Origin of the sequence: Oceanobacillus sp. CFH 90083 (assembly GCF_009389585.1) — a bacterium.
Lineage (GTDB): Bacteria > Bacillota > Bacilli > Bacillales > Amphibacillaceae > Oceanobacillus.
On the sequence record NZ_VIYG01000014.1, the window covers coordinates 1 to 97022 of the forward strand.

Genomic DNA, 97022 nt, shown 5'->3' on the forward strand with positions numbered 1-97022 from the left:
TGCCAGGCACATTAAAAAAGAGTTAAGCAGATTCTGCTTAGCTCTTTTTTCTTGAATTAAGAAAGGAAAAGTATTGCCCCATCGAAACCTGTCAAAGTTATACACGCGCAATCTATGTTCAAAATTTGTTAGGTTGAAACACTTCTTATCTCAGCCTCATCATTTCATTGTTTTGACCATTGCCGCCAATTTATTGACTGTTTTCCAATTACGAATTGTAAATGGCACATTTAATTTCTGTAGTTGAATTGCTAGTTTAGCATTGCGGATACTAGCATGAAAAAGAAGATAGATTTCTTTGTTTTGAATATGATACTTTTCCTTTTCATTTTGAAATCCCTGTAAGTTTTCTAAATCTTTCTTGGAAGGAGAAGTAAGAAAACAAGCCACATAAAGGCTCTCTCCGATAGATGCTGCTTCCGCTTCCATGATCTCATTAGCAGAAAATGGACAATCTGTCGTTAACTGCTCCCATTCTTCTGCTGTTCTTAAAATCACAGGAATAGAAAGTCCATAATCTTGCATAATTTTATTCTGTATTTCCTCTTTTAATATCATTTCCTGCTTATCCGATTGGAATATGATATTTCCACTTTGAATATATGTTCGGACGTTTTCTAAACCGATTGATGCAAGTGACTCTCGTAATGCCGCCATTTTCATTTTGTTTTTGCCGCCTACATTAATACCTCGCAGCAGTGCAATATATGCGTGCATATGTCAACAACTCCTTGAATGTATTTAAAGAGATATTCTTTGTCCTATTGTACGTTTTCTGTTAAGGATCAATCATAGTAATCTAATTTCTCCTCTAAGCAGCTGGAGATAGGAAACACCCCATTTTTTTGATATAATTATAATAAGTTTACATTTTCGTTTCTACATATGCAAAGGAGGTGAGTAAGTGTGTTTCTGGAACTGTTTCATAATGCTTTTATAGACTCTTCCATCTTTTATATGTATTTTGGTGTTATCTTGATGACGATGGGTATTATGTACTTTGTTAAACTCCATCATAATCATCCGGTTGTATATAATTATGTTTTTGATGATAACCGTCAAGATATTAAAATCAATATCAGCCATCTGGAAAAGACGTTAATTATTAATGAACCTTTTATCATTTGGTTTATCATAACATGTAAGAGAATAGATGAAAAAGATGATAAAAATGACAATGTTTTCTCTTATTTTAACAAAGAGTTTAAAATAAGAGGAGGACAATTATGGAAAGAAATGGCTTACTCACAGCCTTTAAAAAATATCGACTTATCATTTTAGCGCTATTGCTTATCTTTGTACTTGCAGGATGTGGAGGTAATACCACACCTATTGACAGCTCATCTGCAGGGGTCTTTGACCATTATTTTGTATACCCTTTTTCTCTCTTGATAAAAAAGATAGCCTTTGTGTTTCAAGGCAACTACGGGATTGCTATTGTATTAATTACAATCATTATTCGATTTGTGTTAATGCCGTTCTTTATCAGGCAGGCAAAGAATAGTAAAGACTCGCAAAAGAAAATGGCAGTCATGAAGCCGGAGATGGATCAGATTCAAAAGAATTATAAAGGAAAGAGCAGTACAGAAGATCAGTTAAATATGCAGAGAGAGTTAAGTGAGCTTTATAAAAAGCATGATTTTAATCCTGTAAAAATGGCTGCAGGGTGTTTGCCGCTGCTTCTTCAAATGCCTATTCTCATCGGGTTTTATTATGCGATTATGCGAACTCCGGAAATAGCTGAACATTCTTTTCTATGGTTTAGTTTAGGTGAAACAGATATTTTATTCGTTGTTTTTGCTGCGCTTATTTACTATATCCAGGCAAGAGTAAGTCTTATCGGGCTGGAAGAAGCTCAGCGAAAGCAAATGGCAATAATGAGTTTCATATCTCCAGTTATGATTGCAGTTGTTTCCTTTAATGTTCCTGCAGCACTGCCTTTGTATTGGGCAGTTAGCGGACTGTTTATGATTGTACAGACACTTGTTATAAAGAAATATGTCCATTAATTGAAAAGCTTGCTAAATTAATAAATGATATAAACAGGGGACAGGGAGAGCCTGGTCTTGCATGAAAAATAGTGGTTTTCCATTTCATCAGTGGAAGACCATTATTTTATTTATGTTTAAAAAGTACAAAAAGGATAACTAATGATCTTAGGAGCAGATTGACTAATATATCTCCAATAAAATACTTATAAATAATACTCATTTGGGTTAACCTGACAGATAGACAAATAAAAATAAAAAAGTTTTAAAAAGGTATTGCATTATTCCTGAAAAGGAGATATAATAAACCTTGTCCTTAATTAATGGATAGAAAAAAATACTAATTATTCATATCGCGGGGTGGAGCAGTCTGGTAGCTCGTTGGGCTCATAACCCAAAGGTCGTAGGTTCAAATCCTGCCCCCGCAACCAAATAAGATCCAGATTCACCATTAAAGTACTGGATAGAGAGAATACATAATTTAGGTCCGGTAGTTCAGTTGGTTAGAATGCCTGCCTGTCACGCAGGAGGTCGCGGGTTCGAGTCCCGTCCGGACCGCCATGATTTTAAAAATAATAGTAGTCACCAGCACATGGTTTCCGATAAGAAACATGTGTTTTTTTAATGCCGTAAATGAGCACAGCTGCTTATGACTTTGAAAATAAATTAAACATATACCAATTATTTATATTAAATTTGATGACATAAATTTTTATTTTTTTCTTCGATTTGCTATGATAAGTAGTAGATTACAACAGGTCGTATTCATTTGCTCTAAAGCGACTGGAGCTTTAGAGCATGAAGATATTATTTCGTTGAAGATATTGCTTTTGATGAGATTGCGATTACTCGACTCACCAAAAGCATATATACAAGTTTTTAGATTTTCTCAATGTGAAATAAAGGAATCGGTGATAGCATGGATGAATTTTCATTTATTGACGCCATTAAACCAACAGCCTATAAACAGTCTGCATTAATTAAAGGAATTGGAGATGATGCAGCTGTTTTTCGCAGTACATCAGACATTGTGACAACAGTAGATACATTTGTTGAAAATATTCATTTTTCCTTAGAAACAATGGATCCTTTTCATATCGGATATCGTGTGCTGGCTGCAAATATTAGTGATTTAGCGGCCATGGGGGCAGAGCCTGCCTTTTATTTGGTTTCAATGTGTATTCCAAAAAAGTGGAAGCAGCATGCGTTAGAAGAAATTTACCGAGGGATGGATGAGCTTGCCTCGAAGTATCGAATGGATCTGATTGGCGGCGATACAGTGTCCAGTGATTGTCTCATGATTTCCATTACAGCTATTGGGTATGTACCAAAAGAGAGAGCAAGATATAGAAGTGATGCAAAGCCTGACGACATTGTCTTTACGACAGGGACTTTAGGAGATTCCCGGGCAGGGTTAGAGATACTGCTGCAGGGGAAGGAATATAAAGATAAGGATTATTTTATAAAACGCCACCGATTGCCGGAACCAAGAGTCGGATTCGTACTGGACTTAAGGGAAATAGACCGTATGGCGTTAAATGATATTAGTGATGGAATTTCAAATGAAGCGAATGAAATAGCAGAAGCTTCCGGCGTGGAGCTTACCATTATAGAAGAAAAAATTCCTGTTTCTGACAGCTTCCATCAGTTTTCTGAAGCGCAGCAGCACGAGTGGAAGCTGTCTGGCGGAGAAGACTTTGAGCTGTTAGGGACAGTGTCAGAGGTACATTGGCCAAGGATGCAGGAAGTGGCTTCTCTAGCGGGTACGTCAGTTCATCAGATTGGCTATGTCCGTAAGGCTGAAAAGCCCTGTGTTCTTATTCAATCAGATGGAGAGACGAAGCAGTTAACGAAAAGTGGATACACACATTTAAAGTAGGTGAATGCGTTGCAGAAGGTGTTAAAAACAGAAAAGGATACACAGGATTTTGCGGGCCGGCTGGCGCAAAAATTACAGCCGAATGATGTTTTGACCCTGGAAGGTCAATTAGGTGTCGGCAAGACGACATTTACAAAAGGTCTGGCAAAGGGGCTGGATATTAAAAGGAATATCAGCAGTCCGACTTTTACGATTGTAAAGGAATATCGCGGGCGTTTACCGCTATATCATATGGATGTGTATCGCTTGGAAAATGCAATGGAGGATATCGGCTTTGATGACTATTTCTTTGGTGGTGGCATCACCGTGATTGAATGGGCAAGTTTTATTGAAGATTTTCTCCCAAAGGAGCGGCTGGATATTACACTTCAGTATACTGGTAATGAAAATCAACGTGAAATAACACTTACTCCTTTCGGGGAGCATTTTAAACAGGTTGTCAAAGCATTGAGTTAGGAGTTTTTTTATGAAAATACTTGCGATGGATACTTCCAATCAAGTTTTAAGTGTGGCATTATTAGAGGATAAACAAATCATTGGTGAAATAACGACAAATATTACAAAAAACCATTCTGTACGTTTAATGCCGGCAGTAGAAAAGCTGATGAAGGATGTCAATGTTACACCTTCTGAATTAGATCGAATTGTCGTTGCAAAAGGACCCGGCTCTTATACTGGAGTGCGAATTGGTTTGGCTACAGCGAAAACAATGGCCTGGGCATTAAATATACCAGTTGTTGGTGTATCGAGCTTGGAGGCATTGGCTTATCAGGGAATGTTATTTGATGGAATCATCTGTCCATTTTTTGATGCCAGACGCGGTTTAGTTTATACAGGTGCCTATCAATGGAAAAATGAAAAGCTTGAAGCGGTGATGGAAGAAGAAAATATTTTAATGACAGAATGGCTGGCAAAGCTGAAGACATCAGGAGAAAAAGTGCTTTTCCTGAGCCAGGATATCGAGCTGTTTAAAGCATTGATTAAAGAACATTTACAGGATCAGGCTGTGATTGCTGATACATCATTCCAGCTGCCACGAGCGGTACATTTGGCTCTCTTAGGCAGAGAAAAAGAAGCCGGCTCTGTGCATGGACTTGTTCCGAATTATCTTCGCTTAGCAGAAGCAGAAGCAAATTGGCAAAAGCAGCAGAAGGAAAAAACAGACTCATGAGCGAGGTTATTATTCGTCCAATGAATCTGGAGGATATTTCAGGAGTATTAGAGGTAGAAGAGGCGTCTTTTGCAGGACCATGGGATGCGGAGATTTTTCATAAAGAGCTGTGTGAAAATAAACATGCTTATTATTTTGTGGCCTGCATAGAGGATAGGGTTATTGGCTATATTGGTTCGTGGATTGTCTTTGAAGATGGACAAATTACAAACTTTGCTGTTCATCCTGATTTGCGTGGACGCAAAATCGGCGAAATGCTATTTGGATATGCTGTAACATTTATGGCTGACAAAGGTGTAGAGCGGCTCTCTTTAGAGGTGCGTGTTTCCAACATCGTTGCGCAATCCTTATATAGGAAGTTTGGACTTGTCTCTGGCGGGATCCGAAAGCATTATTACACGGATAATTTTGAAGATGCTATTGTAATGTGGGTGAATTTAAAATGAAAAAAGATACAATGATATTAGGCATAGAAACAAGCTGTGATGAAACAGCTGCATCGATTGTCAAGAATGGACGCGAAATTCTTTCTAATGTGGTCGCTTCACAAATTGAAAGCCATAAACGCTTTGGCGGTGTGGTCCCTGAAATAGCTTCCAGACATCATGTGGAGCAAATGACAATGGTCTTGGAAGAAGCAGTCCATAAAGCAGAAGTAACCTGGGATGATATTGATGGGATTGCTGTCACAGAAGGACCGGGATTAGTAGGAGCACTTCTCGTTGGCGTCAATGCAGCGAAAGCTCTCGCCTTTGCCAAAAATAAGCCGCTTATTGGTGTACATCATATTGCCGGACATATCTATGCAAATCGCCTGGAAAATGAATTCGAATTTCCGCTATTAGCATTGATTGTTTCTGGAGGGCATACGGAGCTTGTGATGATGAAAGATCACTATGACTATGAGGTAATTGGTGAAACAAGGGATGACGCTGCTGGGGAAGCATATGATAAAGTAGCAAGAATGCTGAAGCTTCCTTATCCAGGAGGACCGGAAATTGACCGTTTAAGCGCAGAAGGAGAGGCAACAATTGACTTTCCACGTGCATGGCTGGAGGAAGGAAGCTATGATTTTAGCTTTAGCGGATTAAAATCAGCTGTTATCAATACACTTCATAACGCAGAACAGCGTGGGGAAGCACTGGCTCCTGCAGAGGTTGCAGCGAGCTTCCAGCAAAGTGTTATTGACGTATTGACGGAGAAAACATATCGGGCAGCACAAGCATATCAGGTGAAGCAGGTGATTGTGGCTGGCGGCGTTGCGGCCAATAAAGGCTTACGGACGAGCTTGAAAAATCGTTTTAGTAATGAAGATGTTGATTTGTATTTTCCCCCGATGCATTTATGCACAGATAATGCAGCGATGATTGCAGCGGCTGGAACAATTTTATATGAAAAAGAAAAATTTGCTGCACTTGATTTAAACGCAAATCCTTCTTTAATGTTAGAATAGGGGTAGTAACTGATAAAAGTTTGTAATTTGTTAGTAAGTTTTAGAGAAAATCAGTTATGTCGAAATTATCGTTTATGATTTGATGATGTGTGATTATTTCATGAAATTCAGGGGAACGACAGGAGAAATTTGGTGAGAATCCGATGAATAAAAAACAAAATTATTATTTTCAAACTGATTTAATCTTATTATTGCTTGCTTTTGCAATAATAAGTTTTTTGGCGGTATATAATGCGCAGCAGCTGGAGCAGTATAGCACAAACTTTCTGATACGGCAGATGTTCTTTTATGCCATTGGAGTCGGTATGATTGCAGCTGTTCAATTTCTGGATTTAGAGCAGTTGTATAAAACAAGTCTTTATATTTATATAGGTGGAATTGTACTGCTGGGAATTCTCCCTATCAGTCCAGATTTTATTGCAGCCCCTAGAAACGGTGCAAAAAGCTGGTATACCTTTATACCGGGATTGACACTGCAGCCTGCCGAGTTTGTCAAAATATCCACGATTCTTTTTTTGTCGGCAGTAATCAGCAGGCATAAGGAAAAATTTGAAGTAAGCACCTTAAAGACAGATATTCAGCTGCTCGGGAAACTGCTATTGTATACAGCAATCCCTGTATTTTTGATTATGCTGCAGCCGGACTTTGGAACAGCGATGGTGTATCTGTTTATTGCAGGAATGCTGATTATTTTATCCGGGATTAATTGGAAAATCATCTTTTCCTTGATTATTACCGGAGTTGCTGTTATAGCCAGTGCTTTATTTATTGTGATTGAGTTTCCGGGTTTTGCGGAAGAAACACTGGGGGTACAGGCTTATCAAATTGACCGTGTGATGACCTGGTTCGATCCATCGCAGCAATCGCCAGATGCCAATTTTCACTTTGAGCGCTCGCATATGGCACTTGGATCAGGACAGCTGTTTGGAAAAGGAATGGGAAGCATCGAGGTAAATTATCCAGAAGCGCATACCGATTTTATCTTTTCCGTCATAGGAGAAAGCTTCGGTTTTGTCGGCACTGCTTTTGTTGTTCTGCTCTATTTTATGCTTTTATATAAACTCGTAACGCTTGGATTAAATATTTATAAGCATTCGCCGTTTGGGGCTTACTTCTGTTTTGGATTTTTAAGCTTAATGCTTGTCCATATTTTTCAAAACATTGGTATGACAGTTGGAATTATGCCGGTTACCGGAATTCCTTTACTTTTAATTAGTTATGGAGGAAGCTCCATTATGTCAACGATGCTGGGCATGGCAGTGGTTTATAGAGTAGCGGTGGAAGAGACCATCCAGAATGACTATTTATTTAAATAAGATAGTATAAAAAAAGTGCGTGAGAAAAATATCTCCACGCACTTTTTTTAGCGATTATCCTGAAACTAGCCGATAAATTGATGCTCAACCACTTCTTCATCATGCACTGCAACAATCACCGATTCAATCTGATTGTCTTTTACAGACTGTATCGTAAATAACAGATGCTTATAGTGTACTGTATTTTTGTTACGATCAGACTGCTGTCCGATTAATTCGGATAAAAATCCGTCCAATGTCTGATGCGGTGTATTAATTGGAAAAGCAACTCCAAGTGTCCCTTCTAACATAAACAGACTTGCTGATCCACTGATCAGATAGCGATTACCCGAAAGCGGCAGAATGTCCTTTGACTCGGCTGTTATTGGTCTTTGTTCTTCTAACAAGTCCTTCGTTATGTCTCTAATAATATCTTCTAAGGTAATTAATCCATATGTTCCTCCAAATTCATCGAGAACAATGGCAATACTGTAATCTCTTTCTCTCATATCTTTAAAAACTGCATCAATTTCCTGGTTCATTCTGACGTAAGAAGCAGGACGAAGCAGGTTTTTTAAAGAAAAGAAAGCGGAAGATCCACCTGATTTTAAGCTGTGAAAGAAATCCTTCACATGTAATATTCCTGCAATTTGGTCAATATCTTCATCATAAACCGGAATTCTGGTGAATTCTGTCTCCTGAATGATAGAAAATACTTCATCAAGCGTTGCATCTATTTGCAGCACGGTTAAGTCTGTGCGGTGTGTTGCGATTTCGCCTACATCCTTGCCGCTGAATTCGATAATATTTTGAGTCTGATATGAATGTTCTTCTGCACTTATTAGTGTGTCTGTGAACAGATTAGGAAATAATCGGGATAATCCTTTTACAGTGAACCGTTGACGATGCTTTGCCAGCCATTTTGGCAAAAGGTACCCAAAACTAGTCCAAACACCAAATAATAGAAGACTGGACGCCAATATCATAATAAATTCATTTATTGTTTGTGAAAAAGGTAAAACAGCATCTGAGAAAATCTGACCGAGCTGGAGGGTAGCAGCCACAGTAAGCCATGTACTGCTGAAAAGACCGATAAATACGAGTGCAAAGGGAAGGAAATGAAGAAAGGAATTTGAACGTACTTCTACCCTGGGTGAACGGGATAAAATAGTTTCTTTGAGAGCAAAGTACACCATACTGGCAAGTAGGAAAAATAAAAAAGTAACGATGGGTATCGCCACGGGATAACAACCTCCATTTATCACATTAAATTATTATTTATGATTGTCCTGAGAAGAAATATAAGATATAAAAAGCAGGCAGAATGATTGCCTGCTTTCATTATACAACAATCTGAAAATTATATCAATTGCTCAGCTCTCTTCTAAAACAGCCCACTCATCCATAAGATGATCTAATTCCTCTTTTAAAACGGATAATGTATCGGTTAGTTCCATTGTTTTTTTATGGTCATCAAATACATCAGGCTTCGTCATGTCCAGTTCAATGGCTGCTATTTCTTCTTCTTTCTGTTCAATTAATGCTTCCAGCTCCTCAATCCGGCGCTTGCGTTTGCGCTCTTCCCGCTGGCGCTGTTTTTCTTCCTGAAAGCTGAGCTTTTTAGAGGAGACGGCAGGCTTTTCTGTTTGTTGCTGCTGTTTTTGCAGTTCTAACAGACGTCTCTCTTCTTCCTCTGCTTTTTTCTCTAAATAATAATCATAGTCACCAAGATACATGTTCACACCATCGGCTTGCATTTCGGCAACCTGGTCAGCAATTCGGTTAATAAAGTAGCGGTCATGCGAAACAAAAACAATTGTTCCTGGAAAATCAATTAATGCACTTTCTAATACTTCTTTGCTGTCAATATCCAAATGATTCGTCGGTTCATCGAGGATAAGCAAATTTGCCTTTTGCATTTTTAATTTTGCCAGAGCCAGTCTTGATTTTTCACCGCCGCTTAAGGCGGATACAGGTTTTAAAACATCTTCACCAGAAAATAGAAAATTTCCTAAAATAGTGCGAATATCCTTCTCATTAATCAGTGGATAATCATCCCAAAGCTCCTGAAGTACGGTTTTATTCGAATTTAGATTGGCCTGCTCCTGATCGTAGTAGCCGATCTGAACATTTGTCCCGAGTTGAATTTCGCCTTGATTCGGCTGATTCCTGCCAATAATATTTTTTAATAAGGTTGTTTTGCCGACACCATTGGGACCGACTAATGCGATGCGGTCACCGCGATTGGCATGCAGGGTAATATTTTTAAAAATCGGCTGATTCGTATCCGGATATTGATAGGATAAATCTTTTATTTTCAGTACATCATTTCCGCTCTGGCGGTTAACCTGGAAGGAAATAGATGCAGAAGATTCATCACCTGCAGGACGGTCGAGACGCTCGATTTTCTCCAGTTTTTTTCGTCTGCTCTGTGCCCGTTTGGTTGTAGAAGCACGCGCTAAATTGCGCTGAATAAAATCTTCCATTCGTTTGATTTCTGTCTGCTGTTTTTCAAATTCTTTTTTCTCCTGCTCATAGTCCAGTGCTTTTTGGGTTAAATAGTTACTATAAGTCCCATGGAACTTTTTTGAATGATGTCTGGAAATTTCATACACAATCGACACCGTTTTGTCTAAAAAGTAGCGGTCATGGGAAACGATAATGATAGCGCCCGGGTAGTTTACTAAATACCCTTCCAGCCATGTGAGTGTATCAATATCCAAGTGGTTTGTCGGCTCATCCAAAATAAGCAGCTGCGGTTTCTGCAGAAGAAGCTTTCCAAGAGCAAGTCTTGTTTTCTGTCCACCGCTCAGGTCTGTAATCAATGTATCGTAATCATAATCACCGAAGGATAACCCATGCAATACAGCCTTTATTTCGGCCTGATAGGTGTAACCGCCGCTTGATTGATAGTCATGTTGAAGCTTGTCATATTTCGTGAGCAGCTGCTGATAAGCTGATTCATCCATGCTGGAGGAATCGGTCATCTGTGCTTCAAGCTCACGTAACTTTGTCTCCATAGCGAGAAGCGGGGAAAAGACATCCAGCATCTCTTTCCAAATGGTTTTTCCGGATTCTAACGTCATATGCTGCGAGAGATAACCGAATGTTAAATCCTTTGGTTTAAAGATTTCTCCATCATCAAAGGGCATGTCACCTGCCATGATTTTTAAAAGAGTGGATTTTCCGGCTCCATTCCGGCCGACTATTGCAATACGTTCATTGTCTTTTACTTCTATTTTTATATTGGAAAGAATCTCTTCTGCTCCAAAGGATTTTGAGATTCCATTTAATTGCATTAAAATCATTATTGCCATCCTTTCTGGTCATTATAAAACGTGGCTGTCACCAGGCTTTTAGGTAACAGCCTTGCCAGCACTTATACCTGGTACCTAAAAATTTTTACTAGGTCGAAATCCTTCTGGTTTAAACGTTTATACTTTCCTAACATGTAAAAATCTGTTCAAAAAGTAAGTGAAAATAATTAATAGATAAATGTAGTTACTATCCTTTCTTTTTAAAGAATCCTGTAAAAGGAAAGAAGGATACCTTCTATAAGTGTAACGTATCGAAATAGAAGCTACAATAAAATTATGATAAAGTTCGCCATCTTGGCTATTTTTCTGTTAAAATTAATAAAGCAGAATGCGTTAGTACATATTTTATACTGGGAAAACTTACATATCTTATCCTGATTCACCGTCTTCATTTATGGAAAATGTGACATTCTAATGTGAGGATGCAGATTTAATAAAATGTGAGTGACTCTATATTTTATTAATTGAAGAGAGGCTTTTTCTATGGAACAAAATAAAATTCCACAGGCAACAGCAAAGCGTTTGCCTTTATACTATCGATTTCTCAATAATTTATATCAACAAGGGAAGCTGCGTGTATCATCGAAAGAGTTGAGCGAGGCTGTTAAAGTTGATTCAGCAACCATCCGCAGAGACTTTTCCTATTTTGGTGCTCTTGGAAAAAAGGGTTACGGATATAATGTTGAATATTTATTAGGCTTTTTTAAAAGTACCCTGGATCAGCATGAAATTACAGAAGTTGCTTTAATTGGTGTTGGAAATCTGGGAACGGCATTTTTACATTATAATTTTTTGAAGAACAATAATATCCGTATTACGATGGCGTTTGATGCAGATGAAGCAAAAATTGGTACCGAGGTTGGCGGCATTCCCATCTATCCAATCAGTGAATTAGAAGAACGGCTGGATAAAATAGAAGTAGCTATTCTGACCATACCGGCAGAAGAAGCGGATGTCATGACGAATCGGCTTATAGATCTCGGGATCAAAGGAATTTTAAATTTCACCCCCGCCCGAATTACTGTTCCAAGTAATATTCGTGTCCATCATATTGATTTAGCAGTAGAGCTTCAGTCACTTGTCTATTTTTTAAAGCATTATCCCTTGGAAGAGGAGTAACCCTGATTAATTACAGCTATAAAAAGTAGTTTGTGAAATATATCTTCAACGAGATAGGGCCAGGTACATTTTATTAATGTCCCAGCCCTATTTTACTTTTTCTTTTTAATTTTAAAATAGAATCCGAGCATCCGGAACCCAGCATAAAAATTTAATGCTCCAAATCCGGCAAATAAGAGTGTTACGATGTCCCATACGGTGTCTTTTTTACTGAGAACGCCGAAATAAACAAATAAAACACCGAATAGGACATAAACAATTGCTTTTATTAAATAAGGACGATGCATGTTAACCTCCAAAGAAGATAAATTGTAGTTGGTCAAGCTGTCTTTGAATTTCTTCGGGGTCCAACGAATATTGAACCAGCACGACAAGGGTGTTCATTCCGGCATGTACGATGATTGGCACAAGAATACGTTTTGTCTGTACGTATAGAAAAGCGAAAACAAATCCCATGGACGCATACACCAGTATATGCAAGAAATCCCAATGAATCACGGCAAAGACAAGGGATGAAATAAGTGCGGCAAAGAAAAAGTTCATTTTTTTATAAAGTGATCCAAAAATGATTTTCCGGAAAATTATCTCCTCTAATATAGGTGCAAGAATTGCCGGTAGAACAACAAAGAGTGGCACCGCACGGGCCATATTCATAATCCCCTGCGTATTTTCCGAGCCGGGATCTATTCCGAATACCTCCATTTCAATCGTTGCAGCGAGTCCTTGAGCAAGGAGAGCCATAATAATACCTAAAACAGACCAGATAATAATACCGCCAACTCCGGCAGCATCAGGGTGGGCACGGACCTGCATATCTGGTTTTATAATCCAGAGGATAATAATCAGACCGGCAGCGAAGCTAAAGACAGACCAATAAATGCTGGCAAGCACAATATCTATACCAAAAATTAATTCAATCAGCGGTGCCGCAAGTAAAACTGAAAATAGAATAATGATATATGTAAGTATGACATATATATATCTTCGAGTCATAAAAACGCTCCTTAAAGTATAATTATCATAAGGTATATTCTAACATAACTGTCACTGAAAATTATAATCAGAAGTACGTGAAAACATGCAAGAAAGTATAAAAAAGCTAATTTAAAAATTCTTTATCATCCTACTTGCATTTTTCCCAAGAATTAATTATTATATTAATTGGAGTTAGCACTCAAGGAACAAGAGTGCTAATAAAAATAAAATGATTTGGAATTAAGGAGGCAATTCTACATGATTAAACCATTAGGAGATCGTGTTGTTATCAAACTTGTTGAACAAGAAGAAACAACTGCAAGCGGAATCGTACTTCCAGACTCTGCAAAGGAAAAACCGCAAGAAGGTGAAGTTGTTGCAGTGGGATCTGGACGTGTGGAAAATGGAGAAAAGGTTGCATTGGAAGTTTCTGAAGGAGACCGCATTATTTTCTCTAAATTTGCTGGTACTGAAGTTAAATATGAAGGTACTGAATACTTAATTCTTCGTGAAAATGATATTTTAGCTGTTGTAGGCTAAACCAAAATATACGATGAATCTTTAAGAAGAAGTTTACACATTAAATGAAACCTTGAATGAATTTGAAGGAGGAATTTTTAAATGGCTAAAGATATTAAATTTGGTGAAGATGCACGCCGTGCAATGCTGCGTGGTGTAGATACATTGGCAGATGCAGTGAAAGTAACATTGGGACCAAAGGGCCGTAATGTCGTTTTAGATAAAAAGTTCGGTTCACCGCTAATTACAAATGACGGTGTAACGATCGCAAAAGAAATTGAATTAGAAGATGCATTTGAAAACATGGGTGCACAGCTTGTATCCGAAGTAGCTTCTAAAACAAACGATGTTGCCGGTGATGGTACAACAACTGCAACTGTACTTGCTCAGGCAATGATCCGTGAAGGACTTAAAAACGTAACTTCTGGTGCGAATCCAGTTGGAATCCGCCGTGGTATTGAAAAAGCAGTAGCACTGGCTGTAGATGAGTTAAAAGGTATTTCTCAGCCAATTGAAAGCAAAGAAGCGATTTCTCAAATTGCAGCTGTATCTTCAGGGGATAATGAAGTAGGTCAATTAATTGCGGAAGCGATGGAACGTGTAGGTAATGACGGTGTTATTACTATTGAAGAATCCAAAGGCTTCAACACGGAGCTTGAAGTAGTCGAAGGTATGCAATTCGATCGTGGATACGCTTCTCCTTACATGGTTACTGACCAGGATAAAATGGAAGCAGTCTTAGAAGATCCGTATATCTTAATTACAGATAAGAAAATTGGAAATATCCAGGAAGTATTACCGGTATTGGAGCAGGTTGTTCAGCAAGGTAAACCGCTTCTTATGATCGCTGAAGATGTAGAAGGTGAAGCACTTGCTACATTAGTAGTAAACAAACTGCGCGGTACATTCAACGCTGTAGCTGTTAAAGCGCCAGGCTTCGGTGACCGCCGTAAAGCAATGCTGGAAGATATCGCTGTTCTGACTGGTGCAGAGGTAATTACAGAAGATCTTGGTCTGGATCTTAAATCAGCAACAATTGATCAATTAGGCCGTGCTACCAAAGTTGTTGTAACAAAAGAAGATACAACAATTGTTGAAGGTTCTGGAAATCCGGAAACGATCTCCAGCCGTGTTGCACAAATCCGTGCACAAGCAGAAGAAACAACTTCTGATTTCGATAAAGAAAAATTACAAGAGCGCTTAGCTAAATTATCTGGCGGTGTAGCAGTAATCAAAGTTGGTGCAGCTACAGAAACAGAATTAAAAGAACGTAAACTTCGTATTGAAGATGCACTTAACTCTACCCGTGCAGGTGTAGAAGAAGGAATGGTACCTGGAGGCGGTACTGCACTTGTAAATATTCATGGTAAAGTTAGCGAGCTTAACCTTGAGGGCGATGAAGCAACTGGTGCAAGCATCGTATTACGTGCATTAGAAGAGCCGGTTCGTCAAATTGTTCACAATGCCGGATTAGAAGGTTCTATTATTGTAGAGCGTCTAAAAGGCGAAAAAGTCGGTATTGGCTACAATGCAGCTACTGATGAGTGGGTAAATATGGTTGAAGCTGGTATTGTTGACCCAACAAAAGTAACTCGTTCTGCACTTCAAAATGCAGCATCTGTTGCAGCGATGTTCTTAACTACAGAAGCTGTTGTAGCAGATAAGCCGGAAGAAGGCGGAGCACCTGCAATGCCTGATATGGGCGGCATGGGTGGCATGGGCGGAATGATGTAAGTCATTCGCTCGAACCTTTGATATATAAGGGTTCCGAAGCTGTATAATGTTTCTGAAACCCTAAAATATCACAGAAATATCACATTTTATTTCAAAACAATATCTTGAAGGGCGTTTTCGTATAAAGTTTTGACTTTTTCGGAAGCGTCTTTTTTCATTTTCTTTGCCACGTGGGTATAAATTTTTATAGTAGTTTGCATGGCCAGTTGGTTTAGTGATGCCGATTTTTAAATATAATTCATAAATGTAATCCTCTTGGCGTGAGTAAAAATTAAAACCCCTAATTCCAAGAATGTACGTTCGATTTGAAGTTATAATAGAGGGCATGCTTATGCACACCCTCAGTTGATGATTGATTTTATAGTTTGTTGCTTAAATGATAATTACTTAAACACTGAAAAAAGCCCTTTTTTTCTTAACGTATTTCTTTGGATTGCTTGCAGCAGCCGCTCCACCTTTGCCATAACCAGATGTAACTGATTTTTTAACTTTCCTTTTTACACTGGATTTCGCTTTAGAAACAGGGGATCTTGGTTTTTTAACTTCACTATTACCATCTGCTTTCTCTTTTTAGCTTATTTAAAAAAGATAATAAATTGAACTCAAAATGATTCCAGGTACAGAAATTAATAGCAATGCCGTCGAAGCACATCCTGTTTTCTTCTTGTTTTCTCTTCTGATAGTTTCTATCGACGGTTTTTGTTCAGTTTCAATGTTTATAGTAATATTTTGGACATGATTTCTCTTCTTTTTTGAAAGTGGTTGTCCCGGCGTTTTTTTCTTAACGTATTTCTTTGGATTGCTTGCAGCAGCCGCTCCACCTTTGCCATAACCAGGTGTAACTGATTTTTTAACTTTCCTTTTTGCACTAGATTTCACTTTAGAAACAGGGGACCTTGTTTTTTTTTCCTTCACTATTAGCACCTACTTTTCTCTTTTAGCTTATTTTAACATAGGTATAGTCAATCGTCTGAAAATAAGATAAGGTAAACTATTTCATATTGTTTCTACCTATTCTAAAGAAGACGGGAAATGTTTTGGCCAAATCCCTCTCGAAGAAAAAGTAATGAAATAACTGCAATGGTTCACTTTATCCCTTTTTAAAAAATCTTGAATATCCTGTTCGAAAATCCGGTTTACGCAGGTTATTTTGTAAATTTTCAATCATGTCATATAGGCCATAAATTCTATCATACATTTGGCTTCTCTCATACAAACTGCTATCTTTTGAATCGTATTCTTCAAATACTGCATTCCGAAATGCTTCAGGGTAATAACACATATACATAAAATCTAAAGCAGGGTCTTCCAATCCTGCCTCGCTGAAATCTATCGCTCCAAAGTGTCCAGTGCTTTCATCCCAAAAGATGTTATCGTAATGAAAATCTCCATGAACAACACATTGCTGAATGGATGCTGAAATGCTATAATACTCATCCAGGAAATCGTTCACTTGATTCATTTCAGCATCAGAAAGTTTAGTCCTTAGAAGATTAAGATTTTCTTTCATGTCCTTCCAAACATCCTGCGCAAAAATTCCTTGTGGTAAGTCTAATCCTTGTTTTGCTGTCGTGTGAAGCTGTCTCAAAAACCTTCCTACTGCTGTTCCGAGGCATTGTGTTTTTTCCATATGCGTCTTTATATAATGAGGTGTAATATGATACCCAGGTACATATTTTTCCACAACGAAATCCTGAGTTGGAGAAATATATAAACATTCTGGCAAAAAAAACTCTGTCTGTTTTCTTAATATATGAATTAGATCTTGTCTTAGTCTATAGTTATCTATCTGGAGTCCATCACGAAAGAAGGAAATAACTGTTTTTTTATCAAAAATAATAACGTCTTTTTCACAGCCTGTGGTTATGAATTCAAGATTTTGATAAGATAGTTGACCCAGCTCAGCTTTCACAATATCCAACTTTTGTTGAAGTAATTGTTGTTTCATTGTATCGTACCCCATCTCATCTTATAGACGTAATTTTATCAAACTTTATTTTAAAGTCCAAATGATTATCCATTTCTTTCATGTTTACAGTTTATTATTATTTGTCCTAATAAGCATGATTGGATTGCTTGGAAAATTCTTGGATAAAAAGGAAAAGGCTATGATTTATTAAATCGGCAAAAAGGATTATGTCTCTCACACTTGAATAAAAGGAATAAGAGCTTGCTTGCGGGCAGGCTCTTTACTTTGTAGGTTTATTTAGCACTAATATAGCACAAGCTTGGACAATTTTTATTTATATCAAGCTTTTTTAATATACTGCTTTTAGAATAATTATATAGTTTCAAGCTACCGAATATCCATATTTCATGGGAGCTTCTATACCAACCAAAAAGCATTTTAACAAGAAAAGGAAAGCACAATCTATGTAATTTATCCCGTCATAAGTTGTGCCTAAACGTTGTTGTGAGAGCATTGTAAGCGTTTTATAATAATGATGAGAGGTGAAAGTAACATGTTAGATCAGCGCTCAATTCGACTAGTTGAAGAAATAATGAATCATGAACAGATTACAAAGCCGGAGTTGATGCAGCAATTAAAATTATCTGATCGACAGCTGATGTATGACTTTGAGAAGGTAAATGGAATTTTGGAGGATTTCAATATTCCGAAGTTAGAAATCAGTCAGCAGCGCTTTCAGATTTCGGCAGAAGCCAAAGAGGTTTTAAGAGAAAAATTACATTCTGACAGAAGCATAGGCCAATATAACTTTTCTGAGGATAATCGATTTTATATGATGTATCTCTATGTTTATATCCGAAAAGAGCCTGTATCTAATTTTCACTTGCAATCTCTGTTTAAAGTAAGTAAAAACACTGCATTAAGTGATGTACGCAGATTAAAAAAGTATTGTCAGACGAAGGGGCTGATCTTCAGGTACAGCCGAAATGAAGGATATTGTATGGAAGGAAATGAGATAGAGAAACGGAGAAGTGTTATTTCATGTATCCATCAATTATTAAGCCAATCCATGGGAGAAGAATTTATCATTTATATTCTAAGGGCGTGGAATCAGGAGAATTTTTTTAACCGGACCAAGGATGTCATGCAAAAATGGCTTGCAGAGCATGGGGTGCAATTCGTTAAAACAAGAAAAATTGAATTAATTTATTATTTTACATTCTTTCAAGCAGGTGAAAAAGGTGAGCTTTTCTTTTCAGAGCAAGAGAAGGGGCTGTTAGAAAAGCAATCGTTATTCAATCCTGCAAACGCTCTTACCGAACAGCTGCATGGGGAAGATAGATCAGATAACGAAATATATCTGGTAACGGTTTTATTATTAACAGCAATTGAACATCTGCAACGGGTTGACAACCCTGAACTATTAACATTATCCGAGCAGATTATTGAGGAATTTGAAAAAAATACGCTCCTTCCTGTGAAAAATAAGCAGCTCTTGAAAGAGAGTTTGTTTAATCACTTAGTTCCTGCCTACTTTCGAATCTTATTTGAAATTCCTTTTCATAGTCCTTTATCAACGACTATCCAATCGGAGTATGCGGAGCTGTTCCAATTTGTGAAACACTCCCTGTCTCCATTAGCAAGCTGGACAAAAAAAGAAATTAGTGATGATGAAATTGGATTCTTCACCATGCATTTTGGCAGTATTATTGATCGCCAAAATACAATGGAGATTAGGCGGATTACCGGATTAATTGTCTGTGCAAATGGAATCAGTTCGTCTATGATGCTTGCTTCTCAATTGAAAGAATTGTTTCCGGAAATTTATTTCTCTGAGGTGTTTAATGGAGATCAATTTGCAGATATATCTGTACAAAACTATGATTTAGTATTTTCAACCATACCGGTAGAATCTCCTAAGCCGACATTTGTAGTCAAGCCATTGATGACCCTGGTGGAAAAAAAGCATTTACTGCAGTCAGTTTATCGACATTTTCCTGATTTGTCGAGCCATTCAAAGCATTTGATGATTGATGAAATTATGCGTGTCATCAAAAAAAATGCAACAGTCACCAATGAAGAAAAACTGTATGGAAATCTCGTTCAATTATTTTATGCAACAAGTAATCAAAAAGAGGTGTATAAACCGATGTTATCCGAATTACTAACTGAAGATATGATTCAATTTACAGAAGAGGAACTTGACTGGGAAGAGGCCATTCGCAAAGCTTCTATTCCATTACTCGACCAGCATATTATTCAAGAATCATATATAGAGGCGATGATTAAAAATGTGAGAGAATTAGGAACTTACATCCATGTTGGCAAGGGTGTCGGTATCCCGCATGCAAGACCTGAAAATGGTGTGAATAAGTTAGGGATGTCATTGCTTAAGTTAAAACAGCCCATTGCATTGTTAGGCAAAGAGGACCATCAAATTGATGTATTTATTTGCTTGGCCGCGGTGGACAATGAAGCCCATTTAAAAGCTTTGGCCCAATTAACTAGAATATTAGGAAATACAGCTTTAATGAAGCGTTTGAAAGAGGCAGAATCTATCGATGAAATTCAATCTATTATCCAAGAAGGGGAGAAGGTATGATGAAATTTTTAACAGTGTGTGGATCAGGGTTAGGTACGAGCTTTATGGTAGAAATGAATATTAATCAGATTTTACAAGAATTGGGTGTAGACGGTATAGAGGTTGCTCATTCCGATTTGAGCTCTGCAACGCCGGGGGATGCGGATGTCTTTTTCCTTGCTAAGGATATTGCTGATGGCGGCAGTCATTTAGGGGAGGTTGTGGTTTTGGAAAGTATTATTGATATGGATGAGCTGCGTGAAAAGGTGGAGAAAGTGGTGCGTGAAAAAGGGTATCTATAAAACTGCTTAACTGAAAAGGAGGAGATTTCCGTATGGGTACAATGATTGATATTTTAAGTGAACCGGCGATACTCGTAGCTTTAATTGCTTTAATTGGATTAATTGCTCAGAAGAAGGGTATTGCAGATACTGTCAAAGGTACGACCAAAACCTTTGTTGGTTTTCTCGTTATTGCAGCCGGTGCTGGTATTCTTTCCGGTTCCTTAACGCCATTTGGAGCGATGTTTGAAGAGGCTTTTAATGTGTCTGGAGTAGTACCGAATAATGAAGCTGTTGTAGCTTTGGCGCTAACCGAGTATGGAACGACAACAGCCCTGATTATGTTTTTTGGGATGATTGTCAATATATTAATTGCCCGTTTCACCAGGTATAAATATATCTTCTTAACCGGGCATCACACACTTTATTTAGCCTGTATGCTGGCTGTTATTATGGCAGTTGCCGGTTTTAATACAGTCGGATTAATTGCAGCAGGATCAGTTGCTTTAGGTATTGTGATGACATTATCTCCAGCAATCTTGCAGCCTTTTATGCGCCAATTAACTGGAAACGATAATGTAGCGCTGGGTCATTTCAGTGCTGTTGGATATGCAGCAAGCGGGTTGGTTGGAAAATTATTTAAAGGGAGTAAAGAAACATCTACAGAGAATATCAAATTCCCAAATGGTCTAGGTTTTTTGCGGGACAGTACAGTAAGTATTGCTTTAACGATGATTGTCATGTATTTAATTGTTGCTTTCTTTGCCGGTCCGGCATTTATTGAAGCGGAATTAAGCGGAGGAACGAACTTCCTTGTATTTTCATTCATTCAGGCAGGCACATTTGCTGCGGGAGTATTCGTCATTCTTTCCGGAGTGCGCCTTGTTCTGGCTGAAATTGTACCAGCATTTAAAGGTATCTCTACAAAGCTTGTGCCAAATGCGAAACCGGCATTGGATGTACCGATTATTTTCACTTATGCTCCAAACGCTGTATTAATTGGCTTTTTTGCCAGTTTCTTAGGTGGAATTGCAAGTATGGTCATCATGATTTTCCTGGGAGGTGTTATTATTCTTCCGGGTGTCGTTCCTCATTTCTTTACTGGAGCGGCAGCAGGGGTATTTGGTAATGCTACCGGTGGATTTAAAGGGTCCGTTGCCGGTGCATTTGTCAACGGGATTATCATTTCGTTCTTACCAGTATTTTTAATGCCGGTGCTCGGAGATTTAGGCTTTGCTAATACAACCTTCTCTGATGCAGATTTCGGTGTATCTGGCATCTTTTTTGGAAGTCTGGCAAACTATGCAGGACCAATTGCTATTACGATCAGCTTAGTGGTGATTATTCTTCTCATGATAATCCCGGGGAAAAAGAAAAATAATAATCAACCAGAAGAGTCGAAAGCAGGTTAAGCAGCATGCAAATATAAGAGAGCAGTAATTATATGCACTTGTTCTGCTATATTATCAAACGAATTTTACCCTATATTGGAGGCAGATTTTTATGACTACGAAGGATTACACTATTTCTGAATTATCCATTAACACGATTCGAACATTAACCATTGACAGTGTGGAGAAAGCGCAGCATGGACATGCAGGAATGCCAATGGGAGCAGCAGCAATGGCTTATGCTTTATGGAAGAAGCATTTAACGATTAATCCGGAAAATCCAAGCTGGTTTAATCGGGATCGCTTTGTACTTTCAGCAGGGCACGGCTCCAATCTTCTTTATAATTTATTACATCTGTCCGGTTATCCTGTTACGATGGAAGATTTAAAGGAGACCAGGCAATGGGGAAGTAAAACCCCTGGCCATCCGGAATATGGCATCACTCCCGGAGTAGAGGCAACTACAGGTCCATTAGGCCAGGGCATTCCGGTAAGTGTGGGCATGGCAATTGCGGAAAAGCATTTAGCGGAAGTCTATAACAAGCCAAATTATAAACTGGTAGATCATTATACGTATACGATTTGTGGCGACGGTGATTTAATGGAAGGGGTTTCCTATGAAGCTATTTCATTAGCAGGACACCTTCAGCTGGATAAGCTTGTTGTTCTCTATGATTCTAATGATATCAGCTTGGATGGTGATTTAGGTATTTCATTTAGCGACCATATTCAAAAACGTTTTGAAGCAGCTCGCTGGCAATATCTGAAAGTGGAGGATGGAAATGATGTAGAGACGATTTCGAAAGCAATAGAAGAGGCAAAGCAAGATAAAGAGCGCCCAACCGTTATTGAAATAAAAACAACCATTGGCTATGGCTCTCCAAGCTTACAAGGAACGCATCATGCACATAGCGATCCATTAGGAAAAGAGGAAATAGAGCGTACGAAAGAAGTATATGGATGGGAGTATGAGCCTTTTCATGTACCAGAAGAAGTGTATGCGGATTTTGCTTCCATTAAAGAAAAAGGGGAGGCTGCCGAGCAGAACTGGCATAAATTGTTTGAAATGTATAAAGCAGATTATCCGGAGCTTGCTGAACAGTTAAATCGTATTATAGCAGGAGAGCTGGCTGAGGACTGGGATACAGATCTTCCAACGTATTCTTCAGAAGATACACTGGCGACACGGGTAGCATCAGGGGATACATTGAATAAACTGGCACAAAAACTCCCTGAGCTGATAGGCGGGTCTGCGGACTTAGATTCCTCTACGAAAACACGATTAACAAATGAGGAGGATTTTAAAAGAGGGCAGTATCAAGGAAGAAACCTGCGTTTTGGTGTCCGGGAGTTTGCAATGGGAGCGATTGCCAATGGCTTGGCACTTCATCATTTGCGTCCATTTGTCAGTACATTCTTTGTATTTTCCGATTACTTGCGCCCGGCAATCCGGTTAGCTTCTTTAATGGAGCTGCCAGTTACGTATGTATTCACCCATGATACTGTTGCAGTAGGACAGGATGGCCCGACGCACCAGCCAATCGAGCATTTGGCATCCTTCCGGGCAATGCCGGGGTTGTCTGTTATCCGTCCGGCAGATGCAAATGAAACGAAGGAAGCGTGGAAGCTGGCTGTTCAAAATACTTCTCAGCCGACAATGCTTGTGCTTGGAAGACAAGGATTGCCTACGCTAGAGAATTCGGCGGAGCTTGCCAAAGCTGGTGTGGAAAAGGGGGCTTATGTGATTTCTAAAGCAGCTCAAGAACCAGAAGGAATTCTAATTGCTGCCGGCTCAGAAGTCAGCTTAGCCATGGAAGCCCAAAAGGAATTAGAAAAGCAAGGGATATTTGTGAATGTGGTAAGTATGCCAAGCTGGGACCGTTTTGAAAAACAATCAGAAGCTTATAAAGACAGTGTTCTTCCCAAAAGTATTAAAAAACGTGTTTCTGTTGAAATGGGATCCAAGCTTGGCTGGAGAGAATATGTCGGCGATAGCGGAATTGTCATGAGTATTGATTCTTTTGGCGCATCTGCTCCCGGGAATGAAGTGATTGCAAGGTACGGTTACACCGTTGAAAATGTAGTTCATACGTATAAGAAATTATAAGGGAAAGGGGTTGTCGCAAAATGCATATCATAACATTTTGTGACAGCACCCATTTTTTCTCAAGACTCCACCAGCATCCGGTAATGATACCCGGAAATCATATGTAATCCAAGCTTATCGTATAGCTTCCGGGCAGGATTATTTTCTCCTATAACCTGTAAATAAACATGAGAAGCATCATGCATAACAGCCCATTCTGTAAGCTGCTTAATCAGCTGTACGGCAATTCCTCTTCGGCGATAATTTTTATCGACAACAATATTACTGATACATCCCCATCCATTTTCAACTACATTGGAACCAACACCAACAACTTTACCTTCTGTATAAATAGATATAAAATTTTTAACAGGTTTAATAGCAGAGAGTATTTGGGAATAAGCTTCGTAGTTATCCGGCGAAGATTCACTTAAACGGATAAAGTGATGAATCCAATCTGCATCTATTTCAGAAGATGACTGTATGGTGAATGCTTCATTTGGAAATGTATTCTGTAATACCTTCATGCATGATGCTCCCATAATAAAAGACGGATCTAATTTTTGATATCCTTTTGTTTCGAGCAGAGAATCCAGTTCTGGTGGAGATACGTCACTTATATAGAAGCAGGGACTGATGGATTTTTCTTGATAAAACTGTTCAACAGATGCCAGCCAACCTTCCTTTTCCGGCATGGGACCTATCGTATGTACGCTGTTAGCTCGTTTGGTTACTCCAAAGGCTGCTCGCAAACGCCAATTCTCCAAATCCATTTGAATCAGTGATGGCCAGGCGTTTACAGCTAATTTTTCAATTTGATAAATCAAATCAGTATCATTCTCATTCTCCATATAATCTCTCCCTTTATTTTTGTATATTTATACATAATAAAGAATTTATATTCATTTGTAAATATGAGATTTCATGGAGATAGCTGGGGTTATTATTTTGTTAGAAGAAATAATGTTTGTTTAAGAGAACCGAAATAGCGAGTTACATATTTGGAGATTAGATATTTAATATGGTAGTTTAATATAAGAGAAAGTAGTAATACATATGAATTTTCTCAGAATTTTAATTAGAAATCAGGTGTTTCATTGAAAAATATATACATTCTTTTATTTGTTGTAATGCTACTTTGGGGATTTAATCTTTCTGCTATTAAAGTTTTAGTGACAGACATTGATCCGATTTTAGTAACCTCGGTCCGAATTTTTACTGCAGGAGCTGCCGTGCTTCTGATTTGTTTGTTTATGGGCATGTTCCGGTGGCCGAATAAAAAAGAATGGAAGGTTATCCTCTATGTCGGCTTATTTAACGTTGTGCTCCATCATACATTGTTAAGTATAGGGTTAAAGTATACTTCAGGAGTAAACAGCAGCTTGATTTTAGGGACAGGTCCATTATTAGCTGTTTTATTAGCTATTTTGTTCCTGAAGCAGCGTGTTCCCAAATTGCGCTTGTTCGGATTTTTGTTAGGTTTTATTGGCATTTTTCTTACGACCAGCTCAGGAGGAGGTTTTCAAAGTATTACGATCGGTGATTTGATGATCTTTCTTGCTGTTTTGGTGCAGGCATTTAGCTTTATTTTAATCGGCAAGTATCATGACGATTTTGATTCGATATTAAGTACAGGCTTTATGCTTCTAATTGGTTCCGGTTTTATCTTCCTGACAAGTCAGTTTTTTGATAATCCTGTTTCTGATTTGACACAGCTGTTTTCCTGGAAGCTGGGACTGGTTTTTCTGTTTAGTGCATTGTTATGTACAGCCTTTGGACATATCGTTTATAATTTTGCGATTAAACAAGTCGGACCTGCGGAAACAACATTATTTATGAATCTAAATACGCTTTTTGCGATAGTAGGTTCCGTACTTTTCTTGAATGAATCGATTACTTTATATCATTTAATTGGATTTGTATTCATTCTGTGCGGGATATTTATCGGGACGGGGACGTTGGAATATGTGCTATGGAAGCGGAGAGGGAAGATTATTGATGAGTAGGTCTGGTTATCATCTTTAAATAAAAATTTTAAGGCCAGTGAATAATGAAGTTCAAACAAGCTTAGAATAAGGGATGCATGCATTATTTAAAAAAATATGAACAGGAAAAATAGATATGATAATAAAAAAAACAACAACAGATATGCATCATATTTCCCCCTGGATTCTGCTGCAAAAATGGGAGCATTTATTATTTATTCATCTGCCAGTATCGCCTGATGCTTTAAGAGGACAGCTGCCAAAGGGATTGGAATTGGATATATATGATGGACAGGCATGGATCAGTATAGTTGCCTTTAAAGTGAGCAGGAATCGTTTTCGTTATTTACCAGTCATTCCTTATATACGTCCAATGCTGCAACTAAATATCAGAACATATGTGAAGAGAAAAGGAGAAGGAGGCGTCTATTTCTTTACGATGGATACCAACAAATTATCTGTCGTTTTGGGAGGTAAAATAGTAAAGGCTCCTTTTCTTCATGCAGATATGAAGATGAGCCGATCAGGAAATACATATCACATAGATAGCTCACGCAAAGGCAAGATAGCAGCAAAATTTCAAGCAAGCTATACGCCGGCAGGAGAAGCTTTTTATCCGGAAAAACAGAGTCTTGATTATTGGCTGCTGGAGCGATATGTTTTCTGGTCTGATCAAAAAGGTCAACTATACCGTGGAGATATTCAGCATGAACCGTGGAAAGTCAAGGATGTAAAAGTAAAAACAGAAAGCAGTTCGCTTAGCTTCTTTCTGTCAAAAGAAGCGATAGAACAGAGCCCAGTTGTACATTATGCTCATTGCAAACTGGCATTAAATGGAATGATAAAAAAAGAAGGATGCGTTCCGAATCAGCTGGAAATTTAAACTGGCTTTTTCCTTTTCTGTGCATGCTCATACTGCGTAGCCATGCCATAATAAAACACAACACCGGGATGATTATTACACAGAATATGAAGAGATGACGGGAGAACAGCTCCTGCCATCTCTTTTATTTTCTGGAAAACCATAAAACAGAATAACAATTTTTCCGATGATAATCTGATATTCTATTTCAATATTAACAAGCATATCCTAATACAAATAAAAGAGAAGTCCTTCCATTTTCTGATAAGTATTTTCAAGCTCCAAACAGAAACACCAAATGATAGAAAAGCGGGGTCAGATAGTAAATGAAACTTCATTTCACTGGGGATTTGGCACATGTGAAAACTGGACTGAATCATCTTCTGGACGATTTCGGTATTGAAATGGCCAAGGAAGGACATCGAATCCATGTGACGCAAAGAGAAGGTCCTCTTTTTGTGAAAAATAATAACGGAACAGGTGAAATTGTATTTCAGGAAAAGATTCATTTTTTCAGAGGGCTTGGATTATGGCTGGAGCATTTTTATTCGGAAAAAATTTTTAATCTTGTTGAGAGTCCAAGGTTTACAATGAATGGTGCCATGCTGGATGCTTCCCGTAATGCAGTAATCAAGGTAGACGGGATAAAGGATTTATTGCGAAAAATAGCAGTAATGGGATTAAACACACTGATGGTATATACAGAAGATACATATGAAGTAGAAGAATACCCTTATTTTGGCTACATGCGTGGAAGATATACAGCGGAGGAACTGAAGGAATGTGATCAATATGCCGCAGAGTTAGGAATTGAAATGATTCCATGTATTCAGACACTGGCTCATTTAACAGAAGCATTGAAATGGAATTATGCAATCGATATACGGGATACTGCGGACATTTTATTGGCGGGATCAAAAGAAACGTACATTTTTTTAGAGCATCTCATTGAAGCTGCAAGCCGTCCATTTCAATCGAAACGGATTCATATCGGGATGGATGAAGCACATCAGCTTGGGTTAGGAAAATATCTCGATAAATATGGTTATAAAAAAAGATTTGACATCATGAATCAACATCTTCAAGAAGTTGTTACCATTACGGACAAGAAAAAATTAAAGCCGATGATTTGGAGCGATATGTATTTCCGTCTCGGCTCCAAGTATGGAGGCTATTATGATTTAGAAGCTGATATTCCGCAGTCCGTTATATCATCTATTCCGGAAACACAGCTTGTTTATTGGGATTATTACCATGATGATGAAAAATTTTACCGTGCTTTTATTCAAAAGCATAAAGCATTAAAATCCGATCCTGTATTTGCCGGGGGTGTGTGGACGTGGAATGGAATCGCTCCTAATTATGGAAAAGCCTTTGCCACAACTGAAGCAGCATTACGTGCCTGTAAGAAAGAGAAGATCAATGAGGTCTTTGTCACCATGTGGGGAGATAATGGGGCTGAAACGCCAATGATGACAGCTTTGCCAGTCTTACAGCTATTTGCTGAACATACTTACCATGAATCATTTTCAGAAGCACATTTACAGAAACGTTTCCGCTTTTGTACAGGAGCTCATTTTGATGATTTTATGCTCTTCAGCCAATTGGATGAAACACCTGGGGTAAGTAAGGACAATTTACAGACATCCAATCCTTCCAAGCTGTTATTATGGCAAGATATTTTGATTGGTTTATACGATGCGAATATCAAAAATTTGTCGCTGAACAAACATTATACAGAGCTGACAGCCAAGCTTGAAAAAGCAGCTGAAAGAAATACGGATTGGGATTTATTATTTGATTTCTATAAGCAATTATCGCATGTTTTGAGTGTGAAAGCGGAATTAGGAAGACGTTTGAAAGAAATGTATGATAAGCAGGATCGAAGTAAGCTTCAGAATACGATGCCGGCTTTAGAGGATGTAAAAGATCGTGTCGATACATTGAGAAAAGCTCATCGCACCCTATGGTTTGCACTCAATAAGCCCTTTGGCTGGGAAATTATTGAGATTCGCTATGGCGGCGTGCTGGTACGCATAGATACTGTAATTTACCGCCTGCATCAATATATCAAAGGAGAAATCAGCAAAATCGATGAGCTGGAAGAAGAACGGCTGCATTTTGAAGGTCCGTATCCGATGTCGGAAGGTTCATTAGGCAGAAATTTATATCATCGCATTGTAACAGCGGGTAATTTATCTTAAAGCGAAATAGATTGAAGGAGGATGCTCCGTGAGCAATAAAAAATTAGAAAGAAAAATTGGGCAGCTGCTTGTTGTCGGATTTAATGGAAAATCAGTGACGCCGGAAATAAGGAAATTAATTCATGATTATCACGTTGGTTCCATTATTTTGTTTAGCAGAAATATCGGGGAGCCGGAAGAGGTTCTGCAATTAACTTCCGGTTTACAGAAAGAAGCAAAAGCTGCCGGATATGAAAAGCCATTGCTTATTTGTCTGGATCAGGAGAATGGTGTTGTCAGCAGAATTCATCAAGGGATGAGTCCATTTCCCGGTTCGATGGCATTAGGGGCAACAGATAATCCGCACTATGCTTATAAAATAGGCCTGGCAACGGGGAAAGAACTAAAAGCGCTGGGGATTAACTGGAATTTGGCACCTGTATTAGATGTGAACAATAATCCGGGTAATCCTGTCATTGGTGTTCGTTCCTTTGGCGAAAATCCTGAAAAAGTAGCGCAATTTGGTGAAGCCATGATGAAAGGGCTGCAAGACGCCGGTGTTATGACAACCTTAAAACATTTCCCCGGGCATGGGGATACCAATGTAGATTCGCATTTGGAGCTGCCGGTGATTTCACATGAGATGGAGCGGCTGGAAAAAATAGAATTGGTACCGTTTAAAGCATGTATTCAGGCAGGTGCAGATTCTGTGATGACGGCTCATGTTTATTTTCCGGCGATTGCACCGGGGGAAAATACACCGGCAACCTTATCGAAGCAGGTCTATGTTGATCTTTTACGTAAAAAGCTTGGATTTACCAGAGTCATTACAACAGATTGTATGGAGATGAAAGCGATATCAAAAACAATTGGAACCGAAAAAGGAGCTGTAAAGGCTCTGCAGGCAGGTACGGATTTTGTCATGATTTCTCATACGTATGCTGTTCAGGAAGGTGCTATTCAAGCAATCGCCAGTGCTGTTGAAAGCGGAAAATTACCTCTTTCCCGTATCGAAAAATCGATTCAGCGCATCCAGCTGTTGAAAGAAAAATATACAAGCTGGGAGGGTTTGCATTTTCCTGAAGCCAAAGCTGCATTGCAAATTGTTGGATCAAAAAAACATCGACAGCTGGCACAAACAGTTTATCGGGAAAGTGTAACGATGGTTCATAATCATCAGCTGCTGCCATTAAATACAGGGGAGCAGCCGGAAATACTTGTGCTGGAACCGGCTCATGGAGCTGTGATGCAGGTAGAAGATAATAAAAGAAATCAAAAATCACTCGGCTCTGCGGTAAGAGAGTATGTTCCGGATGCAGCTGTAGAGATATATGACGTGAATGAAATCGAGGAGGCTATGAACGGAATTATTGCCCGTGCAAGGAACTATGATTATATCATTTTAGGGACAATCACCGTGACGGAACATAGTCCGGTGATTACGCTCGTAAATCAATTACTGAAAAGAAATAAGAAGATTATTGGAGTCGGCATGCGGAATCCATATGATTTTCATTTTCTGCAAAATGTGCAAGCATTTATCAACACATACGAATTCAGCTACCCTGCATTGCAAATTGCTGCAGGAGCCATTTTTGGTGTAGAAGAAGCAAAAGGAACATTGCCAGTTAACATTTGATTTGCTTTGATTTGTTAAGGAAAGGGGGATAAAAAATGTGCTACAAATGCTAATGAATCAATAAAGGAAATCAGAGGGGGGATTTTAGGATGAAATACCAGAGAAAAGTCCTGTTTCTATTATGCGCTTCCTTTTTATTCGTGCTGGCTGCCTGCAGTAACGATGAAAAAGATAATGTGGGCGGAAGTGAAGAAGCACTCGAGAATGTGAATCAAGAAGGAATGCCAATTGTGGAGAATGAGATTACATTGGATGTATTTGCAGGTCATGCGGCTTCAACAGCGGATGATTGGAATGATGTTCCTGTTTTAAATGAATATGAAAAAATGACGAATATGAACATGAATTGGAATCAAGTTCCTATTGACGGATTACAGGAAAAAAGAAATTTAGCGCTTGCAAGTGGTGATTTGCCAGATCTTTTCTACGGTTCTTATATGCCAAATTCAGATCTATATAAATATGGGGAGCAGGGTATCTTTATTCCACTGAACGATTTAATTGATGAATATGCTCCAAATATTAAGGCATACCTGGATGAATATCCGGAGATAAAAAAAGGAATCACCTTCCCGGACGGAAACATCTACGCCATTCCCAGATTAAGAGATCCGGACTCACCGACATCACTGATGGATGATAAACCCTGGATTAACAAAGAAATTCTGGATGAAGTTGGGATGGATAACCCGGAAACCACGGATGAGTTTTATGAATATTTAAAAGCGGCAAAAGAACTATCCGTTGATGGCAATGATGTGATTCCATTCAGCAGTGTGTCTATGGACCGCTTATTCCATTGGCTGACTGGTTCATTTGGTGTATCAAATAAAGGGATATTGCATCCATCCATTGATGAAGATCCGGAAACGGGAGAATTGCGTTTTTACCGGGCAGCAGATGAGTACAAACAATTGCTTGAATATATGAACAAACTGTACACAGAAGGTCTGATTGAACAAAATATTTACTCGATTGAAGTGGACCATTTTCTGGCAAACGGTGCAGAAGGAAAATATGCAGCAATGAACTTCTTCAATCCTAAAGATTATTTTGGAGAAGAAGTCGGCGGACGCTACATTCCTGGTAACGCACTGGAAGGTCCGAATGGAGATAAGCTGTTTACCTCCGTTATTTCACCTGTAAACAGTCTCGGGCATTTTTCTATAACTAATGTCAATGAAAACCCGGAAGCAACGATTCGCTGGATTGATTATTTCTGGAGTGATGAAGGCGCGAAGATGTTCTTTATGGGACTGGAAGGAGAAACGTATGAAGAAACTCCCGATGGGCCGGAATTAACAGAAGAAATTACGAATAACCCCAATGGTTTAACGGTACAGGAAGCACTGGCTACGTATATTATTAATCCTGGCGGAGGACATCCGGTTATTGAAAATCCGAAATATTCGACAGCACCTGAGTTTCAGCCGGAAGATCTTGAAAACGCGGAGAATATGGCTCCTTACCTGATTGAAGAGCCCTGGCCGTTTTTCTTTTATGAGGAAGAGGAGCAGGCAATTTTGGATTCCTTAGGAGCAGATATTCAGAAGTACGTGGCGGAGATGGAAGCGCAATTCGTTACAGGAGAAGCGTCATTTGACGAGTGGGACAATTATGTGAAAACACTGGAAGAGATGGGTCTCGATGAATATATGGAAATCCAAAAGGAAGCACTGAAACGTTATAAAGAAGGACAGTAAAGTGTTCTATGATGAATCGCCTCATAAAAGAATAAAAAGCTTGGAGGTATTTCCTGTGAAAATCAAAAAGAAAATTATTATCTTTGCAGCAGTGCCGTTCATTGCATTAGCTGCATGCAATAACGATAACAATGATGAGATCGGTGGCAGTGAAGAGGCTTTAAATAACTTAAATACAGAAGGCATGCCAATTGTGGAAGAGAAGATTGAATTAGAAATATTTGCCGGCAAGGCAGCAACAACAGCGGATGATTGGAATGATGTTCTACTTTTAAATGAATATGAAGAAATGACAAATATGGACATTACCTGGAATATGGTGCCGGCAGATGGATTGGAAGAAAGAAGAAACCTGGCGCTTGCAAGCGGGGATTTGCCGGATGTTTTCTATGCTGCGAATCTGCCTGTTTCCGATGTTCAAAGGTACGGAAGTCAAGGAACATTTATCCCTTTAAATGATTTGATTGAAGAATATGCGCCGAATGTCAAAAAAGTTCTGGATGAAAACCCCGATATCCGTAAAGGAATTACGTTTCCTGATGGTAATATCTATTCGATTCCGACTGTATATTCACCAGACTTTTCTTCCTTATTAATTGGTGCAAAAGGATGGATTAATGGAGATTGGCTAGAACAATTAGAGATGGATAACCCAGAGACAACGGAAGAATTCTATGAATATTTAAAAGCGGTGAAAGAAACAGATTTAAATGGGAATGGAGAAAATGATGAAATTCCTTTAAGCAGTGTTGCTGAAATGTCCCGTATCATCCATTGGATTTCCGGAGCATTCGGCGTTCAAAATCGTGGTCAGCTTCATACACTTATTGACAGTGACCCAGATTCAGGGGGTATACGTTTTTACCCTATCGACGATCAATATAAAGAAATGTTGATGTATCTGAATAAGCTTTATGAAGAGGAATTGATTGAGCAAAATATTTATTCCTTAGAGGTCGACCAGCATTTAGCAAGTGCAGCAGATAACCTCTATGGGGCTGTACAATTCTATAATCCGGTGGAGTTATATGGAAAAGAAGTAGGGGAGCAGTTTATCCCGGGCAATGCCTTAGAAGGTCCGGATGGTACGAAAATGTACACAGGAATTACTTCTCCTGTCCTTTCACTGGGGAATTTCCTGATTACCAGTGAAAATGAAAATCCGGAAGCTACATTAAGATGGATCGATTATTTCTGGAGTGAGGAAGGGCAAAAGATGTTTTTTATGGGCATTGAAGGTGTGACCTATGAGGAAACAGAGGAAGGTCCGAAACTGACAGAAGAAATGACGAATAATCCGGATGGTTTAACACTGACGCAGGCACTGGCAGAATATATTATTAACCCTGGCGGCAATCATCCCGTGATTATCACGGATGAGTTCTTTACCGGCTCGGAGAATGCACCAACCGATGTAGAAGCTGCCGAGCAATTAGAGCCGTATTTAATTGACGAAATTTGGCCGGCATTTACGTATACAGCAGAAGAAAATGACCGTATTACTGTATTAGAAACAGATCTGCAAAAATATGTAGAAGAAATGCAGGCCGGTTTTATTACAGGGGAAATTGATTTCTCTGACTGGGATACGTATGTGGATACCATTAAAGAGATGGGCTATGACGAATATATGGAAATTCAACAAGCTGCTTATGAACGCTATAAAGAAAATTAAATGCCTGTCATCCTGAACAGAAGTTGAATTTATCACCGGCTGGATTTATGTCCAGCTGGTGGTAAATAGGAGGTTGAAGAATGAAGGGAGTAAAAAATGAAGTTTCTGTATCAGCTCAAAGTAAATTTTATCAAGTGAAAAAGAACTTCGCTCGAAATTGGCAAATATATGTCTTCTTACTTCCGGCGATTACCTATTTCATTTTATTGCATTATATACCGATGTACGGTGTCCAGATCGCTTTCAAAAACTTTTTTGCCAACCTAGGAATCTGGGGGAGCCCATGGGTAGGATTTGATCACTTCGAGCGTTTTTTTAATTCGTACTATTTTTGGAGACTGCTTAAAAACACACTGATATTAAGTGCGTATCAATTAATCTTATTTCCGTTGCCTATTATTCTCGCACTCTCCCTGCATGAAGTTAGAAATAGAGTATTTAAAAGATGGGCTCAAACATTAACCTATGCTCCACATTTTATTTCTGTTGTCGTTGTCGTCGGAATGATTGTTATTTTTTTAGACCCTACAACAGGATTAGTAAATCGTCTTATTGTTGCTTTTGGTGGAAGTCCGATTGATTTTCTGACGAGTCCAAGCTGGTTCAGACACATTTTTACCTGGTCCGGTGTCTGGCAGACGCTCGGGTGGGGCTCCATTATTTATCTGGCAGCGTTATCCGGTGTTAATCCGGAATTACATGAGGCGGCAAAAGTGGATGGTGCCTCGCGTCTGCAGCGTATTTTTCATATTAATATCCCAAGCATTCTGCCAACGATTGTTGTGTTATTTATTCTAAACATTGGCAGCTTTATGACAGTTGGTTTTGAAAAAGTGCTGCTTATGCAAAATAATTTAAATGCAAAAACATCTGATGTGATTCAGACATTTGTGTATCAAACGGGTCTCTTGGAAGGACAATACAGTTTTGCTGCGGCTATCGGACTGTTTGACTCGGCAATCAACATTGCGCTGCTCATCTTATTTAACTATGTAGCCAGAAAAGTAAGCGACAACAGTCTCTGGTAAGGAGGTTTGAAGGATGAAAAGATTCACGCTGTCAGACCGAGGGTTTGATGTAGTTAATACAATATTTCTTTTTATTATTTTAATATTAATTGTCTATCCTCTGGTCTTTGTTTTAAGTGCCTCTATCAGTGATCCGCAGGCAGTCAGCTCGGGTAAAATGTGGCTCTGGCCGGTCGATATTACGTTTAAAGGATATGAGCGTGTATTTGCCAATGATGCCATCTGGCTCGGATACAAAAATACCATTATATACACCGTCGTTGGAACGGCCATTCATTTATTTGTTTTATTGCCTTGCGCATATGCTTTATCACGTAAAGAATTAATGGCAAAGAAGCTTATCCTCTGGTTTATTTTATTTACCATGCTGTTTAACGGAGGGTTAATTCCTACTTACCTTGTTGTGAAATCAATGGGGATGCTTGATACGATGTGGGCAATTATTATCCCGAACGTTGTCGGAGCCTGGTCTATTCTGGTTGCGAGAGCTTTTTTTCAGCAAAGTATCCCGGACCAATTAGTAGAAGCATCCAAAATTGATGGTGCCTCTGATTTCTATATTTTTATCCGGGTGGTATTACCGTTGTCTCTGCCAATTATTGCAGTCATGGCACTGTTCCATGCAGTTAATTTATGGAATCAGTATTTTAACGCATTAATTTATTTATCAGACCGCGATAAGTACCCGCTGCAATTAATTTTAAGAGAGATTCTCGTTGTAAACCAGATGCAGCTGAATGACCCGGGCGGATCAGCGGAATCCCTGGTCGACCAGGTGAAAACAGCCGGTCTGATTAAATATGCAGTGATTATTGTATCATCGCTGCCATTATTATTAATTTATCCATTTGTCCAACGTTTTTTTGTACAGGGAGTTTTGATAGGCTCGATTAAAGAATAGGGAGAATCAGGCTGATGTGAAAGGAGTTTTTAGAGGACGGGAGAGAATGGTGATGAGTGGATTTATTGATGGATATTATCGATTCGCTGTATGGGTGACAAGATTTGCTTACCTAAACTTACTCTGGATTGCTTTCTCACTGCTTGGACTTGGTTTATTTGGACTATTTCCGGCTACAGCATCGATGTTTGCTGTTGTACGAAAATGGGTTCAGGGAGAGAAAGATATTCCGATCCTGGCTGTTTTTTGGAAGTCCTATAAAAGAGAGTTTTTGAAAATTAATGTGTTAGGATATATTCTTGCAGCAGCAGGCTATGTGATGACAATGGAATTTCAAATTTTACGGACGCAGGAGCATATCGCATACACGATAGCCAGCTTTGCAATCATCGGGTTATTTCTGCTGTTAGCTGTTATTATGCTTTATATTTTTCCGGTTTTTGCACATTTTCAATTACGGTCATTGGATTATATTAAATGGGCACTGCTGATTGGCATCGGGCATCCTTTATTAACGGTGTTTCTTTTTGGAATCGTTATTGCAATCAGCTATCTTTCGTTTATGACGATCCCTGCTTTATTCTTTTTCTTTGGGGGGAGTGTGATTGCATATATCATCATGTGGGGCGTTCAGTTAACCTTTTCAAAAATGGAAAAAAGCCTTGTATAAAATAGATGTGGAGGTGTGCAGGATTGGTACGATTAGGTCTGGATATATTTTTAGAAAAAGGATATAAGCGGGTGGAAGGCCTGCGGATTGGTCTGGTTACTAATATGACAGGCGTAAACGGAAAGCTTCAGCCCGCCATTGATTTGTTCGCTGAGCATCCGGCAATAAATCTTGTTGCCTTATACGCTCCAGAGCATGGGATCCGCGGAGATGCGAAGGAAGGGCAGAAGGTAACCTCTGCAATGGATGATGCTACAGGACTGCCTGTGTACAGCTTGTATGGGCAGACGAGAAAACCAAGTAAAGAAATGCTGGCAAATGTGGATGTGCTTGTATTTGATTTACAGGATATCGGCTCCAGATACTACACATATATTTATACGATGGCCTATGTGATGGAAGCATGTATGGAATACGGAAAAAAGCTGATAGTCCTTGATCGGCCCAATCCTGTTTCCGGGCTGAATACAGAAGGAAATCTGGTTGAAGCCGACCTGCGTTCCTTTGTCGGGCTGCTCCCCATCCCAAACCGGCATAGCATGACAGTAGGAGAGCTGGCACGATTATTTAAAAATGAATTCGGTTATCGATGTGACCTCACTGTTATACCGATGGAAGGCTGGAGGCGCAGCATGTATTTTGACGATACGAATTTATTTTGGGTTCCTCCGTCTCCGAACACACCTACGATAGACATGGCTATTTTATATCCGGGCACTTGTCTTATCGAAGGGACGAACGTATCCGAGGGAAGAGGGACCGCAAAACCATTTGAATGGATTGGAGCTCCATTTATTGAGGGACAGAAGCTTGCGAAAGTATATAACGATAAAAAAATACCTGGAGTGCTTGCCCGCCCGGTATCCTTTGTGCCTGCCTATCAAAAACATGAAGGTGCAATCTGCGGCGGCATCCAGCTTCATATTGAGAATCGTCATACACTTCATTCCTTGCGGGCAGGGATAGCCTTAGTGGAAGCAATCGCCAATGTCTATCCGGATCAATTTCAATTTACCCAAAATGAAAACGGGAAGTATTTCTTTGATTTACTGGCAGGAACAAAACGATTAAGGAAATATATTTTAGATGGGGAAGCAGAAGGTTATTTGGACGAAAGCCAGCAAGAGCTGGAAAATTTTAAGAATAAGCGGAAAAAATATCTTTTATATCGTTGAGGGCAGATATACGTACTGATTTGATGGTAACAAGCCAGCTTTTTCTAAGCAGAGAGACTAAGAAATGAGTTGATCATAGTGCCTTTTATAAACGGTGGAATAACAAGAATGAATGAGATGCTTTCCAGCCTCCCGCCATCTGAAAAAAAGATTGCTGCTTATATTTTAAAGCATCCGGAAGAAGCGATTTCATTGACTGCAAAGGAGCTTGGGAAACGCAGTGAAACAAGCGGGGCAGCAGTGATTCGATTATGTAAGTCCCTGAACCTGAAAGGCTTCCATGATCTGAAAATCCGTATCGCAGGCGATTTGCAAAGAAAAGACGAATATGAATTTCGTGATATTGATCCCAATGAAACATCTGTATCCATTATTGATAAAATGACGAATAACAGTATTCAAACCATACGGGAAACCGCACAATTAATCGATATGGATCAGCTGCAAGCGGGAGTGGAATTTCTGAATGATGCAGCTAAAATCCTGTTTATCGGCGTTGGTGCATCAGGAATGATTGCCCGGGATGCAGTACAAAAGTTTATCCGGATTAATAAAAATGCTTATGCATTTGAGGATATGCATATGACCGCGACAGTGATTGCCAATATGAGCAAAAATGATGTCGTTGTTGGTATTTCTTTTTCCGGAGAAACCATTGAAATTGCCAATATGCTTCACCTTGCCAAAAAACGAGGTATCAAAACAATCAGCCTGACCAAATACGGAAAATGGCCTGTTACGGAGCATGCAGATATAAAATTGTATACATCTACGACAAGGGAACCGATTTTCCGAAGCGGAGCAACATCCTCCCGGATCGCACAGCTGCAGGTCATGGATATCTTGTTTATGAATGTCGCTGCATTACAATATCATGTTACAGTGAAGCATCTCGACGAAACAAGAGCTGCCGTTGATTTCTTTAAAAAAGGAAATGAAAAGATAAAAAAATAAGGCAAGCTGCTCCAGGAGAATATCATAGCGATACTATAAGAATTTTTAGGATCAATGTCATCAAAAGGAAGGGATATATCAATGATAAGGTTAGAACCATGGAGTGCCAGACGAATAGAAGCAGTTGTTCAATTATGGAACGGGGAAATTGGAACGGACTTTCCAATGCGAAAGGAGTTGTTTAAACAAAATAGCTTCGAGGATGAAAATATATGTAAACAAGCCTCGGCTATTGCCGTGGATGATGAAGGTAACGTTGCCGGGTTTGTTGTCGCTAAAATATATCAGGAAAAACACAAGGTCGACATCAGCAGGACAACAGGCTGGATTCAAGTACTTCTTGTTGGAGAGTCGCAGAGAAATCAAGGAATTGGCTCAACATTATTAGCAAACGCTGAAAAATACTTAAAGAAAGCTGGTGCAAAACTAATTCTGCTCGGACGCGACCCGTGGCATTATTTTCCCGGCATTCCGGTGGAACTAAAAGAAACAAAAGCCTGGTTTGAACGTAAAGGATATGAAAACACCGGTACAGAGCATGACATGATTAGAAAATACAGTGTTCATGATGAAATAAAAATCCCAAATATGAACGGTGTAGAATGCTGCGTATTAGATCTCGCAGATAAGGAGTTATTTCTTGATTTCCTGCATCGCTGTTTCCCAGGAAGGTGGGAATATGAAGCGATTCATTATTTTCGAAAAGGTGGAACAGGAAGAGAATTTGCCATTATGAAAAAAGAGAAAAAAATTATCGGGTTCTGTCGAATGAATGATGAACAATCAGTGTTAATTGCTCAAAATGTATACTGGGCGCCTTTGTTTAAGGAGAAGTTAGGAGGGATTGGACCTTTAGGGGTGGATAAGAGGGAGCGTGGACAAGGATATGGCTTGGCAATTGTTGAAGCTGGAATAAATTTTTTAAGAGAACGGGGCCATTCACGTATTGTGATTGATTGGACTGGATTGATTTCCTTCTATAATAAATTAGGATACACTGTTTGGAAATCCTATTCTGCATATAAAAAGGATGTCTAAATCCTTATTCATCCGTTATTCATATCGATTACTGAATGAAGTTTTCCGGCTCAGGGTCAGTCAACAGGTATAGCAGCTCAAAAGTGCTCTTCTGAAGTAAACAGGAAGAGCGTTTTTTATTTTAGTGGATTTATTTCAATTTTTAGGAATTTTAAGTTATAATCATTATGTTAAACAAAATTGTCAGTTGAATAGTAGAGCAAATATTTTCTAAATCAGGAGGTGAGGAAGGATGAACAGCATAGCTATTTTAAAAGAATTTGGATTTTACGTAGCAGAAGAGCAGGAAAGCATTTATCCATTTTCTCCAGTCTATAAGCTTCAGGATTATATTATCAAAAAAACACAGTACCCTTTGGAGAAAGCCCGGAAGCTTGTCAGGTATACGAAGTATTTACAAGAAAAAGGTATCCCTGTTGTAACTCCGGTAAGCTTAACCACCAGCAATCCCAAACAAATAGAGGACGCATGCTATATTTGTTACCCGTTTATAAATGGGAGCCATTATCAAGGAACAGAAAAAGAAATTATCGGGGCGGGAGAGCTTCTTGGCCGTATCCATGCACTTTCCTCTTCTCAAAATACATTTGATTTAAGCGATTATAATGTTTTTGATTTTTACCATCATGAAGTAGATGATCATATGAAAAAGATTAGTGATTTCGTCAGTATCTATCAAGTCAATATCCCTATTCAGAAGCTGAAAGATTTATTACATACAGCAGTGAAGAATCAGGAAAAATTAAAAAAGACTTCATTAAAATGGGTAGAGACCCCGCACGATTATAAAGCGAATAATCTTGTGTTTCAAAGCAAGCCTGTTCTTATAGATCCCGATAATGCTGTATGGATTCCACGTACATTTGATCTGGCATTGGCGTTATTATTATTTCATAATGAATTTCCTTCAGCTCCTGACCGTACGTTTACACCAAAGGAATGGAAGTTATTCTTAGCAGGTTATTTGAAGCATCAGATTTTAACAAATACAGAAATAAAAGCTTGGGAAGAAACGGTCCTGCATGTGTTTTTGGACGAAGTCATGTGGCTGATGGCTGAGGTAGAAGAGGATTGGGAGCGGAAGGAACAAAGAGATCTATTTGTCAGTGTGACAGAAACACTGTTTCATATAAAAGATTATCCTGTTTATTAGATAAGAGCAGGATCACAATGTTATATAAATAAAAGTTGGAGCGAATGCTATGGATATAGAACAAAAGCTGTATAAAGCGGCTGTGGATTTAATCAAAAAAAGATACCCGGCAGGCTGGGGCGGTGCAGCAGCCATGTACACAGAATCCGGTCAAATATTAACAAGTGTAGCTCCTGAAGTCATAAATGCTTCTACGGAATTATGTATGGAAACAGGAGCGATTTTAGAAGCGCATAAGCTGGATACTAAAGTAACCCATTCCATTTGTGTCGCCAGAGAGGATGAAAACGCCCCATTTCTCATTTTAACGCCATGCGGTGTTTGTCAGGAGCGGCTTTTTTATTGGGGAGAAGAGGTCCAAGCTGCTGTAACCAATCCGGGTAATGAGCTTATATTTAAAACATTGAAAGAGCTTCAGCCGTATCATTGGTTTAAAGCATATGATGATTGAAACATCATTTAACAAAATGAAAACGAACGGTCAGTTAGTGCAATCGACCGTTCGTTTTCTCTATAACTATATTTCATTCATAAGCTCTTTCAGCTGATCTGAATAAAGACTTATCCTCAATCTTATGCGTAACAAACATCAACACCACTCCAAAGAAAATCATACCCCCGGCAACAAAGGTGATTTCCCTGAATGAAAATTGATTGGTTAATAAGAGACTTCCCAAAGTAGCTCCAATCGAGTTTGCTAAATTAAACACAGATGCCGCAATAGTTCCTGATAAAGCCGGAGCTTCTTTTGCTGCTAAGATAATCTTTGCGTTTAATATTGGTGTTGTTCCAAATGTTCCGGCGCCAAATAAGAAGCAGGCAGCATAGGTAAAGAATGGGTTCGCTAATAAGAATGTAAAAGCAATCAGCACCGATCCTAAAATAGTCATTGCCACAATTAAACGCTCTGTTAATACTTCAGGCTGAATACGCCCGGAAACGAAATTCCCGATCACAGCGCCGAGTCCGAACAGGAATAAACCAATCGTTATACCTGTTACATCGAAGCCTGCGATTTCCCGAAGCATCGGTTCCTTGAAGGTATAAGCTGTAAATACACCGGAAAAGCCAAAGACAATAACGGCAATCAGCATCCAGACATTTTTATTCTTTAATATAGCCATCTCATTCTTCAGTTTAGGAACTTCTTTTTGTTTGATATTTGGTGTAACGATGATAAGCCCGATTAAATTGATTATTCCCATTGCTGTAATAAACCAGAATACCAATCTCCAGTCAAGCATGCCGCCGATATAGGAACCAAAAGGAACCCCGAGCATAATTGCAATCGTGAGTCCGCCCTGTACCGCAGCAATCGCGCTTGTGCGTTTATGAGGCGGCGAAATGTCAACAGCCATACTCATGCATAATCCAAAGAATGGGGCATGCATAGTTGCAGAGAAAAGTCTGGAGAGAAGCAGGATCTCAAAAGTTGGTGCTGTGGCAGCAATGATATTACTTATTATAAAGATGGACATAAGTGCGATTAACAGGGGCTTTGGTGAATATTTAACCGTTAATATCCGAAGCAGCGGACCACAGACAGCAACACTGATCGCGTAAACGCTGAGCAATAATCCAGTTGTAGAAACGGCTACATCTAAATCAGCAGCAAACTGCGTTAATAAACCGGTAACTGCATACTCTGTCATGCCAATCGCAAATGTACCAATCATAAATACAGATAGAATCATATTACGGGAGAATTTTAAAGCCATTTTAACACTTCCTTTCTATCTCATGAAAAAACAATAGCACTATCATAGTGGAACAGAAGTCTGTTGTCTAGGCATCTGTTTGAAAAAAATAAAGAAATAATTTTCAGATTAATGGAAGCGTCATGCACAGGAAGAATGCTGGAAATGACGTGTTAAAAAAGTGCAATGGAGCAAATGAGGAGAAGTGGAATGGGGATAATAATGGTATAATAAAAGCATCATGATATTGACAAGGAGGAAAAATAATGACAGCAGGCTCGAAAAATATCGTACCACATCTTTGGTTTGACAAGGAAGCAAAAGAGGCAGCCGCCTTTTACACGTCTGTTTTTCCAGATTCACAGGTAGTCAGTGAAGTGGTTATCAAGGATACACCGTCAGGAGATTGTGATCTGGTTTCCTTTGATTTATGGGGACAACGATTTATGGCGATTAGTGCTGGACCATATTTTTCATTTAATCCATCGATTTCCTTTATGGTAAACTTTGATCCGTCAAGGGATAAGGATGCTGCTGAACAGCTTGAAGCAGTTTGGGAGAAGCTGTCTGATGGCGGGATTCCGCTGATGCCGCTTGATTCGTATCCCTTCAGTAAAAAATACGGATGGATTCAGGATAAATACGGCCTTTCCTGGCAGCTTATCTTAACAAATCCAGAGGGAGAAGAAAGACCGCCAATATTGCCATCCATGATGTTTATAGGTGAAAATGTCGGTAAAGCGGAAGAAGCGGTACAATTTTATTTGTCTATTTTTAAAAATAGTAAAGAGGGGATATCAGCTAAGTACGCTGCCGGAATGGAGCCTAATCAGGAAGGTACAGTCATGTTTTCTGATTTTATGCTTGAAAATGTCTGGTTGACAGCAATGGATAGCGGCTTAGAGCATGGCTTTCAATTTAACGAAGCAGTCTCTCTGTTAGTGAATTGCGATACACAGGAAGAAATCGATCATTATTTTGAAAAACTGTCAGCAGTACCTGAGGCAGAACAGTGTGGCTGGCTAAAGGACAAGTATGGTGTATCCTGGCAAATTGCGCCAAGAGAAATGGACGAAATGATGAGCAATAAGTCAACACAGGAACAAATTGACAGAGTGAACAAGGCCATGATGCCGATGAAAAAATTGGATATCGAAACATTACGAAAGGCATATGAGGGCAGATAAATGTATGAATTAAAAACAAAAGAAACAGATAATAGTGTGATGGAATTTATTGAGCAGGTTGAGCAGCCGAAGAAGCGGGAGGATGCCTATCGTCTGCTGGATATATTTACGGAAACAACGGGTTTTGAGGCAGCCATGTGGGGACCGAGTATTATCGGCTTCGGGAAGTACCATTATAAATATGATTCGGGGCATGAGGGAGATGCACCATTAGTTGGCTTCTCCCCGCGTAAAGCAAAAATAAGCCTTTACTTTGCGACAGGAGATACAGAGCGTGAACACTTACTCCCGAAATTTGGCAAACATACAGCAGGTAAGGCCTGTGTATATATTAATAAAGTAGCAGATATTGATGAAGAAGTATTAAAAGAATTAATTAAGCAGTCTGTACGGTTTTTGCAGGAGAAATACCCGGAAAAGTAGGAGAATCATGATGTTTACAATCAGAAAGATAGTGGACGACCAGAAAGATTTAGATTTCTTAACGGATATGTTATACGAATCCATATATATTCCATCGGATAAGCCGCCCAAAGAAAAACTGCTTCATGCAGCGCATTTGCGCAAATATCATCAGCATTGGGGGAGAACGGGAGATACAGCACTTATTGCGGTAAATCCACAGAATCAAGCTGTTGGAGCGGTGTGGTATCGCTTGTTTAGTGAAAGGGAAAAAGGATATGGCTTTGTCAGTCCTGATATTCCTGAGCTTGGTATAGCAATTGTGGAAAGTGAAAGAGGCAAAGGATTGGGGAAACAGTTGCTGATAGAGATCATAAAAGAAGCAAACAAGGCAGGATACATTGGGCTGTCTCTCAGTGTAGATTTAAAAAATATTGGTGCAATCAGCCTGTATCATCAGTTAGGATTTGAAGATGTGGAAACAGCAGGAACGTCGAAAACGATGCTATATTCATTTTAGTTATAATAAATAGCCGTGTGAGAATTCATAATCATTTTTCACGCGGCTTTTTTTATTTTGATTCTTGGATAATAAAACATACATAATCAATAGTAATATAGTAATATTTCATCTTATTGTGTCTAAATGCATCAGGATTATACGATGAGCTTTGAAGATTTCCAAGTAACTTTCCTTGATAGACTCACTATTATTAACAGGGAACATTATTTTAATAATTCCATAAATACTTATAAAGAAGGCTTAACAAGTTTAAGTAAACAGACGATAAATAAAGTATCAATAACATAATTCTGAAAGGGAGGAGGATACAAATGAATTTTTCATCAATTGGTAATCTGCATCAATCAGTAAAAATAGCACAGATGAAAGAGCTTGTTGATTCACAAAGCTCACCTCGTTATCCTGGAACGTATGATAATGATCCAATGAATATTACGAATCGAACAGATTGGAAAAAGATTGTACCTGTTCCGGATAAAGTAAAGCAAGATTTGATTAATGCCGTAAAAGAAACAATGGAGCAGAACGGGGGGATGAGACATGCAAATGAGGAAAAGGATCCGATCCATAGAATCAAACAAACGTATTTGAATTCATTACCAAAATCGGAACGCCTTTCAGCTAGTTGGACACTCACTGAAATTTATAGAAACGAGGCACAGCGTCTTGTAGATTTCGTTAGAGTAAAAGACCCCTCATGGGATTGGGGAAAGCCCGTCAAAACTGAAATTTTAGAAGAAGTTTATAAAAGTCCAAATGTAGATATCAAAGTGTGAATTTAGGAGGGGAGTATATGTATAAACGAATTTATTCTTTTATTGTAGCAATTGTCATGATGTTTACTTTATCTGTCTCTGTCTCTGTTTCTGCTGAGGATACAACGTTTATGTCTGATGATACAATCAGTATATTCGCTACGAATTATTTTTCAGGTAGTACAGGTACGATGAATTCCCTCTATGGAAATGAATCTACCCTTTTTAATATTTCTTCAGGGACAACACCTTCTTTGGCAAAGGTAAGCGGCGTGACATTAAATGTCAATGTAAGTAGCGGTAGTGCACCATTTTATTTGAATGTAAAACATCCTGATGGCAGTGTAGTGCAGCACTATATTACGGGTACTGGTAATAAGTCAGTAACATTTGACCAATTCAACCATACTGATCCATATGGTACTTGGAAAGTGTCAATTACTACAACTGGAATAGTATCAACTGCAACAGCTCGTATGACTGTTAATTACACATACTGAGTGATTTATCGTAGTAGTATAACAGGCTGTAAGGCTCCACTTCAAGAATGGAGGGAACTCGAAAATTCTAAAGGGTAGCCAGTAACAACCCGATTCGTTTGAATCTATAGAATGTAGGACACAAAGGCGGTGCGACAACTCTTTTCGATGGGGGGAGTAGTCGTAAACCTAGGACGTTGCGAACTTTAACGGCTCTGTTCAAAGATAAGAAGAGCTATAGCTATAGTTATGGAATTCAGTGCATAAAATAACATGACGGTTACTTCAGTGTATAGAGTAACCGTCATGTTATTTTGCTAAATAAGAAAATTGAAAACTTTCAAAATTGCATAAGTGCAACCACTTTTTACCAGGCTGAGCAATCGCAGACTGACGAGGGATCTGTTAAGTCACTTTGTGTTTTTCCGTTCAATTTGTGCGGCATGGCATAGAGACAAACACCATATGTTACAGTGATAGCAAACATAATTCTTTACTTTTTAAAATATGAAATCCAATCATTATACATACTGCCGGGTTTTGCTATAAAATAGATAATAAAGCTATCATAGAAAGGAATGTATGGTAACGATGAGTGAAAATGTTGTTAAAGAAATAGAGAAAATTATCGAACAGAAGCGGGAAGCTTTCTTTAAAATTAGTGACCAAATTTGGGAAATGCCTGAAATCCGTTATGAAGAAGAAGAATCTTTCCAATGCTCTGCTGATTTTATGGAGGAGCAGGGCTTCCAGGTAGAACGCGGAGTAGCAAATATTCCTACAGCATTCACGGCAAGCTTTGGAAGCAGTGGTCCTGTCATTGCAATTTTAGGAGAATATGATGCTTTACCGGATTTAAGCCAAAAAGCCGGAGTGACGGAATACGATCCGGTGGAAGCCTACGGTCCCGGGCATGGCTGCGGTCATAATCTGCTGGGAGTAGGCTCGATGTCTGCAGCTGTTGCTGTAAAAGAATACTTAGAGAAAAATCATTTGGAAGGAACGATCCGTTATTATGGCTGCCCGGCAGAGGAAAGCGGCTATGCGAAGACATATATGGTGAAAGCAGGATTGTTTGACGATGTGGCTGCATCCTTTTCGTGGCATCCGCATTACACGAACAGCCTGTTTCACGGACCAGCCTTGGCGGTGATTCATTCTACTTTTACCTTTAAAGGGATAAGCTCGCATGCAGCAGCCTCGCCGGAATTGGGACGAAGTGCATTAGATGCTGTGGAATTAATGAATATCGGTGCCAACTATATGCGGGAGCACATGATTGACGAAGCACGTGTTCATTATGCCATCACAAACTCTGGAGGAATGTCTCCAAACGTTGTCCAAAAAGAAGCAGAGGTCTCTTATTTTGTTCGTGCTCCCCATGCAGATCAGGCTCGTGCTTTGTTTAAACGACTGACAAAAATTGCGGAAGGTGCTGCCTTAATGACGGAAACTCAGGTGGAGTATCGGATTGAAGGCGTGTGCTCTAACCTGGTTCAAAATGCTACATTAGATAAATTGCTTCATAAAAATATGAAAGCTTTGGAACGTCCGCATTTCACAGAAGAAGAGCTGGAATTAAGCAGGAAATACTTTAACACCCTTAATGAAGATGATAAAGCTTTTGCTGCATCGCTGGTCGGTAAGGAAAAGGCGAAGGAGCTTGCCGATCGTCCTCTGGTTTATGAAGTGGATGACTATCGCGAGGCACCGGAATATGTCAAGGGCTCAGGCTCTACTGATGTAGGGGCTGTCAGCTGGGTAACACCTACTGCACAGCTGATGGCAGCAACCTGGACTTTCGGTACCCCATTCCATACGTGGCAGGTGGTATCTCAAGGGAAAACGTCCTATGCCAAAAAAGGCATGCTGTATGCAGGAAAAGCGATTGCCTCAACGATTATTGATGTTTTACAAAATCCAGAGGTGCTGGCGGATGCTGCCAAAGAACTTCGTGATCGTGAAGCAGGACCGGACAACTATGATTCGCTACTTCCTGAGGATCAAGATATACCCTATTTGTTGAAAAAATAAAGCTGCTGTGAAAATGTTCGCAGATGACTGATAAAAACGCAAAAACACTCTTTATGTCGATCAATAAACGACGCAAAGAGTGTTTTTGCGTTGTATCCGGCAAGTATAAATATTTTATTTTGAGGAAACGTAAATAAGGACTTTACAGGCTTGTTTATGATTAGAGTATCACAGAAATACAAGCAGGGCTGGGGAGGAGGTAAATCTTATGCGTCAATCCATATTTACAAAATTAAAGCAGCAGGAGGGAAAGGAAACAGAGAAACAATTAGGTACGAATTCAGTCGAAGCAAAAGTGAAATCGGCACTTTCAGATAAAGTCAGTGACAATTTAAATACGTTGAAAAAAGCGATTGGTGATCCAGAGGATTTAAATCTCCGCTATATCACCATTGGAAAATTTCAAAAAAAATGCGGGATTGCTTATTTATCCGGAATAACGGACACAAATATGATTAACCAGGAAATTATCCAGACATTGCAGCAAAACCTGCAAGAGGTAGATGGAAGTCCTTTAGAAAATATAAAGCTGGAAATGATTGCTGTCTCCTCAGTGACAGAGTTGGATGATATGAAAAAAATCATTGATTTTGTATTGGATGGGCAGACCGTTTTCTTTTTGGAAGAAGAAGAGCAGGCATTAATCATTGGTACAGCTGGCGGAGATAAGCGTGCTATTGAGAACCCGCAGTCAGAAAATCTGATACAAGGTCCCCGGGAAGGATTTGTGGAAAGTTTAGAAGTAAATTTAGCCCTGGTCCGCCGTAATATCCGTGATCCCAGCCTGCGCTTTAAAACATATGAGGTTGGAACAAGGTCGAAGCAAAAGCTTGTCCTTTGCTATGTTGAAGATGTTATTAATCCCAAAATTCTGGAGGAAGTCATCTATCGTCTCGAATCGATTGAACTGGAATATATTACAGATGTTTCTCAAATTGAACAATGGATTGAGGATAGTTCTCTTTCTCCGTTCCCGCAGATGCTGAGTACGGAAAGACCTGATAAGGTGGCATTTGAAGTTTTACACGGCCGTTTTGCTATTTTTGTGGACGGAACACCGTTTACAGCATTAGGGCCGGTGGTTCTCAGTGATATTAACAAATCAATGGAAGACTATAATCAGAGGTGGATTACCGCTTCTTTATTACGGATTCTTAGAGTTATAGCAAGCTTGATTGCATTATTCCTGCCGGGAATCTATATTGCCATGGTTTTATTTCATCCGGGTATGCTGCCGACCACACTGGTATTTTCCATTGCAGCAAGCCGTGAAGGGATGCCTTTTTCAGCCATAGCAGAGATCTTGTTAATGGCGGCGACCTTTGAAATGCTGCAGGAGGCTGCTATCCGGCTGCCGCGGATTATCGGACAAACCATTGGTATTGTTGGCGGTATTGTTATTGGAGAAGCTGCGGTAAGTGCCGGCATAGCAAGTCCAATTATTGTCATTATTACAGCATTAACTGCCATTGCCAGCTTTTGCTCACCTTATTATAGTGTGGCTATCAGCTTTCGTGCTGTCCGTTTTGGAATCATGCTTGTCTCTGCGTTTTTGGGGTTATTTGGGCTAATCCTTGCTTTTCTTGTTCTGGTTATCCATGTAACGAATTTAAAAAGCTTTGGCGTTCCATACAGTTTTACTGTTTTACCAACTGTCAAGCACGAGCTTATGGATAACATTATCAGGGGGCCAATAACGAAAGTAGAGGAACAGTATATCTTTTTGCAGAATCAGTTAAAGAAATCCAAATGAAAAAGGACTGAAAGATAGATGCGAACAGTAAGGTATGCAGATGATAAAATATCGAACTTTACCATATTAGTAATTGTTCCCAGCATCGTCATTGCTGTGGGGATATTGACTTATCCGCGTACACTAGCTGAACAGACCGAGGGAGCTGATGGCTGGGTTACCTTATTAATCGGAGGGGCAGTTTGTGCATTAACTGCATTTCTTATTACTAAAATTGCCTCTTTGTTTCCTGGACAGTCTTTTTATACGTATACATCTGCCATGCTGACAAAGCCGGTTGCTTTCCTTTCAAGTATCTTATTTTTCTTATTGGCAGTTACCATTGTCAGTTATGAAACTGCATTTATTGCAAATATATCGCATCACTATTTATTTGAAAAAACCCCGACAGAAGCAATTAACCTGGCCTTTCTGCTGGTGGTTCTATATGCTGTCGTCGGGGAACGTGTAGCCATTTTCCGGATGGGATTTGGAATTATGATCTTAACAGCTGTTGCGACAGTTATCCTGGTTGTTACTGCACTTCCAGCAGCTGACTGGAATCGGATGCTTCCTGTATTGACCACCGATGTTAAATCTTATTTAGGTGAATTACCAGATAGTATTCTGTCTTATTCTGGTGTTTTTATCTTATTTTTTTATATGAAATTGACACGGACTCCGGAAAAAAGCGTCAAGTCTGCAGTGATTGGGGCGGCAGGTGTCACCGTATTTTATATAACCGTTTATCTGATGTGTATTGCGGTGCTTGGAAATGTATCCACTGCTAATACGGTTTATCCATTAGTTGAGTTGGCAAACACCGTACGGACAGTAGGCTTTTTAGACAGAATTGAATCTTTATATTTTATTATTTGGATAACCACTGTATTTATGACAACAGCTCTGGCTTTTGATATCAGTGTACTAATCATTACAGATATTTTTCCAAAAGCAAATAAAACCTTTGTCGCTTTTAGTCTATTGCCGGTTATGTATTTGATTTCCCTTCTCCCGACAGATCATTTTCAAATAGCCAAATTAGGTACAATCATCGGTTATACAGCAAAGGGCTTAACCATAGCAGTTTTGGCCGGCTTATGGCTGATGTATGGAATAAAGGGCAGAAAAAGAAAGGGAGAGAGGTCATGAGATATCTTTTTTTCTTATTTTACTTACCAATCCTGCTTTTACTGGCAGGCTGCTGGGACAGTTTAGAAATAGAAAATCGGGCTTTTGTTTCTGGGGTTGCCATTGACCCGGGGGAGAATAATGAAGATAAGAACCTGAAAATGATGACACAAATTGTTATTCCTAATGGACTCGTTTCTCTTCCTAATAATGGTAACGGGGGAGGTAAAAGCTACCGGAATCTTTCAGATACAGGAAAAACCATATTTGAAGTAAAGTCAGCAATTGAAGAAAAAGAAGATGGGAATTTGGATAACAGCCATATTGAATTGGTCATTATCTCGGATGAGCTTGTAAAAAGTGAATATAAATTATCAGATATTCTGGACGTCTTTATGCGGGAAAGCAGAATGAACAGAGACATTATTTTAGCAATAGCAGATGGAAGTGCAGAGGATTTGTTGAATATCGACCCGGAAAATGTAAAGCTTCCTTCTCAATATATGACAGAATTAATTATTTCGAATTACAATCTGGCAAATAGAGATCCAAGACGGGCAGGAGATATGCAGTATTACTTTATAGAGAATAGAAGCTTTTATCTGCCGTATTTGGTCAGCATAGACGCATCAAACGGAGTTGAATTAGAAGGTGCAGCTGTGTTTAAAGGAGAGAATGGAAAAATGGTCGGCACATTGACAGAAGAGGAAGTATCAGGTCTGCTATTAACACACCGCGATTATACAGAGACCTTGATTGTGGATCATAACGGACAAAAGGCATCATTTACAGTACCTGATGGACGAACTGAAATAAAATTAATTAACCGTGACCCGGAAAATCTTCATTTTCAATTTGATGTCTTTTTAACTGGAGAGCTTGTGGAAGCTTTTCAAGGAATGGATTTTATTAAGGAAGAGAATATGGAGGAATTGAAGAAAAAATTAAGGCTGGAAGCAGAAAAAGTCATGATGAAAACAATCCGGAAGCTGCGGGATGAATATCGTGTAGATATCTTAGAATTGCATGAGTTTTTATTTAGAAAGCATCCGGAAATTTGGAAGCAGGTAGAAAACGACTGGGACAGCGGAAAAAATTATTTTTCCAATGTGGATATTACGTTAAATGTTGATGTAACAATTCGCGAACCTGGCAATACGAATTGATATAGAGCGGGTGAAGAACATGATATGGATGAATTTTATAGAAAACAGAATCTCTACGCTGGCGATTATTTGTTTGATTTTGTGCATTGTTATTCCAACTGCAATATATTGGATGAACAAGAAGTATCATGAATCCGCTGACCCTGGCTGGAAAAAAAAGAGAAAAGAACAGGAAAAACAAAAAGACAAGGTATAAAGGAGTGTGAAGATAATGCTCGATATAATTATTCTTATTCTGCTGGTCTTGTTGTTAGTAAGCGGTCTTTTGATTTTGTTCATGTGGCGGCGTTTGGCAAAGCGAATGGTTTATAAGTATGGAAAAATCCTGATGGAAGATCGTTATCAGGAAAATTTGTTTGAAATGGTAGCGGGCTTTAAGCATATGGGAGTCCAGCAAACCTTTGAGAATAATTTACGGGCAGAATCCGGAGATGTCCTGCATCGTCCACTGGGCTCTTCGAAAACATGGCCGAATTTTGATAAGCTGACCTTTATACCAGCTCAAGTGGCAACATTTCCAACAGAATACACCGAGAAAGTAGATATGAAAGTAACTATCGGTCCAAAGGCGAAACAACCAATGCGTTTAGATATTCCTTTAATGGTTAGCGGAATGGCTTATGGGATTGCTTTAAGCAAAGAGGTACGGCTGGCGCTGGTTGATGCAGTCAATGAGCTTGGCACGGCATTGAATTCTGGCGAGGGCGGCGTGATGGATGAAGAAATTGATGGGACAGATAAATATATATTACAATTTTCCAAAACCAGCTGGTCGAAGGAAAAAGAGCTGATGAAGAAAGCATCCATGATTGAAATTAAATTCGGACAAGGCGCATTAATGAGTTCAGGTGTCGTCATTCCCGCAGGTGATCTGCAGGGAGACATTCGAAAGGTATTAAACTTAGATGATGGAGAGGAAGCAATTATTCACAATCATTTCTTCGAGAATCAGACATTAGCGGATTTCAGGAATCTTGTTCAGGAATTAAAGGATATTACCAGCGGTGTACCGATTGGGGCGAAGATTGGTGCAGGAGGGAAAATTGAAGAGGACATTGATGCACTGTTAGAAATTGGAGTAGACTATATTGCGATCGATGGTGCACAGGCCGCAACACACGGTGCACCGCCAATCTTATCGGAGGATTTTGGCATCCCGACGATACATGGTTTACATCGTGCGCATCAGCATCTGCAAAAACGGAAGGCGAGGGAGGATGTCAGCCTGATTATTTCAGGCGGTATGTTTACGCCCGGACAATTTTTAAAAGCAATCGCATTAGGAGCGGATGCGGTGTATTTAGGATCGGCTGTTCTATTTACGATCTCCCATAAGCAGGTACTTAAGGCTGTTCCCTTTGAGCCGCCTACACAGGTTGTCTGGTACGATGGCAAATACAAGGATGATTTTAACAGAGAGGAAGGAACAAAAGCATTAGTCAATTTTATGAATGCTTCTGTAAAAGAGATGGAAGAAGGTATTCGGATGATGGGGAAAACAGCATTAACGGAAGTGAACAAGGATGATCTTGTTGCTTATGATGAATCTGTTGCCCGTGATATAGGTGTTCCTTATAGTGTTCATTCTTATGAAGAGGAAGCTGCTAAAAGGAATAAGCAGGATCCGATGATTGAGCTGTGAAAAGAAAAATATTTGACGCAAACGGGTAAACGTCTTATAATGGAGTCAAATTTAGAACGGAAGGGAAAATGTGCTAAGATGAGATTTCGATTCCTTAACTTGAACATTTATTTGATAACATGTTCAAGCTCTGCCTGTGCTTTTACACCTGCAGAGAAATAGGAGTCGTTTGTCTTTTTTCAGCTACTATAATGATATACATAAGGTATACCCTTTTTCCTGAATGAGGTATGTAAAAAGGACAGCAGACTATTTGCTGTTCTTTTTTAATCCAAATATTATAGAACTTCTATTTTTTGTGTAAGAAAGCAGGCATTCGTTCTGATCAAAACAAAAGGGGAGATACCTATGCAGATGCTATTATTCTTTTAATGGATACGGGCTTGTCATAAGAAAGATACAAGCTCGTATCGATACAGCTACAGCTATCGGTACGGGAAAACAAAAATCTCGGAGGTAGCAAAAATGCAAAACATTCAATTTGAGATAAAAGATGTGGAATTAACGTATTTAGATAAGGATATTTTTTCAATTAGTAGATTAGCGATTCATTTTATGGATCGAATTGGTATTGTTGGTCCAAATGGTTCAGGAAAAACCAGCTTGCTTCGCCTGTTGGCAGGAGAATTAGAACCGGCAAAGGGAAAAATTCACAGACATGCGAGCTTTGCTTATTTCAAGCAAATGGAAACACCTGATGAAGAAGCGGTAGACCCAAAGGTTCTCGGTAAACTCCATGTGCCAGATTTAGAAAAAGGCATCAGCGGAGGCGAGCAGACAAAAATAAAAATAGCACAGCTTTTGGCGGATTATAATGAAGCATTGCTGATTGACGAACCAACAACACATCTTGATCAGCAGGGAATCCGGTATTTACGGAGAGAACTGGAAAATTATTATGGAACACTTATTTTAATCAGTCATGACAGGAAGCTTTTGGACCAGCTTGTCACAACAATTTGGGAAATACGAGATGGGCAAATTCATGTTTATTCAGGTAACTATACCGATTATGAAGAACAGAAAGCATTGGAAGAACATCAGCAGCAGGAGGCACATGAACAATATCTGAAGGAAAAAGCTCGTTTAGAGGCAGCGGCGCAGGATAAAAAGCAAAAAGCTGCAAAGATGATGAAGGGCGCTAAAGCAAGTGCCCGAAAAAAAGAAGGTGCAGATCGGCGTCTGGCGACAAAGCCTAAGGATGTTTCGCAAAAGGCAATGCAAAAAAGTGCCAAAGCGATGGAAAAACGGATAGAACAATTGGAAAAAGTCGATGCTGTCCAGCATGAACGGGCCATTCAGTTTAACCGCTCTAAAGCGCTGGAACTTCACCATTCCTTTCCGGTAATGGGAAATCAGCTGACGTTAAAGGCTGGGGATAAAATTCTTTTAGAGGAAGTCCGCTTTCAATTTCCTTTAGGTAAGAAAATTGCGATTACTGGAGCGAATGGTTCAGGAAAAAGTACATTGCTTCAAGCGATTTATCAACGCCAGGAAGGACTGGAGATTTCATCTAAAGTGGAATTCGGCTTCTTTGACCAGCTTGCTTATCAGAAAAAGTCAGATGAAACAGTCTTAAGCAGCTTAAAGGAAACAACAGATTATGAAGAAGGTTTTTTACGCAGTATTCTTCACACGATGTATTTTAAAGGAAATGACATTCATAAAAAACTTTGTCATTTAAGCGGCGGGGAAGCAATCCGATTGCAGCTGTGCAGATTATTTCTGGGCTCCTATCATATTTTGCTGTTAGATGAGCCGACGAACTTTTTAGATATTCCAACAACGAAGGCATTAGAAGCATTTTTTGAAGGCTATCCGGGTACAATTATTTTTGTTTCCCACGATGCGGCCTTTATTGAAAATGTAGCGGATCACATTTATGATATCAGGGATAAAAATATAATGGAACGGTAGAGAGGAACAGGAGCAGCTGGTTGCTCCTGTTCTTTTACCTTGAATAAATTCAACAGCCTTTCTGATGGACAAAATCGTTTATAATATCAATAATAAAAACAGACTATGAAATTACAGTAAAAGGTGGAAGTCAGTATGAAAAAGCTACTTATTATTTCATTTATCGTTGCAGTCGGTGTGTTTTTCCTCGTTGGAAAGCTGGAAGGAGATAGTAAATTATTTGCAAATGCATTACCTTCTAATATGAATGAAACAAATGAGATTAAAGAGATTACCATATATGAAGTGAAGCCGACCGGAAAGCCAAGATCGATTTCACTAACGGAGAAAGAGGACATTACGAAGATTTTAAAGGCTGGTGAAGCGATGGAGCTCAAAGAAGCCAATGAATTTGTAAACTCCGGCTACCTGCTCCTGCTTCAAGGCTCTAAAGAATATTATACGATGACAGTTGATAAAGATGGGTATATTGATATGGACGGGCATGAAGAGCACTATGAAATTAAAGGCGATAATGAATTGTTTCACGTCATTCAAGGGCTTCAGGATAATTGGGAGCTGTTAGATGATGAAGATGTGTAAGCATTAACTAAATTTAGTAAGACAGAGGTGGAGAAATGTTATTGATGATTGATAACTATGATTCGTTTACCTACAATATCGTTCATTATTTGGAGAAACTGGGAGAGAAAGTGGTTGTAAAATATAATGACCAGCTAACCATCGAAGAGATAGAACAATGGAAGCCGGATTACATAGTCTTATCACCAGGACCACATACACCGGAAGAGGCAGGAATCACTTTAAAAGTTATCGAACATTTTAAAGGAAGCACTCCGATTCTGGGTATCTGTCTCGGGCATCAGGCTATTGGGCAAGTCTTTGGAGCAGCAGTAATAAAAAATGCTCCTGTTCATGGAAAGCAATCACTTATTCTAAACGATCAGCAGGGGGTTTTTTCACAGCTCCCGAAAAGCTTTGCAGTAACAAGATACCACTCTTTAAGTATTGATCCGGAAGCTGTACCGGATAGTCTTACTGTAAGTGCAACAGCAGAGGATGGAACGATAATGGGAATCCGCCATAACACGTATCCTGTGGAAGGCGTGCAGTTTCATCCGGAATCTATTTGCACAGAACATGGCTATGCGGTATTAAATAACTTTTTGAAGCAATATAAAGAGGCAGGTGCACTGCAAAGATGATAGAGAATACAAAAATGATCTTTGATTTTTCCTTTGAAGAAGAAGAGGGTGTCCGTCGTATTTTTGAAAATCCGGAAGAAATTCTAATTGCACAATCCCATGCCGAGATTGCCGGTATATTTACGAAAATGGAAGCATACCAGCAGAAGGGCTTCTATCTGGCCGGCTATATTTCTTATGAAGCTGCGGCTGCATTTGATAAACATCTGGTTATACATCGAAAAGGCAGCCTGCCACTTATGGTGATGGGCGTTTTTAAAAATGTTCAACTAGAAAACCCGATGCCAGCTGCCAATCGCACCTATCCGCCGGTAAATTGGGAGATGACAACAACCAGACAGCAGTATCAGCAAAATATCGAATCAATAAAAGCTGCTATTGCTGAAGGAGATACATACCAGGTGAATTATACTGTTCGTATGGAAGCGGATCGGGCAGTCGCTGCAGATTTACTATATGAACAATTATCCGGCGCACAGCAGGCAAAGTATGGAGCACACCTGCAAATAGGTGATTATCATATTGTATCTGCTTCTCCAGAGCTGTTTTTTGAACGGAGACAGCAAACCATCCGTACCAAGCCTATGAAAGGAACAATTAAACGAGGGCAGACACCGGAAGAGGATGCGCAGAATCAAAGACTGTTATCTCAATCAGAAAAGGATCGGGCAGAAAATTTAATGATTGTTGATCTGCTGCGAAATGATTTATCTAAAATTGCTGCAACCGGTTCTGTTCAGGTCCCCAAGCTGTTTGAAATAGAGAAATATCCCACTGTGTACCAAATGACGTCAACAGTTACAGCAAAATTAAAGGAGAACTGCAGCAGCTTCAATCTTTTTAAAGCTTTATTTCCCTGTGGTTCTATCACCGGTGCTCCCAAGCAGAGTACCATGGAGATCATTAAGGAGCTGGAGGATTCGCCAAGGGATATTTATTGCGGGAGCATCGGATTTATCACACCAAATCAGGAAGCATTATTTAATGTGGCAATCCGGACTGCATGGATGGAAAAGGAGAAACCAGCTGTCTATGGAATAGGCGGGGGCATTACCTGGGATTCTGATGCAGAAAGTGAATATGAGGAAGCTTTAGCTAAAGCAGCTATTTTAAAAGGAGCCTCTTCTGCCTTTCAGCTTTTAGAAACAATGAAATATGATGGCATAGAGCTTCTTCGTCTGGACAGGCATTTGGCCAGGTTGAAACGGGCAGCACATCAGTTCGGGTATCCGTACGCTATGGAAGAAATCAAACAGCAATTAATGGAGCATACAAAAAAATGTTCTGGAGCACATCGGATACGGCTTTTGCTGGATCAGGACGGCGGGCTGGATATAACGTGTACGCCACTTAGAGAAGAACCGGCAGTTGTACGGAAAGTCAGTTTAGCTTTGTCTCCTATAGATCGGGAAAACATTTTTTACTATTACAAAACGACGAACCGGCAAATGTATGCTGTTTTCCGGGAGCAAGACAGTACGTCATTTGATGTGCTTTTATGGAATGAAGAGGGCCAGCTGACTGAGTTTACGATTGGCAATTTAGTCGTGAAACAGCATGGACATTACTATACACCGCCACTTGCTTCGGGATTGCTCGCCGGAACCTATCGGGAAGAGCTGCTGGAGCAAGGAGAAATAAAAGAAAAAGTCCTGCGGAAGAAAGATATTCCTTCCTTTGAAGAGGTATGGCTGGTTAATAGTGTCCGTGGCTGGGTGAAAGTAACTTTTTAAGAGACTGTTCAAGAAGTCGCCAGCTTTCTTGCGTGGAAGCCGTAATCACAATGCTTTTCAGCGGGAAGGGTAACCGCAAAAGCACTTCGGTGGGGTGAGTCCCAGTTCCAATCCCAAATGATCGGCGGCTAATTTCTACGTCGTCTTGATCTTCCTGCTTCTCATTTGCTAACTTTTTGAACACGCATTTTAAAGAAATATTTTCTGGAGAAAGATTGCATGATTACCCGATGCAATCTTTTTTTATGCACTTTGAAATGATAGGAACATTGCTGCAGCAAAAGGTATTGGAGCAATATTTTTATAAACATGCATTTAGCAAAAATCAATGAATGAAAGCCGGAAAAAAGGCAAAAAAATTTTGAGCAAAAGTATATCTGAAATAAAAAAGTTGTGATATGATGTATCAGATTCCTAAGGGAGGTTTTACATGAAATTTTAGTTAAGGAGAAATGAAGAAATGAAAAAACAAAATATGACATTGTCTATCTTGCTGATGAATTTGTTTATTGCATTTTTAGGTATTGGTTTGGTTATTCCGGTTTTACCTACGATTATGAATGAGATGAATTTGTCTGGATCTGTTGTAGGTTATCTGGTAGCCGCTTTTGCTGTTGCGCAGCTTATTGTTTCACCGCTTTCTGGAAGATGGGTTGATGCGTTTGGACGTAAACGCATGATCGTTATCGGCCTCTTGATTTTTAGTTTTAGTGAGTTTTTATTCGCTATTGGGAGGACCGTCGAAATTTTATTTGTTTCCAGAATCTTAGGTGGAGTGAGTGCTGCTTTTATAATGCCTGCAGTTACTGCATTTATTGCCGATATTACAACACTTGCGTCCAGACCAAAAGCGCTGGGCTATATGTCTGCAGCGATTAACACCGGGTTTATTATCGGTCCTGGTGTTGGCGGATTGCTGGCCGAAGTAGGACCAAGAGTGCCATTTTTCGCAGCAGCAGGCCTAGCACTGTTTACTGCGATTCTATCAACAATTACACTGCGTGAGCCAGAAAGAAGTCATGAGGGACAGGGAGAAAAAGCAGCAGCTCCAAAACCTGGCTTAGGAAGAATCTTTGTTCCAATGTACTTTATCGCGTTTATTATTATTTTTATTACGGCATTCGGTTTATCTTCCTTTGAATCGTTATTTTCTTTATTTGTGGATCATAAATTTGCATTCACACCAAAGGATATTGCGATTATTATTACCGGGGGAGCGATTGTTGGTACGATTGCACAGGTTATCTTATTTGGAAGACTGGCAAATAAATGGGGGGAAATCCGGTTAATTCGCTATTGTCTGATTTTCTCAGCCATTCTGGTGATGGCGATGACGGTTGTGGAAAGCTATGCGATGATTTTATTCGTAACCATTGTTGTCTTTATCGGTTTTGATTTATTAAGACCGGCTGTTACTTCTTATTTATCCAAAGTGGCTGGAAACGAACAAGGCTTTGTCGGTGGAATGAACTCCATGTTTACAAGTATCGGAAATGTATTTGGACCAATTATTGGCGGGATTTTATTTGATATAAATTTAAATTATCCATATTATTTTGCAGCGATGGTATTGCTTGCCGGAATTGCTGTTGCGATGGTTTGGAAAAACCCTAAAGCCCAGGCAGAGCATGCTTTGGAAGAAATGAAATAATTGTAAATAAAAAGGATAGCAGAAATGCACTTGTGAGGGCAATAAGCTCTAATTCACAAGTGTGTTTTTGTTTTTTTTACGCGAATCATTAGTGCCTAGCGTTTAATAGCAGGATTGATAGAAATAAGTTTCTCTGTTTTTTCCCAGAAGTAAGGAAGATTCGACTTCGTTATCTTTGCTTTTTCAAACAAATCCTCACTAGTATACATGTCAATCATGCTTAAAGTTTTCATAAAATAAGGAAGTCTCTCTGCATGGATCTCAGGAGCGTCTGTTGCCAAGATAATGTGGCAACGGCAAAAAGTAGCAATAATCCAAAAAAAGCTCTCTCTATGCTTGTTTTTATCAATTAATGCTTGGCATCCATCAATAGATAGGGGCTTTGCTGATAATGATATATCAGATAAAAAGAAAATAGGTGTCTGTGCATAAGTCACAGCCAGGTCAAAGGTGTCATTCAAGACATCTAAGCTTATTTGCACATCGTTTTTCTTCAGGGAAATGATATTGATTTCTTTTAACAGCGCCTGGTAAACATCATTCATGTGATAGCTTTTGAGAATTTGCTCTGCTGCTTCATAACGTCGGCGCACAGTGGGATTTTCCAATCCAGCAGTTAAAAATAAATGGGTAAGCACACTGGTCGGAAATAACCAGCTCATTACTTGTTCATAAAAAGGCTTCTCTTTAGGAATGGAGCTAAGACCTGAATCTATTTTATCTTTAATATGATGACAACGCTTATGCACCCAATATATCTTATCATAATCCTCTGCTGCATTTCTCTGTAATGGGGTAAGTATTCCTTCTGGATCAGCTAAGATAAAAGTATGAGCAAAGCTGAAACTAAGATGATAGTCACTTAATATTACCTCTTTACTATGAAATAGTGCACTATCCAAGTGTGTTGCTTCTAACAGTACACCGTCATAAATAAACTTTCCGATTTTTAGTTCAGGTACATTGGAGGTAACAATCATAATATCTACATCAGAATGAATTGGCCAAGCTTCATCCATATGCTTTTGAATAATCGATCCTGCCAGATAGGCCCCGATAAATCCAGCTTCCTTTTGTGCTATTGCCTGCACCCATTCCCCTGCCTTTTGGATAGCATCTTTGACTTGCATCAGACCAGCTCCTTTTCATGATATTCGTGTATAACACCGAGCATGAAATGCAGTAGCTGCAGCGTGTACATAATCTGGTTGACAAAAAGCACGTCCGGAGATATTTTACCCAGTTCATCATACTGGAAATCATTGTTCTATCCCTGCAGTTACGAGCATGATTGTATAAATTAAAATAGTGTTAAATCAGCATTTAAAATTATTTTTTGAAAAAACTCAACGGTGTTTATATATCTATTAATCTTCGCTAAGTATATCACATATTAGGATGGGAAATAAACGGCAGTATGGCAGAAGCGCCTTAGAACAATTTTACTCGTTTCAAGGCGCTTTTAGAAGATGTTCTAAAAGCCCTTAAATGTTAAGCGATGAGGTGATGATCTTCTACTAAGAACGCCCATGTCGTGTGGGCAACGTTGAAGTCACCACAATACCCGGGAAGCCCGCTCGTAAACACATTGTTTTGACCTTCCGACGAATAGGCGTGCTAGTAATGAAGGATTATATTTACCTGAAGTCTATTGTTAACAAGGAATTACCATGTTAAAATATCATCAAAAGGAACATACGTTCATATTTGGTTTGAGATTTCACAATGTATTGTTATTCTTTTAGTACCTCAAGAGGTTTTCGTACGATTTCAGTTTGAGTTGGCAAATACCGGCATATATTTCAATGATTGGAGGAATGAATCAGTATGTTAACAAGAGAAGATATTTTTAATCATGTCAAAAAAAACTTCGGCACCTCCCCTGACTACCCATTTCAAAAATTTCCAACCTATGCTGCTTTAAGACATAAAAATAACAAAAAGTGGTATGGTCTTGTCATGAATGTTCACCCTGAAAAATTAGGATTAGATGGAACCGGCGAAATAGATATTTTGAATGTAAAATGTCCGCCTGAAATAAGTGACAGTTTAAGGGATGGAAGAAGTATTTTACCCGGATATCATATGGATAAGGAAAATTGGATTTCACTTGTTTTAGAGCATGTAGATTTAGAAGAAGTTTATGATTTAATTGAGCAGAGCTTTTATTTAACCAAGTAAATCATGAAATAATCTTACGTAAAAGGAGTGCGATGCTATCAAAAGAATTGCTCTCTTTTTGCTTGCATGTACGTTTGGAAAGTATAAAATTTTCTTCCTGCCAGAACGGGACTTTTACATAAAGAAATCGGCTATCTCGCCGGTTTTATCCAATCTGACCTCTGGCTTCCTGCCTCTGAAAAGACACGCTAGCGTTTTTTTCTCACAGGGGAAGGTTTCTAAAATAAGGATTATTTCAACAATCATAAAGATAAGAGGGTTGATTATGAAGTTTGATGCGTTTGAAATAGGGCAGGTGTTTAAATCCAAGTCTTTTAAGTTAACAAAAGAGAATATAGGTGCGTGTTCAAAAAGTCCGATAAATAGGACCAAGAAGTTCAAGGCAGCGCGGCTTTGAGTAACGGAAAAGCAAGCTAACGCAGAAATTCGCCGTGTCATTTTTGTTGGACTTTTTGAACATCCTCTATAATGGGATTTGCAGAAGAATTTGATCCTCAATATATGCATTTAGACGAAGAAAAAGCAAAGCAAGGGAGTTTCAATGGAATTATTGCTTCTGGCGTACATAGGCTGGGTATTTCATTTAAACTTTGGGTTGAGCAGGGTGTCTATGGTGAGGGGGAGATGAATCGCCTAAGGGTAAGGGCAGGTCTTTGATAATTCTATTTCTCAAAAAAGAACAAGTGTTCCTTTCTGTGGTTTCATTTGGTATAATGGATAGGAGGAGGTGAAAAGCCATGAAAGTAAAAAAACCTTTCGTTTTCGAATCTATCCGAACACAAGCCAAATAACGTTTATCCATAAAACAATAGGCTGTGCCCGCTTTGTCTATAACTATTTTACAGGAAAACAAAAAGAGAAAGACAGTTACTGGTATACGGTGAACGAAATGGTGCAAAACGGGCAGCTCCTTCAAAATAATTGGAAGGGTGGGTTTTTCCAGAAAAATGCGGCTATCAAAGCGATTCCGGAATTAAAGGGACATTATCCCTTCCTAAAAGAGGTAGATAGTATTGCCCTTCAAAAAGCAGTGGAAAACGTACATGATTCCTATACTCGCTATTATAGGAAACAGAACGATGAACCTCGTTTTAAATCAAAGAATAACCCTGTTCAATCGTATACCACCAAATATGTCAATGGAAATATTGCTGTCTTGGATAAACATATCAAACTACCCAAGCTTGGGCTTGTTCGTTTTGCCAAAAGTCGGGAAGTGGAAGGTCGCCTTATCAATGTAACGGTCAGGCGCAACCCATCAGGTAAATACTTTGTTTCAATAGTAGTCGAAACCGAAGCCGGATATCATGAAAAAACAGGTTCATTTGTAGGCATCGACGTCGGATTAACTGATTTTGTAACCCTTTCAGATGGAACCGTGTATGAGAACCCACGATTTTTCCGGACATTAGAAAAGAAGCTGGCAAAAGCGCAGGTGATTCTGTCCAGGCGACAAATTGGTTCTGCTAATTGGCATAAACAAAAAAGAAAAGTAGCCCGGCTTCACGAAAAAATTGCGAATGCAAGAAAGGATATGTTAGATAAGATCTCCACCGAGATAGTCAAAAACCACGATATCATTGGGATAGAAGATCTGTCTGTAAAAAACATGTTGAAAAATCACCATCTTGCAAAGGCTATTAGTGAAGTGTCATGGTCAGCGTTCAGAACCATGCTTGAATACAAAGCTGACTGGTATGGCAAGCAGGTGGTTGCGGTTGCTAAAAACTATCCATCCAGTCAGCTGTGCTCTCATTGTGGACACCAAAACAAAGACGTTAAACATCTCGCTCTGCGTGAATGGACGTGTGACATATGTAAATACCATCACCAGAGAGATCTTAACGCAAGTATCAATCTTCGTAAGGAAGCATTGCGATTAACCGCAGGGACTGCGGGGATAGCCTAATCCATAACTGACCGATGGGTTGGTGTTCTTAGGAATCTCCCACTTCAAGCAACCATTAAGGTTGATAAGTGGGGGTAGTTCAAAAAACCGGTGTATCCTGGAAATGAATTATATACCATTGCGGAAGTTATTGATAAGAAGGAGATAAAAGAAGAATTCGGGATTATCACTGTATTATTAACGACTTACAACGATAAAGAAGAAAAGGTATTTAAAGGCGAGCTTTCAGCATTAATTAGACGGTAATAACTATGTTAAAGTATAAAAAATAGAGGTTAATAAAGCTTTCTGCTGATAGCTTTGTCAGTTTTCAGAAAAGAGGATGAGGACTATAACTGATTTTGAAATCTCTCCTTGCTAATAACTTTTTTAACAGTGAGCTTGGGCATTATTTACTCTTAGCGACTAAAAATCATATTTTTAGTCGCTAAGGAATTTCATACTTAGATAGTTGGATTAGGGCAGTTGTGATACGGCTTCCTTCTTTTAGTTAGTCTGCTGGTCTATAAAATCAATTAACTGATCAATAAATTCCTCGTAAGAGCTTGAATAAGCAAGCTTATTGACATTTTCAGGATTTGACAGGATTTTTATATATTCATCATAGATATCTCGGTAAATATTTCGTTCTTTATAATTCATTGCAATTAATGAAACAATTTTAATATTCGAAGCATTTCCCCACTGGATAGGGTGTTTTGGTATCAGTACAGCAATTGTAGTTTGCAATGCGTCCATATTTATGGAGTGGGGGACGGCAACGATATTATTAAAAGCAGTTGACGATAGATTTTCTCTTTTGATGACATCCTGGGCGAAATTTTGTTTAACCAGCTGTAATGAAGTCATTTTATTGGTAATAAAACGTATGACTTCAAATTCATTTTTAAAAGCTTCATTGCTCAGTATAAAAAGCCTTTTATCAAATAATGAAATAAGATTTTGTTTAATTTGCTGCTGTTTTTTTTCGTGTTTTATCTTGTTTATTTGCATTTGTATTTTTAAAATATCATCCGCATCCATAAAGGTATTTATAAGTACTTCCTTTATCTCAATGTCAAATGGAATAGGAACGGTAGAAATAATTAAATCTCCCTGCGCCATTGATAATTCCTTATCAACCCTTGTTATTACTTTTGTGATTATTAATTGATGGGCAAAATAGCGTTCTAATTTCTCCAGTATCACCTGATGCAGATTGTTATACGCTGGACAAATAAGAATCACATTTATCGAATCGTTATTTTTTTGCTTTAACTCTAGACAGCTCCCTACATGTAAAGCAATATAAGTTATTTCATCCTCAGGCAAACGAATGTTCAATTCTTCAGAGAGCAGATTTGCAATATATACAGATAGGTCATAAATAAGTGGAGAAGAGCTCTTAATAGACTGTGTAAGCGGATTTTCGAATGAGAAATTATTTGAAGCCCTAATCACCATATTTTGAACATGTAAAGCAAATTTTGTCTTAAATTCTTCATCGTCTAAGCTAATTAAATAGCTCTCATTTACCTTTTGTATGATCTGATTGATGAGATTAATATATCGTGACTTAGTACCATTTCTGGTATCTTCAACAGTATTTGTTGCTTTACTGCTTATTAGTGCTTGCAGATAATATAATTCATTTTCATCCAGTTGAACATGAAAATAGGATTCAATTAGGTGTTTTATTTCATGAACAATTTTTATTGAAATAAATTTTTCTTTAAAAGGATAGACATGGTAATGTACATATTGATTATCCTGCATCCGCTCAATGGAAACAACAATATGATAAATAATATTGCCAAGCGTATATTCATTAATATCATAATCGTGACTTTGAATAATTTGCAGCAGCTGTTTTTTAAAGTCATGTAATTCATAACCAAATATTTTCTCTAAGTCAATAATATTGTAAAAAGTTGTATTATATTCTTTGGAATAAATCACACGCATTATTTTGCGCTTATCTATTTCTTTTCCTTTTAAAAACAAGTAATCTTTGGCTCTTTCAATGTATAAATCGTAACTCTTAATAAATTTTCGACATTCTATTAATTCTTTCTCAATAGTTGGAACGCTTACAAATAAATCATCGCTCAAATCAAATATATCCACACCATTATCGGCCAAAATGAGCCTTTGTAAAATGAAATGCATTCTATTTTCAAATGGTTTATTCTCTGTTTGTATGGTTTCTTTATTCCCTCTTTTTTTCAGACGATAACCTGCACTTGAAGATTCTATGATAAACAAATGATTATAATATTCATTAATATGCTGGATATAATTCCTCAAAGTTCGTGGAGAAATATTTAAATAAGTTAGTATTTGTTTTGATTTCATCCAGTCATCATGTTCTTCAAATAAATGAATGAGCGCTTCTATATTCTTTTCCTTCATTATCATTCCCACCCTTATGTTTAAACATAGTTCTTCAAAGTATTTTTATTATAATCCTAATGATGCCTCATAAGAAAATAAATCTATTGCCAGCAGGTAGGCAAAAGGAATATTCGTTAGTATTCCTTTTCCTTGGCATAATATAAGTACATCGAAAACAAGGGGGAAAACAAAATGAAAAAAACAATTTTATTAATTTGCAGTGGTGGAGCTTCCAGTGGATTTCTAGCTCAAAATATCCGCAAGTCTGCTAAGAAAAGGGGACTTGAAATAGAAGTGATAGCAAGAGGGGAATCCGAATTAGTCGAATATATTGATCGAATCAGCATGGTATTAATTGCACCACATTTAAGCTATGTTCAAGATGATATTGCGGAACAGCTTTCCAATACAAATATTCCTCATCAGGTCATTGATCAAATGACGTATGGAACATTGAATGGCGACAAAGGTCTTGACATTATCGTTAAGGAACTGGGATTAGAATAATTCGAGGAGGATTATTATGAAAAAATTCATCGCGTATATGAATCGGTCATTTGCACCTAAAATGAATAAGATAACAAGAAATGCTTGGATTTCTGCCATACAAGAATCCATTATGGGTGTGTTACCACTAATTTTGGTAGGATCATTAATCACACTTATTATGATTTTAAATGATTTTATACCAAATATGCCTAATTTACAACCTATTAGTGATTTTTCATTTGGTTTAATGAGTCTATTTATTTCTTTTCTGATTCCATATTTTGTTATGGAAAAACTAAAGAAAAGTGATCGTAAATTAGTTGCTGGCTTAACAGGTACAGCTATGTTTTTCCTTGTGCTTTCTCCTTCTTTTAATGACGAAGGGCAAATTATATTTTCATTTGAAAGATTTGGGGCAAGCGGAATGTTTGTAGCTATAATTATCGGACTGCTCGTTGGTGTGGTATTCCATCAATCCAGTAAAGTCTCCTTTTTTAAAGAGACAAGTTCATTACCCGACTTTATTATTATCTGGTTTGATACGATTATACCAATTACGATTTTGCTATTAGCAGGATGGTTTGCGACAATATTAGGAAACTTTGATCTTTACGCTTCTATTATCAGCCTGTTTGAACCACTCATCAATATTGGTCAAAGTTTTGTGGGCTTTGTTCTTATCTGTTTTATTACTGCGTTTTTATATTCGTTCGGAATTAGTTCTTGGGCCTTAATGCCTGTTGCTTTTCCGATAATAATATCAGGAATTGAACAAAACGCAAGACAATTAAGCCGAGGATTAGAACCTTCTCTTATTCATACACAAGAAACATTAGCAGCTTGGATATTAATTGGAGGAGTAGGAGCAACATTGCCTTTGGTAATTATTATGTTAGGTGCTAAATCTAAGCATTTAAAAGCAATCAGCAGAGTTACGATTATTCCATCTATTTTTAACATTAATGAACCTGTTGTATTTGGTGCTCCTATCGCTTTTAATCCAATTCTGATGATACCAATGTGGTTAAATGCAATTATCATCCCGGCAATCACCTATATTGTCCTTTCACTAGGTGTGATTGCAATTCCTGCTGAGGTAATGCAGCTATGGTATTTACCAGTTGGAGTTTCCACCTATCTTGTTAATACCGATTTAAGAGGGTTAGTACTATTGTTGATTAACATCGTGATATCATTTATCATCTGGTATCCTTTTGTGAAAGTTTATGATAATCAAAAAGTAATGGAAGAAAAACAGGAGGAGCAAGTTTAATTCAATTTAAGGAGGGCTTGATTTGAGCCAACATAATACAGAACGTTTACAAGAAATATCCATGAAAATTATATTAGGGGCTGGTGATGCTCGGGCGGAAATTCAAGCTGCTTTGAAGAATATTGAAATGTTTGAATTTGAAGAAGCAGAAGCGAAATTAGCACAAGCAAAAAAACATATGTCAAAGGCTCATTCAGCTCAAACGGAGACAATACAAGAAGAAGCAAGATCAGAAACGATTCCTTATTCTACGCTATTTACTCATGCTCAGGACCATTTAATGACAGTTATGAGTGAATGGAATATAGCTAGAAATCTATTAAGAATTTCCAAAACATTCGATCAAAGAATAAAAAAATTAGAGGAAAAATGATTTGTTAATTAGAAGTAATGTTCATTTCTTTCTGGAGCGATAACCCACAGCTTAGAAGTTAGATATATTTAATTCCATATTGTTTATGGATACAGTTGATGAATAGGAGTTGAAAATAAGTTATGAAAATAAAGAAGGATTTTTTGTGGGGCGGGAGTATAGCTGCTCATCAATGTGAAGGCAGTTGTAGGGAAGACAACAAAGGTTTAGCTATTATGGATTTGGTGACTGCAGGTAGTCACGAAACACCCAGAGAAATTCATAAGAGTTTAGATGCAGCTATTCGCTATCCTTCCCATCAAGGCATTGACTTTTATCATAGATATAAAAATGATATTGCACTTTTTGCGGAGATGGGTTTTAAGGCATTACGTTTATCTATTGATTGGGCAAGAATTTATCCTAATGGCGATGAGAAAGAGCCTAATCAAGCAGGGTTAAATTTTTATCATAATGTTGTAGACGAGTTGAAAAAATATCATATAGAGCCTATTATCACTTTATATCATTTCGAAATGCCTCTCCATTTAGTGAAGGAGTATGGTTCGTGGACCAACAGAAAAGTCATTGATTTTTATTTGAAATATTGTGAAACAATGTTTGAATCATTTAAACATAAAGTAAAGTATTGGGTAACATTTAATGAAATGAACCATATTGACCCTCAAACAGATACTAGTGATTTCTTTACTTATATGATTGCTGGATTAAAGTATTCGGAATTAGAGAATAAATCTCAAACTCTAGCTACGGTTGGATATAATATGACCCTTGCAAGTTGCTTAGCAGTTAAGTTAGGTCATGAAATTATTAAAGATAGTAAAGTTGGCTGTGTCTTTGGTATTGAACCAGTCTATCCAATTGATAGCAATCCCATTAATGTGTTAAATGCTTTTAAACAAACGGACAGGGATTTTTATCAAATAGATGCCATGTGTAATGGTGCATTTCCGGAATATAAATTTCAAGAATATCAGGATCAAGGCATTGAAATTTCAATAACTCAAAAGGATCGGTCAGCATTTTCAGAAGGAAAGCTTGATTTTATTGGAATAAATTACTATGCTTCTTCAGTTGCAGATTATAAAGGAGCGGACAAAGGAAAAAATACTCTATTCGGTGGTTTACAAAATCCTTATCTTGTATCAACCAAATGGGGGTGGGCAATTGACCCTGTTGGATTGAGATATCTTTTGAATTACACTTATAGAAAATATGGATTACCAATTATGGTTACAGAAAATGGTTTGGGTGCTGTAGATGAAATAACTCCTGATGGAAAAATTCATGATGACTATAGGATTGATTATCTAAAACAACATATTAATGAAATGAAGAAAGCTATTGAGATCGACCAGGTGGATTGTTTAGGATATCTTACCTGGGGACCAATTGATTTAGTAAGTGCTACGACCGGACAGATGAGTAAACGTTATGGCTTCATTTATGTAGATTTAGATGACAATGGGAAAGGAACATTAAATCGATTTAAAAAAGATTCCTTTGAATGGTACAAGAAAGTTATTCAATCCAATGGTACAAGTTTATAGGATGAATGAATAATTTTTAATTTTTAAAAAATGGTAATCTTACTGCTATTGACAGCATACTTGAGTAATTTGGATACATCATCGAATAAAGTCGCTGCAGCTTTTAAAGGAATTAACAGAGAAGCAGGATGAGTTAGTTATCTATATCGTGAGGCATGGTAAGCCATGATTTAATACAACTAACAGAAGAAGGAATGGCACAAGCCAGCATAATTGGTAGTAGAAGGGGAAAGTTAAGATATGGTGTAGCAGATGACTATTATTTTGGATAGTCATCTGTTTTTTGCATCTTATGTGTAAGAAGACGGAATGGTAAAAAGACCTTATAAGGCTGGGTATAGGAATGAATAGCTTATTTAAAGTAAGAGGGGCTAGTTAAGCTCTTAGGAAACATGTCAACTACAACCATTCAAACAATCTATTATTAATGAAATGAAGGAAAAGTGTTGTTCATATTTTTCAGTCTTTCTTGATTGTTAATTTACTAGTTATAAATCCTAATGCTTCATGTAGTTGATTTGGTTCATAAAATCTTTATTTCAAAGGTACTTTTATGAACTTAAAATCCGTGTCAGCACGATATATTTTGTTTTCTAACTTTATTTTTAAATAACGGCAAGATCTTGACTGAATCTTTCTTAGGAGTTTATGCTGTATCGTTCATATGATAAATACGCTAAAATAAAGTAGTATCAGCAGTCCATAAAGCAAAACAAAATAGATAAAGATATTGGAGGAGAAGTCTGATGACGATTTCAGAACAAATGCAGAAGATTCATGCAAACGCACGTGTACAAAAAACATTGCAGCAAATCAAAGCGGAGGATCAACTTACCCGGGAGCAGCAGATTATGCTGACAGAAATTCCTGCGCCTCCTTTTAAAGAAGAGAAGCGGGCGGAAGCATTTAAAAAGCTATTAGAAGATTATGATTTAGAAGATGTACATATGGATGAGGAAGGAAACGTATTTGGGAAACGGAGCGGTACGGGAAATGGACCGGTATTGGTTGTTTCTGCTCATTTAGATACGGTTTTTCCAGAGGGAACAGATACCACTGTAAAAGAAAAGGATGGCAAGCTTTTTGCACCTGGTATTGGAGATGATACGAGGGGATTGGCAGAGGTACTGGCTGTTGTCCGGGCGCTTCAAGCTTCTGAGCTGCAAACCATCGGTGATATTATCATTGGCGGAACAGTCGGTGAAGAAGGCGCTGGCGATTTACGCGGTGTAAAAGCATATTTTAATGAAAATAAAGCGGATGGTTATATTTCTATTGATGGTTCCAGCCTAGAGACAATGACTTATTTAGGAACAGGAAGCTTCCGGTATCGTGTTACCTTCCAAGGAAAAGGTGGGCACAGCTTTGGAGATTTTGGAACGCCAAGTGCAACCCATGCTTTAGGAAGAGCGATAGCGGCAATCGCAGATTTGGAAACGAAGGCAGATCCAAAAACAACTTTTTCGGTCGGGCCGATTGCAGGCGGCTCCTCTGTCAATGCGATTTCTGAACAGGCATCGATGGAAGTAGATTTGCGGTCAAATGCTATGGAGGAATTAATCGTTCTTGATAAAAAATTCAATAATATTGTAGCGGAAGCATGCCGTAAAGAAAATGAGCGCTGGGGAAAGGATTCGATGACAGTGACAGTTGAGAAATTCGGGAATCGTCCACCGGCAGCCCAAAGTGATAAAGCTCCAATTGTCCAGGCATTGGCAGAAGCAATTAAGTGTGTCGGGAAGAAACCAATATATGGTCAGCCCAGCAGTACAGATGCGAACTATCCAATGAGTCTCGGAATTCCATCGATTACTTCTGGTTTAGGCGGAAAAGCCGGCGGGGCACATACCTTAAATGAATGGTTTGATCCTGCAGATGCTTATCTTGCTGTGCAAAAGCATTTTTTACTTATTCTTAGTCTGGTTGGGATTGAAAAATTGACAACACCAATACTTATCAAGGAAGAATAACGATATATTCGTTTTGGACAGGTATCACTTTCAACATTTTTTAACGGTAAAAGGAGGAGTTAGGTGCAGTTTGATGAATATAAAAACTATGATGCAACAGGTCTGGCAGAGCTTATTCGTCGGAAAGAGGTCCACCCATCTGAATTAGTGGATATTGCTTTTAAGCGGCTGCATCATGTGAATCCTGCATTAAACATGATAACACATCACCGGGAGGAAGCAGTAAAAAAGGAAGCAGGTCATTTCCCTGTCAGGGATGCTGCTTTTTCAGGTGTACCGATTTTAATGAAAAATATATCCCAGTCTATTGAAGGAGAAAAATTAACCTCAGGCTCAAGGCTTTTGCAAAATCAAGTGGAGCAGCACGATAATTATTTTGTTAAAAAATTTCGGGAAGCGGGATTTTTATTTATGGGGCATACAAACAGCCCTGAGTTTGGTTTGAAAAATATTACGGAGCCAAAGCTATACGGTCCAACGAGAAACCCTTGGAATCCGGCTTATTCACCAGGCGGCTCAAGCGGAGGAGCGGCAGCTGCAATTGCTGCCGGAGTTATTCCTGTCGCCGGAGCTAGTGATGGTGGCGGATCAATTCGGATACCTGCATCCTTCAGCGGATTGGTCGGGTTAAAGCCGACACGGGGCCGAACACCAGTAGGTCCGGGAGCTGGCAGACAGTGGCAGGGAGCATCTATTAATTTTGTATTGACAAAAACGGTTCGCGATTGTGCAGTGCTGCTCGATCAATTACAGGTAGTAGAGCCTCATGCAGCCTTTCAGACGCCGTTATATGAAAAGGGGTATCGGCATACCTTTTCTGAAAAGCTTCCCAAGCAGCTGCGGATTGCTTTCAGTACGGAATCCCCAGTAGGTACGCCGATCTCTGACGATGCGAAAAAAGCAGTGCTGCAATTTGTCCGTTATTTGGAACAGAATGGGCATATCGTGGAGGAAAGGCAGACGCCAAATGACGGTGTGCAATTAATGCGGGATTACTATGTCATGAACAGCGGCGAAATGAATGCTGTTGTTCGGGGACTGGAGAAAGCAATGGGAGTTGACTTGACGGCAGAGGATATGGAAATCGAATCATGGCTGCTTCATCAGGCTGGAAAAACCTTAACAGCAGCGGATTATTCAGATAGCCTGGCAGCATGGGATCGGGCAGCAGAAGCGATGTCCAGCTTTCATCAGACATATGATTTTTATATCTCTCCAGCAACCGCTTTCCACGCTCCAAAAGTTGGAGAGCTGACCATGACAGACCGAAAAGAACAGGAGTTTAAGGAAAGAATAGCCGCTGAAAAGGATAAGCAGGATATTATTTATGAGATGTTTTTACCAAGCTTAACGTATACACCTTTTACACAGCTTGCTAATTTAACCGGACAGCCTGCTATTTCTCTGCCTCTTTATCTGACAGAGAATGGATTGCCAATCGGCGTCCAGGTCATGGCAGGAAAAGGGGAGGAGCATCGCCTCCTGCAGCTTGCTCACGAAACAGAGCAAAGCGACTTATGGAAGGGAATGCACGGGAATCCTTATTTTCAAGGTTAGTTCTTTTATCCCTCTTGGAAGCTGACAGAGAAAAGCAGCTTCCAAGAGGGATTTTTCTGGTTCCATTCCGCACCAGCTTTCTGTTAGAATAATGAAAAAGTACCGTAAATAGAATAAAAGAAGAGCTGAAGGAGGGTCCAAATGAAGATTACTGTTCAGGATATTTTGCAAAAGGAATTATTTGCACAGGCTGTTGTGGAAACAGGAGCATCAACCCTTGCTGATAAGAATATTCAGTGGGTCTCTGTCATTGAAATGCCTGTAGAAAATTTTGTCCGAAAAAATGAGCTTGTTCTGACAACAGCACTTGGCTGTAAAGATGATTTGGATGCCTTTCAGCGATTTGTAGAAGATGTTATGCAGGCAGAGGCAAGTGCTTTAGTGATTGCAACAGGCCGGCATATTGACGATATACCTCCTGAAGTAAAAGCTGTGGCAGAAGCCCGTCAATTTAGCCTTATTCGTATTCCTTGGGAGGTGCGTTTTGCAAATATTGTGGAGATGGTACTGGATGAATTAGCACAAAGAAAAAATACGGAAATGATCCAGCATGTGAAAATGCAGCAGGATTTTCTGCAATTTATCCTGGAAGAAAAACGGCTCCATGAAATTCTTGCCTTTATTCAAATGCAGGTAGCTGCGGATGTGTATCTGACGGATCAGCATTACCGTCTCTATGATTTAGAACAATATTCAAAGGAAGCACAGGAAAAATGGCAGCAGGCTTTTCAAGAGGAAGTGACCATTCATCTGGATCAATTTATACGAGATCCGTATATGAAAAAATTTGATTTAGTCGCCTTCTTAAATAAAGAACTGATACAAATTCCTATTTTGCAAGTAACCGGAGCAGCACAGGGATATTTATTTATCGAGCTTCCAGATAAAGCTGCTTACGAGCCCTTTTTAAATAAATATAGTCAAATATTGGAGCATGCCGCTACAACGATTGCGCTGTGGCTGTCCAAAAAAAATGCAGTGGAAGCAACCGAAAATAAATTGCGCAGTGATTTTGTCGAGGAGCTGGCTAAAGGAAGATTTCGTAATGCGGAGGAGGCTTCATTGCGTGCAAGCCCTTTGGGGTATGCTGTTCAACGCTCTTATGTATGTATTATTGCCCAGCCGGAGAAGCTGCAGGAAATTTATGAACACAGGAACAAGGCTTTAGGATCTTATAAGCCCTGGGAGAGGGCCATGCTCCGCTATTTAGAGGAAGAACTGGTGTATGCGGCGCAGGCTTTAAAACAGGAAGCGATGATAACACATATAGAAGAAGCATTTTTAATCTATCTGCATATCGAACACCAGACGGATTATCAGCATGCAACCGATTTTCTGGATTTGGTTGACCGCCGCCTCAAGCATTTCTTTCCTGAAGTAACATTACGATGGGGAATTAGCGGCAGAGTACAGACATTTGCTGATTTTCATAAGACATACATAGAAGCGAAGCAAGCCGTGCACATTGGAGAAAAGAAAGGGAATCAGCGCACATGGTATGAGGAGGCGGTGCTGGAGCGAATATTATTACAGCTTCCGGACATTCCGGAAATAGGTATGCTTAGAGAGAATATATTAGATCCGTTGCTGGCCTATCAAGAAGAAAGGAAAATCAATTTGATCGAAACGTTTATTGCTTACCAGCAATACCGGGGCAATGTCAGTAAAACAGCAAAGCATCTCAGCCTTCACCGTCAATCATTATTATATCGGCTTCGAAAAATTGAAGCCTTGACAGGTTTATCCCTGCATGACTCTAATCATTTATTTTTATTAGAGTTAAGTATGAAAACCTGGGAAATGAATAAATAATAGAGGAAGAAGTATGATCCGCGTGGTGGTAGATCATGCTTTTTTAAAGTGTAAATAAAGAAATCGGCTATTTCGCCGATTTTATCCAATCCGACCTCTGGCTTCCAGCCTCTGAGAAGACACGTTAGCGTTTTTTCTCATCCTATTTATTTCTCATGAAATTCTAATCTTACTCCAATGGTACTGTCATGATTGCGGGGTAAGATGTAGTTAATAACAAATAAGGAGGAAAAACAAATGAACAAAAAAATTGGAATGATTGCAGGAGCAGTTGCATTAGCAGGAGTGGTCGGTACAGGAATTTATCATGCGGAAGCATCGAGCTCAAATGAAGAGAATCTGCAAATTGTTGAAACAGGAACCCTGAAAATGGAGGAAGCTACCAAAAAGCTGGAAGAAGAATATCAGGGAAAGATTAAAGAATTAGAGCTGGATAAAGAAGGAAATAAATTATATTATGAAGCAGAAATTTTTGTGGAAAGCAAAGAATATGATGTAAAAATGGATGCGGAATCAGGAGAGATTGTCTATGAAGAAGTGGACGATGACGATCGCAATGATGATGACAGACATCTGGAAGGCGAGCAGCCAGAAGCATCCGTAGAAAATAAGAACACGGACAATAAGCGTAATGTTATAGCGCAAGAGGAAGCCATTAACATTGCAAAACAGGAATTTGATGGAGAAGTAGTCGATATAGAATTAGATGATGATGATGGCAGATATGTTTATGAGCTGGAGCTTGTGAATGGAAACCAGGAAGCAGAATTTGACATCCACGGAGAAACCGGAGATATCCTTTCCTTAGAAGTGGATTATGAAGATGATTGAGGAAAATAAAAAAAGAGGGCGAACCAGCCTTCTTTTTTTATTTTCCTCGTTGTATAAAAAAGCGTTGTTTCTTTCATACATATTGTCAGATGATTTATAGAATAGTGGGAATATATAATGAACTTATATAGAAAGGGTAGTCAAGTCACAGAAGTTCATTTTCAAAAAGCATAAGGATGATAAGGGGCTGTTTGTATGAAAGTGAAACTGGAGGAGTATCGGGAGCGTTTGGCAAAGACGAAGGAGAGTATGGCAAAGCAGGAACTCGAAGTTTTATTGATTACCGATCCGGCAAATATGTATTATTTAACAGGATTTGATGGCTGGTCATTTTATGTGGATCAGATGCTTGTTGTCATTGATGAGGAGGAGCAGCCGATATGGATAGGGAGAACTGCAGACGCCAACGCTGCAAAGGTAACAACGTGGCTGCATGAAGAACATATTATTGCCTATCCAGATACGTATGTGCATTCAATGATAACGCATCCAATGGATTTTATCGCAGCAATTTTAAAAGAAATCGGCTTAAGTACCTGTCATATTGGTGTAGAAATGGATAGTTACTATTTTACAGCAAAGTGTTTTGCCAGATTAACAAAAGGTATGCCGGATGCGCGGTTTAAGGATGCAACTTTATTAGTCAATTGGCTGCGTATCGAGAAATCGCCTGTGGAATTAGCCATGATGCAGCGTGCTGCAATAATTTCTGAACAAGCGATGCAGGCAGGGATCGAATTGGTGAATGAAGGTGTCAGAGGCTGTGATGTGGCTGCACAAATCAGTTATGCACAATTTCGGGGAACACCGCATTTTGGCGGGGATTACCCGGCGATTGTGCCACTGCTTCCAGCCGGGGAGCGCACCTCAACACCTCATTTAACATGGACGGATCAGCCCTATCAGTCGAATGAAACAGTTATTCTGGAGCTGTCCGGCTGTTATCAGCGTTACCATGCTCCTATTGCGCGCACTGTTCAAATAGGGCAGCCTTCTGCAGCTATGCAAGATTTATCATCGATTGTTTTGGAAGGATTGCATGCCTGTCTTGATTTTATTAAACCGGGAGTCACCTGTGAGGAGATTGAGGTTGTATGGCGCAAGGCTGTAGAGAAATATGGTTTGTTCAAAGAGTCCCGTCTTGGTTATTCGATGGGATTGAATTATCCGCCGGACTGGGGAGAGCATACAGCGAGCATCCGAACAGGAGATAAAACAATTCTTCGACCCAACATGACCTTTCATCTGATTCCTGCCATCTGGTCTGAAGGGGAAAGCTTTGAAGTCAGCGAATCGATCTATGTGACTGAAGCAGGCTGCGAGACATTTGTCCAGATGCCGAGAGAACTGCATGTAAAGGGGCAAATGGCATCGATAGATATAGGAGAAGCTAAAAATGATGATCCTGCTGACTGAGAAATAGCTAAGAAATTAGAGGAGGCTGAAACAAGATGACGCATAAGAAGGAAATGAAGTTAGCGACAAAAACTGTTTGGGCAGGAGAAGCAGATTATCTGGTCCATGGAGCAACACAAGTACCAGTTGTTTTAAGTGTCGCCTATAACTATGATGATATCGATGAATGGTATGAGGTGGCCACAGGGAAAAAATCGGGCCATATTTATGGACGGAATACCAATCCAACCGTACAATCCTTTGAGGATAAAATCAAGGAAATGGAAGGGGCAGAAGCGGCAACGAGCTTTTCAACAGGAATGGCAGCCATCAGTAATACGCTAGCTGCTTTTTTAGTCCCCGGTGATCGTATTGTTTCCATTAAGGATACCTATGGCGGAACCAATAAAATATTTTCAGAGTTTCTGCCGCGGCAGCAAATTGATGTCCATCTATGTGAAACTGGAAATATGGAGGAAATGGAACAGGAGATAAAAAAGGGGTGCAAGATTTTATATTTAGAGACACCGACCAATCCAACCGTAAAAATAACAGATATAGAAAGAATGGCCGTGATTGGCAAAGAGGCTGGAGCATTGGTGGTTGTTGATAATACGTTTGCGACACCAATGAATCAACGTCCGCTGACATTGGGTGCTGACCTTGTTATTCACAGTGCGACAAAGTTTCTTGGGGGGCATGCTGATGCTTTAGGCGGTGTGGTTTGCGGGAAGAAGGAGCTTATTGGACCGATTTACCATTATCGGGAAATAAATGGTGCAACGATGGACCCAATGGCAGCTTATCTCGTATTACGTGGTATGAAAACATTGCATCTGCGCGTCCGGGAACAATGTAAAAATGCGATGGAGCTGGCATTATACCTGCAAAAGCAGGATATAGTAGAAGATGTATTTTATCCTGGATTACCAGAACATCCAAATCATGACATCGCCAGGAAGCAAATGGACGATTTTGGAGGGATGCTGAGCTTTTCCGTAAAAGGAGGGATAGATACAGTCCGTAAAGTTCTTCCCAAGCTGCAATATGCACATCGGGCTGCGAATCTGGGAGCAGTGGAAACAACGGTGGGACCGGCAAGAACAACCAGCCACGTTGAATGCACACCGGAAGAACGAGCAGCGCTTGGTATTCCTGAAGGACTTATCCGTGTTTCATGCGGCATTGAAGCTATCGATGATATTATCAGTGATTTTGAGCAAGCCTTGCATACTGTAAAAACAGAAAAATTATCTTCTTGACACCCAATGTAAAGAATAAAAAGAAAAAATTGGCTGCGTCTCTTTCGCCCAATTTTTTCTTTTTTTATCTAATAACCACAAATATTCTCTTGCCATGTATGACATACTTTGCTGTTATCGTTGCATTCTCCTGGAAACAGGGTAGGAAAATGGAGTTTGGGATCTTTTTATCCATATGTGATAGTGGAGCAGAAAAGTCTAGACAGATGTGAAGCTTTTCTATAAATAACTATGCAGCCGACAATACGGTATCGTTTTAATTACAGCAGTGGTATAGTATAATTAACTACTACAATATGAATTCTTTAAAGTGAGGTATTCAGCATATGAATATGACACAAAAAACAACGAAGGATAAGATCCTTGATTATCTGAAAAAGGAAAAATCATTAGCTGTCAGCGATTTGACAGATTTATTAGATATGACGCATATGGCGATAAGAAAGCATCTTAGTATATTAGAGCGGGACGGTTTAATTATCCGTAAAGAAGTGAAGCAGCCGGTGGGAAGACCTTCGCAAATATATTCGTTGACAGAAAAAGGGGAGCGGCTTTTTCCTAAAAACTACGAAGGGATCAGTGTTGAATTTCTGTACGATATTGAAGATATGTATGGAGAGGAAGCAATTCGCGATCTTTTTAAAAGAAGAGAGCTGCGGCTGACAAAAGAATACATGAACAGAATCGAGCAAAAATCGAATCATGATAAAATAAATGAGCTTTCAAATATTCAAACGGAAAAAGGCTATATGACAAAATTATCGCAAATTGATGAAAATACCTATGAATTAATCGAGTATAATTGCCCGATTCTGGCCGTAGCCAGCGAATTCAAAGCAGCCTGCAATTGTGAGACACAAATGTTTAAAAATGTATTGGAAACAGATAATGTAAAAAGGGTCTGCTGTAAGAGCGATGGAGATAATTATTGCAAGTTTTTGGTTGATTTTAAGCAGACACGGGAAGAAGCATAAAGGAATATGGATAGGGTTAGGCTCAATGGAAGTTGCCTGGTAAAGGATTGAATTCTGTGTGATTGTACAGAACCAATCCTTTTTTCTTTCCAGGGTATTCATGGGGGGAAGCTTCATTTTGAGCAGCATGTTAGAAAGTAGCTGGATTTTTAGCTGTGTCTAAAAATCCAGGCGCAATAAGAATATATCCTTTAAACAAAAGGAGTAATCCCTGCGTGCTTTTGTACAACATCAACATAGTAAACCAGCTCATCAGATAGTTTCGAGATACGGTTAATTATATTTTGGTTTACGATAATATTATTTGTATAATCACTTTCTTCCATAAACACATATTTAGGAAGCACCCAGGCATGCATATAATCGAGGATTGGTTTTAAATGCTGCTCGGGAACTAAATAATGCTTTGCAGTACCTGCTGTCGCCAAAATACCAACGATTTTATGTTGAAATGCGTCTACGGGCAACAGGTCAAAAATATTTTTCAGTGTTCCCGGTATCGAGGCTTGAAAAACAGGCATGCCAATTAAAAGCCCATCTGCCTGCATGATTTTTTTCAATAAAATATTGGTATCGCCCGTATAATCCTGATATGGACGACCGTCACTAAATACGACATCGTATTCTTTTAAATCAATAAGCTCTAAATCTACTTCTGTATATTCCTGTTGCATATAATGTAAAGCCTGTTCGACAGCAATCCTTGTTTTTGACCCGACTGTGGAGCCGGAGATTCCAACTATTTTCATAGAGCATCCTCCTCCATTATTTGTTAGCTTGCTATTCTTATATAGGATTACAATTTGTTATATCTGGTTTCGTCATGATTAAATGCAGACGCAGAAGCATCATTGCTTATTTTCAAAATATAGCTGTCGAATGCTTTGGCTGAATTCGTGCTTTTGGATCTATATAATTTTTGGCATTATTAATCGCTGTCGGGCCCTCGCCGAATCCTGTAGCGATTAATTTTACTTTACCATCATACGTACAAATATCACCGGCTGCATAGATGCCGGGGATGTTGGTTTCCATTTTGGAATTCACAACAATACTGTTTCGTTCGATTGCTAATCCCCAGTTTTTAATGGAGCCAAGGCTCGATATAAAGCCATAGTTACAAATAATATCGTCTATCTCCAGCTCGATCAGCTCTTTGCCCTTTACCTCCTGCAGAAGGAGCTTTTCAATACGATTTTTGGCAACAATTGCTGTTGGAGCAAATGGAGTAAGCTTTTCAATGCTGGATGTATGTAATTGATGGACACTGTGTTCATGCGCACGAAATTGATCTCTGCGATGAATTAATGTAACCTTTGCAGCAACTTTTTCCAGCATGAGTGCCCAGTCTACGGCAGAATCTCCACCGCCTAGAATCGCTACATGCTTATCTTTGTATTTATTCATATCCTGTACATAATAATGCAGATTTGTGCCTTCAAATGCCTCGCTATCGCCAACATTTAATTTTCTTGGTTGAAAAGCACCGTTACCGGCTGTGATAATCATTGTTTTCGTTAAATGCTCTTCCCCTGTATTGGAAATAAGGCGAAATGTATGATCGTCTAAACGCTCTACGGTTTCGACAGACTGCCCGAGTACAATTTCAGGGTCAAACATCCTTGCTTGTTCTTCCAATTGATTGATAAGCTCCTGCGCCCGTATTTTTGGGAACCCGGCAACATCATAAATATATTTTTCCGGATAAAGCGCTGTTAACTGTCCGCCAATGTGAGGCAGGCTTTCAATGATCTTTACACTTACCTGGCGCATCCCCCCGTAAAAGGCAGTAAATAATCCGGTCGGTCCAGCTCCAATAATGGTTACATCAAAAACTTTCACCATACAATACCTCTTTTCTTTAATGAAATGTTATAGGATTTGCTGCATACAATCAGTTACATGGCGATAAAAAAATGAGTAGCTTTATTTGTAGAAATCTCAAATAAAAACCATGTTATTACACTTTTTATACCTAAAAGTATAATAATAGTGAATTTTAAAGTCAAGGCTATAGCAAAGATTAAAAAGCGTAAAAAATATATTTATACTTATGGGTTGAAAAAGTATATAAAATCATATAAACTGAAAATTATTAAAATATATTTAGGAGGAGTTACACATGGCAAAATTTGAATTACCAGAACTACCTTACGCATACGATGCATTGGAACCATCGATCGACAAAGAAACAATGAACATTCATCATACGAAGCATCACAACACCTACGTGACGAAATTAAATGATGCACTGGAAGGACATGAAGATCTGCAGAACAAATCCATTGATGCGCTTGTGGCTGATCTGGATGCCGTTCCGGAAAGCATTCGTACGGCAGTACGCAACAACGGCGGCGGACATGCTAACCACAGCTTTTTCTGGACGTTACTATCTCCAAATGGCGGCGGCGAGCCAACAGGAGAGCTGGCTGATAAAATCAACAGCAAATTCGGCTCCTTCGATCAATTTAAAGAAGATTTTGCAGCGGCAGCAGCAGGACGCTTCGGTTCAGGCTGGGCATGGCTCGTATTAAATAATGGTGAGCTTGAAATTACAAGCACGCCAAACCAGGATTCCCCATTAACAGAAGGGAAGACACCATTACTAGGATTGGATGTATGGGAGCATGCATACTATCTTAACTATCAAAACAGACGCCCGGAATATATTTCTGCATTCTGGAATGTAGTAAGCTGGGATAAAGTAGCTAGTAATTACGAAGCTGCGAAATAAGTGATAAAGAAAAAAGTTTGCAGGTATATGCTTATATCTGTGAACTTTTTTTGTGCTGAGAAAGTGTGAAAATATGTATTTCCCTTGAAATAATTTGTTCATTATTAAACTTTGATAAAGAACGGAATACTGTTTTTAATATCGGTGATTGGGAACATAGATACTATGGAAATAAACCCGAACAGTAAGATGAATGTAAAAATACAGTTGGAAAGGATCGATGAATATGAATTTGGAAGAGCTTCTATCAAAAATGGAGACAGAAGGTGTCATTCATGGCGGTTCAGATGTGAATAAGGCAATGGTCGCGGTATCAAGTGAAACAAGACGCTTATGCGCACAATTGAATAATGGTGTGTATACAAGTGAAGAGATCAGGCAGCAGGTGTCTGAAATTATTGGACAGGAATTGGATGAAGGCTTTTCTTTATTTGTACCCTTCATATCAGATTTTGGAAAGAACATTAAAATAGGGCAAATGTATTCATTAATGCTGGATGTAAGTTCCAGGACCAAGGGAAAATCATCATTGGAGACGAAAGCTTAATCGGTCATAATGTTGTTTTTGCAACCATAAATCATGATTTTAATCCTTTAAACAGGGGAACGATGTATCTAAAACCGATTGAATTGAAAAAAAGAACGTGGATTGGTTCGCATTCGACGATTCTTCCAGGTGTTACTGTTGGTGAAAATGCAGTCGTTGCCGCTGGATCAGTCGTTACCAGGGATGTTGCACCGGATACGATTGTTGGCGGGAATCCAGCAAAATTTATAGCAAATGTAGAGGATAAAATAAAGTGATCACTATTATTTTAGCTTACAGAAAAGCGGATACGATTTGATATTATGAACAAGTTAGTCTAAAATTTCTTGTCAAATACGTATAGCAGGGATTTCTATTGAAGTGTTGATTGGATACTTTACTCTATTTAAAAATGAAGAGGTTTCTACTATTCTGACACGTATAGAAGATAACAAAGGTTATTCGAAATAGAATTATTAGCAATCATTAGAAAAAGTGTATATTCTTAACCAAAAGGAGGATGTTTTTAATGGAATATGTAAAGTTCGGTAATACCGGTTTAGATGTATCACGTATCTGTTTAGGAGCAATGGGATTTGGTGATCCCGAAAAGTGGATTCATAAGTGGGTTTTAGATGAAGAAAAAAGCCGGCCCGTCATAAAAAAAGCAATCGATTTAGGTATTAATTTCTTTGATACTGCCAATATCTATTCCATGGGGGAAAGTGAAAGGATTCTTGGTAAAGCTTTAAAAGATTACGCAAACCGTGATGATATTGTTCTTGCTACCAAAGTTCACCAGACCATGCGTCCTAATCGTCCGAATGGGGGAGGTTTATCCCGAAAAGTAATCATGAGTGAAATAGATCATAGTTTAGAACGCCTTGAGACAGATTATGTAGATTTATATATTATTCATCGTTGGGACTACGATACGCCAATTGAAGAAACAATGGAAGCACTGCATGACGTGGTCAAATCCGGTAAAGCACGTTATATCGGAGCCAGTGCCATGTATGCTTGGCAATTTCAAAAAGCACAACGGGTGGCAGAGCGAAATGGCTGGACGAAATTTGTTTCGATGCAAAATCATTATAATTTAATCTATCGGGAAGAGGAACGTGAAATGATTCCGTTTTGCCAGGATGAGAAAATAGCAATTACGCCGTATAGTCCACTTGCTTCAGGGAGATTGACACGTGATTGGTCTCAAACGACATTTCGCTCTGAAACAGACACTGTACAACAATCCAAGTATGATACGATGATGGAATCGGATTATGGTATTGTGAAACGTTTGGGTGAAGTAGCAAAAAATCGTCATACAACAAAAGATAAAGTTGCGTTAGCCTGGCTTCTCAATCAGGACCAAGTGGTTGCTCCAATCATCGGTGCACAAAAAGAAAGCCATATTGAAAGCTCAGTAGCCGCACTGGATATTAAGTTAGCGCCTATGGAGATGCATTATCTGGAAGAATTATATATTCCTCATCCAGTAGTTGGAGCTCTTTCTAATCCCAAAAGTAACTATTAAATAACTTTGAGTGGGAAGCTAATAGAATCATTAATAAAATTCACTTTACAGAGAATGTACAAAAAGTCCAATAAAAGGACAAAGTGCTAAAAAGGACCTTCTGCTAAGAACACTCACATCGTGTGAGCAGCATAGAAGTCGGAGCAGCTTGTGAAAGTTCATTCGTAAAAAATACGTCGCCTTGAACATTCGACGCACAAATGTTTTTGGTGGGGTGAGTAATCGCAATGGTTTTCGATGGGACGAGTAACCGCAGTCCCAAAAGCTCTTCGGTGGGGCGAATAATCGCAGTCCCAGTCTCAGTCCCAATTCCAGGACGTGCTAGTGTCGGCGTTAGGACGTTGCGACTTTAACCGACTGGTTCTTTTTTATCTGGCTTTTTGAACACGCGCTATAACTAATCAAAATAATGTCGGGGAGCAGGGATAAAAATGAAAAAAACGATGTATATGATGCGACACGGTCAGACGCTTTTTAATATACGCAGGAAAATTCAAGGAGCGTGTGACTCACCCTTGACAGAAGAAGGAATAAAGCAAGCGCAAATAGCAAGCGGGTACTTTCGTGATATTACCCTCGACGAAGCATACAGTTCCACTTCGGAAAGATGCTGCGATACATTGGAATTGATTACGGATTTACCTTATAAACGATTAAAGGGTTTGAAGGAAATGAATTTTGGTGTATTTGAAGGAGAAAGCGAGGACTTAAATCCGAAAGATAAAAGCACTTTTTTTCTTCAATATGGTGGGGAATCGAGAGAACAAGTCAAAGACAGAGTGGTAGAAAGCTGTTTGGATATTATGAATAAAGATGGACATCAATCCGTGTTGGTTGTATCCCATGCAGGTGCCTGTTTGCATTTTATGCGCAAGTGGATGGACGCAACCGAAGAACTAAATAAAGGTTTCACCAATTGCTGTATATTTAAGTATGAATTTGATACAGAGGAACAAACCTTTACTTTAGTCGATTCAATTAGACCTGTATAGGAACCAGCTGATTTTCCTTAATCACTTCTTTGGTGTTTCACTTCCATTCAATAGTGGAGCAAACATAGAAAGCAGCGGGTATTTCATTAACAGAGCAGGATTTAAAGCAAATCGATGCTGTGTATCCGGAGCCTCTCTCCAAGCAGCCGCTAACGTTATGGTAGGTAAAGTAATAAAGAATTTTCATAGTATATCAGGATAGGAGCAGTCAGGGAAGAGGAACCCCGGCTGCTTTTTTAGGATTACGCCACTATATGTCCGTGAACAGAATATAGGTTAAAAAACAGACGGAGTTATTCGTTGACATGAAGTCTACTTTATCTTGTGAAGTTTCATTATCACAGTGGAAAGAGAGCTGCTGAATATTCATAGAGTAATTTGTCAATAATAAAAGATAACTAATTTAAAAAAGCAATTCGTTTAAATATTGGACCTGTTATAGTAACATAAATGATAGAAAGGTTCAGGCAGATAAGGAGGGTGATGATGGAACAGGAGAAGGTATTAGAAAGCAGTCAGATTCAAGACGTTTTAAATAATGTCAATAACGTTATTTTCGGTAAAGAGGAAATTATCAAGCTTAGTCTGGTGGCATTACTAACAGAAGGGCATGTCTTATTAGAGGATGTTCCCGGTGTAGGGAAAACCATGCTGGTCCGTACGTTGGCAAAATCGGTAAATTGTGATTTTACTAGAATTCAATTTACACCGGACTTACTTCCATCGGATGTGACAGGCGTATCTATCTATAACCCGAAGGAATTAGAATTTGAGTTTCGGGAAGGTCCCGTTTTTGGAAATATTCTGTTAGCAGATGAAATTAATCGGACATCGCCAAAGACCCAGTCGGCATTACTGGAAGCGATGGAAGAAAAAAGTGTCACGGTGGATGGGAAGACACGACGGTTGAAAAGTCCCTTCTTTGTGATGGCAACGCAAAACCCAATTGAATATGAGGGAACCTATCCTTTGCCGGAAGCACAGCTGGACCGTTTTCTATTAAAACTGCGTATGGGCTATCCGACCTATAATGATGAATTAGAAATGCTGTCGAGAAATAGAAACCATCATCCCATCGAAGAAATTCAAGCAGTGATGTCGCAGGATGAGCTGCTGTTGGCACAGGAAGAAGCGAAAAATGTTTATATAGATGAAACGATTCAGCAATACATTCTGAATATAGTCACTCGTACCAGAGCACACAGCTCGATTTATTTAGGAGTAAGTCCAAGAGGGTCACTTGCCTTAATGGAAGCTTCGAAGGCATATGCGTATATTGAGGACAGAGATTATGTCATCCCGGATGATGTAAAGTATTTGGCTCCCTTTGTGTTGGCTCATCGAATTAATTTGACAGCAGAAGCACGTTATCAGGGGAAATCAAATGAAGCAGTGATTGATTCGATTATTCAGTCTGCCCATATCCCGATTAAGAAAGGTCTGGCAGAATGAAGGAAAATCTCCGTGTCCTTTTTCGCAGTGTCGGTGTGTTGGCATTGATGATTATTCTCTTCTGCTACGCGATGTTTCAAGGGGGATTTGTAAGCTGGTTTTTATTTTATGGCTACCTGCCAATTGGGGTATACCAGCTTCTCTTTGCTTGCTATCCCTTGCGTGCATGGCAGGTTTACCGGGAAATTGAGAACCCGGTCCGGCAAGCCGGTGATGAAATCGTAGTGAAGGTACATATGAAACGGAATCTTCCTTTTCCCTTATTATATTGTACTTTTGAAGAAAAATTTCCTCCGTCTTTAATGAAGGAAGATACGAAGAAGGCGAAATATCATTCTTCCCAAATGTCAGAACAAATGACGGTCTCCCGCAGGCTGATACGCATGTTGTTTCCTCTCTTTCGCAGACATTTCACATTCAGCTACTCCCTGCAATCTCTGCCGCGTGGAGAGCATGTATTGGATAAAGTAACGATTCAAACGGGAGAAATATTTGGTTTTATCAAGAAAAGCCGTGATTTTCAGGTCGAAAATAGATTTGTTGTCTATCCATATGTACATGATATCCGTTTCATGAGCGATCTCACAAGCTATGAACAGGGGGGCGTTGTATCCAATCAATTACAGCAAATGCATACAACGATTGCCTCAGGTGTCAGAGAATATGCTCCGGGTGATCGTTTTACATGGATTGACTGGAAGCAGACAGCGAGAAAGCAAACGATGATGACAAAGGAATTTGACCGGGAGAAAAGCATGGATATTCTGCTGGTTCATGATAGTTTTATGCATCAGAAGAAAAATCAGCTAATCTATGAAGCTTCGATTGAAATGAGTTTATCTCTTATGGAGCAGCTGGAAAAGAAAGACTATCAGACAAGCTTTGTTTCTATTGGGAAGAAGGCGCATTTATTTGAATTAGGACATCATGAGCAGCAAATAGAGCTGGTGAAGGATTATCTTTTGACTGCGAGACCGGAAGAACAGGGGGATTTTTCGATGCGATTCCGTGAAGAAATGGTTCGCTTCCATCAAGCAGATATTATTTTTCTCATTGTAACATCGATGGATTCTCATGTCGTACAGACCATTCAGGAGGTAAAGCAGCGTATGAAGCATTTATCCGTCCTTTATATCCATCCTGGAAAACTTCTGTCTGAAGAGGAAAAGCATATGCTGGAGCCGCTCCGTTTCTCAGGTATAGCTGTGCAGGAATTAAGTCTGGAGCAGCTTGCAACGGACCCTGTTGAGGTGATATTTAAATGACCAGAAACCCGACACAAACAAAAACGCTGCATACACTTCTATTATATATTGCAGGATTTTGCCTTTTCTTAGAATGGCTTTATCCGCTTGAGGATATTTCGGAAACAAGCATTGGCGTGTTTATTTTATTTGCACTATATTGCTTTTTCATTTCCTATTTTCAGTTACATTGGCTGGTCAGTTTTCCTGTAAAGGGCTTCGGTTTGCTGTTGATTGTTCACCTGCTTTACTTTGAAACAAGCTTTTTAGATCTGCAATGGATCGCAGAAACCTTGCAGGAAATAACTTATAATATTGGGCTGATGTTTTCCGGACAATGGTATATGCTCACTACCTTTTTCAGAAGTCTGTTATTCCTGCTTCTTATTTGGCTGATGAGCTATCTGCTTTATTATTGGTTTGTCAGAATGAAGAACATTATCTTATTTATTATTTTGACCTTTGTATATATTGGAATTTTAGATACATTTACTGTATATGAAGGTGCAGCCGCAATTGTACGTATTTTCGTTATTTCTTTTATTGCGCTTGGAATGTCGAGCCTGAGTAAGGAGGTTGAAAATAAACGTATTCCGATCTCTGTTGCCGAGCGGTTAAAATATTGGCTTCTCCCGCTTGTTCTGCTAGTGGCGGTTGTAACCTTTATCGGCTATCAGGCACCGAAAGCGGGCCCGCAATGGCCGGACCCTGTGCCGTTTTTAGAAAATGCGGCAGGTAATATGAGGGGTGATGATGGATCAGGAATGGGGCGGGTAGGCTATGGAGAAGATGATTCCCAATTAGGAGGCTCCTTTGCTCAGGACAATACCGTTCTTTTCGAAGCTGTGGTGGAAGAAGACCACTATTGGCGGATTGAAACAAAGGATGTTTATACAGGAAAGGGCTGGGAGACATCTCAGGATAGAAGCCTGCTTGACCAGGCAAATGGGCAGATTACATTAACAACCTTTCAGGACAGTGTGGATACGGATTCATTAAATACAGAAATCAATTTTACCGGGAGCAGCCGTTTACCCAGGCTGGTGTATCCTTATGGGGTTGCTTCTATTTCAGCGGAGGATAATATTGATTTTCACCTGAATGAAAGCCTGGAAGCAATCGAAACGACACGGAATGGCCAAAATAGCGTTATAAGTTCCTATGAAATAAACTATGAGAATCCATCCTTTGATATTAACGCTCTGCGAAATAGTCCGGAAGAGGAGCCAAGATCGATTTCTAACCGTTATACACAGCTGCCGGATAATCTTCCGGAAAGAGTGGGGGATTTAGCAGCAGAAATAACAGCAGGATATGAGACAAGGTATGATAAAGCACGGGCAATTGAGCGTTATTTCAGTGCAAATGACTTTGAATATCAGACAACAGATATCCCGGTTCCGGGAGAAGAGGAAGACTATGTGGATCAATTTTTATTTGAGACACAAGCAGGCTATTGTGATAACTTCTCGACAGCAATGGTTGTCATGCTCCGGTCTGAGGATATCCCGGCAAGATGGGTGAAGGGATTTACAAGCGGTGAAAGGATAGACTCGAATCTCGAGGAAGAAACGCATGTGAATCAGGTTACGAACAGCAATGCTCATTCATGGGTGGAGGTATATTTTCCGGAGGTAGGCTGGGTACCATTTGAGCCGACACAGGGATTCACAAATATGGCTGATTTCCATACCGATATGGATGAAAATGATACACCTGTTACGGAGGAAGAAGATGCGCTGGAAGCACCAGAATTTGATCAGAATGAAGAGGTAGAAGAGGAAGAAGGAACCAATGAAGCCGAAGAGCAGGACGGAGATACAGCCGCTTCGGATGAAGATACAGGAAATTCTGTACAAACATTCTATCTTCTTATTGGAATAGGAATTATTCTTTTACTGATTTTATTTGTCCTTTACAAAAAGAGAAGAGCGATACGCATCTTTTTCTTACAAAGGAAACTGGAGCATCATTTTGACGAAGCTGCATTCCAGACAGCATATCTCTATCTGTTAAAGCTGGCACATAAAACAGGCTATTCGCGCAGCAGTGATGAAACATTAAGAGAATATGCCCAAAGAATAGATGAGAACCTCCATACGGAGGAAATGAGCAAGCTGACCAAAGTCTATGAACAGATGGTTTACAGCAAAGGGTTGACAGATGACAGAGAAGAAATAATTCAATTATGGAAAAATTTAATCAATCAAATAATGCCTTGACCCGGAGCGCATCAATTAGTAGAATGAAAAAGGAAATACTGTGAGGACGATGGAAGAGCATCCCTCTGCGTAATGAAAAAATTATCCATTTTAAATATGCCTTTCGTATATCCTCGAAAATAAGGTTCGAAAGTTTCTACCGGATCACCGTAAATGATCCGACTATGAAGGCAGAAGAAGGTTCATTTATGCTTCCCGGATTCTGCCTTTCTATGTTTTTTGTGCGTCAGTTGCAGAAGTAGAAAGGTGAATCCGGGATTTTTAATAGGCGAAGCAAAGGTAAAGGAACGAATCGTTCATCATCTATCCTTTAGAAAAGATACAGATTGGAGTCTAGTTATGGAAAATAATGAATTAGTACTGGTTTTAGATTTTGGCAGTCAATATAACCAATTAATTACACGTCGTATCCGTGAGTTCGGTGTGTACAGTGAGCTTCATTCACATAAATTAACTGCTGCAGAAATTAAGGAAATGAATCCAAAAGGAATCATTCTTTCCGGCGGACCGCACAGCGTTTACGGCGAAGACAGCTTCCGCTGTGATGAGGAAATCTTTAACTTGGGAATTCCTGTCCTGGGAATTTGCTATGGCATGCAATTAATGTCCCTGCACTTTGGCGGAAAAGTAGAAGCATCTAAAAACCGCGAATATGGAAAAGCATTAATTGAATTAAATGAAAGCCCGGCTCTGTTTAAAGACACGCCGACAAAACAGACGGTATGGATGAGCCACGGCGATAAAGTAACAGCAGCACCGCCTTCCTTCGTGGTAGATGCAACAAGCCCGTCCACACCAGTTGCTGCAATCAGCGATACAGATAAGCAGATGTATGGAGTACAATTCCATCCGGAAGTACGTCATTCCGAGTATGGAAATGATTTATTAAACAGCTTCGTTTTCGATGTATGTAAATGTACAGGCGACTGGACAATTGCCAACTTTATCGAAATGGAAACAGAAAAAATCAAGGAAACCGTCGGCGACCGTAAAGTACTTTGTGCATTAAGCGGCGGCGTAGATTCTTCTGTTGTTGCAGCGTTAATTCATAAAGCAATCGGTGACCAGCTGACTTGTATTTTCGTTGATCACGGTCTTCTTCGTAAAAATGAAGCAGATGATGTCATGGACGTCTTTGCAGAAGACTTCCAGATGAACATTATCAAAGTGGATGCAAAGGACCGATTCTTATCTAAATTAGCAGGTGTTTCCGATCCGGAACAAAAACGTAAAATCATCGGAAATGAATTCATCTACGTATTTGATGATGAAGCAGCCAAATTAAAGGATATTGACTTCCTGGCACAGGGAACACTATACACAGATGTGATTGAGAGTGGTACAGAAACAGCACAAACCATCAAATCACATCACAATGTAGGCGGCCTGCCGGAAGATATGCAATTTGAATTAATCGAACCATTAAATACATTATTTAAAGATGAGGTACGTGAATTAGGTTCGCAGCTTGGAATTCCTGACCGCATCGTTTGGCGTCAGCCATTCCCGGGACCAGGACTCGCTATCCGTATCCTCGGTGAAGTAACAGAAGAGCATTTAGAAATCGTTCGTGAATCGGATGCAATCCTTCGTGAGGAAATTGCAAAAGCTGGTCTTGACCGCGATATCTGGCAATACTTCACTGTCCTTCCAAACATTAAGAGTGTTGGTGTAATGGGAGATGCCCGTACGTATGCACATACGATTGGTATTCGTGCGGTAACTTCAATTGATGGAATGACTTCGGATTGGGCGCGGATCCCTTGGGATGTGTTGGAGAAGATTTCTACTCGTTTGGTGAATGATGTGGATAATATAAACAGAGTAGTTTATGATGTTACCTCTAAGCCTCCAGCTACGATAGAGTGGGAGTAAATTGTTAACATAAATTAAAGTAAAAAAGGCTATTATACAACATTTATTGAAACGTGAAATAGACTAAAAAACTAAAAAATAAATCCCTGCCAAGATTTTTCTTAGCAGGGTCTTATTTTGAAAAAAATATAACGATGTTCTAGGTTGATGTTAAATAAAGATAGTTAGAAATTTTACTCTATGGAATCAAGACTCATAAGTTATTGCTTCTCATACTTTTTTGTACTCTTTACAACGAAATAAACTATATATTAAAAATGAAAGGATTAAGCTTTTTATGGAAATAAAAGATATTATTACAATTATAGGAGTTTTATTCTCTATTGCTGTAGCTATAAAAACATTGTTTTTCAGTTCAAGTAAACCAACTATTAATATTGAAGGGAATAACAACACCGCTAAAATAAAAAATGAAAAAAATACAACTAACATTTCTAAAACTACCAAAACAGTTATTATCCCTCCAAAAAACTCTAATAATAACTCTAATTCTTCAGAAAACGAAGTAGTTTTAATGCTTTTACGCATTTTATGCTTCATAATTGGAATTGTGTTTATTTTAACATTTAATACCTATATAGTGGCTATTCTGTCAGTTTTAATTGTTATTTCTCTACTTTTAAATGTTGCTCGAACAAAAAAGTATAGATTAACATCGCAAGAAATTTTCTTTGTCATTATTGAACATGTTTTCCTTTCTATAATAGTCCTATTTGCATTATATATGCCGGAACAGCTTAAAAATTTACTAGGCCAATTTAAACCCTTTAATGTTAATGGATTTAGCTTTTTTATTGATTGGCTAACTGATTCTGTAAAAATAATATTGAGTAGCCTGAATAAAGATGAAATGTTTAATGTCGGAATTGTTCTATTATTAAGGATTGTAGGTACTGTATTTTTAACTAGCTTAATTCTTAACAAATTTCCTAAGAAAACTTTTATTCGAAAAATCCAAAATTTTAGAGAGAATTCAAAATCAAGCTATTTTTCTTTAGCTTTATCGTGCTTTTTTATACTTCTTTTGTTACAAAGCTCATTTCTCTACTATCCTTTGAAAGACTTGTTGTCTCCTATAATGGAAAGTATTAGAGATAGTATAAGCATTTGGTTTAATAAGTAACTATTAAAAAAGAAACTCTGTAATGATTTTCCTAAGCAAGGTTTCTTTTTAGCTGAAATAACAAATTAATCCATCACTTTTTTCTTATCAATGACTAAACTTTTTATTTTGCCATGAATATAAATGTAATATTTTAAGATTAAATAGTGACAGAATGTTTTGCATGCTGTAAGACCTTACATCAGCTTGAATAATCCATCAAACGTATAATCTATGCTTGAAGGACACATAAATCGTACTGCCCTCTTCATTAGTAGATTAGCAGTACGATTTCCATCAAACATTATTGATTTTTTCCATCTGCTCTAATTTTGCTTAGGATAACAAAACAGACAAAGGTTACTTAGCAGGTAAACCAAGCCCTTTGGCTATTCCCTCCGCATGTCCTTGTGCTATTTCTTCTATAAAAGCTTCGTTTTTCAGCTTATCTGCATCTTCTGCATTATCGATAACCCCATTTTCCGTTAAGGTGGCTGGTGAACTCGATTCACGTAAAACATGTAAATTGGCTTCTTTTTCCCCGCGATCGGTGAATCCTGTTTGTTCCACTGTTTCATTGTGGATTGTTTTTCTTGTAGCGTTCGTTCTTTCCTTATTATCATAGCTTCCGTTCCATGTAAAAGATTCATAGCCTGTAGGATTACCTGCATTAATATGTATGGAAACAAAAAAGTTAGCTCCCCAATTATTTGCTTCATTTGTTCTCGCATTTAATGATTTGGTAACATCGGACGTTCGAGAAAGCTTAATCGTGTGACCGCTATACTGCTCATTTAAAATGTCTCTGGTTTTCAAGGCGATTTCCAACATTATATCCTTTTCCTGTAAACCGTTCGCTGATGCTCCTGGGTCAGATCCGCCATGTCCTGGATCGATATAAATGCGCGTGTTTGCTGCTTCTACTACATTATGGGAAATGGTTATACTTGTTAGGGCAATTCCCCAAATGATAGAAACAAACAGAAACATTTTAAGTCCCGTTTTACTTGTTTTGAAAGAATAATGCTATCTCCTCCTTCTATATAGCTATTCAACCATTTTAGGTTCCATCAAAAAATTTGCCGACAGGTCGATATGTTGATAGATTGATAAAATATATTTCTATATGTTTGAAAAATTGTAAAAAGATAGGATATAGAAATTTCGTTTACTCCTTGTTAGAGAGTAGGTTTGTAAGAGTTCTCTATAATCCATTTTTTTATATCTGAATTGAACAGCTATTATAAGTGGAAAGAGCATCCTGTCAGCAATCAAGATTTTAATTGGATGATTGTAGAACAAAACATATGGCGCGAATTTTAACTATCTTAGAATTCGTGCCACTCAATTATTTATGTTATTCATCCTCTTCTTCAATACGGAATAAATCATTCATATCTTTAATATTTAATGCACTTACAATTTTATCTATGTGTTCTAATTGGATTCGTTGACGCTTGCCACTTGCCAGTTCACTAAGCGTTGCACGTCGGATGCCTGTTTTAATATGTAACTGTGTGATGGATAAATCATGACGATGTAGTAATTGATTTAGCTGCAAATGTACTTTTTTCAATGTTAAATCCCTCCTTTTATATTGACTGTACCTTAAAGCGTACAGTATAATTGCATTAATAGTGTACCTATAAAAGTACAAATTAATCTTATTAAAAGGAGAGATTTCATGATTACTGATCCAGAGGCACAAGAGATATTAGAAAAAGAATTGAATCACAAATTATACATTGCGGAAATGCAAGAAAGATTAGTTGCTGTTACGTATTATTTAATTTCTGATGATTTATATACAGTGGAACACGCTATTCCCGAATTAATTAAACTGATTAATTTATTAGAAAAAGAGCAAGAAGGAATCACTTATTGTATTGGAAAGCTGGATGGAATTTCTTTTAAGCACAGAGGTTAGGAAGTTGTCTCACACTTGATTGTAAAACATAGAGAAAATGCTTTTATTTTATATACAAGCACTTAGTTATATTATTATTAAATAACCACCATAAAAAGCTTGATGGTTCTTAAAATAATTGTACCGTTTTATACCTTTGGTTACAATGTGTCCAAAGTGCGTTTTTATGGAAAACATAATTCCTCAATAGGATCAGATTGTTAAGTAATAAACTTTATAAAAGTCAAATTGTCCATTTACACAATGAAATAAGAAATAGTTTGGATGAGATGCTGAAATGCCTGAGAAAGCCATATTTCAATGAATCTTAGAATGAAAGATTAGGAGATAATAGATGACAAAAGAATTTAAAAAATATAATAAAGTAGTCCAGGAGAAAAAAGCCAAAATAAAAGAACTGAGTACGTACTTAGAAAACGGATTATATACTTTTGATGAGGATCTTAGAACTGTTTTTAACACAGCAAAAACCAGTCACCCTATGATTAATAATCTTAAAAATACAAAAAAAGAAGATCAACTTTCACTGGAAATTGAAGATACTAGACAGAAGTATTTTAATGGAAGTATCTTATGGTTCTGTATTAATGGCGATATCAGAATTTTTTCAGATGATGAAATACTTGTCATTTGTACCGATAAAGAAAGTTATCAAAGGAAAATAGCAAACTATACTTATTTTTCATCTTTCTTCCGTATTCCTGCATTAATCAGTCAAGACGCTAAGCATAATATGTTGACGGAAGCATTCATTCATTTTGAAGATAAAACAGATAACGATGAAGCATTCATTTTAAAAACAATATATGATGATTATCGTAGCTATTTCAGTTATCTAACTCTTCATACAAAGATTGATTATCAAACTTTGAATAGCTTATTAGACAGAAGCTCAAATGTGATTCATATCCATCAGTTTGAAAAAATAATAGAAAAAGTTGCCCCGGAATTATTTTCTCTGAATTTGCCGTTTATCAACTTACATGGCGATTTGTGGTCTGATAATATTCTTTTAAACGATGAAGCAGGGGAGAGAACTTTGTGGTATATCGATTGGGAGACTGCAGGTAAATATGTTTTCTTCTACGATTTTTTCAAATTTATTTGGAACGAATTAGACGTACATCATAATTATTTCTATTATAAGAGGTATATAGCAGGGGAATTTGACGAAGGGCTAACAAGTCTTTTCGCTATTTTTCATCTAAAGTTTCAACCAGAGTTTAGACAATCTTATTTTTGTCTCTTTTTCCTAAATTTTATTCTTAATGATACAGACAATATTGCGTTTGAATACAAACATGAGGAAATAATTAACTTTGAACGTAAGGTTTTCACATTAATGTCTTAATTCAGTTTCCATACTGTAAATGTAGCAAATCGAATTGAGCATCACTTATTATTTAAGAATAAGGGCGGGGATAGTTTGGGGACAATTCCAAAGATTTAACTACTTTTCACGCGATAAAATACTGTTAAATCAATCTTTGTGTCTGTAACTAATGATGATACCTATTGAGTGGGAATAAAAGGCTAACTTGATTTGA

General features: G+C 38.7%; 84 protein-coding genes, 2 tRNA genes, 3 pseudogenes and 1 riboswitch. Of the genes and pseudogenes, 74 read left to right on the plus strand and 15 right to left on the minus strand.

Annotation, left to right across the window (positions count from 1 at the left end):
• Positions 1-159 precede the first annotated feature (159 nt).
• Positions 160-717: a DUF1697 domain-containing protein gene (locus tag FLK20_RS17425; RefSeq protein ID WP_152657871.1), complete on the minus strand. Its 558-nt coding sequence runs from the start codon at positions 715-717 to the stop codon at positions 160-162.
• A 189-nt stretch (positions 718-906) separates the two neighbouring features.
• On the opposite strand from FLK20_RS17425, the gene FLK20_RS17430 reads away from it, so the two are divergent.
• The 10 genes from FLK20_RS17430 to FLK20_RS17475 all read left to right on the plus strand — a co-directional run bounded on the left by FLK20_RS17430 (position 907) and on the right by FLK20_RS17475 (position 7807).
• On the plus strand, positions 907-1281 hold the full coding sequence (locus FLK20_RS17430) for a hypothetical protein (RefSeq protein WP_152657872.1): 375 nt from the start codon (positions 907-909) through the stop codon (positions 1279-1281).
• A complete protein-coding gene (gene yidC / locus FLK20_RS17435; protein ID WP_152657873.1) occupies positions 1227-2009 on the plus strand; it encodes a membrane protein insertase YidC in 783 nt (260 codons plus the stop codon). Before FLK20_RS17430 ends, yidC begins: the two co-directional genes overlap by 55 nt.
• A 333-nt stretch (positions 2010-2342) precedes the next feature.
• Positions 2343-2419: transfer RNA gene (locus FLK20_RS17440), tRNA-Met, on the plus strand.
• Positions 2420-2472: 53 nt separating this feature from the next.
• Positions 2473-2549 (plus strand) — tRNA-Asp (locus tag FLK20_RS17445).
• Between the two features lie 358 nt (positions 2550-2907).
• Complete coding sequence (thiL, locus tag FLK20_RS17450) at positions 2908-3867, plus strand: thiamine-phosphate kinase (protein WP_152657874.1); 960 nt, start codon at positions 2908-2910, stop codon at positions 3865-3867.
• Positions 3868-4323 carry a tRNA (adenosine(37)-N6)-threonylcarbamoyltransferase complex ATPase subunit type 1 TsaE gene (gene tsaE / locus FLK20_RS17455; RefSeq protein ID WP_152657875.1) on the plus strand — a complete coding sequence of 152 codons (456 nt, stop codon included), beginning with the start codon at positions 3868-3870 and terminating at the stop codon, positions 4321-4323.
• A gap of 10 nt (positions 4324-4333) precedes the next feature.
• Positions 4334-5038, plus strand: coding sequence for a tRNA (adenosine(37)-N6)-threonylcarbamoyltransferase complex dimerization subunit type 1 TsaB (tsaB, locus tag FLK20_RS17460; RefSeq protein WP_152657876.1), 705 nt, complete (start codon positions 4334-4336; stop codon positions 5036-5038).
• Positions 5035-5484 (plus strand): ribosomal protein S18-alanine N-acetyltransferase, encoded by a 450-nt coding sequence (rimI, locus tag FLK20_RS17465; protein WP_152657877.1) that lies wholly within the window; start codon positions 5035-5037, stop codon positions 5482-5484. The genes tsaB and rimI overlap by 4 nt, the downstream gene beginning before the upstream one ends.
• Positions 5481-6491: a tRNA (adenosine(37)-N6)-threonylcarbamoyltransferase complex transferase subunit TsaD gene (tsaD, locus tag FLK20_RS17470; RefSeq protein ID WP_152657878.1), complete on the plus strand. Its 1011-nt coding sequence runs from the start codon at positions 5481-5483 to the stop codon at positions 6489-6491. Before rimI ends, tsaD begins: the two co-directional genes overlap by 4 nt.
• A 143-nt stretch (positions 6492-6634) precedes the next feature.
• On the plus strand, positions 6635-7807 hold the full coding sequence (locus FLK20_RS17475; RefSeq protein WP_152657879.1) for an FtsW/RodA/SpoVE family cell cycle protein: 1173 nt from the start codon (positions 6635-6637) through the stop codon (positions 7805-7807).
• Between the two features lie 65 nt (positions 7808-7872).
• On the opposite strand, the gene FLK20_RS17480 is transcribed toward FLK20_RS17475, so the two are convergent.
• Together FLK20_RS17480 and FLK20_RS17485 are read right to left on the minus strand one after the other, a co-directional pair.
• Positions 7873-9027 carry a CBS domain-containing protein gene (locus tag FLK20_RS17480; protein WP_152657880.1) on the minus strand — a complete coding sequence of 385 codons (1155 nt, stop codon included), beginning with the start codon at positions 9025-9027 and terminating at the stop codon, positions 7873-7875.
• A 132-nt stretch (positions 9028-9159) separates the two neighbouring features.
• A complete protein-coding gene (locus FLK20_RS17485) occupies positions 9160-11094 on the minus strand; it encodes an ABC-F family ATP-binding cassette domain-containing protein (RefSeq protein WP_152657881.1) in 1935 nt (644 codons plus the stop codon).
• Positions 11095-11586: 492 nt separating this feature from the next.
• On the opposite strand from FLK20_RS17485, the gene FLK20_RS17490 reads away from it, so the two are divergent.
• Positions 11587-12222, plus strand: coding sequence for a redox-sensing transcriptional repressor Rex (locus FLK20_RS17490; RefSeq protein WP_152657882.1), 636 nt, complete (start codon positions 11587-11589; stop codon positions 12220-12222).
• A 92-nt stretch (positions 12223-12314) separates the two neighbouring features.
• On the opposite strand, the gene FLK20_RS17495 is transcribed toward FLK20_RS17490, so the two are convergent.
• Together FLK20_RS17495 and FLK20_RS17500 are read right to left on the minus strand one after the other, a co-directional pair.
• The gene (locus tag FLK20_RS17495) at positions 12315-12509 is read right to left on the minus strand and encodes a YdiK family protein (RefSeq protein ID WP_152657883.1); all 195 of its coding nucleotides are present in this window, start codon (positions 12507-12509) and stop codon (positions 12315-12317) included.
• A gap of 1 nt (position 12510) precedes the next feature.
• Entirely contained in the window at positions 12511-13215 is a 705-nt protein-coding gene (locus FLK20_RS17500; RefSeq protein WP_152657884.1) for a CPBP family intramembrane glutamic endopeptidase, read from the minus strand.
• A gap of 240 nt (positions 13216-13455) precedes the next feature.
• On the opposite strand from FLK20_RS17500, the gene groES reads away from it, so the two are divergent.
• Both groES and groL read left to right on the plus strand, forming a co-directional pair.
• Positions 13456-13737, plus strand: coding sequence for a co-chaperone GroES (groES, locus tag FLK20_RS17505; protein ID WP_152657885.1), 282 nt, complete (start codon positions 13456-13458; stop codon positions 13735-13737).
• Between the two features lie 81 nt (positions 13738-13818).
• Positions 13819-15450: a chaperonin GroEL gene (gene groL / locus FLK20_RS17510; protein ID WP_152657886.1), complete on the plus strand. Its 1632-nt coding sequence runs from the start codon at positions 13819-13821 to the stop codon at positions 15448-15450.
• A 579-nt stretch (positions 15451-16029) separates the two neighbouring features.
• Here the strand turns inward: groL and FLK20_RS17515 are convergent.
• Entirely contained in the window at positions 16030-16365 is a 336-nt protein-coding gene (locus FLK20_RS17515; RefSeq protein ID WP_152657887.1) for a hypothetical protein, read from the minus strand.
• A 175-nt stretch (positions 16366-16540) separates the two neighbouring features.
• Complete coding sequence (locus FLK20_RS17520) at positions 16541-17398, minus strand: phosphotransferase family protein (protein WP_194165667.1); 858 nt, start codon at positions 17396-17398, stop codon at positions 16541-16543.
• Positions 17399-17912: 514 nt separating this feature from the next.
• Here FLK20_RS17520 and FLK20_RS17525 point away from each other — a divergent pair.
• From FLK20_RS17525 to tkt, 4 genes are all read left to right on the plus strand, one after another.
• Positions 17913-19961: a BglG family transcription antiterminator gene (locus tag FLK20_RS17525; protein WP_152657889.1), complete on the plus strand. Its 2049-nt coding sequence runs from the start codon at positions 17913-17915 to the stop codon at positions 19959-19961.
• Positions 19961-20242 (plus strand): PTS sugar transporter subunit IIB, encoded by a 282-nt coding sequence (locus FLK20_RS17530; RefSeq protein WP_152657890.1) that lies wholly within the window; start codon positions 19961-19963, stop codon positions 20240-20242. The genes FLK20_RS17525 and FLK20_RS17530 overlap by 1 nt, the downstream gene beginning before the upstream one ends.
• 32 nt (positions 20243-20274) lie before the next feature.
• Positions 20275-21633, plus strand: coding sequence for a PTS ascorbate transporter subunit IIC (locus FLK20_RS17535; RefSeq protein ID WP_152657891.1), 1359 nt, complete (start codon positions 20275-20277; stop codon positions 21631-21633).
• Positions 21634-21724: 91 nt separating this feature from the next.
• A complete protein-coding gene (tkt, locus tag FLK20_RS17540) occupies positions 21725-23719 on the plus strand; it encodes a transketolase (protein ID WP_152657892.1) in 1995 nt (664 codons plus the stop codon).
• 59 nt (positions 23720-23778) lie between these two features.
• Here tkt and FLK20_RS17545 read toward each other — a convergent pair whose 3' ends face one another.
• Complete coding sequence (locus FLK20_RS17545; protein WP_152657893.1) at positions 23779-24549, minus strand: GNAT family N-acetyltransferase; 771 nt, start codon at positions 24547-24549, stop codon at positions 23779-23781.
• Positions 24550-24795: 246 nt separating this feature from the next.
• On the opposite strand from FLK20_RS17545, the gene FLK20_RS17550 reads away from it, so the two are divergent.
• From FLK20_RS17550 to FLK20_RS17615, 14 genes are all read left to right on the plus strand, one after another.
• Positions 24796-25704: a DMT family transporter gene (locus FLK20_RS17550; protein WP_152657894.1), complete on the plus strand. Its 909-nt coding sequence runs from the start codon at positions 24796-24798 to the stop codon at positions 25702-25704.
• Positions 25705-25819: 115 nt separating this feature from the next.
• Complete coding sequence (locus FLK20_RS17555) at positions 25820-26566, plus strand: YqjF family protein (protein WP_152657895.1); 747 nt, start codon at positions 25820-25822, stop codon at positions 26564-26566.
• 305 nt (positions 26567-26871) lie between these two features.
• Entirely contained in the window at positions 26872-28749 is a 1878-nt protein-coding gene (locus FLK20_RS17560) for a beta-N-acetylhexosaminidase (RefSeq protein WP_152657896.1), read from the plus strand.
• A gap of 28 nt (positions 28750-28777) precedes the next feature.
• Entirely contained in the window at positions 28778-30367 is a 1590-nt protein-coding gene (gene nagZ, locus FLK20_RS17565) for a beta-N-acetylhexosaminidase (RefSeq protein WP_152657897.1), read from the plus strand.
• 89 nt (positions 30368-30456) lie between these two features.
• Entirely contained in the window at positions 30457-32070 is a 1614-nt protein-coding gene (locus FLK20_RS17570) for an extracellular solute-binding protein (RefSeq protein WP_152657898.1), read from the plus strand.
• A gap of 55 nt (positions 32071-32125) precedes the next feature.
• Positions 32126-33745, plus strand: a complete 1620-nt coding sequence (locus FLK20_RS17575) for an extracellular solute-binding protein (RefSeq protein ID WP_152657899.1) — start codon at positions 32126-32128, stop codon at positions 33743-33745.
• An 80-nt stretch (positions 33746-33825) separates the two neighbouring features.
• Entirely contained in the window at positions 33826-34773 is a 948-nt protein-coding gene (locus tag FLK20_RS17580) for an ABC transporter permease (RefSeq protein WP_152657900.1), read from the plus strand.
• 13 nt (positions 34774-34786) lie between these two features.
• Positions 34787-35674 (plus strand): carbohydrate ABC transporter permease, encoded by an 888-nt coding sequence (locus FLK20_RS17585; RefSeq protein WP_152657901.1) that lies wholly within the window; start codon positions 34787-34789, stop codon positions 35672-35674.
• 52 nt (positions 35675-35726) lie between these two features.
• Complete coding sequence (locus FLK20_RS17590) at positions 35727-36344, plus strand: YesL family protein (RefSeq protein ID WP_152657902.1); 618 nt, start codon at positions 35727-35729, stop codon at positions 36342-36344.
• 23 nt (positions 36345-36367) lie between these two features.
• Positions 36368-37519: an exo-beta-N-acetylmuramidase NamZ family protein gene (locus FLK20_RS17595; protein WP_227995118.1), complete on the plus strand. Its 1152-nt coding sequence runs from the start codon at positions 36368-36370 to the stop codon at positions 37517-37519.
• 108 nt (positions 37520-37627) lie between these two features.
• Positions 37628-38473: a MurR/RpiR family transcriptional regulator gene (locus FLK20_RS17600; protein ID WP_152657904.1), complete on the plus strand. Its 846-nt coding sequence runs from the start codon at positions 37628-37630 to the stop codon at positions 38471-38473.
• An 81-nt stretch (positions 38474-38554) separates the two neighbouring features.
• Positions 38555-39511: a GNAT family N-acetyltransferase gene (locus FLK20_RS17605; protein WP_152657905.1), complete on the plus strand. Its 957-nt coding sequence runs from the start codon at positions 38555-38557 to the stop codon at positions 39509-39511.
• A gap of 232 nt (positions 39512-39743) precedes the next feature.
• Positions 39744-40664 carry a phosphotransferase gene (locus FLK20_RS17610; protein ID WP_152657906.1) on the plus strand — a complete coding sequence of 307 codons (921 nt, stop codon included), beginning with the start codon at positions 39744-39746 and terminating at the stop codon, positions 40662-40664.
• A 49-nt stretch (positions 40665-40713) separates the two neighbouring features.
• Positions 40714-41115, plus strand: a complete 402-nt coding sequence (locus tag FLK20_RS17615) for a cytidine deaminase (RefSeq protein ID WP_152657907.1) — start codon at positions 40714-40716, stop codon at positions 41113-41115.
• A 73-nt stretch (positions 41116-41188) separates the two neighbouring features.
• Here FLK20_RS17615 and FLK20_RS17620 read toward each other — a convergent pair whose 3' ends face one another.
• Positions 41189-42382 (minus strand): MFS transporter, encoded by a 1194-nt coding sequence (locus FLK20_RS17620; RefSeq protein WP_152657908.1) that lies wholly within the window; start codon positions 42380-42382, stop codon positions 41189-41191.
• Positions 42383-42627: 245 nt separating this feature from the next.
• On the opposite strand from FLK20_RS17620, the gene FLK20_RS17625 reads away from it, so the two are divergent.
• From FLK20_RS17625 to FLK20_RS17695, 16 genes are all read left to right on the plus strand, one after another.
• The gene (locus FLK20_RS17625; protein ID WP_152657909.1) at positions 42628-43548 is read left to right on the plus strand and encodes a VOC family protein; all 921 of its coding nucleotides are present in this window, start codon (positions 42628-42630) and stop codon (positions 43546-43548) included.
• Entirely contained in the window at positions 43549-43971 is a 423-nt protein-coding gene (locus FLK20_RS17630) for a DUF1801 domain-containing protein (RefSeq protein WP_152657910.1), read from the plus strand.
• Between the two features lie 10 nt (positions 43972-43981).
• Positions 43982-44470, plus strand: a complete 489-nt coding sequence (locus FLK20_RS17635; protein WP_152657911.1) for a GNAT family N-acetyltransferase — start codon at positions 43982-43984, stop codon at positions 44468-44470.
• 314 nt (positions 44471-44784) lie between these two features.
• A complete protein-coding gene (locus tag FLK20_RS17640; RefSeq protein ID WP_152657912.1) occupies positions 44785-45249 on the plus strand; it encodes a DUF3879 family protein in 465 nt (154 codons plus the stop codon).
• A gap of 17 nt (positions 45250-45266) precedes the next feature.
• Positions 45267-45728 (plus strand): hypothetical protein, encoded by a 462-nt coding sequence (locus FLK20_RS17645; RefSeq protein WP_152657913.1) that lies wholly within the window; start codon positions 45267-45269, stop codon positions 45726-45728.
• A 570-nt stretch (positions 45729-46298) separates the two neighbouring features.
• Positions 46299-47741 (plus strand): M20 family metallopeptidase, encoded by a 1443-nt coding sequence (locus FLK20_RS17650; protein WP_152657914.1) that lies wholly within the window; start codon positions 46299-46301, stop codon positions 47739-47741.
• 208 nt (positions 47742-47949) lie between these two features.
• Entirely contained in the window at positions 47950-49494 is a 1545-nt protein-coding gene (locus FLK20_RS17655) for a spore germination protein (RefSeq protein WP_152657915.1), read from the plus strand.
• An 18-nt stretch (positions 49495-49512) separates the two neighbouring features.
• Positions 49513-50625, plus strand: coding sequence for a GerAB/ArcD/ProY family transporter (locus FLK20_RS17660; RefSeq protein ID WP_152657916.1), 1113 nt, complete (start codon positions 49513-49515; stop codon positions 50623-50625).
• Positions 50622-51770, plus strand: coding sequence for a Ger(x)C family spore germination protein (locus FLK20_RS17665; RefSeq protein ID WP_152657917.1), 1149 nt, complete (start codon positions 50622-50624; stop codon positions 51768-51770). The genes FLK20_RS17660 and FLK20_RS17665 overlap by 4 nt, the downstream gene beginning before the upstream one ends.
• A gap of 19 nt (positions 51771-51789) precedes the next feature.
• The gene (locus FLK20_RS21705) at positions 51790-51966 is read left to right on the plus strand and encodes a hypothetical protein (protein WP_194165668.1); all 177 of its coding nucleotides are present in this window, start codon (positions 51790-51792) and stop codon (positions 51964-51966) included.
• Between the two features lie 15 nt (positions 51967-51981).
• Positions 51982-53412, plus strand: a complete 1431-nt coding sequence (locus FLK20_RS17670; protein ID WP_194165669.1) for an FMN-binding glutamate synthase family protein — start codon at positions 51982-51984, stop codon at positions 53410-53412.
• 465 nt (positions 53413-53877) lie between these two features.
• Positions 53878-55329, plus strand: coding sequence for an Msr family ABC-F type ribosomal protection protein (locus FLK20_RS17675; RefSeq protein WP_152657919.1), 1452 nt, complete (start codon positions 53878-53880; stop codon positions 55327-55329).
• A gap of 135 nt (positions 55330-55464) precedes the next feature.
• Positions 55465-55911: a hypothetical protein gene (locus FLK20_RS17680; RefSeq protein WP_152657920.1), complete on the plus strand. Its 447-nt coding sequence runs from the start codon at positions 55465-55467 to the stop codon at positions 55909-55911.
• Positions 55912-55955: 44 nt separating this feature from the next.
• Positions 55956-56534, plus strand: a complete 579-nt coding sequence (locus FLK20_RS17685) for an anthranilate synthase component II (protein ID WP_370453208.1) — start codon at positions 55956-55958, stop codon at positions 56532-56534.
• Entirely contained in the window at positions 56531-58267 is a 1737-nt protein-coding gene (gene pabB / locus FLK20_RS17690; RefSeq protein ID WP_152657922.1) for an aminodeoxychorismate synthase component I, read from the plus strand. Before FLK20_RS17685 ends, pabB begins: the two co-directional genes overlap by 4 nt.
• Positions 58268-58727: 460 nt before the next feature.
• The gene (locus FLK20_RS17695; RefSeq protein WP_152657923.1) at positions 58728-59918 is read left to right on the plus strand and encodes an MFS transporter; all 1191 of its coding nucleotides are present in this window, start codon (positions 58728-58730) and stop codon (positions 59916-59918) included.
• A 95-nt stretch (positions 59919-60013) separates the two neighbouring features.
• Here FLK20_RS17695 and FLK20_RS17700 read toward each other — a convergent pair whose 3' ends face one another.
• A complete protein-coding gene (locus tag FLK20_RS17700) occupies positions 60014-61048 on the minus strand; it encodes a hypothetical protein (protein ID WP_152657924.1) in 1035 nt (344 codons plus the stop codon).
• 697 nt (positions 61049-61745) lie between these two features.
• Here FLK20_RS17700 and FLK20_RS17705 point away from each other — a divergent pair.
• The 4 genes and pseudogenes from FLK20_RS17705 to FLK20_RS21710 all read left to right on the plus strand — a co-directional run.
• Positions 61746-62099: an MmcQ/YjbR family DNA-binding protein gene (locus FLK20_RS17705; protein WP_152657925.1), complete on the plus strand. Its 354-nt coding sequence runs from the start codon at positions 61746-61748 to the stop codon at positions 62097-62099.
• Between the two features lie 465 nt (positions 62100-62564).
• Positions 62565-62735, plus strand: a pseudogene (locus tag FLK20_RS17710) (MaoC/PaaZ C-terminal domain-containing protein); the annotation flags it as partial.
• 91 nt (positions 62736-62826) lie between these two features.
• Positions 62827-64008 carry an IS200/IS605 family element RNA-guided endonuclease TnpB gene (gene tnpB, locus FLK20_RS17715; RefSeq protein ID WP_152657927.1) on the plus strand — a complete coding sequence of 394 codons (1182 nt, stop codon included), beginning with the start codon at positions 62827-62829 and terminating at the stop codon, positions 64006-64008.
• Between the two features lie 78 nt (positions 64009-64086).
• Positions 64087-64254: pseudogene (locus tag FLK20_RS21710) on the plus strand (hotdog family protein); the annotation flags it as partial.
• A gap of 240 nt (positions 64255-64494) precedes the next feature.
• On the opposite strand, the gene FLK20_RS17720 reads toward FLK20_RS21710, so the two are convergent.
• Positions 64495-66399, minus strand: coding sequence for a BglG family transcription antiterminator (locus tag FLK20_RS17720; protein WP_194165671.1), 1905 nt, complete (start codon positions 66397-66399; stop codon positions 64495-64497).
• A 174-nt stretch (positions 66400-66573) separates the two neighbouring features.
• On the opposite strand from FLK20_RS17720, the gene FLK20_RS17725 reads away from it, so the two are divergent.
• The 11 genes from FLK20_RS17725 to FLK20_RS17775 all read left to right on the plus strand — a co-directional run bounded on the left by FLK20_RS17725 (position 66574) and on the right by FLK20_RS17775 (position 79867).
• Complete coding sequence (locus tag FLK20_RS17725; protein ID WP_152657929.1) at positions 66574-66888, plus strand: PTS sugar transporter subunit IIB; 315 nt, start codon at positions 66574-66576, stop codon at positions 66886-66888.
• Positions 66889-66904: 16 nt separating this feature from the next.
• Entirely contained in the window at positions 66905-68143 is a 1239-nt protein-coding gene (locus FLK20_RS17730; RefSeq protein WP_152657930.1) for a PTS sugar transporter subunit IIC, read from the plus strand.
• A gap of 22 nt (positions 68144-68165) precedes the next feature.
• Positions 68166-68516 carry a PTS sugar transporter subunit IIA gene (locus FLK20_RS17735; RefSeq protein WP_227995119.1) on the plus strand — a complete coding sequence of 117 codons (351 nt, stop codon included), beginning with the start codon at positions 68166-68168 and terminating at the stop codon, positions 68514-68516.
• A 122-nt stretch (positions 68517-68638) separates the two neighbouring features.
• Positions 68639-70066: a glycoside hydrolase family 1 protein gene (locus tag FLK20_RS17740; protein ID WP_152657931.1), complete on the plus strand. Its 1428-nt coding sequence runs from the start codon at positions 68639-68641 to the stop codon at positions 70064-70066.
• 746 nt (positions 70067-70812) lie between these two features.
• Entirely contained in the window at positions 70813-72036 is a 1224-nt protein-coding gene (locus FLK20_RS17745) for a M20/M25/M40 family metallo-hydrolase (protein WP_194165672.1), read from the plus strand.
• Between the two features lie 63 nt (positions 72037-72099).
• Positions 72100-73593 carry an amidase gene (locus tag FLK20_RS17750; protein WP_152657932.1) on the plus strand — a complete coding sequence of 498 codons (1494 nt, stop codon included), beginning with the start codon at positions 72100-72102 and terminating at the stop codon, positions 73591-73593.
• A 141-nt stretch (positions 73594-73734) separates the two neighbouring features.
• Complete coding sequence (locus FLK20_RS17755; RefSeq protein WP_152657933.1) at positions 73735-75405, plus strand: PucR family transcriptional regulator; 1671 nt, start codon at positions 73735-73737, stop codon at positions 75403-75405.
• Between the two features lie 237 nt (positions 75406-75642).
• Positions 75643-76236, plus strand: coding sequence for a PepSY domain-containing protein (locus tag FLK20_RS17760; protein WP_152657934.1), 594 nt, complete (start codon positions 75643-75645; stop codon positions 76234-76236).
• A gap of 195 nt (positions 76237-76431) precedes the next feature.
• On the plus strand, positions 76432-77652 hold the full coding sequence (locus FLK20_RS17765; protein ID WP_152657935.1) for a M24 family metallopeptidase: 1221 nt from the start codon (positions 76432-76434) through the stop codon (positions 77650-77652).
• Between the two features lie 35 nt (positions 77653-77687).
• Positions 77688-78893: a cystathionine gamma-synthase family protein gene (locus FLK20_RS17770; protein ID WP_152657936.1), complete on the plus strand. Its 1206-nt coding sequence runs from the start codon at positions 77688-77690 to the stop codon at positions 78891-78893.
• 326 nt (positions 78894-79219) lie between these two features.
• The gene (locus FLK20_RS17775) at positions 79220-79867 is read left to right on the plus strand and encodes a helix-turn-helix transcriptional regulator (protein ID WP_152657937.1); all 648 of its coding nucleotides are present in this window, start codon (positions 79220-79222) and stop codon (positions 79865-79867) included.
• A gap of 191 nt (positions 79868-80058) precedes the next feature.
• On the opposite strand, the gene FLK20_RS17780 is transcribed toward FLK20_RS17775, so the two are convergent.
• Positions 80059-80616 (minus strand): NADPH-dependent FMN reductase, encoded by a 558-nt coding sequence (locus tag FLK20_RS17780; protein WP_152657938.1) that lies wholly within the window; start codon positions 80614-80616, stop codon positions 80059-80061.
• 112 nt (positions 80617-80728) lie between these two features.
• Positions 80729-81712 (minus strand): NAD(P)/FAD-dependent oxidoreductase, encoded by a 984-nt coding sequence (locus tag FLK20_RS17785; protein WP_152657939.1) that lies wholly within the window; start codon positions 81710-81712, stop codon positions 80729-80731.
• A 277-nt stretch (positions 81713-81989) separates the two neighbouring features.
• On the opposite strand from FLK20_RS17785, the gene sodA reads away from it, so the two are divergent.
• The 10 genes and pseudogenes from sodA to FLK20_RS17830 all read left to right on the plus strand — a co-directional run bounded on the left by sodA (position 81990) and on the right by FLK20_RS17830 (position 93569).
• Positions 81990-82601 carry a superoxide dismutase SodA gene (sodA, locus tag FLK20_RS17790; protein ID WP_152657940.1) on the plus strand — a complete coding sequence of 204 codons (612 nt, stop codon included), beginning with the start codon at positions 81990-81992 and terminating at the stop codon, positions 82599-82601.
• A gap of 220 nt (positions 82602-82821) precedes the next feature.
• Entirely contained in the window at positions 82822-83148 is a 327-nt protein-coding gene (locus FLK20_RS21980) for an LbetaH domain-containing protein (RefSeq protein WP_227995121.1), read from the plus strand.
• 95 nt (positions 83149-83243) lie between these two features.
• A pseudogene (locus FLK20_RS21985) lies at positions 83244-83378 on the plus strand (DapH/DapD/GlmU-related protein); the annotation flags it as partial.
• Between the two features lie 278 nt (positions 83379-83656).
• Positions 83657-84661 (plus strand): aldo/keto reductase, encoded by a 1005-nt coding sequence (locus FLK20_RS17800; protein ID WP_152657941.1) that lies wholly within the window; start codon positions 83657-83659, stop codon positions 84659-84661.
• A 431-nt stretch (positions 84662-85092) separates the two neighbouring features.
• A complete protein-coding gene (locus FLK20_RS17805; RefSeq protein WP_152657942.1) occupies positions 85093-85653 on the plus strand; it encodes a histidine phosphatase family protein in 561 nt (186 codons plus the stop codon).
• 486 nt (positions 85654-86139) lie between these two features.
• Positions 86140-87105, plus strand: a complete 966-nt coding sequence (locus FLK20_RS17810; RefSeq protein ID WP_370453209.1) for an AAA family ATPase — start codon at positions 86140-86142, stop codon at positions 87103-87105.
• Positions 87102-88370, plus strand: coding sequence for a DUF58 domain-containing protein (locus tag FLK20_RS17815; RefSeq protein WP_152657943.1), 1269 nt, complete (start codon positions 87102-87104; stop codon positions 88368-88370). Before FLK20_RS17810 ends, FLK20_RS17815 begins: the two co-directional genes overlap by 4 nt.
• Complete coding sequence (locus FLK20_RS17820) at positions 88367-90571, plus strand: DUF4129 domain-containing transglutaminase family protein (protein ID WP_152657944.1); 2205 nt, start codon at positions 88367-88369, stop codon at positions 90569-90571. The genes FLK20_RS17815 and FLK20_RS17820 overlap by 4 nt, the downstream gene beginning before the upstream one ends.
• An 83-nt stretch (positions 90572-90654) precedes the next feature.
• Positions 90655-90756, plus strand: a riboswitch (purine riboswitch).
• A gap of 154 nt (positions 90757-90910) precedes the next feature.
• A complete protein-coding gene (gene guaA, locus FLK20_RS17825) occupies positions 90911-92446 on the plus strand; it encodes a glutamine-hydrolyzing GMP synthase (protein ID WP_152657953.1) in 1536 nt (511 codons plus the stop codon).
• A 277-nt stretch (positions 92447-92723) separates the two neighbouring features.
• Positions 92724-93569 (plus strand): hypothetical protein, encoded by an 846-nt coding sequence (locus FLK20_RS17830; protein ID WP_152657945.1) that lies wholly within the window; start codon positions 92724-92726, stop codon positions 93567-93569.
• Between the two features lie 339 nt (positions 93570-93908).
• Here the strand turns inward: FLK20_RS17830 and FLK20_RS17835 are convergent, their stop codons facing one another.
• Positions 93909-94538: an N-acetylmuramoyl-L-alanine amidase family protein gene (locus FLK20_RS17835; protein ID WP_152657946.1), complete on the minus strand. Its 630-nt coding sequence runs from the start codon at positions 94536-94538 to the stop codon at positions 93909-93911.
• Between the two features lie 367 nt (positions 94539-94905).
• Positions 94906-95124, minus strand: a complete 219-nt coding sequence (locus FLK20_RS17840; RefSeq protein ID WP_152657947.1) for a helix-turn-helix domain-containing protein — start codon at positions 95122-95124, stop codon at positions 94906-94908.
• Positions 95125-95232: 108 nt separating this feature from the next.
• Here FLK20_RS17840 and FLK20_RS17845 point away from each other — a divergent pair, with 108 nt between their 5' ends.
• Both FLK20_RS17845 and FLK20_RS17850 read left to right on the plus strand, forming a co-directional pair.
• The gene (locus FLK20_RS17845) at positions 95233-95475 is read left to right on the plus strand and encodes a hypothetical protein (RefSeq protein ID WP_152657948.1); all 243 of its coding nucleotides are present in this window, start codon (positions 95233-95235) and stop codon (positions 95473-95475) included.
• A gap of 334 nt (positions 95476-95809) precedes the next feature.
• On the plus strand, positions 95810-96826 hold the full coding sequence (locus FLK20_RS17850; RefSeq protein ID WP_152657949.1) for a phosphotransferase: 1017 nt from the start codon (positions 95810-95812) through the stop codon (positions 96824-96826).
• The last annotated feature ends 196 nt before the right edge of the window (positions 96827-97022 follow it).

Bases quoted from the DNA above. Each gene is read 5' to 3' on its own strand.
- FLK20_RS17425 (WP_152657871.1), bottom strand. From the start codon at position 717: ATGCACGCATATATTGCACTGCTGCGAGGTATTAATGTAGGCGGCAAA.
- yidC (WP_152657873.1), top strand. From the start codon at position 1,227: ATGGAAAGAAATGGCTTACTCACAGCCTTTAAAAAATATCGACTTATC.
- thiL (WP_152657874.1), top strand. From the start codon at position 2,908: ATGGATGAATTTTCATTTATTGACGCCATTAAACCAACAGCCTATAAA.
- tsaB (WP_152657876.1), top strand. From the start codon at position 4,334: ATGAAAATACTTGCGATGGATACTTCCAATCAAGTTTTAAGTGTGGCA.
- rimI (WP_152657877.1), top strand. From the start codon at position 5,035: ATGAGCGAGGTTATTATTCGTCCAATGAATCTGGAGGATATTTCAGGA.
- tsaD (WP_152657878.1), top strand. From the start codon at position 5,481: ATGAAAAAAGATACAATGATATTAGGCATAGAAACAAGCTGTGATGAA.
- FLK20_RS17475 (WP_152657879.1), top strand. From the start codon at position 6,635: ATGAATAAAAAACAAAATTATTATTTTCAAACTGATTTAATCTTATTA.
- FLK20_RS17485 (WP_152657881.1), bottom strand. From the start codon at position 11,094: ATGATTTTAATGCAATTAAATGGAATCTCAAAATCCTTTGGAGCAGAA.
- FLK20_RS17490 (WP_152657882.1), top strand. From the start codon at position 11,587: ATGGAACAAAATAAAATTCCACAGGCAACAGCAAAGCGTTTGCCTTTA.
- FLK20_RS17495 (WP_152657883.1), bottom strand. From the start codon at position 12,509: ATGCATCGTCCTTATTTAATAAAAGCAATTGTTTATGTCCTATTCGGT.
- FLK20_RS17500 (WP_152657884.1), bottom strand. From the start codon at position 13,215: ATGACTCGAAGATATATATATGTCATACTTACATATATCATTATTCTA.
- groES (WP_152657885.1), top strand. From the start codon at position 13,456: ATGATTAAACCATTAGGAGATCGTGTTGTTATCAAACTTGTTGAACAA.
- groL (WP_152657886.1), top strand. From the start codon at position 13,819: ATGGCTAAAGATATTAAATTTGGTGAAGATGCACGCCGTGCAATGCTG.
- FLK20_RS17520 (WP_194165667.1), bottom strand. From the start codon at position 17,398: ATGAAACAACAATTACTTCAACAAAAGTTGGATATTGTGAAAGCTGAG.
- FLK20_RS17525 (WP_152657889.1), top strand. From the start codon at position 17,913: ATGTTAGATCAGCGCTCAATTCGACTAGTTGAAGAAATAATGAATCAT.
- FLK20_RS17530 (WP_152657890.1), top strand. From the start codon at position 19,961: ATGAAATTTTTAACAGTGTGTGGATCAGGGTTAGGTACGAGCTTTATG.
- FLK20_RS17535 (WP_152657891.1), top strand. From the start codon at position 20,275: ATGGGTACAATGATTGATATTTTAAGTGAACCGGCGATACTCGTAGCT.
- tkt (WP_152657892.1), top strand. From the start codon at position 21,725: ATGACTACGAAGGATTACACTATTTCTGAATTATCCATTAACACGATT.
- FLK20_RS17545 (WP_152657893.1), bottom strand. From the start codon at position 24,549: ATGGAGAATGAGAATGATACTGATTTGATTTATCAAATTGAAAAATTA.
- FLK20_RS17555 (WP_152657895.1), top strand. From the start codon at position 25,820: ATGATAATAAAAAAAACAACAACAGATATGCATCATATTTCCCCCTGG.
- FLK20_RS17560 (WP_152657896.1), top strand. From the start codon at position 26,872: ATGAAACTTCATTTCACTGGGGATTTGGCACATGTGAAAACTGGACTG.
- FLK20_RS17570 (WP_152657898.1), top strand. From the start codon at position 30,457: ATGAAATACCAGAGAAAAGTCCTGTTTCTATTATGCGCTTCCTTTTTA.
- FLK20_RS17580 (WP_152657900.1), top strand. From the start codon at position 33,826: ATGAAGGGAGTAAAAAATGAAGTTTCTGTATCAGCTCAAAGTAAATTT.
- FLK20_RS17585 (WP_152657901.1), top strand. From the start codon at position 34,787: ATGAAAAGATTCACGCTGTCAGACCGAGGGTTTGATGTAGTTAATACA.
- FLK20_RS17590 (WP_152657902.1), top strand. From the start codon at position 35,727: ATGAGTGGATTTATTGATGGATATTATCGATTCGCTGTATGGGTGACA.
- FLK20_RS17600 (WP_152657904.1), top strand. From the start codon at position 37,628: ATGAATGAGATGCTTTCCAGCCTCCCGCCATCTGAAAAAAAGATTGCT.
- FLK20_RS17605 (WP_152657905.1), top strand. From the start codon at position 38,555: ATGATAAGGTTAGAACCATGGAGTGCCAGACGAATAGAAGCAGTTGTT.
- FLK20_RS17610 (WP_152657906.1), top strand. From the start codon at position 39,744: ATGAACAGCATAGCTATTTTAAAAGAATTTGGATTTTACGTAGCAGAA.
- FLK20_RS17615 (WP_152657907.1), top strand. From the start codon at position 40,714: ATGGATATAGAACAAAAGCTGTATAAAGCGGCTGTGGATTTAATCAAA.
- FLK20_RS17620 (WP_152657908.1), bottom strand. From the start codon at position 42,382: ATGGCTTTAAAATTCTCCCGTAATATGATTCTATCTGTATTTATGATT.
- FLK20_RS17625 (WP_152657909.1), top strand. From the start codon at position 42,628: ATGACAGCAGGCTCGAAAAATATCGTACCACATCTTTGGTTTGACAAG.
- FLK20_RS17630 (WP_152657910.1), top strand. From the start codon at position 43,549: ATGTATGAATTAAAAACAAAAGAAACAGATAATAGTGTGATGGAATTT.
- FLK20_RS17635 (WP_152657911.1), top strand. From the start codon at position 43,982: ATGTTTACAATCAGAAAGATAGTGGACGACCAGAAAGATTTAGATTTC.
- FLK20_RS17640 (WP_152657912.1), top strand. From the start codon at position 44,785: ATGAATTTTTCATCAATTGGTAATCTGCATCAATCAGTAAAAATAGCA.
- FLK20_RS17645 (WP_152657913.1), top strand. From the start codon at position 45,267: ATGTATAAACGAATTTATTCTTTTATTGTAGCAATTGTCATGATGTTT.
- FLK20_RS17650 (WP_152657914.1), top strand. From the start codon at position 46,299: ATGAGTGAAAATGTTGTTAAAGAAATAGAGAAAATTATCGAACAGAAG.
- FLK20_RS17655 (WP_152657915.1), top strand. From the start codon at position 47,950: ATGCGTCAATCCATATTTACAAAATTAAAGCAGCAGGAGGGAAAGGAA.
- FLK20_RS17660 (WP_152657916.1), top strand. From the start codon at position 49,513: ATGCGAACAGTAAGGTATGCAGATGATAAAATATCGAACTTTACCATA.
- FLK20_RS17665 (WP_152657917.1), top strand. From the start codon at position 50,622: ATGAGATATCTTTTTTTCTTATTTTACTTACCAATCCTGCTTTTACTG.
- FLK20_RS21705 (WP_194165668.1), top strand. From the start codon at position 51,790: ATGATATGGATGAATTTTATAGAAAACAGAATCTCTACGCTGGCGATT.
- FLK20_RS17670 (WP_194165669.1), top strand. From the start codon at position 51,982: ATGCTCGATATAATTATTCTTATTCTGCTGGTCTTGTTGTTAGTAAGC.
- FLK20_RS17675 (WP_152657919.1), top strand. From the start codon at position 53,878: ATGCAAAACATTCAATTTGAGATAAAAGATGTGGAATTAACGTATTTA.
- FLK20_RS17680 (WP_152657920.1), top strand. From the start codon at position 55,465: ATGAAAAAGCTACTTATTATTTCATTTATCGTTGCAGTCGGTGTGTTT.
- FLK20_RS17685 (WP_370453208.1), top strand. From the start codon at position 55,956: ATGATTGATAACTATGATTCGTTTACCTACAATATCGTTCATTATTTG.
- pabB (WP_152657922.1), top strand. From the start codon at position 56,531: ATGATAGAGAATACAAAAATGATCTTTGATTTTTCCTTTGAAGAAGAA.
- FLK20_RS17695 (WP_152657923.1), top strand. From the start codon at position 58,728: ATGAAAAAACAAAATATGACATTGTCTATCTTGCTGATGAATTTGTTT.
- FLK20_RS17700 (WP_152657924.1), bottom strand. From the start codon at position 61,048: ATGCAAGTCAAAGATGCTATCCAAAAGGCAGGGGAATGGGTGCAGGCA.
- FLK20_RS17705 (WP_152657925.1), top strand. From the start codon at position 61,746: ATGTTAACAAGAGAAGATATTTTTAATCATGTCAAAAAAAACTTCGGC.
- FLK20_RS17720 (WP_194165671.1), bottom strand. From the start codon at position 66,399: ATGAAGGAAAAGAATATAGAAGCGCTCATTCATTTATTTGAAGAACAT.
- FLK20_RS17725 (WP_152657929.1), top strand. From the start codon at position 66,574: ATGAAAAAAACAATTTTATTAATTTGCAGTGGTGGAGCTTCCAGTGGA.
- FLK20_RS17730 (WP_152657930.1), top strand. From the start codon at position 66,905: ATGAAAAAATTCATCGCGTATATGAATCGGTCATTTGCACCTAAAATG.
- FLK20_RS17740 (WP_152657931.1), top strand. From the start codon at position 68,639: ATGAAAATAAAGAAGGATTTTTTGTGGGGCGGGAGTATAGCTGCTCAT.
- FLK20_RS17745 (WP_194165672.1), top strand. From the start codon at position 70,813: ATGACGATTTCAGAACAAATGCAGAAGATTCATGCAAACGCACGTGTA.
- FLK20_RS17755 (WP_152657933.1), top strand. From the start codon at position 73,735: ATGAAGATTACTGTTCAGGATATTTTGCAAAAGGAATTATTTGCACAG.
- FLK20_RS17760 (WP_152657934.1), top strand. From the start codon at position 75,643: ATGAACAAAAAAATTGGAATGATTGCAGGAGCAGTTGCATTAGCAGGA.
- FLK20_RS17765 (WP_152657935.1), top strand. From the start codon at position 76,432: ATGAAAGTGAAACTGGAGGAGTATCGGGAGCGTTTGGCAAAGACGAAG.
- FLK20_RS17770 (WP_152657936.1), top strand. From the start codon at position 77,688: ATGACGCATAAGAAGGAAATGAAGTTAGCGACAAAAACTGTTTGGGCA.
- FLK20_RS17775 (WP_152657937.1), top strand. From the start codon at position 79,220: ATGAATATGACACAAAAAACAACGAAGGATAAGATCCTTGATTATCTG.
- FLK20_RS17780 (WP_152657938.1), bottom strand. From the start codon at position 80,616: ATGAAAATAGTTGGAATCTCCGGCTCCACAGTCGGGTCAAAAACAAGG.
- FLK20_RS17785 (WP_152657939.1), bottom strand. From the start codon at position 81,712: ATGGTGAAAGTTTTTGATGTAACCATTATTGGAGCTGGACCGACCGGA.
- sodA (WP_152657940.1), top strand. From the start codon at position 81,990: ATGGCAAAATTTGAATTACCAGAACTACCTTACGCATACGATGCATTG.
- FLK20_RS21980 (WP_227995121.1), top strand. From the start codon at position 82,822: ATGAATATGAATTTGGAAGAGCTTCTATCAAAAATGGAGACAGAAGGT.
- FLK20_RS17800 (WP_152657941.1), top strand. From the start codon at position 83,657: ATGGAATATGTAAAGTTCGGTAATACCGGTTTAGATGTATCACGTATC.
- FLK20_RS17805 (WP_152657942.1), top strand. From the start codon at position 85,093: ATGAAAAAAACGATGTATATGATGCGACACGGTCAGACGCTTTTTAAT.
- FLK20_RS17810 (WP_370453209.1), top strand. From the start codon at position 86,140: ATGGAACAGGAGAAGGTATTAGAAAGCAGTCAGATTCAAGACGTTTTA.
- FLK20_RS17815 (WP_152657943.1), top strand. From the start codon at position 87,102: ATGAAGGAAAATCTCCGTGTCCTTTTTCGCAGTGTCGGTGTGTTGGCA.
- FLK20_RS17820 (WP_152657944.1), top strand. From the start codon at position 88,367: ATGACCAGAAACCCGACACAAACAAAAACGCTGCATACACTTCTATTA.
- guaA (WP_152657953.1), top strand. From the start codon at position 90,911: ATGGAAAATAATGAATTAGTACTGGTTTTAGATTTTGGCAGTCAATAT.
- FLK20_RS17830 (WP_152657945.1), top strand. From the start codon at position 92,724: ATGGAAATAAAAGATATTATTACAATTATAGGAGTTTTATTCTCTATT.
- FLK20_RS17835 (WP_152657946.1), bottom strand. From the start codon at position 94,538: ATGTTTCTGTTTGTTTCTATCATTTGGGGAATTGCCCTAACAAGTATA.
- FLK20_RS17845 (WP_152657948.1), top strand. From the start codon at position 95,233: ATGATTACTGATCCAGAGGCACAAGAGATATTAGAAAAAGAATTGAAT.
- FLK20_RS17850 (WP_152657949.1), top strand. From the start codon at position 95,810: ATGACAAAAGAATTTAAAAAATATAATAAAGTAGTCCAGGAGAAAAAA.